This window comes from Lewinella cohaerens DSM 23179, assembly GCF_000379805.1.
GTDB classification, from domain to species: Bacteria; Bacteroidota; Bacteroidia; order Chitinophagales; family Saprospiraceae; genus Lewinella; species Lewinella cohaerens.
The window spans coordinates 1-115,343 of record NZ_KB903545.1; the positions used below are offsets into that span (position 1 = coordinate 1).

94 protein-coding genes and 1 pseudogene (1 of these 95 running past the window's edge) are annotated in these 115,343 nt (G+C 45.8%); 55 read left to right on the top strand and 40 right to left on the bottom strand.

The features are described 5' to 3' along the window. Window positions 1-429: 429 nt before the first annotated feature. Together A3EU_RS0114065 and A3EU_RS0114070 are read right to left on the bottom strand one after the other, a co-directional pair. Entirely contained in the window at window positions 430-1,326 is an 897-nt protein-coding gene (locus A3EU_RS0114065) for a nucleotidyltransferase family protein (RefSeq protein ID WP_020536816.1), read from the bottom strand. Window positions 1,327-1,388: 62 nt separating this feature from the next. Further along, window positions 1,389-1,685, bottom strand: a complete 297-nt coding sequence (locus A3EU_RS0114070) for a TIGR03643 family protein (protein ID WP_020536817.1) — start codon at window positions 1,683-1,685, stop codon at window positions 1,389-1,391. A 77-nt stretch (window positions 1,686-1,762) separates the two neighbouring features. Here A3EU_RS0114070 and A3EU_RS0114075 point away from each other — a divergent pair, with 77 nt between their 5' ends. The 3 genes from A3EU_RS0114075 (at window position 1,763) to A3EU_RS0114085 (ending at window position 4,175) form a co-directional block, all read left to right on the top strand. Beyond that, window positions 1,763-2,284, top strand: a complete 522-nt coding sequence (locus A3EU_RS0114075; protein WP_020536818.1) for a ferritin — start codon at window positions 1,763-1,765, stop codon at window positions 2,282-2,284. Further along, entirely contained in the window at window positions 2,284-2,640 is a 357-nt protein-coding gene (locus A3EU_RS0114080) for a hypothetical protein (RefSeq protein ID WP_020536819.1), read from the top strand. The genes A3EU_RS0114075 and A3EU_RS0114080 overlap by 1 nt, the downstream gene beginning before the upstream one ends. 74 nt (window positions 2,641-2,714) lie before the next feature. Then, window positions 2,715-4,175: a hypothetical protein gene (locus tag A3EU_RS0114085; protein ID WP_020536820.1), complete on the top strand. Its 1,461-nt coding sequence runs from the start codon at window positions 2,715-2,717 to the stop codon at window positions 4,173-4,175. 204 nt (window positions 4,176-4,379) lie between these two features. Here A3EU_RS0114085 and A3EU_RS0114090 read toward each other — a convergent pair whose 3' ends face one another. After that, the gene (locus A3EU_RS0114090) at window positions 4,380-6,014 is read right to left on the bottom strand and encodes an Ig-like domain-containing protein (protein ID WP_020536821.1); all 1,635 of its coding nucleotides are present in this window, start codon (window positions 6,012-6,014) and stop codon (window positions 4,380-4,382) included. Between the two features lie 95 nt (window positions 6,015-6,109). Next, window positions 6,110-6,658 (bottom strand): porin family protein, encoded by a 549-nt coding sequence (locus tag A3EU_RS0114095; RefSeq protein WP_020536822.1) that lies wholly within the window; start codon window positions 6,656-6,658, stop codon window positions 6,110-6,112. Window positions 6,659-6,857: 199 nt separating this feature from the next. On the opposite strand from A3EU_RS0114095, the gene A3EU_RS35275 reads away from it, so the two are divergent. Together A3EU_RS35275 and A3EU_RS0114105 are read left to right on the top strand one after the other, a co-directional pair. Beyond that, window positions 6,858-7,241, top strand: coding sequence for a LysM peptidoglycan-binding domain-containing protein (locus tag A3EU_RS35275; protein ID WP_020536823.1), 384 nt, complete (start codon window positions 6,858-6,860; stop codon window positions 7,239-7,241). A 75-nt stretch (window positions 7,242-7,316) separates the two neighbouring features. Then, entirely contained in the window at window positions 7,317-7,658 is a 342-nt protein-coding gene (locus tag A3EU_RS0114105) for a MerR family transcriptional regulator (RefSeq protein ID WP_020536824.1), read from the top strand. A gap of 27 nt (window positions 7,659-7,685) precedes the next feature. On the opposite strand, the gene gatB is transcribed toward A3EU_RS0114105, so the two are convergent. The 3 genes from gatB to A3EU_RS34280 form a co-directional block, all read right to left on the bottom strand. After that, window positions 7,686-9,119, bottom strand: a complete 1,434-nt coding sequence (gene gatB / locus A3EU_RS0114110; protein WP_044085952.1) for an Asp-tRNA(Asn)/Glu-tRNA(Gln) amidotransferase subunit GatB — start codon at window positions 9,117-9,119, stop codon at window positions 7,686-7,688. 103 nt (window positions 9,120-9,222) lie between these two features. Beyond that, the gene (locus A3EU_RS0114115) at window positions 9,223-10,311 is read right to left on the bottom strand and encodes a DUF3667 domain-containing protein (RefSeq protein WP_020536826.1); all 1,089 of its coding nucleotides are present in this window, start codon (window positions 10,309-10,311) and stop codon (window positions 9,223-9,225) included. Beyond that, window positions 10,301-11,317 carry an N-acetylmuramoyl-L-alanine amidase gene (locus A3EU_RS34280; RefSeq protein ID WP_020536827.1) on the bottom strand — a complete coding sequence of 339 codons (1,017 nt, stop codon included), beginning with the start codon at window positions 11,315-11,317 and terminating at the stop codon, window positions 10,301-10,303. The genes A3EU_RS0114115 and A3EU_RS34280 overlap by 11 nt, the downstream gene beginning before the upstream one ends. A gap of 779 nt (window positions 11,318-12,096) precedes the next feature. On the opposite strand from A3EU_RS34280, the gene A3EU_RS32840 reads away from it, so the two are divergent. From A3EU_RS32840 to A3EU_RS0114145, 5 genes are all read left to right on the top strand, one after another. Then, window positions 12,097-12,969 (top strand): hypothetical protein, encoded by an 873-nt coding sequence (locus A3EU_RS32840; RefSeq protein ID WP_020536828.1) that lies wholly within the window; start codon window positions 12,097-12,099, stop codon window positions 12,967-12,969. Window positions 12,970-13,048: 79 nt separating this feature from the next. Further along, entirely contained in the window at window positions 13,049-13,942 is an 894-nt protein-coding gene (locus A3EU_RS0114130; RefSeq protein WP_020536829.1) for a hypothetical protein, read from the top strand. Between the two features lie 72 nt (window positions 13,943-14,014). Further along, a complete protein-coding gene (locus A3EU_RS0114135; RefSeq protein WP_020536830.1) occupies window positions 14,015-16,471 on the top strand; it encodes a T9SS type A sorting domain-containing protein in 2,457 nt (818 codons plus the stop codon). A gap of 69 nt (window positions 16,472-16,540) precedes the next feature. Beyond that, window positions 16,541-17,002, top strand: coding sequence for a hypothetical protein (locus A3EU_RS0114140; RefSeq protein WP_156825769.1), 462 nt, complete (start codon window positions 16,541-16,543; stop codon window positions 17,000-17,002). Window positions 17,003-17,015: 13 nt separating this feature from the next. Further along, window positions 17,016-17,915, top strand: a complete 900-nt coding sequence (locus tag A3EU_RS0114145; RefSeq protein ID WP_020536832.1) for a hypothetical protein — start codon at window positions 17,016-17,018, stop codon at window positions 17,913-17,915. Window positions 17,916-17,918: 3 nt separating this feature from the next. On the opposite strand, the gene A3EU_RS0114150 is transcribed toward A3EU_RS0114145, so the two are convergent. Continuing rightward, window positions 17,919-18,644 carry an inorganic pyrophosphatase gene (locus tag A3EU_RS0114150; protein WP_020536833.1) on the bottom strand — a complete coding sequence of 242 codons (726 nt, stop codon included), beginning with the start codon at window positions 18,642-18,644 and terminating at the stop codon, window positions 17,919-17,921. 292 nt (window positions 18,645-18,936) lie between these two features. Next, entirely contained in the window at window positions 18,937-19,560 is a 624-nt protein-coding gene (locus tag A3EU_RS0114155; RefSeq protein WP_020536834.1) for a HupE/UreJ family protein, read from the bottom strand. A gap of 376 nt (window positions 19,561-19,936) precedes the next feature. Here A3EU_RS0114155 and A3EU_RS30485 point away from each other — a divergent pair, with 376 nt between their 5' ends. From A3EU_RS30485 to A3EU_RS0114185, 5 genes are all read left to right on the top strand, one after another. Beyond that, on the top strand, window positions 19,937-21,106 hold the full coding sequence (locus tag A3EU_RS30485; protein WP_020536836.1) for a cytochrome-c peroxidase: 1,170 nt from the start codon (window positions 19,937-19,939) through the stop codon (window positions 21,104-21,106). A gap of 57 nt (window positions 21,107-21,163) precedes the next feature. Continuing rightward, window positions 21,164-21,763, top strand: coding sequence for a riboflavin synthase (locus A3EU_RS0114170; RefSeq protein WP_020536837.1), 600 nt, complete (start codon window positions 21,164-21,166; stop codon window positions 21,761-21,763). Window positions 21,764-22,009: 246 nt separating this feature from the next. Next, a complete protein-coding gene (treF, locus tag A3EU_RS0114175; RefSeq protein WP_020536838.1) occupies window positions 22,010-23,500 on the top strand; it encodes an alpha,alpha-trehalase TreF in 1,491 nt (496 codons plus the stop codon). 128 nt (window positions 23,501-23,628) lie between these two features. Then, complete coding sequence (locus A3EU_RS0114180; RefSeq protein WP_020536839.1) at window positions 23,629-24,567, top strand: aldose 1-epimerase; 939 nt, start codon at window positions 23,629-23,631, stop codon at window positions 24,565-24,567. A 119-nt stretch (window positions 24,568-24,686) separates the two neighbouring features. Beyond that, entirely contained in the window at window positions 24,687-25,772 is a 1,086-nt protein-coding gene (locus A3EU_RS0114185) for a hypothetical protein (RefSeq protein WP_020536840.1), read from the top strand. 8 nt (window positions 25,773-25,780) lie between these two features. Here the strand turns inward: A3EU_RS0114185 and A3EU_RS0114190 are convergent, their stop codons facing one another. From A3EU_RS0114190 to A3EU_RS0114200, 3 genes are all read right to left on the bottom strand, one after another. Continuing rightward, entirely contained in the window at window positions 25,781-26,293 is a 513-nt protein-coding gene (locus A3EU_RS0114190) for an O-acetyl-ADP-ribose deacetylase (RefSeq protein ID WP_020536841.1), read from the bottom strand. A gap of 10 nt (window positions 26,294-26,303) precedes the next feature. Then, the gene (locus A3EU_RS0114195) at window positions 26,304-27,971 is read right to left on the bottom strand and encodes a M1 family metallopeptidase (RefSeq protein WP_020536842.1); all 1,668 of its coding nucleotides are present in this window, start codon (window positions 27,969-27,971) and stop codon (window positions 26,304-26,306) included. Window positions 27,972-28,355: 384 nt separating this feature from the next. Then, window positions 28,356-28,910 carry a hypothetical protein gene (locus A3EU_RS0114200; RefSeq protein WP_020536843.1) on the bottom strand — a complete coding sequence of 185 codons (555 nt, stop codon included), beginning with the start codon at window positions 28,908-28,910 and terminating at the stop codon, window positions 28,356-28,358. A gap of 406 nt (window positions 28,911-29,316) precedes the next feature. On the opposite strand from A3EU_RS0114200, the gene fabG reads away from it, so the two are divergent. Beyond that, entirely contained in the window at window positions 29,317-30,066 is a 750-nt protein-coding gene (fabG, locus tag A3EU_RS0114205; RefSeq protein WP_020536844.1) for a 3-oxoacyl-[acyl-carrier-protein] reductase, read from the top strand. A gap of 164 nt (window positions 30,067-30,230) precedes the next feature. Here fabG and A3EU_RS0114210 read toward each other — a convergent pair whose 3' ends face one another. From A3EU_RS0114210 to A3EU_RS0114235, 6 genes are all read right to left on the bottom strand, one after another. Further along, window positions 30,231-30,683 (bottom strand): hypothetical protein, encoded by a 453-nt coding sequence (locus A3EU_RS0114210; protein ID WP_020536845.1) that lies wholly within the window; start codon window positions 30,681-30,683, stop codon window positions 30,231-30,233. Between the two features lie 149 nt (window positions 30,684-30,832). After that, entirely contained in the window at window positions 30,833-32,302 is a 1,470-nt protein-coding gene (locus A3EU_RS0114215) for a HAMP domain-containing sensor histidine kinase (RefSeq protein WP_020536846.1), read from the bottom strand. Window positions 32,303-32,305: 3 nt separating this feature from the next. Then, window positions 32,306-33,007, bottom strand: coding sequence for a response regulator transcription factor (locus A3EU_RS0114220; protein WP_020536847.1), 702 nt, complete (start codon window positions 33,005-33,007; stop codon window positions 32,306-32,308). Window positions 33,008-33,073: 66 nt separating this feature from the next. Beyond that, the gene (locus A3EU_RS0114225; RefSeq protein ID WP_020536848.1) at window positions 33,074-34,351 is read right to left on the bottom strand and encodes a sigma-54-dependent transcriptional regulator; all 1,278 of its coding nucleotides are present in this window, start codon (window positions 34,349-34,351) and stop codon (window positions 33,074-33,076) included. Window positions 34,352-34,742: 391 nt separating this feature from the next. After that, window positions 34,743-35,267, bottom strand: a complete 525-nt coding sequence (locus tag A3EU_RS30490; protein ID WP_020536849.1) for a flavodoxin family protein — start codon at window positions 35,265-35,267, stop codon at window positions 34,743-34,745. 77 nt (window positions 35,268-35,344) lie between these two features. Beyond that, window positions 35,345-36,148 carry an enoyl-ACP reductase FabI gene (locus tag A3EU_RS0114235; protein ID WP_020536850.1) on the bottom strand — a complete coding sequence of 268 codons (804 nt, stop codon included), beginning with the start codon at window positions 36,146-36,148 and terminating at the stop codon, window positions 35,345-35,347. Window positions 36,149-36,386: 238 nt separating this feature from the next. On the opposite strand from A3EU_RS0114235, the gene A3EU_RS30495 reads away from it, so the two are divergent. Continuing rightward, complete coding sequence (locus A3EU_RS30495; RefSeq protein WP_020536851.1) at window positions 36,387-38,678, top strand: glycoside hydrolase family 2 protein; 2,292 nt, start codon at window positions 36,387-36,389, stop codon at window positions 38,676-38,678. 152 nt (window positions 38,679-38,830) lie between these two features. Here the strand turns inward: A3EU_RS30495 and A3EU_RS0114245 are convergent, their stop codons facing one another. Continuing rightward, a complete protein-coding gene (locus A3EU_RS0114245; RefSeq protein WP_020536852.1) occupies window positions 38,831-39,211 on the bottom strand; it encodes an START-like domain-containing protein in 381 nt (126 codons plus the stop codon). A gap of 426 nt (window positions 39,212-39,637) precedes the next feature. Between A3EU_RS0114245 and A3EU_RS0114250 the strand changes: the two genes are divergently transcribed. After that, on the top strand, window positions 39,638-40,507 hold the full coding sequence (locus tag A3EU_RS0114250; protein WP_020536853.1) for a sigma-70 family RNA polymerase sigma factor: 870 nt from the start codon (window positions 39,638-39,640) through the stop codon (window positions 40,505-40,507). A 98-nt stretch (window positions 40,508-40,605) separates the two neighbouring features. Here A3EU_RS0114250 and A3EU_RS0114255 read toward each other — a convergent pair whose 3' ends face one another. Beyond that, window positions 40,606-41,883: a glucose-1-phosphate adenylyltransferase gene (locus A3EU_RS0114255; protein ID WP_020536854.1), complete on the bottom strand. Its 1,278-nt coding sequence runs from the start codon at window positions 41,881-41,883 to the stop codon at window positions 40,606-40,608. Between the two features lie 213 nt (window positions 41,884-42,096). Here A3EU_RS0114255 and A3EU_RS0114260 point away from each other — a divergent pair, with 213 nt between their 5' ends. The 15 genes from A3EU_RS0114260 (at window position 42,097) to A3EU_RS0114350 (ending at window position 61,889) form a co-directional block, all read left to right on the top strand. Next, complete coding sequence (locus A3EU_RS0114260; RefSeq protein ID WP_156825770.1) at window positions 42,097-43,791, top strand: T9SS type A sorting domain-containing protein; 1,695 nt, start codon at window positions 42,097-42,099, stop codon at window positions 43,789-43,791. A gap of 100 nt (window positions 43,792-43,891) precedes the next feature. Then, window positions 43,892-45,589, top strand: a complete 1,698-nt coding sequence (locus A3EU_RS0114265; protein ID WP_020536856.1) for a DUF6909 family protein — start codon at window positions 43,892-43,894, stop codon at window positions 45,587-45,589. Between the two features lie 16 nt (window positions 45,590-45,605). Then, window positions 45,606-46,181, top strand: coding sequence for a GNAT family N-acetyltransferase (locus tag A3EU_RS0114270; protein ID WP_020536857.1), 576 nt, complete (start codon window positions 45,606-45,608; stop codon window positions 46,179-46,181). 795 nt (window positions 46,182-46,976) lie between these two features. Further along, a complete protein-coding gene (locus A3EU_RS0114280) occupies window positions 46,977-47,909 on the top strand; it encodes a hypothetical protein (protein ID WP_020536859.1) in 933 nt (310 codons plus the stop codon). A gap of 320 nt (window positions 47,910-48,229) precedes the next feature. Further along, entirely contained in the window at window positions 48,230-48,625 is a 396-nt protein-coding gene (locus A3EU_RS0114290) for a hypothetical protein (RefSeq protein ID WP_020536861.1), read from the top strand. A 37-nt stretch (window positions 48,626-48,662) separates the two neighbouring features. Beyond that, window positions 48,663-49,403, top strand: a complete 741-nt coding sequence (locus A3EU_RS0114295; protein ID WP_020536862.1) for an MbnP family protein — start codon at window positions 48,663-48,665, stop codon at window positions 49,401-49,403. 171 nt (window positions 49,404-49,574) lie between these two features. Further along, window positions 49,575-50,603, top strand: coding sequence for a cytochrome-c peroxidase (locus tag A3EU_RS0114300; RefSeq protein WP_026211401.1), 1,029 nt, complete (start codon window positions 49,575-49,577; stop codon window positions 50,601-50,603). A 129-nt stretch (window positions 50,604-50,732) separates the two neighbouring features. Next, window positions 50,733-51,275: a transposase gene (locus A3EU_RS30500; protein WP_020536864.1), complete on the top strand. Its 543-nt coding sequence runs from the start codon at window positions 50,733-50,735 to the stop codon at window positions 51,273-51,275. 134 nt (window positions 51,276-51,409) lie between these two features. Next, complete coding sequence (locus A3EU_RS0114310; RefSeq protein WP_020536865.1) at window positions 51,410-55,591, top strand: hypothetical protein; 4,182 nt, start codon at window positions 51,410-51,412, stop codon at window positions 55,589-55,591. Between the two features lie 410 nt (window positions 55,592-56,001). Next, a complete protein-coding gene (locus A3EU_RS0114315; RefSeq protein WP_156825772.1) occupies window positions 56,002-56,532 on the top strand; it encodes a hypothetical protein in 531 nt (176 codons plus the stop codon). Between the two features lie 191 nt (window positions 56,533-56,723). After that, window positions 56,724-57,710, top strand: a complete 987-nt coding sequence (locus A3EU_RS0114320; protein ID WP_020536867.1) for a transglutaminase domain-containing protein — start codon at window positions 56,724-56,726, stop codon at window positions 57,708-57,710. Between the two features lie 20 nt (window positions 57,711-57,730). Then, on the top strand, window positions 57,731-58,552 hold the full coding sequence (locus A3EU_RS0114325; protein WP_020536868.1) for an alpha/beta hydrolase: 822 nt from the start codon (window positions 57,731-57,733) through the stop codon (window positions 58,550-58,552). A gap of 586 nt (window positions 58,553-59,138) precedes the next feature. Further along, complete coding sequence (locus A3EU_RS34825) at window positions 59,139-59,765, top strand: CPCC family cysteine-rich protein (RefSeq protein ID WP_020536870.1); 627 nt, start codon at window positions 59,139-59,141, stop codon at window positions 59,763-59,765. A 608-nt stretch (window positions 59,766-60,373) separates the two neighbouring features. Continuing rightward, window positions 60,374-60,895 (top strand): hypothetical protein, encoded by a 522-nt coding sequence (locus A3EU_RS0114345; protein WP_020536872.1) that lies wholly within the window; start codon window positions 60,374-60,376, stop codon window positions 60,893-60,895. Window positions 60,896-60,953: 58 nt separating this feature from the next. After that, on the top strand, window positions 60,954-61,889 hold the full coding sequence (locus A3EU_RS0114350; RefSeq protein WP_020536873.1) for a hypothetical protein: 936 nt from the start codon (window positions 60,954-60,956) through the stop codon (window positions 61,887-61,889). A 20-nt stretch (window positions 61,890-61,909) separates the two neighbouring features. Here A3EU_RS0114350 and A3EU_RS0114355 read toward each other — a convergent pair whose 3' ends face one another. Continuing rightward, the gene (locus A3EU_RS0114355) at window positions 61,910-62,638 is read right to left on the bottom strand and encodes a LytR/AlgR family response regulator transcription factor (RefSeq protein WP_020536874.1); all 729 of its coding nucleotides are present in this window, start codon (window positions 62,636-62,638) and stop codon (window positions 61,910-61,912) included. Continuing rightward, window positions 62,635-64,134: a sensor histidine kinase gene (locus tag A3EU_RS32845; RefSeq protein ID WP_020536875.1), complete on the bottom strand. Its 1,500-nt coding sequence runs from the start codon at window positions 64,132-64,134 to the stop codon at window positions 62,635-62,637. Before A3EU_RS32845 ends, A3EU_RS0114355 begins: the two co-directional genes overlap by 4 nt. 224 nt (window positions 64,135-64,358) lie before the next feature. Between A3EU_RS32845 and A3EU_RS0114365 the strand changes: the two genes are divergently transcribed. Continuing rightward, on the top strand, window positions 64,359-65,249 hold the full coding sequence (locus tag A3EU_RS0114365) for an ABC transporter ATP-binding protein (RefSeq protein ID WP_020536876.1): 891 nt from the start codon (window positions 64,359-64,361) through the stop codon (window positions 65,247-65,249). A 3,962-nt stretch (window positions 65,250-69,211) separates the two neighbouring features. On the opposite strand, the gene A3EU_RS0114375 is transcribed toward A3EU_RS0114365, so the two are convergent. From A3EU_RS0114375 to A3EU_RS0114405, 7 genes are all read right to left on the bottom strand, one after another. Beyond that, window positions 69,212-69,814, bottom strand: a complete 603-nt coding sequence (locus tag A3EU_RS0114375; protein WP_026211402.1) for a MarR family winged helix-turn-helix transcriptional regulator — start codon at window positions 69,812-69,814, stop codon at window positions 69,212-69,214. 72 nt (window positions 69,815-69,886) lie between these two features. Then, on the bottom strand, window positions 69,887-70,168 hold the full coding sequence (locus A3EU_RS0114380; protein ID WP_020536879.1) for a DUF2024 family protein: 282 nt from the start codon (window positions 70,166-70,168) through the stop codon (window positions 69,887-69,889). Between the two features lie 71 nt (window positions 70,169-70,239). Further along, window positions 70,240-70,473, bottom strand: coding sequence for a thioredoxin domain-containing protein (locus A3EU_RS0114385; protein WP_020536880.1), 234 nt, complete (start codon window positions 70,471-70,473; stop codon window positions 70,240-70,242). A 215-nt stretch (window positions 70,474-70,688) separates the two neighbouring features. Beyond that, window positions 70,689-71,156, bottom strand: coding sequence for an energy transducer TonB (locus tag A3EU_RS30515; RefSeq protein ID WP_020536881.1), 468 nt, complete (start codon window positions 71,154-71,156; stop codon window positions 70,689-70,691). 247 nt (window positions 71,157-71,403) lie between these two features. Then, the gene (locus A3EU_RS0114395; protein WP_020536882.1) at window positions 71,404-73,353 is read right to left on the bottom strand and encodes a CocE/NonD family hydrolase; all 1,950 of its coding nucleotides are present in this window, start codon (window positions 73,351-73,353) and stop codon (window positions 71,404-71,406) included. A gap of 120 nt (window positions 73,354-73,473) precedes the next feature. Beyond that, window positions 73,474-74,103, bottom strand: coding sequence for a copper homeostasis protein CutC (locus tag A3EU_RS0114400; protein ID WP_020536883.1), 630 nt, complete (start codon window positions 74,101-74,103; stop codon window positions 73,474-73,476). A gap of 61 nt (window positions 74,104-74,164) precedes the next feature. After that, entirely contained in the window at window positions 74,165-74,620 is a 456-nt protein-coding gene (locus A3EU_RS0114405; RefSeq protein WP_020536884.1) for an ankyrin repeat domain-containing protein, read from the bottom strand. Window positions 74,621-74,891: 271 nt separating this feature from the next. Here A3EU_RS0114405 and A3EU_RS0114410 point away from each other — a divergent pair, with 271 nt between their 5' ends. After that, window positions 74,892-75,842, top strand: coding sequence for a hydrogen peroxide-inducible genes activator (locus tag A3EU_RS0114410; RefSeq protein ID WP_020536885.1), 951 nt, complete (start codon window positions 74,892-74,894; stop codon window positions 75,840-75,842). Between the two features lie 104 nt (window positions 75,843-75,946). Here the strand turns inward: A3EU_RS0114410 and A3EU_RS0114415 are convergent, their stop codons facing one another. From A3EU_RS0114415 to A3EU_RS0114425, 3 genes are all read right to left on the bottom strand, one after another. After that, window positions 75,947-76,741 carry an anti-sigma factor gene (locus A3EU_RS0114415; protein ID WP_020536886.1) on the bottom strand — a complete coding sequence of 265 codons (795 nt, stop codon included), beginning with the start codon at window positions 76,739-76,741 and terminating at the stop codon, window positions 75,947-75,949. A 1-nt stretch (window position 76,742) separates the two neighbouring features. Further along, the gene (locus A3EU_RS0114420) at window positions 76,743-77,360 is read right to left on the bottom strand and encodes an RNA polymerase sigma factor (protein WP_020536887.1); all 618 of its coding nucleotides are present in this window, start codon (window positions 77,358-77,360) and stop codon (window positions 76,743-76,745) included. A gap of 133 nt (window positions 77,361-77,493) precedes the next feature. Then, window positions 77,494-78,441 (bottom strand): DUF4382 domain-containing protein, encoded by a 948-nt coding sequence (locus tag A3EU_RS0114425; RefSeq protein WP_020536888.1) that lies wholly within the window; start codon window positions 78,439-78,441, stop codon window positions 77,494-77,496. 218 nt (window positions 78,442-78,659) lie between these two features. On the opposite strand from A3EU_RS0114425, the gene A3EU_RS32850 reads away from it, so the two are divergent. The 18 genes and pseudogenes from A3EU_RS32850 to A3EU_RS0114515 all read left to right on the top strand — a co-directional run bounded on the left by A3EU_RS32850 (window position 78,660) and on the right by A3EU_RS0114515 (window position 103,598). Continuing rightward, window positions 78,660-81,800 (top strand): M36 family metallopeptidase, encoded by a 3,141-nt coding sequence (locus tag A3EU_RS32850; protein ID WP_020536889.1) that lies wholly within the window; start codon window positions 78,660-78,662, stop codon window positions 81,798-81,800. 183 nt (window positions 81,801-81,983) lie between these two features. Next, window positions 81,984-85,142 carry a T9SS type A sorting domain-containing protein gene (locus A3EU_RS32855; RefSeq protein ID WP_020536890.1) on the top strand — a complete coding sequence of 1,053 codons (3,159 nt, stop codon included), beginning with the start codon at window positions 81,984-81,986 and terminating at the stop codon, window positions 85,140-85,142. 307 nt (window positions 85,143-85,449) lie between these two features. Next, window positions 85,450-86,967 carry a hypothetical protein gene (locus A3EU_RS0114440; protein ID WP_020536891.1) on the top strand — a complete coding sequence of 506 codons (1,518 nt, stop codon included), beginning with the start codon at window positions 85,450-85,452 and terminating at the stop codon, window positions 86,965-86,967. Window positions 86,968-87,067: 100 nt separating this feature from the next. Continuing rightward, complete coding sequence (locus A3EU_RS0114445) at window positions 87,068-87,913, top strand: T9SS type A sorting domain-containing protein (RefSeq protein WP_044085942.1); 846 nt, start codon at window positions 87,068-87,070, stop codon at window positions 87,911-87,913. An 88-nt stretch (window positions 87,914-88,001) separates the two neighbouring features. Next, the gene (locus A3EU_RS32860) at window positions 88,002-91,322 is read left to right on the top strand and encodes a M36 family metallopeptidase (RefSeq protein WP_169433355.1); all 3,321 of its coding nucleotides are present in this window, start codon (window positions 88,002-88,004) and stop codon (window positions 91,320-91,322) included. A gap of 56 nt (window positions 91,323-91,378) precedes the next feature. Further along, on the top strand, window positions 91,379-92,224 hold the full coding sequence (locus A3EU_RS0114455; RefSeq protein ID WP_020536894.1) for a mechanosensitive ion channel family protein: 846 nt from the start codon (window positions 91,379-91,381) through the stop codon (window positions 92,222-92,224). Further along, window positions 92,224-93,312, top strand: coding sequence for a magnesium/cobalt transporter CorA (gene corA / locus A3EU_RS0114460; RefSeq protein ID WP_020536895.1), 1,089 nt, complete (start codon window positions 92,224-92,226; stop codon window positions 93,310-93,312). The genes A3EU_RS0114455 and corA overlap by 1 nt, the downstream gene beginning before the upstream one ends. 206 nt (window positions 93,313-93,518) lie before the next feature. Beyond that, complete coding sequence (locus A3EU_RS0114465) at window positions 93,519-94,997, top strand: hypothetical protein (protein ID WP_020536896.1); 1,479 nt, start codon at window positions 93,519-93,521, stop codon at window positions 94,995-94,997. Window positions 94,998-95,017: 20 nt separating this feature from the next. Continuing rightward, window positions 95,018-96,025 carry a sensor histidine kinase gene (locus tag A3EU_RS30535; protein WP_020536897.1) on the top strand — a complete coding sequence of 336 codons (1,008 nt, stop codon included), beginning with the start codon at window positions 95,018-95,020 and terminating at the stop codon, window positions 96,023-96,025. After that, entirely contained in the window at window positions 96,022-97,038 is a 1,017-nt protein-coding gene (locus tag A3EU_RS0114475; protein ID WP_020536898.1) for a histidine kinase, read from the top strand. Before A3EU_RS30535 ends, A3EU_RS0114475 begins: the two co-directional genes overlap by 4 nt. Before the next feature lie 11 nt (window positions 97,039-97,049). Continuing rightward, window positions 97,050-97,814 (top strand): LytR/AlgR family response regulator transcription factor, encoded by a 765-nt coding sequence (locus A3EU_RS0114480; protein WP_020536899.1) that lies wholly within the window; start codon window positions 97,050-97,052, stop codon window positions 97,812-97,814. A gap of 154 nt (window positions 97,815-97,968) precedes the next feature. Continuing rightward, window positions 97,969-98,667, top strand: a complete 699-nt coding sequence (locus tag A3EU_RS0114485) for a phosphoadenylyl-sulfate reductase (RefSeq protein WP_020536900.1) — start codon at window positions 97,969-97,971, stop codon at window positions 98,665-98,667. 50 nt (window positions 98,668-98,717) lie between these two features. Further along, window positions 98,718-99,641, top strand: coding sequence for an NAD-dependent epimerase/dehydratase family protein (locus A3EU_RS0114490; RefSeq protein WP_020536901.1), 924 nt, complete (start codon window positions 98,718-98,720; stop codon window positions 99,639-99,641). 42 nt (window positions 99,642-99,683) lie between these two features. Beyond that, the gene (locus A3EU_RS0114495; RefSeq protein ID WP_020536902.1) at window positions 99,684-100,151 is read left to right on the top strand and encodes a hypothetical protein; all 468 of its coding nucleotides are present in this window, start codon (window positions 99,684-99,686) and stop codon (window positions 100,149-100,151) included. Between the two features lie 8 nt (window positions 100,152-100,159). After that, the gene (gene bshB1 / locus A3EU_RS0114500) at window positions 100,160-100,906 is read left to right on the top strand and encodes a bacillithiol biosynthesis deacetylase BshB1 (protein WP_020536903.1); all 747 of its coding nucleotides are present in this window, start codon (window positions 100,160-100,162) and stop codon (window positions 100,904-100,906) included. 11 nt (window positions 100,907-100,917) lie between these two features. Next, window positions 100,918-101,184: pseudogene (locus tag A3EU_RS30540) on the top strand (GxxExxY protein); the annotation flags it as partial. A gap of 132 nt (window positions 101,185-101,316) precedes the next feature. Continuing rightward, the gene (locus tag A3EU_RS0114510; protein ID WP_020536905.1) at window positions 101,317-101,730 is read left to right on the top strand and encodes a CBS domain-containing protein; all 414 of its coding nucleotides are present in this window, start codon (window positions 101,317-101,319) and stop codon (window positions 101,728-101,730) included. Between the two features lie 182 nt (window positions 101,731-101,912). Beyond that, window positions 101,913-103,598, top strand: a complete 1,686-nt coding sequence (locus A3EU_RS0114515; RefSeq protein ID WP_020536906.1) for a T9SS type A sorting domain-containing protein — start codon at window positions 101,913-101,915, stop codon at window positions 103,596-103,598. Window positions 103,599-103,671: 73 nt separating this feature from the next. Here the strand turns inward: A3EU_RS0114515 and A3EU_RS0114520 are convergent, their stop codons facing one another. The 3 genes from A3EU_RS0114520 to A3EU_RS0114530 all read right to left on the bottom strand — a co-directional run bounded on the left by A3EU_RS0114520 (window position 103,672) and on the right by A3EU_RS0114530 (window position 106,612). Further along, complete coding sequence (locus tag A3EU_RS0114520; RefSeq protein ID WP_020536907.1) at window positions 103,672-104,568, bottom strand: ketopantoate reductase family protein; 897 nt, start codon at window positions 104,566-104,568, stop codon at window positions 103,672-103,674. Then, window positions 104,552-106,054 (bottom strand): right-handed parallel beta-helix repeat-containing protein, encoded by a 1,503-nt coding sequence (locus tag A3EU_RS0114525; protein WP_156825773.1) that lies wholly within the window; start codon window positions 106,052-106,054, stop codon window positions 104,552-104,554. The genes A3EU_RS0114520 and A3EU_RS0114525 overlap by 17 nt, the downstream gene beginning before the upstream one ends. Window positions 106,055-106,147: 93 nt before the next feature. After that, window positions 106,148-106,612 carry an SRPBCC family protein gene (locus A3EU_RS0114530; RefSeq protein WP_020536909.1) on the bottom strand — a complete coding sequence of 155 codons (465 nt, stop codon included), beginning with the start codon at window positions 106,610-106,612 and terminating at the stop codon, window positions 106,148-106,150. An 816-nt stretch (window positions 106,613-107,428) separates the two neighbouring features. On the opposite strand from A3EU_RS0114530, the gene A3EU_RS32865 reads away from it, so the two are divergent. Next, complete coding sequence (locus A3EU_RS32865) at window positions 107,429-108,739, top strand: T9SS type A sorting domain-containing protein (protein WP_020536910.1); 1,311 nt, start codon at window positions 107,429-107,431, stop codon at window positions 108,737-108,739. A gap of 159 nt (window positions 108,740-108,898) precedes the next feature. Here the strand turns inward: A3EU_RS32865 and A3EU_RS0114540 are convergent, their stop codons facing one another. Further along, entirely contained in the window at window positions 108,899-109,867 is a 969-nt protein-coding gene (locus A3EU_RS0114540; protein ID WP_020536911.1) for a hypothetical protein, read from the bottom strand. A gap of 348 nt (window positions 109,868-110,215) precedes the next feature. Between A3EU_RS0114540 and A3EU_RS0114550 the strand changes: the two genes are divergently transcribed. Further along, a complete protein-coding gene (locus A3EU_RS0114550) occupies window positions 110,216-110,407 on the top strand; it encodes a hypothetical protein (RefSeq protein ID WP_020536913.1) in 192 nt (63 codons plus the stop codon). Window positions 110,408-110,515: 108 nt separating this feature from the next. Here the strand turns inward: A3EU_RS0114550 and A3EU_RS0114555 are convergent, their stop codons facing one another. The 4 genes from A3EU_RS0114555 to hutH form a co-directional block, all read right to left on the bottom strand. Continuing rightward, a complete protein-coding gene (locus A3EU_RS0114555) occupies window positions 110,516-110,767 on the bottom strand; it encodes a hypothetical protein (protein WP_020536914.1) in 252 nt (83 codons plus the stop codon). Between the two features lie 163 nt (window positions 110,768-110,930). After that, window positions 110,931-112,166 (bottom strand): imidazolonepropionase, encoded by a 1,236-nt coding sequence (gene hutI, locus A3EU_RS0114560; protein ID WP_020536915.1) that lies wholly within the window; start codon window positions 112,164-112,166, stop codon window positions 110,931-110,933. A 452-nt stretch (window positions 112,167-112,618) separates the two neighbouring features. Then, the gene (locus tag A3EU_RS0114565) at window positions 112,619-114,637 is read right to left on the bottom strand and encodes a urocanate hydratase (RefSeq protein WP_020536916.1); all 2,019 of its coding nucleotides are present in this window, start codon (window positions 114,635-114,637) and stop codon (window positions 112,619-112,621) included. An 18-nt stretch (window positions 114,638-114,655) separates the two neighbouring features. Next, a protein-coding gene (gene hutH / locus A3EU_RS0114570; protein WP_020536917.1) for a histidine ammonia-lyase crosses the window boundary here: on the bottom strand, window positions 114,656-115,343 show its 3' portion. The gene runs 863 nt beyond the window's last position; 688 of the gene's 1,551 nt are visible here — the last part of the coding sequence; its start codon lies beyond the right edge, outside the window; its stop codon occupies window positions 114,656-114,658.

A 115,343-nucleotide genomic window follows, 5' to 3' on the forward strand; every position in this document is an offset into this window, starting at 1 on the left:
AAGTAATTAACGATAATTGAAGGAGGGGTGAGTTGCTACCTCTTCTTGATCATACGATAGCAACAGGCGGCGGTATCCTTAGGGGTGCCGCCGCTTTTTTGTTTTAACCTAAGGGCAAATTCATGAATTTGCCTTGTTCATGAATTTGCCTTGTTCATGCCATTAACGACCCCCTCATCACCACCAAACGAGCGCGCAGGCCTTTAGGCCGGAGCGCGGGGCGCGGAGCGACCTAGGACGAGGGATGGAAGCGGTTCCGCTCTTTAGGGTCGGGTTTTAAACCCGACCCTAAAGAGCGGAAAGAGCGAACAGCCTGGTGCCGAGGAACGATGGCACGGCCCAAAATAAAAAGAGGGCTCCATAGATGATGATGCCCTCTTTTTGGGAAAAGTTTAGTTGGTTTAGCAACTAGCTAATCTGTTTTTTTGATTACCAAAGGTTTGTCGGATACACGCCGCGTTCCAGTAGTCCTTTGAAGGCTTCTACTACTTTGGGTTTGTCTTCTTGGTAGGTAACGCCATACCAGCGTTCATCACTGGTGAGGACGCTCATTTTTGCTTCGCCTGCTTGAATGAGTGTGTCGATGACTTTGGGGATCAAGAATTCTGCGCGAGGTTGCCCTGCTGTTTCGGCTACGAATTCATGGAACATCTTCTCCGATTGCTCAAAAATGGCGGGATGGAAGCCAAAGAAGTTCATGCTTACGACGCTGTCGATGCTGAGTTCGTGAGCTTGATCTTCTTCCAGGTAGGAAACACTGTCGCCACGTTGGCCAATTTTCAAGCGCTCTTCGATACCGTCAAGGTAGCCATCGGGAGTCGTCGTTGCAACCCCCCGGTTGACAGTGCCGTGGTCAGAAAGGGTATTGCGGAGGATGTAGCCCACCATGGCATGAAGCTGAGGGGTGCATTCTTGCGTAAGGAAACGATGGATGGTTTTGAAAGCATCGACGCCATAATAGTCATCTGCATTGATAACAGCAAAAGGCTCGTTGACGGCTGTTTTGGCTACCAACATTGCGTGAGCAGTACCCCAGGGTTTTTCGCGATAGTCGATGCTGGTACCAGCAGGTACGAAGCTGTCTTTTTCCTGAAAGACGTAATCGACGGCAATTTTGTCTTCAAATTTCCCGGCGAATTTGGCTTTAAAAGCATCCTCTATATCCCGGCGGATAATGAAAACCACCTTGCCAAAACCAGCCCTGATAGCATCGTAGATAGAATATTCAATGATCGGCTCTTCGTTTGGGCCAACACCGTCAATTTGTTTCAGGCCGCCGTAGCGACTTCCCATTCCGGCTGCAAGAATTACAAGAGTTGGTTGCATCGTGAAGTAGTGGTTTTTTGGTTGTGACGCAAAGGTAAAAAAAACTCAAGAAGCTGTAATTACTACTTTCGCTTGTTGATTTTATTTAAAGAAATATGGCGCTGTGCTTTGGCTTTGAAACGATCTACACCATTGGCGCTTTTTTGACGGTGCTTGGTACTTCTGCCTTGGACTCTGGCTCGCCACTTTCGCCAGTTGCGAGGATGCATTTCACGGCGCATCAATTTAATGACTTCGGCCTCACTCAAGCCAAATTGATCCTTGATGGCATCAAAAGGAGTGCGGTCTTCCCATGCCATTTCGATAATACGATCGAGGTCACGATCCGTGATGTGGTATTTTTTGTATATATTCATCATCTGTACAACTATAAATTACCATTTAGGGTTTACTTTTAGGACTTGATTTAGCGTAAGATTGAGTTAAAAATATATTTATGATTTCGAATGCGATGGTTGCTGCCTTGAATCAGCAAATTTCTTTAGAAGGTTATGCTTCTTTTCTTTACTTGTCTATGGCTTCTTGGTGTGACCGTGAAGGAATGGAAGGCTGTGCTTTGTTTATGCATCGGCAGTCTGCAGAAGAGCGGATGCACATGTTGAAAATTTTTGATTATATCTCAGAGGTGGATGGCCATGCACTGACACCTGAAATTAAGCAGCCGCCTCATGAGTTTAGTTCTGTTCAGGAGTTGTTTCAGACGGTTTATGAGCATGAACAAAAGGTGACTGCTTCTATTAATGAATTGGTTGCACTGTCTAATAAAGAGAATGACCATAGCACAGGCGTCTTTTTGCAATGGTATGTGAATGAGCAACGCGAAGAAGAAGCACTAATGCGTTCTATTTTAGATAAAATAAAGTTGATTGGCAATGGCCCTCAGAGCCTTTATTTTATTGACCTGGAAATCGCTAAAATAAATGCGGCGGCTGTTCAGGCGGAAGGCGAAGAAGCATAATGTCAACGACTACGATACTTGACTACTGGGAACCAGGAGACGAGCCAACAATGGTTCTCCGCTATTTTTATTTTGATGCGGAAGCCCAATTGGCTGCGCTCTCCTTGCGCCAGGCGGGCATCCCGAGTTTTATAACAAGCTCTAATGCCCAGACTATGTTGCCTACAGGGCAAGGGTGGATAGGTCTTCATATTAGGGAACGTGATTTTGAGCATGCTGTTTCTGTTCTTAAAGAGGCAGAGATGTGGGAAGATTCAGGAATCACTGATGAAGATCAAAACTGGCGCTGGGTACTCTGGGCATTGGCCATTTTGCTGGTCTTGTTTTTTGCGAAATTTTTTCTAGCGAGTAATTAAGTGTTTCATAGTTGATGTGCTTGTTGTTTTAAAAGTTAATTGTTTAAATTGCATGAAAATGTCTTTTTCGTGTAATGAATACTCCTACGTCACATTTATGGGACCTGATAAAGGGATTGACGCCAGCCGAAAAGCGGTATTTTAAAACCCATTTTGGTTCGTCGGGTAGTCAACTTACCCTCCTTTTCGATGTACTTAATAGCCAACAAGTTTATGATGAATTGGCTGCGCGTGAATGCTTGGATGTAAAAGCTACTCAATTTAAGGTCTTGAAACACCAGTTGCAAGAACTTATTATGAAAAGCTGGGTGGCCAATAGTAGTAAACGTAGTGTAAAGTCTAGGATTCGGATAGGGTTAGAAGAAGTAGACTTGCTGTTGGAGCGGGAGCATTTTGCTGAAGCAAGCAAGAAGTTGGGGCAGCTGGAACGTCTTTGTAGCCGCTATGGCTTCACCTTGTATCATTATGAAGTGAGAGAGCGGCTGCATGAAATCCAGCATTTGGAGCTTGATTTCTCAGACCCTGAAGCTAATGATCATTACGAAGAGTTGGTTCATCTACAAAGGGTTCTGTATCAGAAGCTGCAGTTGTCAGCCATTCAGCGAAAATTGGAGGATTGGAATTCTTTTACTCCTGCCAGGCATAAGGTTCTTCAGGAATTGAAAAAGACATTGGAAGGTCTGGATGCGGAATACATGGATGTTGGTAGTAGAATGGCCTGGATGCAGAATATGACTATTTGTGCAGAGCTATTGGGGGATGAGGCAACTGCTGCCAGCTATAGAGAACAGATACTAGAAGTGTACAAGCAGGAGCCGTCTTTAAAGGAGAATTTGCCGCTGGGGTATTTAACAGCTTTGAAACATGCCGCTGGCCCTGCTCGGCGCTTATTGTCAATAAACTACGTTGAAACGATTGCTTTGCAAGCCAGGCATGTTATTGCTCGTTATCCGCAATATTCTCCCCATTATATCTATTTTTTGTGGGCCCGAATCAGGGTTAATTATCAGCATAAGCAGTGGGATCGAATCATTGGGGCTTTGGCCAGTGAGAGCGAACAGCATTTGGCCGTTTATCAATTAGGTGCTTTTCGTACGGTGTTGAAAATTTATGTAGTTCTTGCCGTCGCTTATTTGTTGAAGGGTCAGTATGTATCGGCAGAAAGTTATATTGTTGCTTACCGGAAGAGTAAGGTGACTAAAGATGAATCATTGAATCTTTGTGTTGATTTGTTGGAACTCATTATGTGGGTAGAGTCAGGTAATCATGAGAAATTAAAGCAGCGAATTAACTATTTCAAAAGGCAGCTGAAGAAAAAGGGCAAGGGAGATTTTTCGTTGCTCTATAATTTTCATTTGGGCTTGTTTGCCAGTATTAGTAAGGAACCCTTTTCTAAAGATGAGTTAACCGCGAATGCGTTGTTGGAAGTGGCAAATTATCCATTTGATCCTATTCTATACTATTATTCGTTCTTTCATATTGAACGATGGCTACAGGCAACAGCGACTCGGCAACCTTGGTTGGCTATCATATAATCATGATCAGAGTAGGCAAAAAAAAGGCACCCAACTAAAAAGCTGGGTGCAAAAAGTAGTCTGTAATACCGTGCTTATTTGTATAGTTCCTCTCATCATAAATGATGATTGGATTGTATGTTTTTTGTGAGTGTCTGTCCTTATAATTCAAAGATAAGGGGCTAAGTGTTAGGAAAAACACCTTAATGCTTAAAAGTTAATGGTTTAATTCTGGAAAAGATCAGCTAAATCTATAATTGCCTCTAAGTCCCAGTTAGCTCTTAAGGTTTCCAGTGGGCGAATCACAATCCGTTCTGGTTGTTGTTTATTTGAATAGTTACCTGTATCCCATTGCTGGTTTTGGTTCGTATCCTCAATGATCTCTACAATATATTCGCCTGGGGGGAGTGCCTTGAATTGGCGATTGTAGGTTCGTTCTCCATTCAAGCTAAAAAGGGCAACGGGAGGTTTCCCTTTGATCAGTAATCGCACGAAATAGGTTGTGGTACTATCGTTGGTTGAAAAAGAAATACTGAGGTTGCCAAGCCTTTTAGGATCACCCCCAGTCCATTTTTTAGAGAGGGTGTCGGTATTGGTTACTCCCCAGTAATCAGTAACGGCACCTGGATACAGCGAAAGTTCGTAATTGGCTCTCGGTTGCCAATTGTTTTGCAGCAAAAACTGCCGATGTTTGGTCGTGTCTACTTCCCAACGAAACGGTATCTTATCAAGTAATGTATCCTGCCGGAGGAATACCAAGGCGGTGTCAATACTTTGGACAGGACGATTGAAGCCTAAGGTGACGGATTGTGTGGCAGCACCAGGCAAAGGTTTTAAGGCCAAAGGAGGAAGCTTTCGAGAAGCAGCATCGACAGATGCCGCAGGTACCCGAATGGTATCAGATAGCAGGGTGTCACTGTTGGCGTACAAGTTCCAAGGGCCATCAGCTTGGTACCAAAACAGCATGGAGTCTACTTCCATCGCTTGAAGGTAGGGTACGTCGCTTCGTAAAGTCAAATCTTGCAAGGGGAGTCGGTTGAAAACTAACTTTAACCGCCCCCAAATGGAAGAATCTACTTCGGCTATTTTTAAGGGTATGGTTTCTTGAAAGAGGCGTAAACTGATAGGAGGGACGGAATCTGTCGTAATGTTGATCGGTTCCGAGAAGAAAGCAATAGCTTCTGAAGCCTGACTGTAGCGGTAGTTGGCGTCACTATCCTTAAGGGCTGTGAGCTTGTAGTTACCCGCTCTGAGGTTGGATATAAGAAATTGTCCCTGCTCATTGGTGCGCCCAAAGTAGAACGGTTTTTCGGTACGGAATACAGAATCCGCCAAGTTGTCATACAGCATTACCAGGGCGCCTTCAACCGGTTCTGAAGTATATGCATCAATGACTTGCCCCTGAACTTCGAGAGAGTCAATGTAAGGGCCTGTGGAAAAAACAAAACGGAGGTTTTCTGCGGAGTTACTTTCTGTCAGGTCTTTTACGGCTTCACCAAACTGGATAACGTAGGTTACATTCTCGCGGAGTGTATCCTGGTCACCGAAATCGACAATAACACTTTTTCCTTTGAGGCTCACTTTGTACCCTTGTAAAGGAGGCGAGATAACGACCTGCTGATTGGCTTGCTCCAGTTTGATCCATTCATCAAAGGTAAGCTGGATGGTGGTTGGATAAAAGTTTGTTTGAAGGTTGGGGGTAGAGCGTAGTGAATCAATCCGAGGAGGTTGTTCGTCACGAGGGCCACCGGTTGGTGCAATAGGATTGGCACACTGCCAGCATGCAAATGCTACGAGGAGCAGTAGTAGTGTTGTTTGGTGCTGAACCAGACGGCGCAAAAAACGGGATAAACTATTCATGCTGCAAAAATAGCACAAGCTTTACGCAAAGACCGCCAAAAGTTTAACGGTAAATTTTCTTTAACGCTAAATCATTCAAAAGAAAGGGTAAATGGTTACCAACTCCAAGTCCATCCGAGTTGGACATTGCCCAGGATATTGGTGTCGGGGAGGTCATCCAGGTGAAGATAACGGAGGTTTAAGCTACCGGAATCGTTGAAGCTATAAGCAATTCCTAGCATCAAGGTAGCGGCAGGGCTCAAGCTGCGGTCGATCGTACCATCAGCTGTTTCGGGGTTTGCAAACCAGAAGCTTTCCTGTGGTCGGCACATGTTTACCCCAAAGAAGCCACCAGCCTCAAAGGTATAGCTGCCCAGTCGGTAGCCCGCTAGCAAAGGCAAACCTATTCGATATTGCTTCTCAATGGTTAGTGCAGTTGGGTCAGCCAGGGTTGTTACACGTTTGTATTCAAGCCCCAAAGAAAGAAAAGTTTTTTCCTTGGCACTGATCATGCGCCGCTTGGATTTGTTCTTGATGAGTGTATTTCCTTCTGTACAATTGAAGGACAAACTTGCCAAACGGGAACTCATTTGCTGGGCTACGGAGGGGCACCGAACCAGCATCATTAAAAGAAGTACAGCACAAATTTTTATAATTACCGGCATTTTGTCGTTTTTATTGTCATTAATAAGTGTGACCGGTAGGTGATTTTTCGTCAGAAGTTTTGTAAAGTTTCAGATAACTTTATTATCATTGAGACGAGTAGAACGAAGAAGGTAACGATCCCTTGTTACTTTTATTACTTGGTTCCGTCTCAATCAATAACTAAGAGAATATTTTTTTACCTAAAAAATCAATTAAAATATGTCTATTCAAGACAAATATCGTTCCGTTTTAAACCTTGGAGAAGAATTAGGTATCCAGGAAGGCTTCGTTGAAGAAACTGATGGCCGCCTAAAGATGGGTGGTGTTGCTGCAAATCAGTACCACAAAAACCTTCTTTGGGATAAGATCAAAGAGATTGGTGGAGACAGCCCTAGTGATTTGATGGCAGACATCAAAGTTGCTCAAACTGATCACTTCGCTAAGCACACTGTGAAAAGTGGCGATACACTAGGTAAAATTTCAAAGCAGTACTACGGTAAGGCAGGTGATTACATGCGTATCTTCAATGCCAATACAGATATCCTGAAGAATCCTGATGTGATTCACCCTGATCAGGAGTTGACGATTCCTTTCCCTGCTTAGGATTTAGTAATCTTAACCCGGAGGGCTTAGTGGTTAAAACTGCTAAGCCCTTTTTAATTTTTATTACCTTGCACTATGCCTGATCTGCCCCTCAATAAGCGTTACTACACTATCGGCGAGGTTGCCGAGATGTTCGAGGTCTCTAAATCACTCATCCGATTTTGGGAGAACGAATTTGATTTCCTACGCCCGCACAAGAACAGTAAGGGAGATCGCCGGTTTACACCGAAAAATATTGAACAATTTTCGCTGATCCACAGTCTGGTAAAGGAGCGTGGCTTTACCCTTGATGGAGCCAAACACGAAATTGTTCGCCAGCAACAATTCGATAAAGAAAAGGCGGATACGCTTTCTTCCTTGCGTAATTTGCGCTCTTTTCTCTTGGAGATTAAACAAGATTTAGACGAGAACGCTTAGTAGAGGGATGCGGCGCGAAGCACTCCATTAGCCCAATCGCTCCCGCAGCAGTTGATTGACTTTCTTAGGGTCTGCTTTGCCTTTGGATACCTTCATGACTTCTCCCATAAAAAAGCCAATGAGGCCTTTCTTGCCACTTTGGTAAGCTTTTACTTTATCAGGAAAATCGGTTATCGCTGTTTCAACCCAGTTGCTCATTTCGTCTTCATCATCTGATTGGAGCCAGTTGTTGACTTGCGCCAAGTTTGCTGCCGATTGTTCCGGTGCATTGAGCATTGCCGAAAATAATTCTTGATAGGCGATAGAATTACTAACTTTTCCTTCTTCAATCAAGGCGATGAATTCCGCTAGCTGGGCGTAAGAAAGCGGTAGCGCAGTCAGTGGCTTACCTTCCTCTTTTGACCAAGGCAAAATCTTGTTAATCATCAAATTGGCGGCAGCATCGTAGCTGGTAGTTGCTTTCGCTAAAGCCAGAAAAAAGCGAGCAGGCTCTGGTTCTACAGTCAGTAGATCGGCATTGTATTCGGAAAGCTGATATTCGGTAACCAACTGCTGACGTACCTCTTTGGGCAGGTCGGGCATTTCTTTTTTGATGGCAGCTACTTGCGCTTCCGTTAGAACGACAGGGGGCAGGTCGGGCTCAGGAAAGTAACGATAATCATGTGCATCTTCCTTAGAGCGTAGCGGGGTGGTAACACCAGTAGACGGGTCAAAATTGAGTGTTTGTTGCGCTACAGTGCCTCCAGCTTCGACGATCTTTATTTGCCGCTGTACTTCATATTGGATGGCCTTGCGCGCGTAGCGCATGGAGTTGAGGTTTTTGACCTCACAGCGGTTGCCATAATAATCAGCGCCCAAAGGACGGATAGAAACATTACAATCACAACGCATACTTCCTTCCTGCATGTTTCCGTCAGAAATGTTGAGATAGCGCACCAATTGCCGCATGGTGGTCATCAGCGCATCAACTTCCGCTGCGGAACGCAGGTCGGGTTCTGTTACGATTTCCAGTAGGGGAGTACCTGCTCGGTTTAGGTCAATATAGCTATACGGATCATCGCTGTCGTGCATTGATTTGCCCGCGTCTTCCTCCATGTGGATATGGTGAATACGAATCTTTTTGGGTTTACCCTCAACAATAACCTCAATTTCGCCGCCTACACAAACGGGTTGCGCATCCTGGGTGATTTGATAGCCTTTGGGGAGGTCGGCGTAGAAGTAGTTTTTTCGATCAAAGGTATTCCTGAGGTTGATCTTGCTACCAAGGGCCAATGCCAATCGAATCGCATAATCTAGCTGCTGCTTGTTGAGGCGAGGCAGCGTGCCGGGGTGGCCCAATGAGATAGCGCTAACCTGGGTGTTGGGAGCACTTCCAAATTGAATGCTATCGCTACAAAATGCTTTGCTTTGGGTACTAAGCTGAACGTGTATTTCTAAACCGATAACCGTTTCGTAGGTCATGATATCCAGGGTTATGATCGTGAAGGGATCAAAGGTAGTTGGGAAATTGGGTTTGCCCAAAAAAGGAACTAATATATAGCGGCCTATTTACGGCGGCAGAGCATTAGTAAAGCAATGCCGCTAGTAGAATAGTAATGATTAAAGCGATGAAAAAAGTGGTGAGGTAAAGGAGGTTGAGCAAGCTGAACTTGACGAAAGTCTTGAATCGAGACTGCTTGTAAACCCTCCGCAGGGCTATGAAAAAGTAAACTTGCATACTTAAAAGGCCAAAGACCCAAATAGCATCCATATGGTTTGCGAGTGCGCTTACATTGTCGAGTAACATTATAATGACCAGCAGCAAGAATAGAAAGGCGTGGGTATGAAAAGAAAATATGAGATGTTCTACATAATAAAAGGAGCGTCTTACGTAAAAGAGCTTAAGAAAAAGGGCCAAAATGGGCATCATCAGAAGCATCATCCACACCGTTTGATTGAGGATGTAGTTGCCCAGGTCTTCTCCTTGCTGTTGAAGGCGAATACTTTGACGTAGGATTAACCTGTCCCAGAAGGTCTCTACTTCGTAATGGTTTAAGAGAGAATCTATAGACATTTCTCCAATGTCTTTTTTATCAATTTTAAAACCAGTAATAAAGTCTTCATCAGGTTCATTCCAATTAACATGAACGCCAATATCCAGGGAGTCTTTCTGGTTTTTGTACATCAGTAGCTGAAGGCTATCGAGTGGAGGATGGTTTTCTGAAGGGAATTGGTTTTTTAGTAGCAGTGTATTGGAGTCCAGCTTTTCTAAAAATTGCCGGTAGTGGATATCGGCGCTGAAGTTATCATCTATATCCAGAAAAAGATCTTCGGTAAACGCGGATTCCAGAAAGCTAATGGCTGCAATAGCAACTAGTGCAAAAGTGAAAAATAATCGCAACGGGCGAATGAAACGTTGTTGATGCCCTTGAAAAAATGCGATCGTTAGTTTTCCTGGTACGAGTAGAGCAAGGAGGGTACGCCATATTTTGGCGTCAAAATTGAGGGTGTTGGAAAGAAAATCACCGATCAGTTCTTTGATCGTGATTTTGCCGTCGGTATATTTCTGCCCACAATGCGAGCAATATTGCCCAAAGCGGGGCAATGGGTAATAGCAGTTGGGGCAGGTACGGAAATCCTGCCCCGGCTGTTTTTTATTTGGCTTAGATGCCATTTTCCTCGACCTCAATGATTGCAGCTACATGAGCATCGGCAATTTGCTGACGCACACTGTCTTTCATGAGTTCCAGGGCTTCATTTCTGTTGTTGTAAAAACCATTCTCGGTCAGCACTGCCGTCATCATTGTTTTACGTAAAACGTAGAACTGGCTATCGGGTCGCGACTTGAGGTGACGATTAGAAAAGCCGGTAGCTTCTACGATATGGCGCTGAAAGACACTGGCAAGGCGCTGGCCTTTTTTGCTACCGTGATAAAACCAGGTTTCGACCCCCTTTATGCTATCGGCTGCCCAGTGTTTGCTGCTTCTTGCCGGGCCGGCATTGGCGTGTACGGAAACAAATATTTTTGGTAAATCAGACACCTTGCTATTGGCGCGATCTACGCGGCCTTGCAGAAAGTTATCCGTATTTACTTCAGGTACAACATTAAAAGACTTTATGCCTTCAGCGTCTAGCTTGGCAATAATCCTTTTAACAATATCGCGATTGAATTCGTATTCGAAAAACTGCGTTTCCCCATCATCAAAAATAGGGCTACGCTTACCGGCGGTCTTGCTGCCGTGACCATTGTCCAAGCACCACAAGTAGCGAGGCTGACGGCCGGTGGGTGGAGCAGGAGTAGGTTCGGGGGCTGGAGCAGGCGTTGGTGCCGGTTCGGGCTCCGGTTCGGGCTCCGGTTCAGGCTCGGGAGCTACAGGCTCATTACCCGCAGGATTGTCCTCGAAAATGTTTTCGTCAAAATCCTTATCAGGTTCTCCGGGAAGTATGACCACTTCCTCCATTTCGTGGGCCACAATAATGACGGTGTCGGGTTGTAGCTCCGAGGCATCCTGTGGCTGTCCCACGACGGGCGGCGGTAAGGTTGGTCGCGTTGTAGGTGGCCGTGTGCTTCCGGTTGTTGAGTTGGTAGTTCCGGCAGAGGAGGTCGGACCATCAGATTTATTGGTGCCGAAAAGCGAAGAGAAAAAGCGCCCCAGGGCGGCAAACAATTTTCCGAGCATGATTGGGCTTATTAGTTATACTCCAAAGGTAATAAAATTAGTGTGAGGTTGGTACAAAACAATTTTTGCGGTCTACGGTTCGCCAGCTGCTTGGGGGCAGCTCTCTTACGCCACTCTGTCGTCGTACTCCAGCATCTGGCCTTGCGCATCAAAGGTATTTGGGCCACGGCCTGCCCATCTCCTCCGCTCGGGCAAAGGTGGCCCGCAGGGTCGGAGGTGGGAGAATACCATCCGGTAAGGCCAGTTTGTAGAACCAGTAGAGATTACTCCACTCAAGTAAGGGATGAGGAAATAAATAATCTACGCAAAGGGCGTAGCAAATTTTTCTTTAGACAAATCGGATTTTTAGCAGCATAGCGGGCTACGCAAGGAAAATCTGATGATGGATAAAGGAAAATTTGTAGCAAGGTGTGTAGATTATTTTTTGCGAACTCCCTAACTCACCTTTTTTGAAAAAAAACACCAAAACTTGCAAAGTTTAAAAAACAGACTTATATTATTTTTTAATATTTAAGAGCGCTAAAAATAAATTTAAACACTTAATTTTTAATCCGCTTTCTCGCTGCGCTTTTTTGATCGCATTCCCGTAGAATTTTTGATTAGACAACTGTAAAACTGGTTTTTAAGAGGTAGCATATGATGTGTTTGTGGCTTTGCTATGAGCATTAAGTGCATCCCCTTTACCAGTGACTGACGGTATTTTTCTTCCCCCGACGTATAGTCATACGACGAGGGCTACATATTTGTGTTTAATTTAAAATTTAAAAACGTACTCGATCATGAATTTAAAATTACTTCTTCAAACTATTTTTAGCCGCAAGATGATCCTCAACGGTGCCGGGATGCGTATCTTCGGAGAGCAGCTTTCCATCGGCACCGCCAACGAGCAGTTGAACCTGGGCTATGGTAGCGCTGGTCAGTTTCTGGCGATGGGCTATCGCCCCGTGACCACCACGACTTACCAATCGCTAGGTTCTGGTGGTATCGTTATGTACAACAACGGTAGTGGCAGCTGGGGGCTGGCGACCAAAGATGGTGGTTCGCTCAATATCAACGATGATACCCGCATGATCGTTACTGCCCAGGGCAATGCAGGTGTGGGCACCCTCACACCTACCCAGCGCATGCACCTGCACGATGAGAAAAAAGCCGCCCTTAGGCTCGATACCGACGCCGATGGCAGCTGGGACCTACTGGCCGACGGCATGGAGGAAGAGCTCGTCTTTAACCACGATGGTACCAACACCCTCATGCGCATTAAAGGCGATGGCCGCGTAGCCATTGGTACCAGCGACACCCCTGCGAGCCTTGATGGTGAAAGTACCGATATCAGCACCTACCGCCTCTACGTAGAAGGGGGCATCCTCACCAAAGAGGTGCGGGTACGCGAACTGTGGGCCGATTACGTCTTTGCCCCGGAGTACCACTTGCTATCGCTGCCCCAGGTAGAAGCCTTTATTGCCGAAAATGGCCACCTGCCCAACACCCCCAGCGCCCGCGATGTAGCAGCCCAAGGCATCAATCTGGGGGCCGCCACCGCCAACCAGCAGGAAAAAATCGAAGAACTTTACCTGCACCTCATAGAGATGAACAAGCGGTTGGAGAAATTGGAGGCGGAGAATGCGGTGTTGAAGGCACAACAAAAGCATTGATACCGAAATATTAGCAAACTGCATGGAGGAGGAGTAAGGATAAAGAACTTACTCTTCCCCATTGCTAAAAATGACAATTATGGCATCTGATAAATATTTAAACCTCCTTTTGCTGGTGGGCTTGTTTTGTACGACGGTTTTTTGGGGTTGTGAAGACGACGAATGCCCCGACGAAACCAACTGGGAATGCCCCGACTATGACCCCTGCTGGGACAAGGAGCCCGTTTTTGCGGACTTTACCATGTACCGTACAGCTAGGGCAAGAGTTTGGCTACAACAGGACAGCTTTATTGCGGTACCTTTTGAACGCAAAACCACCTACGGGGACGTGAATTTTTCGGCGATCGATCGCAATGCTACCAGTTATCACTGGCAGGTGGGCGATAACCCGGATAATGACCGTTTTACCCCTGATTTCTCGATGAGTTTTCCTTGTAGTACTGTAGGGGAGCAAATTCCTGTTACTTTGACCGTGACCCGACCAGGAGATACGACTTGTGTGGATTGGACACAAACGAGTGAAACGACGACAAGAATACTGGAAATCGTTTCCATTGAAGATACTGCAATTAAGGGCCGTTACCGCGGTCATCTCTTGAGTAAGCCTGAGGAGGAATACACTTTTGAGGTAGAGTACATAAACTGCATGGATTGGGCTAATTTGAGTGAAGATTGCTTTTGCAGCGAATCTGTTTTAGTGTATCACAACTTACTGAATCATGGTTGTAGCAATGATACTAGAATACGCTTTGCTGAGTACAATTTTATGGGAATTCATAATTTTTTATCGGTTAATGCAACCCACGGTTGTGATTTACCACTGGATTACGGATCACTTCAGGTACAAGCAGCCCTCCTTCGGCTTAATGGTGAAGACAGTATCCGCGTAGACATGGATATAAGTTATTCACAAAGTCCCACCATACCTTTTGAGAGGACGCTAGAAGCATTTGTTGGGGTGCGGGAGGAGTAATTCTAATTACTTAGTCGTCTGCACTCATTTTTTAGGATAGGTATCCTACTATTTTATTAAAAATTAAAAATAATGATGTACCTAAAATATACTTTAGGGGTACTCACGGCGTGTCTGCTGGTGTCTACCCTACTGGCTCAACCTTGTGATCACGGTATAAGTACTGATCCTGATGCGCCAGTGAATCCCCAGTGTCCAACCTTGATTAATACTTTCGATTGGCGCACGGAAATGCTTCCAGTCACTCAGAGTGCTCCTGGTTTACCGAGTGTTCCACCAAATAATGAGATTCGTTCTCCTTTTTGGGAAGATGAAAGCCCTTCTATGAGCTTTCTAGCGGAACCGTTTTATACGACCTACCACGATTTTGAAGTAGAAGAAGGTTGGGAAATTTTGTTTATGGACATGGAATACCGGCCCAATAAAAACTACGTCTATTTCATGCTCTACAACAAGTACGAATCCTTTATTAGGGTTTTTACCACTCAAGCGCAACTCGGTTCACCTAACAACACAACGGCTGTAAAAGCGAGGTTTACTAGTGCCGATATTTCTGCGTTATTGAGTCCCTTTTTAGGAAGAAACCAATCCCTAGATGAAGAATCCCTAGATGAAGTAGAAATGACTAATATTTACTACCAAAATAGCTTTCGATTTACCTATTTCGATATTCCGGTAGAGTATGATCCTTGTACCTGTCAAAGTACAAACCCCAGTTTATCCTTCAACTTTGCCTTGGTGGACGAGCAAGAACTCGATCTTTACAGCCGCTATACCGCTACCGAGCAACCTTTGGCTTCCGTGGTTAAAATTGACGCAGACAGCCGTACTGCACCCGATGAATTTTTAGCAGGTATTGATGGGGCAGTTGCTGGTACGAGTACTTTTAAAACCTGGGATCAACTCATTTCTTATCATCGCAGTTTATCGAGTGAAGTTGCCGAATTGAAGAAAGAGTACAATCGTATTCAAGCTTTTGACAAGGTATTGAGTATAGCACTCAAAGCGGGAGGTGGAGATGCTTTAAAAGCCATCAAACTGGTAACAACCACTTTGGATATAGGAGAAGATGATCCATTGACCATCAAAGGTAAAGAAGCTGCCGAGCTTTTTCTAGGTAGCTTGAACCTCTGGGGAGCTGGCGTGAAAAAGAGATTAGATTCGGCACAGTCGCAGCTTACTGCACTTGGATCCTCTACCCTGACGTTGGGCGAACAAGTGACCAGAGGGACACTTACTGGCGACTACTCCTCCGGCGGCCCGGAATTCGCACTCCCCGGCAGTGCCACCGACTGTACCGATCCTGACAACTACCCGCTCTATAACGAAGTGCTGGGCAGAATGGCCATGTTGCGCAAACCCAAAGTGAATATGCAGCCCATTGGAGCACAGTTACCTGGGAATCCGCTTTTGGCGGCTCAATTCTCCGTGGATGTGAGTAGTATTCAGTACGTATTTAATCCTGCTGCGCAGATTAATGAAAGCGCAACGGAAATCAATGCCATGTTGCGAATTTATAACCTTAGCAGCCAATCGTCTGGTTCTCCCAATCTCACGCAGATCAATGATGATCCTATTGGTTTTGTGAGTCCACTGCTGCCACTGGGCTGTATTGGGGATTATGTGGCGCAGCTTGATTTTCCCTTTGAGCCTCCTCCGACCCAACTGCCCCTTGATTTACAGGTAGACCTTATTTTGTTTGTGGCTTATACTTTTGACAATGGTTACCAAGCCCTTCAGCAATATACTTATCCCGTAAGCCTGGAGGTGCAGCCGATACAATACGAGAGTACGGCCAATTTACCCGCAACGGGCTTTACGCCAAATTATCCGACGGACTTAATCCTAAGTGCCACCGATTACCAAGAAGATGAGCTGGTTTTTGCTTATCGCCAAGTCAGTATTGAAGGTGATCAACGGCTGGCCAACTTCTTTTTTCAACCAGAAATCATTCTGCCTGATGGTACAGTCCTTCCCGAATCGACCACCGCTCTCGGAGATGTTTTTGTGGAGATCGTTGCACCAGAAGTACTGGTAAAAGATGGGGTTGCCTTGCTAGCTAATCCACCCGAGGCATCAGGCGGTGAAATTTGGCTACACAGTAAGGAATATTTTCAAGATTGCGACCCGATCCCTCCTAGCAACGAAGACCTGGTGGCCTTTTGTAGCAGCAATGATTACCGCGCCAACACCAGCCAATCAATACAGGATACCGAAGAAACATCCACCGTACCCTTGCCTACAGCCACTGAGCTAAAAGGCAATGATGGGCTTCCATTAGGCATTAGCGTTAGTCCCAACCCTGTGGGCGACTACGCTTCTATTGTACTGGAGCTGCCAACGGACGAAATGGTTACCATCAGTATTATTGATATGACGGGCCGGACCGTCGAAGTGCTGATCCAGGGGCAGTCGCTGCTAGCGGGCAAACACTATTTTGACTTACCCGGTCAGCGGCTTTCCTCCGGCAATTACGTGCTGAGGGTACAGACGCGGGAAGGAACAGCGGTCTGCCGTTTTGTACGTTAGATAGTAAAGTAGCGTTGGAAGGCATTTTGGAAATGCCTTCCAATTATCCTTGATAAAACCATTAAACCTATGTTAAGAGTATTGATAATGCTTTGTTTTGCCTTTAGCATTGTTCCTTTTCTTCCTGCTCAGAAGCTGTTAGAAAAGATGGGCGCCATAGAAACCAATTTCAAGCTGACCAGCGCGAACGTCCCCCTCGCCATAAATACCCAGTACATTATAGAAAGAGGCACTGGCCGCGACGTAAGGCAGAGCGGTTTTGCTGGAGGGTATACTTCCCAGGAGTTTTTTCTGGTATTTACCCTCAGTGAACCTACTTTGGTTACTAGAGAACGGCTTAATGGCCCTACATATAATGTTACTTTTTATGATAAGGAGGGGAAGTTACTGGCGCGAATAGGCCGACATTTAATTGCCATTAGCAACCAGGATGATGGAGCAGGTGACTGGTTTTGCTACAGCTTAAGCTTAAGAAGTATACCTTTTGCCCTGCTGGATATCACTGCTAGAGTTGAGATCACCATCCTCTAAAAATCTTTGCAATATGCCCTACTTCTGTAAATACCTCTGCCTGCTGATTTTTTTAGCAGTAATAACCATCTTCCTAGCCTGCGATGACGACGAATGCCCCGACGAAACCAACTGGGAATGCCCCGACTACGACGAGTGCTGGAACCGCCGACACCCCGCCAGTGCCGCCTTCAGGATGGGCAATTCTTTGGAGTTCCTAGAAGAAGAGTTCCGCCGCCCACTGCCTGAGGAGATTCCCGATGATTACTTTTGGGAAATCATGGATACTGCTTTTATCGGAGGAGTCCGCTTTGAAGCCCTGGACACTACTGCGGATTCCTATACCTGGACCGTAGGTAACGATACCCGAACTTGGGAAGGACGGACTTTTTCGTTGGATTTTTCCTGCGACCAAGCCGCCAACGAAACCATTGCCATCACCCTGACTACCGAGCGACTGAAAGATTCTACTTGTGTAGATGCGGGTATTCTTACAGCTACCAGCACCAGGGAGATCACCTTTGTAAAGCCCGGCACCAACCCCATTCGGGGAGTTTATTATGGTGCTTTTGAGGAGTTTCCTGATGATCCGATGGAGATCGAAATTGAGTTTTTGTGTCCGCCAGAACTTTGTTTTTGTGGAGGGTTTGACCTTTTTATTAAATATCCCAGTGAACCGGGGTGTATTCCAGAAACGGGATCTTCTGGATATTATTATCGCTTAGGTATTAGCTTAGGTATGTACTTCTACTACCCCGACCAAGGCTGCTATTCCTTCGGTCGAGAAGGTTTTATTCGTATGGGCTACGAAGATGTATTTATGTACACGACCAAAGCCCAGGATTCGCTGTACCTCAGTGCGGGAGCCTGGTTTGCCTACCCTGATTCTACGACCCGTACGGAACTTCATTTTCAGGGAAGCCGGGTTTGGTAAACTTTACAAATCTTTCAACAATCCCTGTTGCCGCTGGCTAAAGTTGAAAGCCTCAAAGAGGGTTAAAGAAAGCGCGCTTTCCAGGTTGCCGTACTTGTTTTCGTAATCTAGCTTGCTACGACGAATGACTTCGTGGGCTTCTTCGGCGCCGTAGATGTCGGTGATCTCACATTTTGGAGCCTCACCAGGGAGCTGCTTGTAGGTAAGGAAGTAGTGTTTGAGGCGATCCAGAACCGTGGATGGTAGATCAGAAATGTCACGCCACTCGGAATATACCTCGTCCTTGGCCATGACGGCAATGATTTTATCATCGGCTTCGCCGCCATCGATCATTCGGAAACCACCGATAGGGACTGCGTTCACGATGATGTTACCGTGGGTTACCTCCCGCTCGGTCAATACACAGATGTCAAGGGGGTCATCATCTCCAACGATGTCTTTTTTGCCTGTTTTCTCCATGCAGTATGCGGCCACTTCGTCCTTGCAGTAAGTTTGGGGAATAAAGCCGTAGAGAGCTGGAACGATGTTGGAAAATTTCTGCGGCCGGTCGATCATCAGAAAGCCCGACTTTTTGTCTACTTCGTACTTTACCGTATCTGAAGGAATCACTTCGATAAAGGAAGTCACTGTTTCCGGGGAATCGGGGTGAGTATCAATACCGTGCCAAGGATGCGAAGTATAACGCAGCCCGATCATTTGCCAGATTTTGTCGAAAGATTGTTGGCTCATTGGGGGTATGTTTTACGTGAGGGAAGACTATAAGTTACCGCAAAGATAAGGAACTTGGGGTAGTATTTGAGTAAACGCAAGAAGTGGCGGACAAGCTCAATGCCGTTAGTCTAAGCCAAAAAAGCACAATATTCTATGGATCATTTAAGGGCTTCCTCAATATTTGGGCAGTAAGGGGCGACGAATGGTAAAAAATGGTTTTTAGTAGTGCAATTGGTCTACAAAATCGATTTATTTTTATTCAAATAAGTGTTTAGATCGGCTTTGAATACCAATAGATATCTAATAATCACTATATGATCCCCCATAAACGCTCAAAAAACAGGTAACTCGCGGCTAGGAAAGCGCCGCCGGAGAGCAGCCAATTCCATTTTTTAGTAGAGAAGTTGAACTGTTCAATAAACAAGTAAGCGAGCCCCAGGATAATGATGACGATCAAAATTTGCCCCAGTTCAATACCAAGGTTGAAACCAAGCAGTTGGGTGATTAACTGTTGTTCTTCGCCAGGGAAAAGCATAGAACGGAAGGTGTTGGAGAACCCCAGTCCGTGGATCAAGCCGAAGATCAGCGTAAAAAGATAAACGAACCCAAGACGAGTACGAAACTTAGGGGGAGCATCTACCTCGGATGCTGCTGGTTCTGATGCGCTCAGGTTATAGATAGCGGTAAGCATAATGGTGGCAGGAATGAGCATTTCTACCCAGTCTGCCGGAAGGCGTAAAATATCCATGCCCGCCAGTACCAAGGTAAGGCAATGACCAACCGTGAAGGCTGTCACCAATAGCAAAACCCTCCGCCAATCAGCCAGGGTGTAGAGGGCACAAAGGGCGGCCAAGAATAGGATGTGGTCGAGCGCTGCCCAGTCGACAATGTGCTGCCAACCCAGCTGGAAGTAAAAAAGAAAAGTGCTTTCCATAGGGCAAAAATAAGGAATTATGGTTTTTCAGCACCTCCCGGTTTTGATTTTTTTGCGATGTATCCCAACCGTAGATCGCACTGGTACGATTGGCGCAAAATCAGTGCGCAGGCCTTTAGGCCGGAGCTCGGGGCCCGGAGGGCGCAAGGACAAAAGATAGTAACTGCTCCGCTCCATAGGGGCGGGTTTCAAACCCGCCCCTATGGAGCGGAGCAGTGGATAGCTTGGTGCCGAGGAACGAAGGCATGGCCCCAACAAAACAGCACGTGTTATGCCGACCCAACCCTTTTTAACAGCTATAGGGTCTATGCTGTTAAATCCGTAAATTGTCATACTACGGTAAATTGGTGCCTGTTATTACTAAACAACCTCTAAAATGAAAAATACCGCACTACTCTCTTTTTGCTTTCTTTTGCTGGCGTTTGGCTTTACCGCTTGCCTAAATGACGAGGTAAAAATAGACGTTCAGCACTATTCTGAACAGGAGCTACAAGAGATTCAACAGTACCTGGACTTGCCTGCTTATAGGGATGCTTACCAGGTGAATTTAGCTCCTCATATCTTGAATACCGGCCAAGTACTACCCTCGATTAATGATGCGAAAGCTACTTTAGGAAGGGTGTTGTTTTATGACCATAAACTTTCCGCAACGGGAGAGACCTCTTGTGAGAGCTGCCATCACCAGGAATTAGCATTTTCTGACGATAAAGCTTTTAGTGACGGGATCAATGGGCAAAAGACCAAGCGCAATTCGTTGCCTTTAGCGGCGGTAGCCAACTTTACCAATTCGTATGATAGTGGTCCCAGTTCGTTTGGGCAGATAGGTTTTTTCTGGGATGAACGTGCCGGTAACATCCAAAATCAAAGTGAACAGACAATTTCTGATGATATTGAGATGGGGACAGACTTCAATGACCTGGAAGTGAAGCTAGCTAACGAAAATTATTATCGGATACTATTCCGGAAAGCTTATGGCGATGAAGCGGTTACGAAAGGTCGTATTTTGGAAGCGATTCAGGAGTTTGTCAATTCTTTTGTAGCTACGAATACGCGTTTTGATGAAGGGATGAACGCAATGGGGGCACCGGGGCTTGATTTTCCAAATTTCACCATTGAAGAAAACAGGGGGAAGGCCATTTTTGTAGACCAATGTGGGAGCTGCCATGCCGCAAATATGAGTACACCCACAGGGATTCACGTCGCTAGTAATGGATTGGACGAAGTGTATACCGACCAAGGAGTTGGCGGGATTTCCCAACATTCCAATCAGATGGGAGTCTTTAAAGTGCCGTTTTTACGGAATATTGAACTGACGGCTCCGTATATGCATGATGGCCGTTTTGCAACCTTGGAAGAAGTGATAGATCACTACAGTACAGGTATTCAGGACCATGATAACCTCTCTGAAGCGTTGAGGAATCCAGACGGTAGTCCCCGTCGTTTCAACTTTACGGAAGAAGAGAAGGCTGATCTGTTGGCATTTTTTAAGACGCTTACGGATGAAACCTTCATTCAGGAAGAGCGTTTTTCGGACCCGTTTAGATAGACATTACAACCATCTGGCTTTTAATTCCGTTATTGGTAAAGAGTTAAATACCCAACTATGTTTACCGGAATTATTGAGGCCGAAGGCCATGTAGAGGAGATCAAACAAGAGGGCTCCAATTTTCATTTTACCATTGCCAGTGCTGTCAGCGACGAGCTCAAAATTGACCAGAGTATCGCCCACGATGGTGTATGCCTCACAGTCGTAGCACTAGCCCCCGGCAAGCATACCGTAACGGCGATTGAAGAAACGATGAAGAGGACTCGCCTGGGCCAATGGCAACCAGGGACGGTGGTGAACCTGGAGCGCGCTATGCGCCCGGATGGCCGCCTGGACGGGCACATGGTGCAAGGCCATGTAGACAAAGTGGGCGAATGTATTTCGGTGGAGGACGTAGATGGGAGCTGGTATTTTCGCTTTCGCTATGAAACGGCACCGGAGCACCTCCTGGTAGACAAGGGCTCTGTTTGTGTAAATGGTGTGAGCCTCACGGTCGTCAACCCTACAGATGATGAATTTAGTGTGGCGATCATTCCTTACACGTATGAGCACACGAATTTTCATCAGTTGAAGCCGGGGTCACAGGTCAATCTGGAGTTTGATATTATTGGAAAATACATTGCGCGGCATTTAGCGCTTTATCAGGGGCGTGGATAGTTTGCCGCTGGTGGATAAGCTATGTGTCTATGCGATGAAAAAGGTTGGGTTTTAGTTTTTATCACATAGACACATAAGAAGTGCATTTTATCACATAGTCACATAGAATAGGGGCTTAGATGCCGTGTTTTATCAAGCCCTTGTACCTCTCAGAATACAAAACTTAAGTGCCTTTGGTGGTTCAAAAAGGAAGTAGTTAGTTTGTTTTGAATATCTTAGCCGTCCTGTTCATTCAACGACCGAACGATGTTATCACCAGAAGAACAATGGGGCGAGCTTTTCGAGGCTGTTCAGCTAGCGCAAGTATTTCCCGACGGAAAAACCTTTGTGGATTGTGAACCCAAATACCCCGCGGAGGAGATTTTGTTTAACTACGTCGGAACTAAAAATAAACAAGCGTTTGATCTTCGGGCATTTGTATTAGAACACTTTTCGCTTCCTCTTGCATACGGTTCTGACTTTGTTGCGGATTCCAGCCGTTCGATGAGTGAACACATTCGCAGTTTATGGCCTGTACTTACGCGACAGCCTGACGAAAAAGGGGAGGGAAGCTTACTTTCGTTGCCTTATCCCTACATCGTTCCGGGCGGGCGTTTTCGAGAAATCTATTATTGGGACAGTTACTTTACCATGCTGGGGCTTGCCGCCGACGGGGAGTTGGAGATGATGGAGTCTATGGTGAATAATTTTGCTTACCTGATTGATCAGGTGGGCTTTATTCCCAATGGTAACCGTACTTATTTTATGACCCGCTCACAACCGCCGTTCTTTTCGAGTATGGTGGGGCTATTGGCAGAGCAGATGGGGCAGGACACTTACGTGAAATACCTACCGCAGCTACTCCGCGAGTATGGTTTTTGGATGCGAGGAAAAGACGAGGTTAGTGCCGATTTGCCCGCTTTTGAACACGTGGTACGTATGCCTGACGGGCAGCTGTTGAATCGCTATTACGACCGCAGTGCCACCCCCCGCCCCGAGAGTTACCGCGAAGATGTAGAAACTGCTGAGGAGCAGGGGGGCGATGCCGCCCAACTCTTCCTGGACCTCCGAGCGGCCTGCGAATCCGGCTGGGACTTTAGCGGACGCTGGTTTGCTGATACCAAATCATTAGGCACCATTCACACAACCGAAATTATTCCTGTTGACTTAAATGCCCTGCTGTACCATTTAGAACAGTGCATTGCCAGCGGCTATCAGGAAAAATTGGATGAAGGGCAAGCCGCTCTTTTTCAGGAAAAAGCAAACAAGCGAAAGGCGGCTGTGCAGCAGTATTGCTGGGACGAAGCCACAGGTTTTTATTGTGACTATGACTTCAAAGCCGGGCGTTTTACACCTGTGTTGAGTATGGCAGGCGTCTACCCTTTGTTCTTTCAAATGGCCAGTGATCAACAAGCGGCCCGGGTGGCTGATAAGTTGGCCAGAGATTTTCTGCGGCCTGGTGGCTATACCTCTACCTTGATTAATACTGGCCAGCAGTGGGATGCACCCAATGGCTGGGCACCACTCCAATGGATAGCCTACCGAGGGTTACTCAACTACGGACATCAAGAGCTAGCCAAAAAAGGTCGTGACCAGTGGTTGGCCAATAATCGCCGTGTTTATGAAAATACGACCAAAATGGTAGAGAAGTACGATGTGGAAAACATCGAAGCGGAAGCCGGAGGCGGAGAATATCCGTTGCAAGATGGCTTTGGTTGGAGCAATGGTGTTGCGCAAGCCTTGCTGAAAACTGTTTGATTTGTTTAACTTCGCAAAAAGGTGTTCTCAATTAAAAAAATAGCCACTGTAGATTTGACTTTTCCAGAGGGGATTTTAAAATAAAACCTCTGTGTCTCCGTGCCTCCGTGGCTAGAAAATAATGTCTCATGTTTGAAATATCTACCGATGCTTTTGGTCGCTTTAAACGGTACACTTTGGAGCATTCTATCGTACCCCTGAAAATACAGTTTGTCCCAGAACAAGGCGGCACTTTGTTGAGCTTGATCATGGAAGGGGAAGAGGTGCTAGACGGTTGTCAGACACCAGAGGAGCTCGATTTTAACAACTGGTATAAAAGTGGTGTGCTGTATCCTTTTCCCAATCGCCTGAAGGATGGTCGTTTTGAATGGCAGGGCAAGACCTATGAGTTTCCATCCAATGATGCGACCCACCAGCATGCGTTGCACGGATTTGGAGGGCAACGGCCCTTGGAAGTGATGGAGGTAGAGGTGGAAGACGATCATGCACGTATTCGCCTAGAGGGTAAATATAGTGGTGATCACGTCCATTATCCCTGGCCTTTCACCTTTGGCCTGACATATGAACTGCACGCCCCCAACCAGTTGTGGGTGAAGCTTTCGTTGCGTAATGATAGTGATGTGGATATCCCTGCTGGTTTGGGCTGGCACCCTTATTTTCAGCTGGCTGAAATCACGGCGGCGCATACACTACGTTTGCCTCAGGTAGAAATGGTTGGTGTAGATGCTCGGATGATTCCTACAGGTAAACGCTATGATTACCCGGGGTTTTTGACGCCCAAACTCATTGGTGCTACTGTACTTGATAATTGCTTTGCGGTGCCTACCACGTCACTGGAAGTTAGTGCTCACTTGAGCGGCCCCCGAGGAACTATCCGTTACTGGCAAGAAACGGGTAAGGGCAAGTTTAATTTCCTTCAGGTGTTCACGCCGCCTTACGGTACTTCTGTTGCGCTGGAGCCGATGACTTGTAACGTTGATGCGTTCAACAACGGCGAAGGCTTGGTGACACTGGCACCGGGGGCAACTTTAGAGGCAAAGGCCGGAGTGGTGTATGAGGTGGAGTGAGTTTGGGTATGGAGGTCGTTTAGAAAAGTATTTAACCCTCTGGAAATTGTTTAATCATCGTCCTGGTGCGTTCGTAGACTTCCCTTAGAAACCAGCTTGCAAGCATAAAAGATTGATTAATGAGTAAGCTATGTTTTTCTATAGTAGTAACTTTAGTATTGCTTTCGTGTCAAGATAGACCGCAGGATTATCTCGCTAATCAAGAGGGGCCTTTAGATAGTTTGGATTTAAGTGAAAACACACAGGAATATGAAAAAGAGGCGATTACTCCGACATTACAGGTGGATATTTATGAGTTAGATTATGATAATCAAGAATTTCCAGGAAAAAATGGCTTTAAGAGGAAAAGCAGTGTACTGGGTAAAAGAAAGCTAGGGTATTTTGATTTTCTAGCCTTGAGGTCAATCATCAATGATTCTAGTAGCTATACTACATCTGGTGCAGCGTGTTTTTATCCTAATATTGGAGTTGTCGTATATGAAGAAGCATCCACAATTTTAAGTGAATTGTATATATGCATGCATTGTAACAATTCCGAATCATATGATAGTAACGGCACTTTTACGAAGGTTCAACGAAAAGATGGGAAGTATGGATTTTCCGAACGGGTTAGAAAGAGGATAAGAAGTCTAATCGCTAGTTATGGGTTTGACACCAAATATTCTTACTCTCTTTTTTATGACGATCCAGGAGATTACCTCCACAATCAAATTCATAATGGACGAGATTCGATGGATGTTATAGATGAAATTTTAGAGTATAAGGAATACGACAAAAATCGTTACCCTGAAAAACCAGGAGTTGCTTCTCTCATAGGGTGGACAGAACGAAATCCTGATTTTTTTGATACGGAGAATATAGGTGAAATTGTTTACGAATATGATAGTACAGGAAGTGATAAGTTTACCTGCTATATTGGAGAATTTAAGGTAAATGACACGGTTTTTTATGTTTGTAATGTTTTTCACCGTGTACAAGCAGCAATGGTGTTACATGGTCATTCATCACTGCTTTTTTTGAATAGCGAGCAAGAAATAGCGGCGGAATATTCTATGTCTATCCCAGGGGAACTTCCAAAGGCTATAAATCAAAATCAGCTAGAATTCAACATTGATGGGAATACCTGTTTTGTGGAGGAGGTTGATTTTTCATTGCCCTATTTATGTATAGAAGAGGGGGAGATTTGTGTGCCAAAAGTTGAATAGTAGTGCTACTATGTCTTCCCAAAAAGCTGATCATACAATCGATAATTCTCCTCGTCAAAGCAGATGAAATAGATGGTCTCTACAGACATTAAAGAAGCGTTTCTTACCGCATCAATAGCAATGGCCGCCGCTGCCGCTTTAGGATAGCGATAAACGCCAGTACTGATGTTGGGAAAAGCGATAGACTGGAGTTTATTCTCCTCTGCGAGCTTGAGGCTGTTGAGGTAGCAATTCTTTAGTTTTTGTTTTTCATCCGATTGCCCCTCATTCCAGTGTGGCCCCACGGTGTGGATGACGAATTTTGCGGGGAGTTTTCCAGCAGTGGTGATCACGGCCTCTCCTACATCACAGCCACCTTGTCGATTTCTGATTTGGATACATTCGTCTAAAATAGCTTTGCCTCCGGCGCGGTGGATAGCGCCATCTACACCGCCGCCGCCAAGCAGGGACGTGTTGGCAGCATTGACAATGGCGTCTACTTCCAGTTGGGTAATGTCGCCTTTAAGAAGTTTTATTTGCATCATTTTAGAATTACTCTATCTCTTTGGTCTTGACCAAGAAGCGATCTACCGCTATGGTAAAATCTTTAGCAGTGGTGTTGAAAAGAGTGGTCTCTTGCCATTTGGTAGTATTAGGGGTAACCCGAATCATCTTTTCTTGGTTCCCCAGTAAGATTGGCATATTGAATCCTTCCGCGTCAGCAGCCCACCGGTAGCTTACTTGCAACTTTTTGCCCTGCTGCGTTAGTTTGTATTCCAAAACAGGCGGCTGCGGATAATGGAGGTACTGTTGGAAAAAGGCCTGCCAGTCTTCACCAGTCGCCTCGTTGACGTAATCAATAAAATCTTGCGTACTCACGAGGCTGAGGCTATGTTTTTGATAGAACCCTTTGAAGATAGCCCACCATTTTTCGTCATCGCCGATAGCATTACGGAGGGTATGCAGTACCCAGGCACCTTTGAAATAATGGTCACTACCACCCCAGTTTTCCCAGTTTACACCTGGGGGGCCAATGATAGGTTCCTGATTGTAGATATACAGTTTTTGCTTGACGAGATAGCGAATGGCATCTTCATAGCTCATCGTATATTCTACGTAAACTGCTTCCAGGTAGGTGGTAAAAGACTCTTGCACCCACATCTCTGCCAAGTCGGTCACACCGATGCTATTACCAAAATATTCATGGCCGGTTTCGTGTACGATGATGTAGTCCCAATCCATGTCGTTGGGAATCATCCCTCCCTGGTAGCCTCGCATATATTGATTGCCATAAGCAATGGCACTCTGGTGCTCCATCCCCAAATAAGGCGTCTCTACCAAAGCAAAACCATCTTCCCAGAAAGGGTATTTATCCAGGTACTTTTCGTAGCAGGCGAGCACCGAGTGTACTTGCTGAAAGTGCTCACGTGCCCTGTCTTCGTTGTAATCGATCACATAATAATCCAAGGCCAATGTGTCGCCATCCGCCGCGTAGTATTCGTCAGAAAACTGGGTATAATGGCCGATGTTGAGGGTCACGTTGTAGTTGTCGATAGGGTAGGAGACAAACCAGTCGTAGCGGGTATATTTATCCTCTTCTTCTACTTCGCGCAGATTGCCATTGGCTACCGCCATCAGGTTACTAGGCACCGTGAGGCTGATGAGCATACTGTCTGGTTCATCCGAAAGGTGGTCCTTGTTGGGCCACCAAAGGCTGGCGCCGTCACCTTCACAAGCTACCGCAATCCAATTACGGCCACGCTTATCTTCCGCCCATACAAAACCACCATCCCAGGGAGCATTGCTAGCAATGGTGGGTTTGCCGTAATAATGAACCGTAAAACTTCCTGTGTCCCCTGCCTGCTGCACCGTTGGGAAATCTACAAAAACAGCATTGTATTCCCGACTAAAAGAGAGTTCCTGCTTACCGAGCAAAATACGATCAATAGTCATGTTCTCGAACAAGTCAATCTGTAAACGCTGAAAGTCAGTCACCGTTGTAAAAGCAATTTCTACCTCGCCGCGAATCATCCTCTTACGGGGATCTACTTTGAGTTGCAGGCCGTAGTAGTGAACATCGTAGCAAGTCCGTTCGGACCGTAGACTACCCCTTAGCGTATCAGCTTTGGTAAAGGTGTGGTGCTGATAAAAGTCGGTAGACTGGCCCTGAAGACCAAGACTTGCCGAGAGCAGAAAGAATAGAATAAGCAATGGTCGCATTTGCATAGAATTTTACATCAACAAAGATAAAAATGTTTACCAACGTAGAGGCGTTGCATTGCAAGGTCTGCAAACCACATAAGGGTGCTGCAATGCGTTTATATGCCGTTTTTTTAAAAAAAACATTAAGTTTGTGTTTTTTGTGTTTTTTGTGTTTGAAAACAAATAAGTATATTTGTGACGGATTCGATCCCAATCAGAGGTAATTAGCCCCAATTTCGGGGAGTTCAGAGGAATAAGTTTGGAAATTGCTGGGCACTTGGTTCTCCAAGTGTGTAAATGAACTATGGCTACTGCCAAGGTTTTGGGAGTGGTCGACGGCGTTCGAGGCCTGGGTGGGAAGACCCGCCAGGGTCTGCTGATAACTGTGCCTCCTGCTCAAAATCACTTGAGATTATCCAAAATCACCTCCTTGTTTATATCATTTGGGGGCTCCTTAAAAGCATAATAAATCACCATTGTAAGGAGAACTATATTCACGATCACAGTATAATAAAAGACACAGCCTTCCAGCTCGTCAAGCCTGAATAGTAAATAATACTTTTGGCCATAGAGGTCGTCCAGTATTGGTAAAAATCGCTGGCTATAGCGTTGATCAGCTGTTACTATCGTTTGGGTTCCCTCCAGCAACAGTATGGGAGCTATCAATAAAAGGTAATTTAGTAAGCGGTGAATTTTATACCACCGTTTTTGCCGTCGATGAGTCGCCAGCCTTTTATATAAATAGTTGGTAAAAAGAAGGTAGCCACCAATGGCTACCAAGATGATTGGAAGGCTGAATTCTACTGAGGTCGCTGCTTGTAAAACACCTTTAAGAAAAGGCAATATATCTGTATCATATTCAATTCCCTTGCCAAATACTTTCACCCTTCCCCCTGCTACAAAAGGAATAACCACAGCACAAGCCGCTACCAAGAAATAATCAAATTTTGATTTCATTTTTTTCTAAACGATTGAAACAGAGGTTGAATACGATTAGCAATTACAAGGAGTGCTGGAAAGAAATTCTTATATGTCCTTATATTCTCTTTTATGGTTCAATAATATGAAACTAGCTGTTTCAAATGGGAACGCCACTTTGTGAGGAAACTTTTTAAGATGTTTTTGGGTCCGTGCCATCGTTCCTCGGCACCGGGCTATCACTCGCTACCGCTCCGTTCTATCCCTCGTACTTGCCCCCTCCGGGCCCCGCCCTCGCCTATACGGCTCGGGTTTTGTTGGGATGCAGACATCGCACTGCAACGCCTCTACGCGTGATTTTTCTTGGTATTCTCTTCTTTCATTCCCCGTCATTTGTACCTTTGCGCCTGAATATTCCTATTTACCTTCATTCTAATTCAAAAATATGGCTCTACTACAGGATAAAGTTGCCCTCATCACCGGCGGATCACGCGGCATTGGCGCCAGCATTGTTAGTCGTTTTGCCCAAGCAGGCGCCCAGGTAGCCTTTACCTATCATTCTTCTAAAGAAAAAGCAGATGCATTGGCACAAGCTGTTGCAGCAGAGTATGGCGTTACCGTTAAGGCATACCAGTCGGATGCGGCTTCTTTTTCTGCTGCCGAAGAATTGGCTAAGCAGGTGCTAGAGGATTTTGGTACGATCGATGTATTGGTCAATAATGCTGGTATCACTCGCGACAACCTCATCTTGAGAATGAACGAAGAGCAGTGGGATCAGGTGATGGACAATAACCTCAAGTCGGTCTTTAACCTTACCAAGCAGGTGGTACGCCCAATGATGAAAAGCCGCGCTGGCTCTATCATCAATGTATCTTCGATTGTAGGAATTACCGGCAACGCTGGACAATCAAACTATGCCGCTTCCAAGGCAGGTATCATTGGGTTCTCCAAGTCTATTGCCAAAGAATTAGGGTCACGCAATGTGCGTTGTAATGTCATCGCTCCGGGCTTCATCGCCACAGATATGACCGATGAACTGGATGAGAAAACCCGCGATGCTTACTTGTCAAATATTCCATTACGCCGCTTTGGCGAAGGAACAGAAATAGCAGATGCCTGTGTATTCCTGGCTTCAGACATGAGCTCCTATATTTCGGGCCAAGTCCTGAGTGTTTGTGGCGCCTTGAACTGCTAAGTAGGCTGTTATAAGCGACGTCTTTTTAAACCACTAAAGGCACCTAAGATTATTCCTTAGGTGCCTTTAGTGGTTCAAAACAGGTGTTACTTTTTTTGAAAGTCGGCGTTCGTAAGTGATTTGATGCCACTAGGGTAGGTCACCATCTAACCAACAACCTACGCTTACGCTTTATTATTCACCACCTTTTTGAGGAAAATCCGTCCGCGCTCGCGCTTGGAATCAAAGATTTCTAGTCGAATTTCCTGCCAGTAACCATTCAGCGAGCTACCATTGATAGAGCGATTCCACATCAGTTGGTATTTGCGCAAGAAGGGAGGAACATAGCTGTCGCCATTGCGATTAACGTATTCTACTTCGTCAATGTATACCGAGAGGTCGTCATAAAGGCGACCCGAAAGATTCATCTCAATAACGCGGGTTTCGCTAAGGTAAATGTAAGACCTGCCGGTCACGGTTTTTCCTTGCCGTTCCAGGTAAACCTGTACTGGATACCCCTTGGTGGATTGTATTCCTCCTACAGTAATGGTTCCTTCCCAAAGTCCTTCAAATTGGAGTTGAGCTGCCAGTGATAGCGAAAATAATAGGCAACTGCCAAGTACAAGAGAACGCAACATGATCTTGGTGTTTTTTGTGGCTTGCGAAGATAAGGGTTTTTGGGAGAAAATATTGTGGCAGCCGCTAGAGTGGCATGTTTACCTAGTAAGCAGGTATGGTAAACGAGTGAACTCTATGGAAAGCATACTTAATGCCCTCTGCCAACAATTTAGCCCACCGCTAATGGCAGCTGAAACCAAAATTCAGCACCGTTTTGCTCACGGTTGCGTACATGGATAGTAGCTTGATGAATCTCAAGGATCTTTTTCACGATAGCTAACCCCAAGCCACTACCAACGGCTTTTTTCGTTTCTAGTTGACGGTAGCGTTCAAAAATATGAGCTTGTTGGGCCTCTGGAATGCCGGGGCCAGTATCTGCCACCATAATACGAACACCTTCTGGGGTATTGTTCAATTGAATACTTACTTCACCTCCGGCCGGAGTATGCCGGAGAGCATTGTCCAGTAAGTTTTGTAGTACACGCTCTACCAGGCCGATATCTGCAAACACCATAGGTAAGTCACGAGACGCGTTCCAGCCAAGGGCAATATTCTTTTCCTGTGCGAGTACCTGGTATTTAAATACAATATCCTGGCAAAGTTCCTGAATAGGGAAGGGTTCTTTTNGTGGGACGATTTGCTGTGCTTCCAGCTTTGAGTATTCAAACAATTGAGCAATCAGCCGGGAGAGTTTTTCAGAACTGGCCATCACCGTTTCCAGGTATTGCTTTCGTTCCTCAGGGGTGATTTTACCCTCCTTCATCTGTAGTGTTTCTATATATCCTTGTATTATTGCTAGTGGCGTTCGCAGATCGTGAGAAACATTAGCGATAAGTTCCTGCCGCAGCCTGTCTACAGATTTTAGTTGCTCAATACTTTCCGTTACTTTCTCAGCCATTTCATTAAAAGTATCCCCAAGGATAGCGAGGCTACCCTGATCCCGCTCGGAAATGCGGGCTTCGTAGTCGCCTTCTTGAAACCGTTTTAAGACACTGATTATTCGTCGCAAGTTGCGTGTAAGCCACCAAAAAGCCAATAAGCCAATGAGTAATGCTGCCACCAGTATAAGGTAGAATAAGCGACCACCGAGGCACAGGATATAGTGCATACTCAAGGTGCTGGTGATACTATTCCTTGCTTCACCTGCCAGGATGACGTAGGCGTAGCCACTGAGTTGCTCGTTCTCGTAAATGGGGGCGGCGGAAAAAATATTGGCGGTGCCAGGTTGCTTGGGATCATCGCCAAGAATGAGATGGGGAGTCTTTTTGGTCAGAAAAGTTGTTATAGGATCCAAGTCAACTCTATCCAGTTTTACCTTACTATAAGGGACGACGTAATCAATGATTTCACCTTCGGTATCCAGTAGATAAACCTCCAAACTAGGGTTGATGATCATCATAGAATGCATAATATCATGCGTGGCAGAGGTGTCTGGTTGGCCGTCTTTTAGCGGTTGGGTTTCTTTGACAATATGTTTTGCTACATCACCGTATAGTTGCTGGTTGATTTCTTGTACGTAAGTACGTGCGGCGATAGAGGTGACAAAAATGTACCCGGCACCCAGCCCAAGTAGTAATAGGAGAAGGGTCAAGGCAATGTTCCAGTAAAGAGAAAAATGATCGTTGGCCTTTTTGTTCATGTTTTACAATTCTTCATTGAAGCGATAACCTATGCCCCAGGTGGTAAGGATGTAGCGGGGTTGATCAGCCTGAGGCTCAATCTTTCGCCGCAGGCGATTGATATGGGAATTGACAGTATGCTCAAACCCATTAAAATCATAACCCCATACCAAGGTAAGTAACCGCTGGCGGTCATAGCTTTTACCAGGATGTGCAGCCATCAGCGCCAGTAATTCAAATTCTTTGGGCGAAAGCTCCACTCTTTTTTTCTGAATAGTCACTTTACGTTTTTCCAGATCAATGACCAAGTCGCCAAAATTGAGGATACTTGGTGGCTCCTTCTGTTTTTTCTGCTGGGCCAGATTGCTACGCCGGAAGATCGCTTTTACTCTGGCGATAAGTTCCCGGACACTGAAGGGTTTAGTCAAGTAGTCATCTGCCCCGGTTTCTAATCCCAGTACCTTATCGATCTCTTCCGATTTTGCGGTAAGCATTAAAATGGGAGTGTTAATCTGCTGCATTCGCAAACGTCGGCACACTTCCAGTCCATCAATATGAGGCAACATTAGGTCCAGTATGATCAAATCGAAGGTACTCCCTTCAGCGGCAGCAAGGCCTCGGAGACCATCACTCGCGCGAACCAGGCTACAGCCTAAGTCGTTCAGATGAATCTCTATAAGATCAACAATGTGGGGATCATCTTCAATGATCAAAACCCTTTTCATAAGCTCTTTTTTGTAATCATCGGCAAATTCGCCAATAAGTATCACAAAATCATCACGAAGAGCAGATTAAACGGGTTGATGTTCCTGATATTCCTGTTGGATGTAAAGCTGAAGGTCTTCAAGCGTGTCGAATCGTTGGAATAATTGCTGTAGGCTATCCGCTTTTGCAGGTGCTGCTGCACTGGGAAGTACAAACTGTTGAACATCGGCGAGGGTCACAGCATCATTGCTCAAGATCAATAAACGTTCAACAACATTGCGCAGCTCCCGAATATTACCGGTCCAGTTGAGTTCTTGCAATTGGGTGATAGCTTTGTCGTCCCATTTTTTTGGTACAACTCCATATTCTTTACAAATCTGTCGGTTAAAATGGTTGATGAGTAAAGGAATATCATCGCGGCGGTCATTTAAAGCAGGAACTTCAATGAGGATAACTGAAAGCCGGTGGTAGAGGTCTTCTCGAAAACGACCAGCGGCAATTTCTACCCTCAAGTCCTTATTGGTCGCTGCGAGCACCCGGACATCTACATTGAGGTCTTTGGTTCCTCCAACACGGGTGATCTGGTTTTCCTGAAGGGCACGTAAGACCTTGGCCTGCGCTTTGAGGCTCATATCTCCTATCTCATCCAGAAAGAGGGTGCCCTTGTCTGCTTGTTCAAATTTCCCTGACTTTTGCTGGGCAGCACCGGTGAAAGAGCCTTTTTCATGGCCAAATAGTTCACTTTCGATTAACTCTGTTGGAATGGCAGCGCAGTTAACTTCAATCAGGGCCTTCTTGGCTCTGCTACTTTGCTTGTGAACTTGGCGAGCAACCAGTTCTTTGCCCGTTCCATTGGGGCCTGTAATAAGTATACGGGCTTCTGTTGGTGCCACTTTCTCAATGGTCGCCAATATTTTGGTTAAGCCTTCCGACTTACCAATCATTTTGGGAGCTTCTTTGCGATTTACTTTCTTTTGCAGCGCCTTTTTTTCGCCGATCAAAGTAGATTTGTCCAAGGCGTTACGCAGGGTGATCAGCAGCCGGTTGAGGTCTAGCGGTTTACTGATAAAATCAAATGCTCCTTTCCTGACCGATTCTACTGCGGTATCAATATCGGCATGCCCCGAAATCATAATAACCGGTGTTTCCGGAGATAGAATTCCAATACGGTCGAGGGCGTCCATGCCATCCATCTGCGGCATCTTTATGTCTAAAACAATGACATCAAATTTGCCTTGTTTTAACTTCACAAGGCATTCGGTACCGTTGGTGGCTTCAACAACCTCGTATTTTTCAAATTCCAGAATGTCACGAAGAGCTCTCCGGATAGCGGCCTCATCATCTACTACTAATACGCGTGGCATATCAAAAATCGGTTGGGGGGTGAAGGAATGACTTTATAATTTTTCTTTATACGAAGGAGATAGTTGAATGTTGCATAGAGAAAAAATTAATACCACAAGGTGTATTGTCGTCCTCATGTTATCCCGACCAAGAAGTGTTTTCACTTCGTGGTTGGGATCATATCTTGCTGATTCCCTGATCCGTGAATAGAAAAATAGAGAGTGATGTTGGTCAGGAGACCAACGTAATATAAGATGTTAGTCTGGGGACTAACATCCGCGTTAATTTCCAATGTCGATGTATTAGACTGATGTCGGGAATTATTCAGCAATGGTTTCTGAATCTCTATACCCTATAACAAAAGGCGCGAAGCGACCCATATCTTTCTACTGACTTTTACCAAAAGTCCAGCTACTTGTCTGATTTTACCAAAATGCTCTCAACAAACCGATCCAGAAGAATTTGCACCTCAGGCTTCATTGCAGGAGTTCTTCCCAGCCAAGTATGCAGATCGCCACCGTAATACATGGCCAGATATTCAGCCGAAAGGCGAAAAGGAGTAAAAAAATGAGGAACAGCCTCCGGGTCACTACCCACGGCAACAGTCCAGAGGTATTTACCGGTAAGGGCAGGCAACAACTCTTCGCGGTAACGCATAAGGTCAGAGAATCGATCAAGGAAGGTCTTCATCTGTGCACTCATGGTGTACCAATAGATTGGGGTGACCAGTACCCAGTGATCGGCTTCAATAGTTTGATCAATAATATTCTTGAAATCGTCTGTAGCAGGATAATTGTCTTCGTAGGAGAAAGGAGCAATCTCGTGGGCGCTTAGATTTACAGCTGTAGCTGAAAGTTGGCCACTTAAGTAATTCGCAATGGTACTAGTGTTGCCGTGCGAACGAGAACTGGCGTGGAAGAGAACGATGGAAGACATAAAGAAAGGCACTTTAAAATTAGAGGTGTGGGACAAAATTAGCGTGTAGGTCGTTTTGTTCCCACACCTCCTTTGGGCTAGCCTTCCAGCAGTGCTGGATTCATTCCCATATTAGAGAACCCTCCATCATGGAAGAGATTCTGCATCGTAACATAGCGACTCAAGTCACTAAATAACTGTATACAATAGTCTGCACATGACTCGGCGGGCGCATTGCCCAGCGGAGACATTTTGTCAGCGTAGTTGAAAAACTCTCCAAAACCTTTTACGCCTTGTCCGGCAGTCGTCATGGTTGGAGATTGGCTGATGGTATTCACACGTACCTTATTGCGGGTACCGAAGTGATAACCGAAACTACGCGCAAAACTTTCCAAAAGCGCTTTGCTTTCCGCCATTTCGCTGTAATCAGGGAAGGTCCGTTGTGCAGCAATGTAGGTGAGGGCCAAAACGGAACCCCAGTCATTCATCGCGTCCTTTTGCCAGAGCACCTGCATCATCTTATGGAAAGAGATGGCAGAAACATCAAAAGTCTTCATCATCCAGTCGTGCTTCAGGTCAGTATAGTCACGACCTTTACGAACATTCACGGACATGCCAATAGAGTGAAGGACAAAGTCGAGCTTGCCACCCAAGTGTTCCTGACTTTTGGTGACGAGGTTTTCCAAGTCTTCCATACTCGTCGCATCGGCAGGGATGATTTCAGCATTGAGTTTCTCTGCCAATTCATTGATTTTGCCAAAGCGCATAGCAACAGGGGCGTTGGTAAGGACAATTTGTGCTCCTTCTTCTACACAACGCTCTGCGACTTTCCAGGCGATGGATTGCTCGTCGAGTGCTCCGGAAATGATACCACGCTTGCCGGCTAACAGATTATTTGCCATAGGTTACCCAATTTTGAGTTGAGAATTTAGCTAAGAGCTTTTAAAAGGATTTCATCTGGAGGGAATCCAAATTTTCTTTTAGCTCTAAAATTCAAAATATTTTATCTAAGAATCTGATTTCTTGTCTGGCAAAGATAATTAATCTTAGGACTTGTATCTTGCCACCATGAACCGACTATCCTTTCTTTTACGATCAGCAGGACTTTTTTTTTCGCTCCTGCTAATAAGCCAAATCCTTATGGGGCAAGAAGTATTACGCGAGCCATTGAGTACGGGTTGGACCGTGAAATCTACCGACTTTTCAACGGCGGAGGAGCTTTCAACGCCAGTGCCAGGCACCGTGCAGGAGGTGCTGAGTCGGTCGGGCCTGTTGCCTGACCCCTATTATGGTACCAATGAAACAGAGGTGCAGTGGGTAGGAGAACGCAATTGGGAGTACAATCTTGTTTTTACGCCAGAAGCCTTTGATTCCCAGCGGGTATACCGACTAAATTTCAGAGGTTTGGATACTTATGCAAAAGTCTACCTGAACGATAGCCTGATCCTGACGGCTGACAATATGTTTCGTTCCTGGCAGGTACCCGTTACGTCTTTGTTGAAAGCAGGAACCAACCATTTGCGGGTAGCTTTTACGGCCCCATTGGAAGCATTAGCAGCAACCATTCAAAACCTTCCTTACGCACTGAATAAAACGTCTGTTAATGATACTGGTGACCCCCGGATGGCTAATTTTGCCCGCAAGGCGCAGTTTCAATTTGGCTGGGATTGGGGCCTTCGTTTAGTTACACAAGGGATTTGGCGGCCTGTTTATCTCGAAAGTTGGGAGCATGCCCGACTAGAAGAGGTTCAGTATTTTCAGGAAGAGGTAGAAACTGCTCGGGCACGAATGGGCATTCGTGCTGCCATCGATCGCCGCAGCCCAGGCGCTTATGAGCTGCGATTGCGCGACATGAACACTGGTCGTCTTTTAGCAAAACGAGGGTTGACGAAGACCGAGCAAGAGGTCTACTTCAACTTCCAGATTGATCAGCCTCGCTTGTGGTGGCCCAATGGCCATGGCGAAGCTCACCGTTACCACCTAAGTTTGGAGCTATGGAAGGATGGTGAGAAACTGGATGAGCAGGAAAAGAAAATTGGTATCCGTACAGTTGAGTTGGTTCAACGCCCTGACAGCTACGGCACCAGCTTTTATTTTAAAATCAATGGTCGACCCGTTTTTACAAAAGGAGCCAGCTATATCCCACAGGATGCCATACTGACACGAGTTACTGCACAGCAGAAGACGGATTTACTCGTGCAGGCACAAAATGCCCATTTTAACCTTATCCGCGTTTGGGGTGGAGGTATTTATGAAGACGAGCACTTTTATGATCAGTGTGATTCGTTAGGGCTGATGGTGTGGCAAGATTTTATGTTTGCCTGTGCCGCTTATCCGGCAAACCCTGCGTTTTTGGCCAATGTAGAAGCTGAGGTCAGAGAAAACGTTCGCCGTTTGCGCAATCATCCCAGTATCATCACCTGGTGCGGTAACAATGAAGTGGATTTAGCGATGCGCAACTGGGGCTGGCAAAAAAAATACGATATCAAAGGGGAAGATGAACAGGATATGTATAACAATTACACCAAAATATTCCAGGAACTAATCCCGGAGGTACTAGCAGAGACAGACCCCGAGCGACCTTATTCGCATACAACTCCCTTGAGTTCTTCTTATAAAATAGCAGAACGCGGGCACAATACCTTGCACTATTGGGGCGTATGGCACGGGCCAGATGACTTTACGGGCTACGAAACCAAAGTTGGACGCTATATGAATGAGTATGGCTTTCAGTCGTTCCCTGATATGGAAACCATCGCCAGCTTTGCAGATAGCAGCCAGTGGTCATTAGATAGTCCGGTGATGGCACACCATCAGAAGAGCTATATCGGCAATGGCTTGATTGGCAAGTTCACAGAACAGTACGGAGAGCCCGCTTCTGATTTTCCGGCTTTTGTAGAACAATCACAACAGGTGCAATACGAAGGTATACGCAGGGCTATCCTGGCGCACCGTTTGCGTTATGGCTATTGCATGGGCACGACTTTTTGGCAATTGAATGATTGCTGGCCGGCACCTTCATGGTCAGCAATTGACTATTATGGTCGGCCAAAGGTCTTGTTTGATGAATTGCCTAACCTGTATGCACCCATTGTGGCGGCAGCAGTGGGTGATGAAAAAGATCCACAGTTGGCTGTGATTTCGGATTATCCGGGCGGTACAGAAGTGAGTTTACGTTGGGCAAAACGTAAAGTAGGGAGTACGGGAGTATTGGAAAGTGGCGAAAAGCAAGTATTGGTACTACGTGCAGGAACCCAACTGATGATACCACCGGCAGGAATGGTTCCTGAAAAGAAGGAAGAAACCGAGATTCAGCTGTTTGTTAGGGACGAAAGGATGTCTGTTTTCAAATGGTCAGGCCGACAATTACCTATCCGTCTGCCAGAGGAAGAAGACTGGCAAAAATTTCCTGAATTACTAAAAGAGGATTAGGGATGAGGAAATAAATAATCTACGCAAAATTTGCAGGTAGATGTGTAGATTATTTTTTGCGAACTCCCCCTGAAGAGGATTGAAAAAAATATCGATATCTAGGGAAGCATGGTGCTTCCATTGCAAAACCATTGCCGAGAATAGCAATTAGCCTACCCTCCAGTAACTCCTCGTAGGGCTTTCATTTGAGTCTCCCAGAGCTGCTTCTGGTCCTCTACTTCATCGTCATCACAATAATCAGTGATTACGAGAATTGTTTCTCCTGTTACGGGAGAGCGAGCCATATTGAATTCCAGGTACTCTCTTTCATCATCGGCATCTTCCCAGTGGAAACGAAGTAGTTCGTTCTCGAGGTCTTCAATAAGTTCAGCTTCTTCTTCCGCACCGTTCCATTCAAAGGTGTACATACGTCCATTTATATGGACTTGGTCACAAAACCAACGGATCAGGCAGTCAGGTGTGCTAAGAAACTGATATAAAATGGCCGGAGATGCGCGAAAGATAAATTCTTTCGAAAATTTTACTCTCTCCATAGTTAAGGCATGGTTTAGTGAGAAAAAAATTCTCACAAATAATTAATGCGAATCTGTGAATCGATTCGGCACAATAAAAGAGAAAGCAGCCATTTTTCCAAATCTTTACTGGCATTAAGTGGAAAAATTCCACATAGAGGTACTTACACAACTATTCTATTAATCAGTTTGTTACTAGAAAGCAAACAATAATATCGGCTAGAAGCTTGACAATTAGCTGTTTTGCACGTATTTTTGCGCTTGGATTTCATTAAAATATTATTTTTTATAATTTATATGATGGTTACTCAAATATTCCGAATCTCTTCCTGCATGATGGGGATAAGTGAAGTTGCCATAGTCAAATAAGTAAATCCGAGCGTAAATCCGGCTTGTAATCAGCACAAGGCGGGTTTTTTATTTTCGACAATCAAAGAGGCTAAATAAATGAGACAGCTTAAGATCACAAAATCCATTACGAACCGCGAAAGTCAGTCACTGGAGAAGTACCTCCAGGAGATCGGTAAGGTGGATTTGTTGACACCAGAAGAAGAGGTGGAATTAGCTAAGCGGATCAAGCAAGGTGATCAAGCTGCTTTGGAAAAATTGACCAAAGCCAACTTGCGTTTTGTGGTCTCGGTAGCTAAACAATACCAAAACCAAGGTCTATCATTAAGTGACTTGATTAACGAAGGAAACCTGGGGTTAATCAAAGCGGCTCAACGTTTTGATGAAACGCGTGGTTTCAAGTTTATCTCCTACGCCGTTTGGTGGATTCGCCAATCGATCCTGCAAGCACTTGCTGAGCAATCGCGGATCGTTCGTTTACCATTAAACAAGGTCGGCTCTCTTAATAAAATTAATAAAGCGTTTTCCGAACTCGAGCAAGAGTACGAGCGTGAGCCATCTCCTGAAGAGTTGGCGGATCAATTGGAAATTTCTACCGAAGAAGTAGAAACGACGCTTGGTGTTGCTGCTCGCCACGTATCTATGGATGCACCTTTTGTAGAAGGGGAAGACAACAGCTTGTTGGACGTGCTTGAAAATACGGCCACTCCTGGCACCGATGCTGCATTGGAGTACAGAGAATCATTGCGCCGTGAAATTGAGCGTTCTTTATCAACGCTGACCGATCGCCAGTGTGATGTGATCAAGTTGTACTTCGGTATTGGTGTTGAGCACCCAATGTCGTTGGAGGATATTGGTGACAAGTTTGGTCTTACTCGTGAGCGGGTTCGCCAAATCAAGGACAAGGCAATCAATAAGCTTCGTTCTGCTAATCGTAGCAAGCTCCTCAAGCACTATTTGGGCGCTTAATTTGATGAAACCAAAGGTTTTACAAGAAAAAATCCCGTCGATGTTTACATCGACGGGATTTTTTATGTGGTATAGCTTGAGATACTATTTTACAAGCACTAACTCTGCAAGCCTATTCTTGTGCCAGATGGTATGGTCGACCCTTTGCGGGTAACGATAATACCTCCCCGGATCATATAGGTTGGCGTTTCTGTATCTTCAAGGGAAGTGCTACCATGAATTCGGACATTATCACCAATGCGGCAATCTTTGTCAATAATCGCATTTCGGATGTAGCAATTGGCACCAATACCCATCGCTGGCGTATCACCAAGCTCCTCAATCTCGGCTATAGTTTCATAATAGTCATTACCCATGATGATAGCGTTGGATATCTCCGTATCAGTCCCGATACGAGAGCGCAAGCCTATGATGGCATGATCTATCTGCTTCGCATTAACGATACACCCTTCAGCGATAATGGCTTGATTGAAGAAAGTGCCGAATATTTTGGAAGGTGCCAGCATCCGCGGGCGGGTATAAATTTGCTCTTCGTTATCGAACATATTGAAAGCCGGAACGGGGTCCGTCAGCGCAATATTAGCATCAAAGAAAGAACGGATTGTACCAATATCTTCCCAGTAGCCATCATAAGAGTAGCTAGCTACCCGAAACTTATTATTAATGGCATAAGGAATAATTTCTTTACCAAAATCTGTAGCGTCAGGATTTTCATCGAAGAGCCGCTCAAGGAAGGTCTTGGAAAAGATATAAATCCCCATGGAAGCCATCCAGTTTTTTCCTTGTGAGGTATATTTATCGGGTAGGGGAGAAGTCCAGTCTGAAAGAATATCAGCAGATGGTTTCTCTACAAAGCTTTCGATCATCTGGTTGTCATCCTGCTTGAGGATACCAAAACCAGGCGCGTCTTTATCATTAACGGGAATAGTGGCAATGGTTAAATCCGCTTTCTTGTCAAGATGGTACTGAGCAAATTCAGCCAAGTCCATCTGGTAAAGCTGATCCCCGGAAAGAATCATTACGTAATCGTGGTCGTGATTACGGAGGTGGTGCATACTTTGGCGTACTGCATCGGCAGTTCCCTGAAACCAGCTATCACTATTTTGAGTCTGTTCAGCTGCCAGGATATCTACAAAGCCATGACTGAAAGAGTCAAAGTTATAGGTATTCTTAATGTGCTGATTAAGCGAGGCACTATTGTACTGCGTAAGGACAAACATCCGACGGATACCGGAGTTGAGGCAGTTGGATATTGGAATGTCAATAAGGCGGTATTTACCGCCTATGGGTACTGCTGGTTTGGAACGTTGTTCTGTAAGTGGGAATAAGCGAGTACCGGCACCACCGCCGAGGATAAGACTGATTACTTTGATCATAGTTTACTAAATCGTATGGCTTTATACCCCAAAGCTTGGGGATGGAAAAGTAGGTTTAATAGATTTTGAGGCTAAAAGTTAGAAAAAATGTGGTGTATTATCCCTTTGGAGCTTTATTATTTTGTCAAATATTCCAATTTCTTAAGACTGTTTTAATATTTGGCCTATTCTCTTGCTATCTTTATTGTTATTACATCAGTTAGCGCTCTCATCATGCAAAAAACACTAAACCTTATACTTTTTCTCTGTGCCTTCTCTATCCAGGCGCAAGACATCAACCTGACAATAGGTGAGCACCTCTATAGCTATGTAAATGACGTTCTTCCTCTTGAAAACGGCGACTGGCTGGTAGTCGCGGATGTTTCGGATATTGATAATGGCTACGAGATAAGGCCGCGTTTATTACGTATATCAGATGAGAATAGCATTGAATGGTCGGTTACGCTACCTCCTTCTTATTTTGATTACAGTACGATCGCGCTGCGTTACGATTCCTTACTGCAGCAGTGTTATGTGATTCATCGGAGGAACGAATGTGATTTGATTGGCCCTGATGTTATTTATGCTTTCGATATGGATGGTAATCTTTTGTGGACAGATAGCCCAGAAGCAGAATTTATTATAAGCTTAGATAATTCATCGTCAACGATAGCGATGGTTCCTGGAGAAGGTTTGTTTTTACTAGGGGATGGGAGTTTTTCTACTGCTGCCCTTCGGTTTAAGGATGCATCAGGTACATTCGTCAGGGAGTACTCCATTGATGGCCCAGTTTTTAGTGGCGTTTACTATTGGCGAGAAGATACGCTACTGTTGACGCGGGAGAACCGCTTGCTATACGCTACTTATGATGATGAATCAATGAATGTTTTTTCGGAGCAAGTACTTACAGATGATTATATTCAGACGCTTCATATACTAAACGATAGTGTTATCTACAGCCAATATTATAATACCGTTACGCGGTTTGACTACTTGACCAACAATGGTGAATTCCTGGCAGACACTACGGTAGAAGTACCTACTACTGGTTTTATATATGATCTTTATTTTGATGATAGCGTGATGTTGGCAGCAGGAGAACAAAGTGTTTTTACCTATACCCATGATCTCCGCGAACGCACGGAGCACCAATTAAACATTCCCGGTACACAAATTTATGGTGCAGCCCTTAATGATCAGGATTTGGTTGTTTATGGGAATACGGTGGTCGCTGATAACGATTGGCTTTACCCTCGCGAAGGCTTTCTCTATAGTCTATCCGACGAACCACCGTTGAACCGAGATTTGGAACTTACCTATATCTCGTCTACGGGAGTCATCCGGGAGGAAGCTTCTTTTGGGGGGTATATTTCTACTTTTGACAGTATTCGAGCTACAGTATACAATGCTGGGATGGATACCGTATCCTCCCTGCATGTGAAAATCCAAAAAAAGGCGAGTTCTTTTATTTGCCCAGGTTTTATTGGTCTTAACGAATCCTTTCAAGATCTACAATTATTACCGGGTGACAGCATCTCGCTCTTTTTAGGATCGCTGACGGGCTACAACGTACTCAACAATACGCTTTGCGCGTGGGTAGGCACGGAGGCATCATCATTGGAGACGGATTTTACCAACAATACAAGCTGTACAGAGGTAGATATTATAAATGTTGTGGATACACCCTCCTCCTTGCCGAGTTTGAGTGTTTACCCAAATCCTACGGGTGATTTTCTGTATTTCAATAATACGGATCAATGGCAATATTACCACCTCTTCGATGCTCGTGGGGTATTGCTCCGACAGGCGTTCCTGCCCACGGGCGAGGTCACAGTACAGTTGGGGTTAGCTGATTTGCCAGTGGGCTTATATCACCTGGTATTGGACGGGCCAGAGGGTCGTGCCCAAACGCGGGTGGTGAAGGAGTAAGCCGTTCGCTAGCGAGACAGGATCGTAAGGTTATTGAGGGATTTTAGAGGTTGTTGGGAAATAAGATTGTAAATTTACACTCCAAAATTATGCTATTTCTATGTCATTACCCATCCCTAACCGCAACCGTGCCCAGATTAGTCGGGCAGCTATTGAACGCCTTTATATTGCGATGCGTCACCTTTTTATTCGGGGTAGCTATAAGCCATTGGGGGTATCAGGAGAGGCTATGATTGAGGCGTTGAGAGAACTGCGCCCAGAGATTTACGGTAGTGTTAATGAGCCGGAGCGGGTAGAGTTGAATGGTTTGTTTTACATCTTCCAACGTTTGCCGAAAGGCATTGAAGAGTGCCGGTTTGTAAAGCTGATCTCTCGCGAAGGGTACGAACAGACAGACTTCACGCCCATTGTTCCTCCTGCTCGTCGACGGAATGCTTACAGGATCGACAAAGAAGAGATGTACATTGAAATGACGCGAGGCCGTAGCGACATCTACGATATCCTCACGCATCTTACCTTCATGTATATTGAATCTGAAAAAATTCGAACTAATAGCGAAAACCACCGAGGAGAGAAGCGACGGGAGTGGAATATGTTGGAAGAGATTGTCAAACGGGAAGAGGCCGGCGAAGAATATAACCGTGAGGTAGCTTACACCTATTTGAGTACCTTGCTGGGGAGAACCTATCAAGAGACGATTACTGCTTGTGAGCGCTTTGATAATGATCCTAACGTAAATAGCATTTTTCATATCACTTATTGGCTGGGTTGCCTATCCTCCCAAGAAGATCACGATAAGAAAGATCGTGAGATCAGTTTCTCTAGTACCTTGCGGGATATGGTTGGCCACCATTTGCATGGAAGCCGCTGGGCACATGCCATAAAGGAGGCTCTACATGAACACAACATGAATGGTCGTCCGCTACACATCATCAGTGCAAACTTGCACAGTGTGATGAATTGCCTGTACGCCGAAGCAGCACTGCCCAAGGAAGCAGCAAAGTATCCAACCAAGGAGTTGTTTCAGCTTTTGAGTTTGCCAGAAAACGGCAAGCTGCGGCAGCGTGTCACAGATTATGCCAGACAGCACGGAATGGTACAGTTGGATGATACCAGTGGTACCAATATTTCGGTACAGTTTTTTGATCTATCTAAAATAAAAAAAGCACCTCGTTCATTAGAGTGGAAGCTGCCAGAAAAGAAAGAGGAGGTGCCCGTGGTTTTTGTGATGGACTACGCTTTTGGCGAACAAGCCTACGAAACGATGGATGAACTCCTTCGCCCTCATGAGACGGTCGATTACCACCATGATCTTCCGGTAGCGTCTGTCAATATAATGGGGAAAGCAGGCATTCTGGAAGGAGGGAAAGGAGATATTATGGTGCCTTCCGCCCATGTTTTTGAAGGTACGGCTGACAATTACCCCTTTAAGAATGACCTTTGTAAGGACGATTTTGAAAACGACTTGGGGATAGGTGTTTTGGAGGGGTTGATGATTACCGTTTTAGGAACGAGCCTCCAGAATCGAGATATATTGCGTTACTTTCGGAAATCGTCATGGCAAGCGATTGGTTTGGAGATGGAAGGGGCCCATTATCAAAAAGCGATCCAGGCAGCAAGTAAAATTCGACATAGTGTGAATGAAGACGTAGTTTTACGTTACGCCTACTACGCATCTGATAACCCGCTGGAAACAGGGTCGACGTTGGCCAGTGGTAGCTTGGGCTTGAGCGGAGTGGCTCCAACTTATATGATTACCCGTGTGTTCTTAAACAAAATTCTGGCTGCTAGTCGCTAGTATAAAATCATTATTCATGCGCCCTGATCTTTTTGGTATTGACACCGCTATAATTACTACCCGAACGCTGACGCGCCGCCTGCGTGAAGGAGATGGGCTGGAGTTTTATGATTTGATTCAAGAGAATTCCAGTTATATAGAGGATCATTTTCCCATTCTCGTAGAGCTGATCCGTACGCCGGAAGAAGGAGAAGAGTTTGCAAGGCGGTCATTGGCCAAATGGCTGCTTCAGGAAGAGTTCACCTTTGGGATCTGGCGCGTCGATGAGGCAGATATGATTGGTTATCTGCACTTTCGCAACATCGACTGGCAGACTCCTCGTGCTGAAATCAGCTATTTCCTCCATCAGGATCAGGCAGGTAAAGGACTGATGACAGAGGTGATGTCGCGTATGATTCAGTTTTCTTTCAAGCAGCTTCAGCTCAATAAATTGGTACTTAAAACCTTGGTAGATAATTACAATAGCCAACGCCTGGCCCGTAAGGTAGGTTTCCGCCGCGAGGGCGACCTGCGCCACGAATACCGCAAAGCCTCCGGCGCCCTGCTGGATGTGATGCTGTTTGGATTGACGCGGGAGGAGTATGGGCTGTAGGGCCTAGCAGGAAAGAGATTGTATGCTGACCGACGCTATCCAAATATTAACACTGATTTTAATCATCCTCTAAGGTTTTTGACCTCTTCATTTCTTATCTTTACAGAAGTGAGACAGCTAATTGTCATATTAACTTTACTGTGCCTTGTGGCGCAGGTGCTTACGGTACCTTTTCTAGNTTTTCAACTGGAAAGCCAGCGAGAAGAAGTGGCTGTGCCGATGTGTGTCAACAAGGATGCACCGGAGATGGCCTGTTTTGGTAGCTGTTTTATTAGTCAACAATTAACCGAAGCTTTTGAGCAGCAACAGCAACAACCTGGTGCTACGCCAGAAGCTGCCAGCCTTTGGCAAATCCCTCCTTTTTCTACCCCTGTACAAGAACATTGGCAACTGAATGCACCAGCTATGTTCACCCCTGTTGTGGCGCCCTCTGACGACGACTGGGAGGAGCACCAATATGTACACCCCCAGTGGCATCCGCCCCGAGCGTAATTCCTTTCTTGTCTTTCTATTGAATTTAAGAGCATGTTCGAGGTCGTTTGACTTTGCTCGTACAGCCTGAGTTAGGTATCATCAATACGTTGATATCGGAAGGTTTTGATATATAGGTTTTGTAGAAAGGCAAATAATCAACTCAATCAAGTTTCTTGTTCTGATGAGCTAGTGCTGCTTCTTTCTTCCGTAGGAAAAGGAGAGATTAGGTCGAGGACAGTTAGCGGAAATATTCGTAAAACAGAGGATGGTAAACCACCCCTTGTTTCAACGAGTTTGTCTGCTATTAGATCAGTAATTATTATGCGGACGATTATCTTTTTGCTGCTCCTGTTGGGAGTGGGCAACCTACCTCAGCTTGCAGCCTGTGAGGCTTGTGGGTGTAGCATTATGTTTTGGGAAATGGGGCTTACCCCTCGTTTTCAGTCGCACCAGCTTAGTATGGGGTGGAACCATCAGCGGTTTACGTCCTATAGCAGCCTGGAAGCTAAAGCGCTTGGGCAGATTGGGAGTGAAGAATATTTTCAACAACTGGACTTACAGCTACAGTTGCGGTTGCACGATCGCTGGCGGCTGAGTGTGGCCTTGCCTTATGCTTTTCTGCAACGCGAGATAGCAGGCGAGACCTGGAACCTCGATGGATGGAGCGACCCTAGTGTACTGCTACAATACGTAGTGCTGGATCAGGAAAACAAGAAGCGTACGGAATGGCGTCACCGGCTGAGTGCTGGTGTGGGAGCTAAGCTACCGTGGGGCCAGCAAGCCAAACTACCAGAGGAAGACAACACCCAGGTCAACTTTCGTTTGGGAACAGGTAGCCTCGATGGTATGGCCTACCTACAATATGTGCTGCGCCGTGGAGACTGGGGCCTGAGTGCTGATGTGTTAGCCAGCCGTAACGGAGAAAATGAGGAAGACTACCGCTATGGCCACCGCTGGAGTGGGCACCTGACGGTGTTTAACGTAATAGCAAGCGGTAAGCTGGGAATTATGCCTAGTCTGGGCTTGTACCGGGAGACGGCTGCGGAGGATGTACAGCGCGGTTACTACCGGAGCCATACCGGCGGGCAGTACACCTTTGGGCAACTGGGACTACAGGTGTTTTTTCCGGCATTCAGTACGACCTTGCGTTATCAGCACCCGCTGGAGCAAAAATGGGCGGAAGGACTGACGGAAGCAGGTGGCAGAATGACGGTGCAGTTTACTTACTTTTTTGGAGGAAAGCCCCTTGGATGATGCTCGGCCTAGTGCTGTGCAAGGGTGGCCCCGCCCAAAGCGGGGGCAGACAGCGACTCGATTAAATCGGGGTCGCTGGCCAAGCGACTAGCGCGCCCTGGAACATAACGCCCGACCGAAGGGAGGGAGGCCCCAAAAGGTGGTAAGAGCCTGTTTGAAATTCCCTCAATCGGCTGCGCTTGCCAAATTTTGCGCTGCTTTACGTTAAAAATGCTCGCCGATGCTTCCGGCATCGACTCCACTTTTTGCCTTAATCAGCATAAAATTTGGTGGCACTCGCTCGATCAGGAAAATTTAAACAGGCTCTAAAAACAAATCAAATGAAGAATCACTATAATTTTTACGTATTGCTGGTAATAGCCTTAATGTTGGCTAATTGTCAAAAAGAAGAGGGGCCGCAGGTGGATGTTTCGCCTCCCTTGATTGACATTGTTGAACCAACCAATGTTACCAACTATGTGGCGGGGAGCAACCTGGAACTGATTGTAAATATTGACGAAAATCAGGAGTTGCACGAATTCAGCGTAGTACTTAGGAATGCCGACCGAACTTATGCACAAACGCTGGCCGGAGGGCACCTGCACGCTACGACTTACCGTATTGAAGAAACTTTTACGTTGCCGGATTTAGCTGATCAGGTGTATACCCTGACGGTGAAAGCCAGTGACCACAATGAAAATCTGGCTTCTGCAAGCGTAGAGCTGGTGGTGAAATAATTTCAATCCATTTTTAATATTTAAAACAAAAAACAAGATGAACTTTAACAAATTAATGCTGGCATTGCTGGTACTATCGGTGACTTTTTACAGCTGTGATGATGACGATGTGAGCCGTTTGGACTCAGACGTAGCTTTTGAATTTGATTATTCTTTTGCGGGTAGCGATTTTGATTACGATCAGGTATATGACTTGGACGGTACGGCGGTGAGTTTCCAGGCCGTACAGTTTTATGTAGGCGGGATTACGCTGCACCCGGAAGAAGGTGATGCGGTAACGGCTGATGGCAAGTACTTGCTGGTGAAGCCTAAAAGCGGCGCGCAAGAAGTGATGAACGTAGATAAGAAGCACTACCACATGGCGGAGTTTTTTGTGGGTGTAGCACCTGCTGAAAATGACCAGACAGCAGACGATTTTGATACGCGTGACACGGAGACGGACCCATTGGCTCGCCAAAATGACCCACCAATGAACTGGAACTGGAGTGCCGGTTACATTTTTGTGCGCATCGACGGAATGGTAGATTTGGATGGCGATGGTACACCTGAAACGCCGATGGAATACCACCTGGGCAAGGAGGCTTTCCGCCGGACGGTTGCCAAGGACCTACATACGGATATCGAGGATGATAGCCAGACGCTAACCTTTGGTTTGGATGTTGCTGCCCTTTTTGAGGGTATTGATATATCTCAGACGTACAGTGTACACACGGGAGATGACTTAGCGACTTCAGCCATTTTTGCGGACAATATTGCGGACGCGATTACGAAGAAGTAGGATGTTGCCCCATCTTAGCCCCTGCCCTGGAAAGGGTAGGGGCTTTGGGAGGGTTGGGCAGATTGTGGACTGAGGGTTGGGTACTGGGCAAATTCATGAATTTGCCTTATGCCTTATGCCTTATGCCTTGCTTTTGCCTACCAAAGGATAACTATGAAATGGAGTGTGTCTATGAGAGATTTGAAGATGCTGGCCGGGAGCCTTTCGCTACTGTTGTTACTGGCTTGTGAGCCTGAGGCAACAGCGCCGGATGTAGATGATACGCCTTATAGCTATGATGTGCCAGCGGGTTTTCCGATACCTGTAGAACCAGCCGAGAACCCACTGACCGTAGCAAAAGTAGCCTTGGGGAAGCGTCTTTTTTACGACCCCATCTTATCGGCAGACGAGACGATATCTTGTAACAGCTGCCACCGGCAGGAGTTTGCCTTTGCGGATAATGTGGCCATCTCGCCAGGGGTAGCTGGCCGACTGGGGATGCGCAACGCCCCTTCTTTGGCCAACTTGGCTTACGTGACGGTTTTTCATAAGGATGGTGGCGTACCGAAGCTGGAAATACAAGCGGGTTCGCCTATTGAGGATGTGAATGAGATGGATCTTTCGATTTTTGTGGCCGCTGATCGGATCAATGCCTTGCCGGAGTATCGTGAGCAGTTTTTGCGAGCCTTTGGTCGCGAGGCAGATGCTTTCACGATTACGCGTGCTTTGGCGGCTTTTCAGCGAACGATGATCAGTGGTAACTCTGCTTATGACCAATATAGTCACCAAGGTATGAGTACCGCTTTGAGTGCTGCACAATTACGTGGTCGCGATTTGTTTTTTAGTGACGAATTGGCCTGTAGCACTTGCCATTCAGGCTTTAATTTTACCAATGATGACTTCTTTAACAACGGCCTGGAGTTGGATCATAGTGATGACCTGGGCCGCCGAAGAATATCGCTGGATAGCTTGGATATTGGTAAGTTTAGGGTGCCCAGTTTGCGGAATATCTCGCTGACAGCACCTTATATGCACGCGGGGAGTTTACCGACGTTGGAAGCTGTCGTTGACCACTATAACAGGGGCGGGGTAGGACACCCCTTGCAAGATGAACGCATCCGCCCCTTGGGGTTGACCGATGCCGAAAGAGCAGATTTGATCGCCTTTTTGGAGAGTTTGACGGATGAGGCGTTTGTGGAGGATGAACGGTTTATGCCCTAGATTGCATATGCCAAACCCTATCCCCCCTGCCCAAGGCAAATTCATGAATTTGCCTTGGGCAGGGGGGATTTGCTTTTGTCGATAAAATCGCTTAATTTTTTTTCTTTTATCTCTCTGAATTTTACAAGAATGAAAGCCAATCAACACAGGTACGATCGGCCTTTTCACCGACAGCAATGGTGGGACTATTCTGCGCCAGGTAGCTATTTTATCACGATTTGTATTCAAGACCGGGAACGGTTGCTAGAGCATATTGTCGATGGTGAGATGCATTTGTCGCCTTATGGTGAAATTGTTCGTACTGAAATTTTAAAGATTCCCGATTATCATACTCGCGCCATATTGGGCGAATGGGTGATTATGCCCGACCACATTCATTTTATCATCACGTTGAGGGAATGGCGTGGATTCGAAATTGAACGCCCCGCATTGCGATGGCAATCATTGACTTCGAAAGAATACGTAGCGCTGCGCCGTCGTATGATAATTCCTAAAATCATCGGTAAATTCAAAATGCTGACCTCCAAGCAGATAAATATCCTACGCGGCACGCCAGGGCAGAGAACGTGGTTGCATAATTATCACGCTCATATCATTAATACAAATACCAAAGGGGAGTACGAACGGATTGCGTACTACATCAGGAAAAACCCTGAAAACTGGGAAGGGTGATTGCAAAATCTCCACCATAGGACAATAAGGCAGCATAAGGCAAATTCATGAATTTGCCTTATTATGCTGCCTTATGCTGCCTTTTTCCCTAAATTGCAAACCTACCGAATAACCGTAAAAACCCACCCATCCCTATGGCTATGACTGCCGAAGCGATTGTATTCGCCATTAACTCCGCCATCCGACTGGGGCGTAATGCCCAACGTGCTTACGCTAAGAGCCTCACCTCTAAAAGTATTGTGCTGCCATTGCCCAAGTTTAGTGGTACGCCTAATGCTTTTACGGCCCAAAACTTCTTCGATAATGACGATGAAGTCACTGGCGGAGCGACCTACTTAGAAAAAATGGAACGCCTGGCCGACATCCACGACCGCTTCAAAAACGGGGTAGGCAATGCTGTGCCCACCAACCAAGAGTTGGATATGTACGTAGCCGCTTACGCGCAACTGAGTACACTGGTAGCGCAAGAAGCAAGCTCTACCTTCCAGGATGGCTTGGACGATGACCGCATCAATGCCGATGAACTGGTAGCCCTCCTGAGTATCCGGCAGTATACCCACGACAGTGCCAAGCATACCAATCCGCTACAAATGGTAGCAGGTACGCTGGTGGAAATCGGAATTGATTACTTTAATCGCATCCCTGGCGCTTTGAACGAGCAATCGGCAACTGGCCGTACGCTCAAGCACTTCCTCAAAGCTTTTGATGAGCTCAAACTGAGCGACAATGCCGCCCTGCGTAGACAGTCGCGTAAGATCGTCCCACAATTGTTTATCGCTGCTGCGGAAAGTATCGGCGATCTGGGGCAGGAAGCCACAAACGACCCCAAAGTTCAAGGTTTCATAAAAGCAGCGGGTAAAGGAATTGCAGAAGACTTGTTCCGCCGCCTCGAAAATATCAATGATAGTGATAACCAGGAAGAGGCCGTCAATTGGGGGCGTTTCTTGCTCCGTAGTACCGTCTCTAATGCGGGTAGCTACGTCTTTGCGTCGCCGCGTGAGTTTTTTGATACCAATAGCGGCGCCAGCGAACTCATCAAGGCTACCAGCACCGTCTTGCTCGATGCTATTCTGCAAGACCCTGATAAGATTAATATAAAGGATGGCCTGAATGCGCATACCCTCGACCGCCTACTCAAAAGTAGCTTCGGCGTACTGGCCGAACACCCACAGCTGATTCATAACAAAAATGGCTTTCAGGAAATCGTTAGCGGCGTAAGCAGTGCCCTCAAAGATTACGACTACCGCCGCCCGGATCTTTTCCCGGAGTTAGTGCGATTGGTACTTGAGCAAACTGGCCAAAACCTCCGCCTGTTCCGTCAACCTCATGACGATCATGGCCCTGGTGCAGGTAACGGACACGATCTGCTGATTAGCGCAGTGCAAATGATCCTCGCAGAATTGTCGCGCCCTGTCAGCGACGGTCAGTGGCGGCCTCGATTGAGCAAATCTCAATTGCTGTTCATCACCGAGCAACTTCTCGATAAAGTGGTGCGCAACCCCAATTGGATGATTCACCAAGCGGATGGCAAGCCCCTGCTAGCTGCCGTTATCAGAGCAACCATGGATGGACTCGCTCGGATACCCGCTACCGAACGCCTGAGTGCTGCCACCTTTGAATTGCTTCTACAGCGAAACCTGCGCGTAGTAGCCGCCAATGAATTGGTGCTACAAAAGATAAAATGGAGCAATGACGGTGAGGAAGAAGCTGTTTTGCAACAAGCACTCAACCTCGTCTTTGCTTTCGTCTTCGAACGTGAGCACACCACACCTGGCGACCGTAATGTCCTTTTGTTTGAACTGCTGGATTACATCTTTGATGTCATTATCAGCCGCCATCCCGATAAGCGTGGTTTGTTGCTCACCGACCTGATCCTCTTTTCGCAACCCGGCGTCGATTACCGTGGCGGATTCAACCGTAAGTTGGCCAATCAGCTGGTGGATGCCGCTTTGGCTACCCTTGCTGCTCACCCCGAATTGATCAGCCGACAAGCTGCGCTGGGAGAGATCGTCGCTGGTATCGCTGGGGCCTTGGATGTCTCTAGCTTTAAGCAAGAGGATATTTTGCTGGAATTGGTGCGCCTGAGTTTGGAAAACACTGCACTCAATGCCCACCTCATTGTCAATGCCGAATCGGACGAGCCGGAATACCTACTGGTGGTCTTCATCCGGGAGCTACTGCTAGCGCTTTCTACCAAGGAAGCTGGCGAAGAAGTATGGCAACCGCAGCTGACGCCCACCGAGGCCATGATGATCGTAGACAACTTGGTCAATGAATTGATCTTGCACCCCGAATGGGTAGTGCGTGGCCCTGATGGGCAGATCATCTTCCGAGATGTGCTACAAGCCGTGCTGGCCGCCTTGCACAATATGCCTCCAGGCGTCAAACTATCGCCTGAGCAACTGGAATACCTGATAGCGCTGGCCCTCACGGCAGCAGTTACGAGCGAGGCCGTGATGGATAAAATCCCCTGGGGTAGCGATATCGAAAAACGATTCGTGCTGGAACGGGCCTTGTCGCTCATCAGTACCTTCATCTTCCACGAGATGAAAGTGAGTGGTGGCGAACGCACGGCCCGCTTTGCGGAATTGGTAGAATATGTATTGGACGTTATTCTGGCCTACCACCCCGACCGGCGTGGCCTGCTACTGGTGCAGCTCATCCTCTTTAGTGAAGACGACATTGATTACAGCCGTGGTTTTGATGAAGACCTTTTGACCGATCTGATCGAATCTGCCCTGCGGGTGATGGAGCAGCAACCTGAATTGGTGAGTAGTGAAATGGCGTTACAAGCCATCGTTCGCGATTTGGCCAAAGACCTTGATGCAGGCGACTTTCGTCAAAAAGGAATTCTACCGGAACTGCTGCGCATGAGCCTCGAAGCCAGCGCCCTGAATGCCCACCTTATCGTTGATGCGGATGCAGAGGAGCCTCGCTTCCTTATTGTCATTGCGCTGCGGGAATTTTTAGGCCGTTTAGCCAGTACTGGTACGGATGGTAAATGGCACCCGCAACTGACAGGGGATGATATGCTCGGTCTCGCGGAAGAATTACTCGATGCAATTGTTGATAATCCGGCCTGGGTAGTGCCTGTTGGCAAAACCAAGCCGAGTATCTGGCAAGAGGTATTGCAAGCCATCATGGATGCACTGGCTTTGTTGCCTGCCGATGCGCGCCTGTCGCCTACGGTATTGGAAAATCTCATCCTGCTGAGTATGCATACTGCGGCGACGAGTCCGCAAGTATTACAAAAACTAAAATGGGGTAGTGACGAGCAAGAAAAAGCCATTCTGGAGCGTGCCTTGCAGATGTTGGTGAGCTACGTTTATCCGCCCGATTGCACCGCCGATAGCGAACGCCTAGAGCGGTTCCTGGAGTTGCTGGACTTTGTGTTGGAAACCATTATTAGCCAACACCCAGACAAGCGAAGCTTGATTTTGCTTGATCTGCTGCTCTTTGAGTCGGAGGTAGACCTTACCCAGGGCTTCCAGCCAGATTTGGCCGAAGAGCTGATACAGGCCGGTCTGGCCATCATGGATGCGCACCCAGAGCTCATTGCAAAAGAAGCGGTATTCCAAAAAATCCTCAGCGATACGGCGGGAGCCTTGCGGGCCTCTAAGACGGATATCAAGCACCTTTTGCCTGAGTTTATTCGTCTGATTCTGCTGTACAGTAGCGGTCATTTGGAACGTCTGATGCGGATCAGCCCCAATAGCCCGCGCATTTTGGTGGCAGTAGCACTAGAGCAGGTTTTGCGGATCGTCACCCAACCGCCGAGTCGTGGCAGCTGGTCACCGAAGTTGACGGATCAGCAATTATTAGAAATCATAGAACTGGTGCTAGAGCGCGTCATCGAACGCCCGGAATGGGTGGGCAGTGACCGCCTCATTCAGCTCACACTAGAGGCCATCTACACCGCGATTGGCGAACTGAAACGTGACCAACATCTACCTTTCGAGACCATCAGTTTCCTCGTAGGTGCCGCCCTGGATGCCGTAGGGCAACGCCGCCAGCTGGTGCTGGAAGTAGTGAAACCCGATGGTGGTAAAGAACAAATGGTGCTCCAATATGCGCTGGGTGAAATTTTCATAGAACTCTACGACGAGCAAACCGGCACCTCCGCTTCTTGGACCCTCACTGAAGCCGAGACCCTGCAGACCATCCTCGAAAGCTGCTTGGTCGTACTAGCTACCGGCCCCGCTGATCAGGAAACCGTTGATGAGCTACTCGCTGAAATTCGCAAAGCCGCAGAAGACATCAACAACAACCTCACCTTCGCCCTGGAAGATCTGACGGAGGGATTGGAGAATGTTTAATCTTTTTTGGGCGCATCCCTGGCGGGTCGCTCCCTTCCGGGGTTCGCTTTGCTCCGTACCGACCTACTGGCTACGGCAAGGCGTTAGCCAGTAGGTCGGCACTGCTCACCGGAGGTTCGCACCCTACAGGCAGCTTGCGCGGGGGGCATATTTTGTGGATTGGAGTGCCTAGGTTTAATTGTCTTACGCTCATTGTAGTCCCCAGAATATCCCGACCAACAGGTCGGGACTGGTCTCCTGACCAGCGAGCGGTAAACTAAAGGGTGATGCTGGTCGGGAGACCAGCGGGATATTACATGTTAGTTAGGGAACTAACATGAGCATAAGGGAATAGCTGTTTACAACGAAGGATAATTCCCAATTCTTTAACAATGACAGATCATTCAAGAAATAAAAGCAAAACGGTATTTGTGAAAGACCTCCTACTCCTTGTGAAAGGGCTTACGGCCCTACTTCTGACTATGGTGTTAAGTTGTAATTCGATAAAGCAGGAGTTGTTTTATGAAGCTAATGATGAAGTTAATCTGTACTCTTTTATAGGTGAAAAGATTTCACTTACTGAATTCAATCCAGATGAAAGGTATAACGAGATTAAAGTAGATACTTTAACAGGCGATACCACATCTTATGGAGGGAGATTTATGGATCGAGCATTTGATGCAAAATATCTAGTTGTAGAAGAGGTCTTTAATGATTTAGGGGTTGATACGATAGATTTTGTTGTCTTTAATCATTACGGCCGACCACTTTTTGAAGAAAATGAGTATGTATTGTTGCATCTATCGTCCTTTGAAGGAGGCTTCTTTCTACAGAAATATCAATACGATATTGTTGAAAAAAACCAGGTAGGTATTTGGAAGGTAGAGGAAGGGAAGACGATAAAGGAACTCTTTTTGAAAAAGAAAAATGGAGTTTTCAAGGCGAGAGATATATTTAAATAAACCGTGATTGCATGCTTCATTGAATACAAGCAAATAATTGAACAGTGAGATAAAGTAAAAAATAGGCTAAAAACGCCTAAACTAACATGAGCAGTTAGGCATGGAAGTGTCAGGCTCACCCAACCCCACTCACTATAGCCTCCAGTTAAAACAAGCAATCCCCCCACAGCCCAAACCAAACTTGACAAAAAATGAAAACAAGCCTTTCTCTATTTTTTCTGGTTTTTGTAGGTGTATCATTACCCGCTCAGATAAACGTAGACTTGGCGCTGCATGCTCGAGACGCGCCGGATTCCATTGAGGCCAATGTAGAAGAATTAACAGCTTATTTGTTGAGCGAAGCAGAAAGTGACTGGGAAAAGGCCGAAGTGATTTATCATTGGATCGCAAGCAATATTGAGTACGATATGGAGGCCTATCTTGAGGATGTTTATTTTGAAAACTTTGAAGAGACCTTAGCGCGAAAGAGAGGCGTATGCGTGAACTTTACCAGCCTTTTCAAAAAGATGTGTGAAATAGCAAAACTGGAATGCTATGAAGTTTCGGGATATGCTAAGGGGTATGGTTTTGAGAAAGGCCGCTATTATACGCAAGTTAACCACAAATGGAATGTTGTAAAGATTGATAGTCTATATCTCTGCGTTGATCCGACGTGGGGCAGTGGTAAATATGAAGATAAATCATACGGATTTGAGTATAGAAAAAGGAAGTCAATGGAATATTTTCTTGTCAACCCATCCAGTTTTGTCCTTGAGCATTTACCCGTTGATCCCAAATGGCAATTCTTAGAGCGCCCAATTACGATGGAAGACTTTATCTGGGATAAGGTGGAGTTTACTCCACCACTACTAGAGAAGAACAGTGCTTCGAATCAAGTATTTGTCAGTTACCGTGTATTGACACCGATAGATCAGCGGATAGATGACTTGGAGAATGGTATCGCATTTTACTATAGTGACTATTTAATCGAGCACTTGGCGATATTGTGTTACAAAGAGGCCTACGAATTATCAACCAATGGCACTACAAAGGAAGATATGGAGAGATCAATCGTCTTGTATCAAAAATCATTGGAGAACTTTAGAGAAATCGAAATAAGTTATCCGAAATACAAAACTCAAATCAGCGATATTGCTGATGGCATCACTTATTCTAAGTACAGATTAGGGAGGATGTGAAACTACCAAAAAACAAAAAAATGAAAAAAACAATCTTCTATCTCTTCCTCACAACACTGACAATCAGTTGTAAAAACAAGGCGATTGTCTATGACGATCCTATTCCAGCGCACGACAGTCTAACCATTTCTTCGACTTTTGTAAAGGAAGATCGAGTGATCAATGTATGGAGGCCACCCACTTATGAACAGACAAGTGACAGTTTTCCCGTTTTGTATATGCCTGACGGTGGAATCAAAGAAGACTTTCCGCACATCGCAAATACATTGTCGAAGCTGATTGAAGAGAAAAAAATAGCGCCCTTTATCTTGGTTGGAATAGAAAATACGGAGCGAGGAAGGGATTTAACCGGTTTTTCAGAGGCAGAATATGACAAACAGTATTGTCCTGTAACGGATGGCGCTAAAGACTTTAGAGCTTTTATCTCGGAGGAATTAATGCCAACAATCAACGGGAAATATAAAACCACAGGCAGAAAGGGAATTATAGGAGAATCATTGGCAGGGCTCTTCGTTATGGAGACCTTCTTTCTGAAACCTGAAACCTTCGATTTTTATATTGCAATGGACCCTTCTCTTTGGTGGAACAATCAATACCTGGTAAATAATGCAGGGGCATTGTTAGCTGAATTTCCTGATAAAGATATTAAGCTTTGGTTCGCAGGTTCAAATGCAGAAGATATTTTCCGAGCGACTAGAAGCGTCGAGACTGTTTTTCAAAACGATGCACCTGAACGGTTAACTTGGAAATATTCAGATGAACCCAAAGAAGAGCACCATACCATTTTCCGAGCGACAAAAGAAAAGGCACTGATTTGGACACTGAATGAAGGCCCCTTGTAATCCCCCAGGTCATCGAGCAGTAGATAAGGTGGTGATGCTGGTCGGGGGACCAGCGGGATATTGTTCCGACCAAAAAGGTCGGAATAGTTTGGGAACTAACATGAGCTTAGGAGAGAAGTAGCTGTTCTTTTTTGAGTGCGAGCTTTCAAAAAAAAATGATGGAGCAGAAGGATATACAAACGAGTAAGAATAATAGGATAACTCTGATTGTATTAAAAATCTTAAGCCTATTTCCAATTCTATTTTGGCCGATGGTGTTTTTTGGGTCAATTTTTATTTTTGATGATCCTAATGCTAATCCAACTCATCAGTACATTCTTTTCTACGGGGTTAATGCATACCCCATTTACCTGATCATTAATATGATCATATCCAATAAAATCTATCCCAGGAATCACAAATTATCCATAGGACTGTATTTATGGCCAGTTTCATTATTTGGATTTGTAGTAGTCTATGTGACTATTAGTCAATTGATTAGTGGTGGTGGTTGAAGTTTTTTGCTGAACAGAAAATTAGCTGGGGCAGTCGGTGTTTAGGGAACTAATATGCGCGTATACAAGTATTTGGAGTAATTAAAAATAGTATGGACAGGGAAGAAGCAATAAATAAACTAGCCAAAATTAAGCTGAAAGAACTATCTGAAGAAGAAAGAGTTTCTCAACTTGAAACATTGCTTGTTGAAAATTGGGATAGTGTCAATGAATGGAAAAAGCTACCAAAGGATATCAAGGAGGAGTTCAATAGTGAGACGCTTAATGAGGAGCCCTCCTCTGATAGATATGATGAACCATTACTCGCTTGGTTAAGAGATGGATTAAAACCGCTGACTAATGCGTATCTATTAAAAGAACTAAATGTTGACAGTATAGAAGGCAGCCCAGCTGTTATGGAATCTTGCCCGTGTTGTGGAAGAAAAACAATAGAGCATCGTGGGGACTTTGAGATTTGTAAAATATGTTGGTGGGAAGATGACGGACAGGATAATGAAAATGCTGATGAGGTTTGGGCTGGGCCAAACTATGGCGTAAGCCTAACACAGGCGAGGTGCTTTTTTATAAAAATAGGAATATACAATCCAGCGCAGATTGGCTTGAAAGAGATACAGGACCCTGTTGATATATACCCTGTTGGTCGGACCTTTGAACTCAAAGCAGGTTTTGTCCTAGAGCGTGAAAAGAACTGGAAAGGTGAAATAGTACTGAAAATATAATAGTGTTTCGACCTAAATGAGGGGGGCTAAGCTGCATAATGGTTCTTTATGAGTGATTTTGTCCCTTGTTTGGTATGAATTCGCAAGTAGTCTGCTGGTCGGAAGACCAGCGGGATATGCTAGGTTAGTTCGGAGACTAACCTGAGCGATAATTTTTAAGAGATTTTCACCTCTTGTTCGGCGTTCGTACCTGTGATGGCGATAGTTTGGAAACAAACCTGCGCGAGTTGCCCCCTAAAAAGCAGCCCATTCGCTACGTTATCACACTCCTTCCTCGGGAGGAAGGATCCGGAGGATGGAGCTAAAACCAGTGCGTAGGCCAACAGGCCGAAGCACGGCGGACGGAGGAGCAGGCCGAAGGATGGGCCGGAGCGGTAGCGACAGACAGCCTGGTGCCGATCCCGTCCCGACTAGAAAAGTCGGGACGGGAGAAGGCATGGCCCCAAAAAAGCTTGTTGAAAAAGCCCCCTGACGTTTTCTGTCTGCCGAAAAACCAACGATTCTTGTCGAGAAAAGAAAATCTATTGCTGATTGTTTTGCACTTTTAGTAAAGAGCTGGTAGCAATACCGGTGCTGAATGACTGAACACCTTTTAAAATTATCGCAATATGAAAAAGTATCTCATTAGTGCTGTTTTGCTCCTCTTTTCACTTGGAGTTTTTGGGGTCAGAATAGCTAAAGGCGTGACCTTTAAGCAGAATGTAAGTGGCTACCTGAAGCGGGCTGCTGATGCCAACACCATTGATATGGCCAATGCAGAGCTCACCAAAGTCATCAATTATCTGGAGGCCAATAATCTTACCAGCGGCTACACCTCCGTGATGTGGGAAACCCCCGACGAGGACATCGGTTTTTGGTACCAGAACCTGAAGGCCAGCCAGCAGGAATTGGAAACCCTCAATTCAGACAGCGCCCTCGAGCGTACCAATGTTTTGATGAAGTTGCGTGAAACCCTGCTCGATACCGGTGAGAAAACCAAAGTGACTATCCCCAAAGGGCTGAGTGTTTACCCCGATAATTTGCTTTGGGGTGTCCTGACCCTTAGTGCTTTTATAGCCATGATGGCTAGTTTTATTGTACTTATCCCAAATGAGGAAAAGAACAATGCTGAAAAAGTCGCAGGAGAGTAATAATTTAGCGAGTCATTCTGAAAATGGGTGACTCGCTTTTTAAATAAAAACACTCCAAATGAGACTTGTCGATACCTATACCTTATTTCTTTTTTTAGCTGTATTGAGTTTTAGCAGTTGCGAAGCTACCAAAGCTTACCAGGAAGCCCAAACGGCCTTTAGCCAGGGAGCGACGGTGGAAATGCAGGAGCGTTTTGCGGATGCTGCCGACCAACTACCGAGCAACTTTGTCTACTTCGATGACTTGTATAAAAGCAACGCGCCTATTGACGAAGGGGCAACAGCAGCCGGGTATTACGAATCAGCTATGGGAGGGATTGTCAAAGCGCTCAAAGGAGAAGGCCAGCTGAAGAAAGCCAAGGCACTTGACAATGCTTATGCTATCAAAGCGCTTACGCACTGGCGGCAAGGCGAGTACGACGAAGCTCGGGAAACCGCTGAAAAAGCAGTGCCTCTATTACAGCACAATACTGGCGAAGAGAATGATATTCGAGACCTGGCCATGATGCAGGCAATGCCTGGCCTCATCAATATGGATGAATCTTTTGGCGCACTCAGTGAAATTAAAGAACTGGGAGAAGAACTATCCAATACACGCGCCATTTCGAAAAAAGCAGCACTCTACGATGAGATAAAGGCGATTTATATGGCTTCAGTAGCTAGTGATGAAGACGGAGCAAGCTCTGTTACCCGCGGCTTGGCGTTGATTGAGCGCGCTATTGAAGGAATAGATGGAGAGAGTGCGATAAAAATTTACCTACTCAATGCTCAGTTGGCAGGTATGGACAATTGGGGGGATATTCTGGAAGTGGTGTTCCTAAGTGCTCGCCGCCTCAATGCCAGCCCTGAGGAGGTCAACTGGGTGATGGAAGAACGCGGTACTTATAATGCCAACGTAAAATCTTATCTCGGCAAACTGGAAGCAGCCCTGCCCAACGGCAAAGACAATAAACTGTATGCTTATTGGGCACGGCTGCTGGCGGGGAATATATAGAAGGGTACAAAGTATTAAACCTATACCTCTCCCTTCGTCCACGCTTTCACTGCCGCACGATAACTCTTACCGATGGGAACGGTCATTCCATTGGTCATGAAAATTTGGTTGCCCTCTAGGTAGTTGATGCGTGTTTTTTGGAGGATAAAGGATTTGTGTACGCGTGCAAACTGCTCTGAAGGCAGTTCTTCCTCGAAGCTGGTGAGCGTTCTGGGGGTGAGCAGAAAGTTGTCGCCGGTCCATACTTTGACGTAGTTGCCGTAGCTTTCCAGGCAAATGATATCACGGAGGTTGATTTGCAAAAAACGCTTGTCTACTTTTAAAAACAGCTGGTCTGGCGGGCCCTCAGTAGGCGGCATTGCCGGAAGAGGGGCAATAGGAGAGGCTGGCTGACTGCGCTTTTGGGCTTGATGTACGGCCTTGAGGAACCGCTCAAAGCGGAAAGGCTTCAGCAGGTAGTCACAGACTTGAAGTTCGTAACCTTCCAGTGCATACGCTTCGTAAGCAGAGGTGATGATCACCAGTGGTTTGCGGTCGAGGGTGCGGAGAAAATCCAACCCTTTCAATTTAGGCATCTGTATATCCAGGAAAAGTAAATCGATGCTATGCTGTTGCAAAAGTGCATAAGCATCCGTAGCCTGATAGACCTGCCCCACAATGTTGAGAAAGGGAACATCTTCTGCATATTTGAGGATGACTTTGTGCGCCAGTGGCTCGTCGTCTATGATTAGGGCGTTGAGGGTATTCATAGTTCAAGGCTTAATTCCGCAAGATAATCGTGGCCACTGCTTTGTAGACGTAGTTCATGCCGGTCAGGGAAAAGAACGCTCAGGCGGCGGCGTAGATTGGGCAGCCCTAGCCCACCAGCTTCAGCAGCAGGACTGTTTTTCTCAAAAGAATTGTGACAACGGAAATGAACGGTTTGACCTTGCTGGCTTAGGTGCAAGTGCAAAAAAGAATCTCCCCCAGCGGGTTCGATGCCGTGTTTGAAGGCATTTTCTACCAAAATAATGAAGAGCAGCGGAGGGACTAGGATGTCCTCGTCTGTAATGTCGGTGGTAAAGGTTAGGTCTAGCGGTTTGTGCAAGCGTAATTTTTGCAAATCGAGATAATCTTGCAAATACTTTACTTCTAATTTCAAGGGCACGACCTCTTCTTGGCCCTTGTAGATGACGTAGCGCATCAACTCCGATAATTGCAGGATGGTTTCAGGAGTTTCTTTATCCTGCGTCAGGCTCATGGCGTAGAGGTTGTTGAGCGTGTTGAAGAAGAAATGTGGATTGATCTGCTGTTTCAGTAGTTGTAATTCGGTAACTGTTTTCTCTTGTTCCAGTGTGCTGATGGCATTGATCTGGCGGTACCATTCGACCATGATAATGAACGGTAAACTAAGGAGGAAAAAAGCAATAGCAAGGGTGAAACTCAAGTCTGAAAATACCTGAGGAACAAGTCCCAGTGGATGGATTTTTATTTGGTCGACCACCGGAAAAAAACGGATGATTTGATTTTGCACAGGAACAAAAAGCAGCAGGAAGCCCACTGTGCCGAGGAGGTAATAAAGCAGCCCTTTCTTGCGCAGCAATTTATTGAAAAGGAAGTGGTGGTGAACGTAATAAATAGGGTAGTAGCTCAGGTAAATCAGAAAGGTTTGCAGCACAGCAACCAGATAATAGAACAAGGTTTGTGTAGTGCTGAATTCCCTGATGTAAGCGTGGAAATAGTTATTGGCAAGTACAATGGATAGCGAGAAAACCGCCACGATTACAACCGCTAGTCGGGGGATGTTCCAACTTAATAACCAATTGGCCGTACGTACAGTCTTGCGCCGTTGGGCCCACTGCAAGAGGCCTTCTAAAACCAGCAAAGTGAGCCAAAGAAACAACAAGCCAAAGCGATTAACTTTTGCGGTAAACGCTAAACCTTCTGAAATGCCAGGGAGATCTGTCAGGTAACCGGGCCAAACGATGGTGAAGACGGCAGGTATTAGCACAAACACCACTACCCAGCCCACTCGTTTTGTATTCGTCGTAAGCCATGATTGCTGGCGGAGGCCTACCCACAAAAGTAAAGGCAGGAAAAACAGGCTAAGCCCAAGCGTAATGCCGATAAAATGACGCCACACCAGTTGGTGGCTCATTTGCATAAAAGCATAACTAAATAACAAGATGATAGCCAGAAACAACCATATCTCCTGCTGGAGGAAGAAGGCGGTGGCTATTCTGTTTTTGTTTTGGACTCCTTTCATCTTGCGAATTAACACTAATCAAGTTTAAGGTACTAAAAGTAATGATGAAAGGCGAAATGGACGTGATGAAAGCACTCCCCCTTTCATCATCCCAAACCTGCCTTTGATCACGAAAAGTAGGAGTTGCGGGCACATTGCTTCACATTTGTACCATTGTTTAATCTAACTCGCTAAAGAACAGCACGAAAACAAAATCGCATTTTATTTTCTGCGCAATACTAAATATGGAACTACGAATAGACAAGCTCACCAAGACTTACCCCAACGGCGTCCGTGCCCTGGATAACCTGTCCTTAGAGATCGGTACCGGGATGTTTGGTTTGCTTGGCCCCAACGGCGCTGGTAAATCTACCCTCATGCGAACGATAGCTACCTTACAACAACCAGATAATGGTGAGATCACCTTTGACGGAATCAATGTATTGGCACAACCGATGGCGCTGCGTTATAAGCTGGGGTACTTGCCACAAGCTTTTGGGGTATACCCTCGGATGTCTGCGGACCGATTACTCGATTACTTGGCAAACCTGAAGGGGATAAGCTCTCGTCAAGAACGCAAAACATTGATCGATTACTGCCTGGAAGTGACCAACCTGACGGCGGTGAGGAAAAAGCATGTCAGCGGCTATTCTGGTGGTATGAAGCAGCGATTTGGTATTGCACAACTCTTACTCAATAAACCCAAGTTGATCATCGTCGACGAACCCACCGCCGGCTTGGACCCAGCGGAGCGGCAGCGGTTTTTGAACATCCTGCGGGAAATTAGTACCGAGAATATCGTCATCTTCTCCACTCATATCGTTGATGACATCAAGGACCTCTGCACGGATATGGCGATCATGAACAATGGCCGACTCCTACAGCATACCCACCCCGAAGCCGCCATCGCCGACTTGGCCGGACAGGTTTGGACGACGAGCATCCCCCGCGAGTTACTGCCCCAAACTGCTGCTACTCATCTGGTGCTATCCTCTGCTTACAACCGAGACAATAGCCTCCGCGTACGCGTATGGAGCAAGCAGCAGCCCACCGCCGATTTTGTTGCCACAACACCCAATCTGGAAGACGTCTACTTCGCTGCGCTCGGGCAGGAGGAGGGCGGTGTAATAGTGTAAAAGTTGGGTAGGTGTAAGGGTGTAAAAGTTATTTACCCTTCCACGCTTCCACTTTTGAAACCCTTCCACTTTAACACCCTTACACTTAAAAAAAACATGTTCCTAACCATCTTTCGTACCGAAATTAACCACTGGCTGCGTCAGCCTTATGTCTATCTTTTTGGTGGCTTGCTGTTTGTTATCTCCCTGGCTACCATGTGGGGAATGGCGGCCGAAGCCACCGGTGGGCCGGATGCTGAAATGCTGAACTCTCACTTTCGGATCAATTTCATGAGCAACTACCTTAGTTTGCTGATGCTGTTTGTGTTGCCCGCGACGCTGGGGGCGGCAGTATACCGCGATTTTAAAAGCGAGATGTACACCTTGTTGTATGCCTATCCGATTACAAAGCCTAGCTATTTGGCGGCGAAATTTCTGGCGGCCTACCTTGTAACAGCAGCGGTGGTGCTAACGATTGGTTTTGGTTTTGTGTTGGGAACGCAGATGCCAGGCGTCAATAAGGAAGTGCTCTTGCCGTTTGAATTTGGGGCTTATGTGCAGTTGTATGCGGTGTATATTTTGCCCAATATGCTACTGTTCGGAGTGCTTGTTTTTGCTATTGTCACCCTGACGCGCAATGTATACGCTGGTTTTGTGACCATCATTTTGGTGATTGTCTTTCAGGGCTTGTTGGGTGGCTTACTAAGCGGAGAAGACCTTGGATACTGGGCCGCCTTGCTGGACCCGGTCGGAGATACTGCGGTGAAATATTCTGTAAGATTCTGGACCACGGCTGCGCGTAATGAAGAAGCTTTGCCCGTGAGTGGGGTGATTTTGCATAATCGGTTGTTGTGGATGTCGGTAGCGGTGATGGTTGGTGCTTATGTTTATCGCAGGTTCAATTTTCAGCAGTTTTCTCAAAATAAGAAGAGCAAGAATAGTAATGTCGTCACTCAACGGCGAGCGATCTCCTTTTCTCCGGCGCAAATGCCCCAGGTTGGCTATCAGTTTGGGCTTACCCAGCGACTCCAGACGCTCTGGCAAATTGCGAAGGCAGATTGTCGTTATATCGTACTGAGTTGGCCCTTCCTGGTGATGCTTTTTGCGGGTTTTATGTTGGTCTATTTTCAGCAGCACCAGATGAACCCCATGTACGGTTTTGATATATTACCCACCACGGGGCGGATGCTCAAGGTGCCGATGTTTATCTTCAGTCTGGTGATCAATTTGTTGACCTTCCTGTACATCGGAGTACTTCAGTTTCGGGGGCAAACCACCCGTATGGGCCCACTGGTAGATACAGTGCCTCAGCCGGATTGGTTACTGATGTTGTCAAGATTAGTGGCGGTGCTACTGATGCAGTTGTTGCTTTTAGGCTTGGTAATGATAGCGGGGATACTGGCGCAGACGCTGCAGGGGTATTACCGCTACGAGCTATGGCATTATGTTTTTGAATTGCTGGGCCTACAGTTTATCCATTTTGTGATTTGGGCTTGTGTGGCCATGTTGGTGCAAACCGTGGTAAAGAATATGTACCTCGGGTTCTTTTTGCTGCTGCTCCTACCAACGGGGGTAGCGGGGTTACGCGTAATTGGTGACTACCTGAAATGGCCGTTCTTGCGCGAAAGCATTATTCAGTTCAATCAGGTGCCAGGCATCACCGTAGGTTTTAGCTATTCAGAGCTGACGGGTTATGGGACTATCTTGCCACTGTATTATGCTTTTAAAAGCTATTGGCTGGTATTGGGAATTGTTTTTTTAATGCTCAGTTTACTATGGTGGCGACGTGGCATTGTATTTACCTGGCGAGAACGCTGGCAAGTGGTTGTTCAGCGGTTCAACAGTGGATTGCGAACACCAATTATTTTGTCCAGCGTCTTATTCCTTTTAATGGGCGGTTACCTTTACATGGAAGAAAATGTTTGGGCGACGGCCCAATACACCACCGCTAAGCAACAGCGCATATCGGCCTTGAACGAACAGCGATACCTACGTTTTCAAGGCTATCCCCAACCAATGATCGCCGGGGCTGATATCAAAATGGACATCTATCCGGAAAAACGTGACTTTACCGCCAGCGGCCAGCTATATTTTGTTAACAAACTGGAGCAAGCCATTGATACCATTCTGGTTACTAAAAGTTTTAGGGAGATTACCGAATACGAGTTGCTACAACCCCACAAGTTGGTCAGTAATGACGAAGAGGTACGTTTTGATGTGTGGGCGCTTGACCAACCGCTGGCCAAAGGCGATACACTGGCGATGAATTTTTCAGTACGAAACTATCCCAATACGCTTTTGCACGATAACAGTAGGGTAACCCAAAACGGTACTTACATCACCGCGAATATTTTACCTCGCCTTGGTTTTAGGGAGTTTTTCTTGAGTGGGAAAGAGAAAAGAGCAAAATACGGCCTGCCTCCTCGCGAAAACCGGGAGCTTCTACCCTCAGATACGACACTTTTGGGCTATACTTTTACCGGAAACAATATGGATCGTATCGTCTACGAAACCACAGTGAGTACCGCTGCTGACCAAGAAGCTTTTTCGATGGGCAAACTGGTGCGTTCCTGGACGGAGGGTGACCGCCACTACGCCCATTACCGCTCAGATGGATGGATTACTAATAATATCTCGTGGCTATCGGGGCGCTATGTCCGCAAGACGGCGGCTGCGGAAGGAATTGGCTTGGCAATTTATCATGACCCTGCCCACGGTCGTAATTATGACAATCTGGTGGAGGGGATTCAGTCTTCGCTGGATTATTGTAGTCGGTGGTTTGGATCTTTGGATTATGATAGCTTACGCCTTATAGAATTTCCGCTTACAGAGGGTACTCATGCGACCCTGAACGGGAATTTGATTCCATATTCGGAGGCACTATTTCTCTGTAAAGTGGAGACTACGGGTGAAGAGGCGCTTGATATACCTTTTTATTCTTCTGCCCATGAGGTCGCACACTACTGGTGGGGGCACCGCGTAGACCCCGCCAATGTGGACGGCGGAAAACTCGTCACCGAGGCCCTGTCGGAGTACATTGCAATGCAAGTTATGAAACAGGAGTTAGGAGAAAAGCGACTAAGTGCCTTCCGGAAAACGATGCATGACGTCTACTTGCGTACGCGCGCCCAAAGCGGCGATGAAACACCACTGATCCTGGCCAAAGAAGGGCAAGATTACCTGAATTACTACAAAGGAGGCCTGGCTTTCTACGCGCTAAGTGATTACTGGAGTGAAGAAGCACTCAATAGTAGTCTTGCCAAATATGAGGCCGCCCGCCGGTATGCACCACCGCCTTACCCGACCTCGCTGGAGCTGATCGCACATTTGCAAAAAGATATACCGGATAGTTTGCAATACCTGCTGGAAGATTATTTTGAGACCATTACGCTTTATGACAACCAGCTGCAAAACGTGGAGCTTAGGTCGAATACAAACCAGAAATGGGAGGTGAACCTATCTTGCCAGGTGACCAAGTACCGCGCCAACAAGAGTGGCCAAAGAACATTTACCAATGCCGCAGGAGATCATCTTCAAATAGGAGAGACCCAATCTTTGCCCTTGCAGGACTACATCGAAGTAGGGTTTTATAAAAACACCGACGCTGGGGAAGTCTTGATCTCGAAGAGGAGAATAAAGGTGACGGCCATCCAAAATGACCTGCAATTTATGCTGATAGAACGGCCGGATAGGATCGTACTTGATCCAGATTTACTGCTTTTTGAAGAGGATAGAGAGGNTAATGGGTGGGAGCGATAGGAGGCAGTGTATTGTGTCGATATAGGTATAACCACCGCCGAACAAGGAACATTAAGAACCTCTTTAAAAGTACTTATGTGACCTTACAATCCCTTGTATGGTTCAATTTACGGCCAACAAGCTCTTAGCGGAGAGGGAGGATTTGAACCACCAAAGGCACTTAAGAAGATAATCACTTAGGTGTCTTTGGTGGTTTAAAAAAGCGGGGCATAACGGATCGTTTTTTATGACGCTTCAAATTCCGGGCAATCAATGCGTAACTCATTAGTCAGTAAGGTTTTGCCTAGGAAATTACAGAAATGCCCGTCGGGCTTTTGCTCATAGAAACGACATCCAAAACAGGTGCGCTGAACGGTGATAATGCCAACCTTGTTAAGTCCGAATATCAGTTCTTGTAGGGAAGAAAACAACTGTTCCTTATCCGGCGCACTTAATTTATTGATGGAAGCTTCGACAGGGCTGGCGAAAAGCTCTGTTGCAGCTACCGCTTCTTTGCCCTTTGGGGTTAATATGATAGTGAAAGCCCTTTTGTCTAATTTGGAAGGCACTTTTTCCGCCAGGCCTTTTTGGACCAGGGCCTTTAATGCATCGCTAATGGTAGGTTTGGTCAGGTTAAACTCCTTGGCCAAATGACTGACATTGCACAAGCCATCGTCATGGTGAGCNACAAATATCAGTAGCTGGATCTGAATAGGGCTCAATCCGATTGTTTTGGCGTGATCCCATAATAACACCCTGAATACACCTGCGATTCTTTCGAGACCTGAGGTGATTTTTGCTGTCAGGTTAATGTTTTGTCTGGCTGGGTCAAATGGACTTTTACTCATCCTGATACGCTATGTGAAAAAAAAATACCACCCGTAAAGTTAGTAATCCTAATCAAGAGAAACGTGGTGATTCTACGAACAGCCTTCCATTTCGATGATAAAGTAGCCCTTTTCTGCAATTTCATCCTCCCACTCCGGGCGGAGAGTTTCTATATGACAAAGACGGCATTGCTTGGACGCGAGCGGCTGATCTGCCTGGCCTTTTGTTTTGAGGTATTCTTTACCATAGTTGTAGATAGTGTTGGTGTCCATGATTTTTACTGGAGCAATAATATCAAAATGCATGATGTTACCGTCTTTTTTAGTGACATAGGTATCCCATACATTAACTTTTTTAGCGGTGGTTTTTTCCATTTTATAGATTGCTTTTGATTGAATATATGTAGCACCCACCAATATGGCGGATGCTACGATAAATAGGAAACTTATCCTTTTACATCAGCCATAGAGGCTCCGAAGTTGAGGTGAAGAACATTGCCGTTTGGTGTGATCAGGGCAGGCACTGATTTTACGCCTGCATTTTCGGCCTCTCCAATCTTGTTTCTGTCATTTCCTAGATGGACGACTTCAACATTGTTGACTCCGATGAGGCTGATGATGTCTTGCTCTGCACTGATGCATACTGGGCAACCGGCGTGGTAAAAGATAGATTTACTCATTGTTTTGAATATTTTGAGTGGTTAAAAAGTAATTGATGTACAAATATAGTTAGGATTCCTAACTATGTCAAATTTGACTATACTTTTTAACAGAAAGCAGCGGACCGAACAGGGGAGCTCGGCGCAGCGGAGCGAGCACAGCCAGGGATAGTAGGCGCTCGCTAGCGCCGGATAGCCCGGCCGCCCCGCAGGTGGCGGGGATGCCAAAAGAATAATTACTCAAGCCTAATTCTGATAGGTAAATTAAAGCGAACAGGGACGGCCTTTCCACATTGGGTAGCGGGAACCCACTGCCAACCCAAGTCGGCCATGAGCTGTATGAGACGCTTGCCCTCGTCGCCAAAGCCACCACCGATATCACGTACACAGTTGATGGATGCGGGGTCAATAAGCCCCTCTGCGGTGATGGTGAACGAAACGACAATGGTGCCACTAATGCAACTGCTACGGCTAATAGGAGGGTAACGCAAATTGCTGTAGATGAAGTGGAGCATCTGCTGCTCTGCCTGTTTGCGGTAGTCGGCCCCCGCGTCCTTGGTTTTGAGGAGTAACAGCGGCATGACTTCTGACGTGTTGAACATCATTTCGGGTGTATCCTGGTCTTTAGGAAAAGCAGCCAGGTTGCAAACTTGGGCGGAAACAAAACCACCGCTAAACAGAAGGAAGAAGGGTAACCATCTCATAAGGCATGTTTTTTCTTAGAGATGAAAAGCATAAGTGATTTGGTGCTTTTGCATAATTTGAACCACCAAAGGCACCTAAGAGATTACTTAAGTGCCTTTGGTGGTTCAATAAAGCGTGATAACAAGGTAAAGCGGTGAGTGTTCTTACAAGGTAAAGCGGTGAGGATAAGGTAAATTCATGAATTTACCTTGTACCCTGTACCTTGTACCCTGTACCCTGTACCCTGTACCTTGTACTTATACCTTGTTACCTTGTAAGAACACTCACCTTGATGTTGCTAGGGTATTCCCCTGCATGATAAAGACTGTGCTCCTGGGCCTGAAAATCCTCTTCGGTGGCCTCAAAGATATTGGGCACGAAAGTCTGAGGATTCATGTCGACATAAGGAAACCAGCTGCTGTGGACCTGAATCATGAGGCGGTGTCCTTTTTTGAAGGTGTGCATCACATCCTGTAGCTTCCAGCTGACCTCGGTGATTTCATTGGGGGCAAATGGTACGCCTTTTTCGAAGCCGTTGCGGTAACGACCGCGGAAGGCCTCGCCCCGAACCAATTGCTGGTAGCCGCCCATGGTGAGGTTATCCTGGGTTTCTTCGTAGTCGGGGTGATTGTCGGGGTAAACGTCGATGACTTTTACAATCCAATCGGCATCAGTGCCGGTGGTGCTGACGAACAACTGGGCGTTGATAGGCCCGGCCAGGGTGAGGTCTTCGGTGAGGGGCTCTGTAGTGAAAGTGAGGACGTCCGGGCGGCGTGCTACGTGACGCTGATCGTCGGCCATGTATTTGCGCGGAATGAAGAGCGGCTTGATGTCGGTATTAAAAGGCACCGGATGAGCCGGATCGCTAATGAAAGAAGTAGAGGCTGATTCCGTTTTTTCGCCTTCTTCCAAAATTCGACCTTTCTCGCTGAGGAAGAGGTTTTGTTCTATGGCGTCTTCCGGTGGCCAGTTGGCGAAGTCGCGCCATACTTTGGTGCCACAATCGAACATGTGGGCTTCGGCGAGGCCGGTTTCGCCATCGGCAGGGCCTTTGAGCCAGTGGTGGAAAAAACGAGCTTCGACATCGGCCTGATAGTCTTCATTGATGTTTTCACCGAAGAAGACATTACTGACGGCTTGGCGGCCTTTGCGGCGCGACCAGTCGCCATGACTCCAAGGGCCCATGACGATGGTGTTGTAGGCTTTGTCGTTCCATTTTTCAATATTACCATAAGTCATGAGTGGCCCGTAGAGGTCTTCGGCATCAAACCAACCACCGACGGTCATTACTGCTGGGCGAATGTTCTTGAGGTGCTGAACGATGTTGCGCTTTTGCCAAAACTCATTGTAGTCAGGGTTGGCCATGATCTCCTTCCAGAAGAAATTGTCTTGGTCGGTGACGGCATCAAGCTTGGAAAGCGGGGTGTGTCTGAGGTAAAAATCATAGGGGTCAGGCCCCATGTTCGGGAACTGGTACCAAGCTTCGCTAGTAGGTGCTGTTTTTTGGATGCCAAAAAGGTTGTTGACAGACCAGTACGCCAAGGTGTAAGCCCCATTGTGATGAAAATCATCAAAGTAGAAATCACCGATCGGGGCTTGCGGGCTTACCGCCTTTAGCGCCGGGTGCGCGTCGATGAGCGAGCAAGTCGAGTAAAAGCCTGGGTAGGAAATACCCCATACACCGACCTTGCCGGTGTTGTTTGGGAGGTTTTTTACCAACCAGTCGATACTGTCGTAGGTATCGCTGCTTTCATCAATCTGGCTAGTAGCTTTTTTGTTGGGAACATAGGGACGCATATTGTCGAAGGCGCCCTCGCTCATCCAGCGGCCACGAACATCCTGGAAGACGAAGATGTACTTTTCGTTGGCCAATTCCTGAAGGCGGCTGAAATCTTCCGGGTACTGATCTGCGCCATAAGGTTGGGCACTGTAGCAGGTGCGCTGGAGCATAATAGGATAGGGGTTCTCCGGGCTGGCATCCTTAGGCGTGTACACCGCAACGTAGAGCTTGACCCCATCACGCATGGTGATGTAGTGCTCTGTTTTGTTGTAAAAAGCCTTGGGATTTTCCGCAGGCGTGGTCATTACCTCTTCCGTGACGGCCTGTTGAGGCACGGTGGAGGTAGTGGTGGTTACCGTAGTGGTTTGGGTAACTTGCTGGGTAGGGGTACAGGCAAACAAAGTGAGTGCCAGTAGCAAGAGTAGAGTATTCCTCATTATTGAATGTTTTGAGGAATAAATATAGCAATAGTTATATCAGTTTTGTTGTAAAAAAACAACTAAAACTTTTAGAGGAAATACCTTCTTACCTTCAACCGTAGTACCAAATTCCACTACCTACAAGTCCCCCACAATCCGCCGCCCATGATAGGCAGGGACCGGAATCTTGCTTTGTACCTGAGCTAGGTTACCTTTGGTGATTTTGCCGGCGGCAATGATATGTTTTGATGGGTGTAGTAAGCTTTGCATGGCCATGATCTGTTCAGCACCTTCCAGTGCGGTAGGAGCACCACCAGAGGTGAGGATACTGGTAAGGTTGGTTATTTGATTGAGCGCCGGAATGCTGGCGAGCGGATCAGTTACATAGTCAATCACTTTATGCAAGGTGAATTCTTCTTCCGGAAATGCCGTGCACAGGGCACTAATGGCAGCGATATCCAACTTGTTTTCTGGGGTAGCCATCCCGATAACGAAATGTTGAATGCCTACTTTCTGGAATTCCATAATGCTATCCCACATTTGGCGCAGTTCTTCCAGTGTGAATACGAAATCTCCTCCCCTGGGGCGAATCATCACTTTGATCGGAATATCGACTGCTGCTAAGGTACGCTTGGTAAGTGCGAGTGCTGGCGTTAGGCCATCCTGTGCCAAATCGCTACACAATTCTAGCTGGTTTGCTCCTCGTTGGGCAGCGGTGATTGCTTCGTTGAGCGTTTCTACACAAGCTTCGATGATAGGTTTTTGCATTAGAGAGTGCATGTTTTAGGTGAAAGCTTTTTTGATGATTTTAGGCAGTCTCATGCTTTATTTACGAAGTCTTTAGCAGTTCGGCCACCTCTTGGTGTTTAGCGTGGTCCAGCGCTGTTTTGCCATCTGTATCTTTTAGGCCTCTGTAAGCGCCCGCTTCGAGGAGCATTTGCGCTATAGCAGTGTGGCCGTACGTGGCAGCGAAAATGAGTGCTGTCGCTCCGTTTGTGTTTTGAATATTCACCCCGGCACCGTGATCCAATAGTAGATTGGCCATCTCTTCGGAGCCTTTGAAACATACGCCCATCAATGCGGTATTGCCAGCCCCAGCCTGTTCGTCGATATCGGCACCCGCAGCCAAAAGAACTTTTACAACGGGCATTTGGTCACTATAGGTTGCCATCACAAGCGGTGTGAATCCCCGGGCATCTTTTTGTTCTGCTAGGGCAGGATTGTCAGCAAGTTGAGCTTTTATTTCTTCTAAGTTACCAACACGGATTGCATCAAAAAAATTCATCCTTTCAGGAGTTTAGGGAGTTCGCAAAAAATAATCTACACATCTTCCTACAAATTTTGCTTTATCCATCATCAGATTTTCCTTGCGTAGCCCGCTATGCTGCTAAAAATCTGATTTGTCTAAAGAAAAATTTGCTACGTCCTTTGCGTAGATTATTTATTTCCTCATCCCTTAAGTTATAGCCTCGTCAATTAATTTCCAAAATTACAATAAGTAATTATAATACCCGTGATTGTGTTATTAGATTTGCTTATAAAAGGAAGAAAAGACCATGACACTTCAACAGCTTGAGTATGCCTTTCATCTAAGGAAAACCGGATCTTTCAGCAAGGCTGCAAAAAGGGCTGGCCTCAGTCAGCCAGCGATCAGCCAGCAGATTACAAAGCTGGAAAATGAGCTGGGGTTTGCTGTTTTTGACCGGCAAACTAAACCTATTAAAGCAACGCCCACAGGGAGGCGTTTTCTGGAAAGGGCTCAAATGGTATTGTTGGAAGCTCAACAACTCAAGGAGTTTGCCCTCCAATTGGAAGAGGATGTGGAAGGTTCTTTAACCGTTGGAATTATTCCTACGCTTGCTCCTTACTTGGTGCCGTTTTTTATTCAGGACTTACAGCAAAAACATCCCAGAATCAAGCTTAATGTTCAGGAGATGATGACCAAAGATATTGTACGTGGTATTCTGGATGGTGAACTCAATGGTGGGATAATATCCACACCGATAGCCAGCCAGTTGGCTTTTCAGTATGTCCCATTGTTTTTTGAGAAATTCTTCCTTTACGTTTCTTACAAACACCCCTTCTTTCAACAGCCTGAGGTTAATTTGGAAGATATTAGAACAGAGGATTTGTGGCTCCTCAATGAAGGGAATTGCTTCAGCGATCAGGTCAACAATATGTGCCAACTTACTCGTTTGAATAAACAGAAACCTCAATTGGAATACGGAAGCAACTCCATCGAAGCATTGCGCCGTATTGTTGAACATAAAGGCGGCCTTACTTTTCTTCCAGAGCTGGCAACCCTCAATGTATCTCCCAGCCATGAAGATATGATCAAAAAGATAGCCGGCCCGGTAAGAGCAAGGGAAATAAGTATGATTTTTTTAAATAATGACCCTAAAAAGCATCTACTCCTGAAGCTGAATGATGTGATCCAGGATAACCTGCCAAAATCTGTTTTGCAAAAAGGCGAGAAGTTATTGGTAAAAACGAATGTGGAAGTGTGATTTGTGTTCTTCCCGATTCATAAAGAGAGGGCCACCGCGAGGAACGAGCACCTCCGTGATTCCGATTTATCGGAAGAACACTCCCGCGAGTGAAACGAGCACTCTTACCCAGTTGTACCAATTACCACCATTTCCTCCAGCGTAGGTACTTCACTACCTCCTCTAGGTTCCAGTGTAACCGCAAAGGCCTGGACATTCTCAATGAAAGGTACTTCTTGAAGCGTGCTGTTGGTATCAACGGTAACGTCAAAGACACCCATGTCTACAGGAATACCGCCCACGATAGCCCACAGCTGGTATTGCTTGTCGGCGTCAGGGGTGGCGAGGTTAACGATGTCAAGGTAAGATTTCTTCGTCTCGGCGTTGTAAATGATTGAGGCGAAAGCCGTTGTGTCTTTATCTGTTCCCCGCATTTGTATCAGGCTATTGCCCGACTGGCGAATGGTCTGCAGTTGGTTGAGTAAACCACGGTTGGTTTCAGTAGTTTCATCACAATCCAGTTGCAGGTTTTGGTATTCAGTAGCAAGCTCCTGATAGTTACGGTCTTTTTGTTGGTTGTCAAAGAACAACCAAGCGGCGGCAGCCAGGGCAATGATTGCGAGCCCAGTGAGCCATCCGTTTGCACCACCACCAGTAGGTGGAGTTGTTGGAGGTGTAGGCAATGGGTCAGGGACTACACTTTCCAGGCTGTCGTTGAGTCGTTGTTGAAAGTCAGGGCTCGGAGTATCCTGATAAAGGGAAAGATATTTCTCTATGGCGTACTCTATCTGACGCAATTCTTCTACCAGCTCGGGATGTTTCTGGATATTCGCTTCTACCTCGCTTCTCTCGGTAGGAGAGAGCAGGTCGAAAGCGTATTGCTCCAAAATGCCAGATGCTATGTATGCTTTGATGTCCACGTCAGTGCCAATCGTTTAAAAGGTTCGTTAATGTAACGATGATCGTCAAAAGTTGCTTGAGATGATCATCCTTAAGTTGTTCGCGCAACAGATCAATTGCTTTTCGCAGGCGGGTTTTTATTGTCCCGAGAGGAATACCGAGTTCTTTTTCGATTTCTCTTTGGGAATACCCCTGGAAATAGGCAAGGTCAATCAGTTGGCGGTACTTGGGGTCGATGGAGTCGAGGACTTTCTGGAGGCCAGCGTCTGCTATTTTCGACTCTTCACTTCCCAATACATCAATACTTACGAGATTTTCGGTGCTAGTGGTTTCCCGGCTTTTACGAAAACCTGCAGAACGCACCTTGTCGATAGCTGTATTACGAGCAATATTGGCAAACCAGGTAAATAACCTTCCCTTCCCTGACTCGTATTTGAGTGCGTTTTTCCAGATTTTTATGAAAGTATCTTGGAGAACCTCTTCTGCAATCTCGTGTGAACCTACAATACGTTTGATAACCCCCAGTAGTGTTTCTGCATAATTTTGATAAATAAGATCAATCGCAGCACGGTCTGACCGGCTGAGGAGGAGCGCAATTTGCTGCTCTAGTTGATCCCTTTTTTCGAAATTGTTAGTCATTAAAGTATTGTTCAGCGGTAAGGTAGAAAAAATTGAAGAATGAAACAGTAAGATTTCATAGGTTAATAATAAGGGTACCCGTCGCTGATGATGGATACCCTTCTAACTCAGGTTTAATTAATAATGTTCATTTTTATAAAGGAATAATGCCTGTGACAATTACATTGGCGGTAACTGTTGCTTGTGCATCCACTTTAATAGCTCCCAGGTCAATACTTGTAATAGCATCTAATAGGAGGGTGCCTTGTAGCTCAGTGGTACCGTCATTGTCTTCGTCTTTAAAAGCAGCAAAGTGAATTTCGTAATCGCCTGCTTCTAGAAAATGGAGCTCATAGTCACCATTATTAGCAACGACAGCACTCGTTACAGCACCTTGGAATGTAAGATCGTTTTCGCCACTTACCTCATTGTCGCGGTTGTAGGTCCCTTTGCGGTAAGCAAATACCACCAGGGTTTCACTATTGGAAACGAAATCCTGGCAATTACCAGCAATGACACCGCTTTCGTTGCGATTGACCAACCTCAGCGAACTATTGAAACGGCTACTACTCACAAACTCATATTCATCTTGTTGGGTAGGACTGTCCTCTCTGGTCAGGCACTTACGCAAATCGAAATCAATTAAAAGCTTGGTGGTTTGATTGGCAATGATGTCGAAATTATTGCTGATCCGCACTTCGTCACTGGTACTGCGAACGGGCTGCTTATTACCGTTTTCATCGAGAACGTAACAGCCGGGGCTGTTGCCACTAGCATCGGTTTCATAATCAAGCACCAAAGTGATGTTGCTGTAAGTCTTTGCGTCCAAATCCAAAGCGCCTAATAATTCGGTATTCCCGTTTTGGTAAGCCATAATATCCAGTGATGTTTTTGAATATCCATTGAGTGATTGGCCATCAATCCGTACATCGGCAATGGTGACAAAGACCGCCTGAACACCCGCGTCATCTACCGGAGCATCTGTGATTTCGACCTCTACTTCTCCTTGAAGTTGGTCGCTGTTGTTGTCTTTTTCGCAAGATAAAAAGCTGAATATCAGTACGATAATTAATGTACTGAAACTTCCATTTTGATAAGTCATAAGATGTGTTTTTGGAAAATATTCATGGAAAAAAATGTATCAACCTAAGAACTGATAGGGGTGAGAATTTATTTTCTGATTTTTTTTCCCATGCTTTTTCAAATATCAGACGAGCGGTCTTTCGGCCCGGTTTTGCTGCACATTTGTAACAAGAGGAAGAACAGTGCCTTTCTGAAATCAACCTCTTCTCATTGTTACAAACTTATAAATCAGATATAATGAATTCGTACACACTACCACACAATAGCTTTTTTAAGCCCTACGGTTTACTCCTGGCCGGCATTCTCTTTTGCACAGGATTAATGGCACAGAAAACCTATACGACAGACGACGTAAGAACAATCTTACTACAAGAGAAGAGCGACCGTATTCAGGATGCAGATTTTAATGAACTGGAAATTACGGCTCAGTATACGGATGAAAAATCGGGCCTCACCCATGTATATGTACAACAGCAGTACCAAGGTATTCCTATTGTAGATGCGCAAGGTGGACTGCATTTCGATGGCACCGGAAAATTGGCCTATCATGCCGATCACTTTACAGCTAATCTGGCACAGAAAACCCGTGGCCAACAAGCCAGCCTCAGTGCCGCAGAAGCAGTAGAGGCGGCTTTAGGCAATCTAGGTGTTGCAGCAGATAAACTCACTCAAAAAACCACCAAAAATGCTAACAGCTACGTTTTTGAGCAAACAGCTTATACAGCAATGGACATCCCTGCCAGGTTGGTGTATATCATCAACCGGAGCGGTGATCTTACCCTCGCCTGGGAGGTAGGAATCTACACGCTCGATGAAAATAACTACTGGCAAATGTACCTCGATGCCCGCAGCGGCCGCGAGTTGAACCGCCAGGATCTGGTCATCCACTGTCAGTTTAGTAAAAACGAAAGCCACGACCATACCCACGGACAAGCGTGCGAATTAACCCAACCCAATAAGCTGGAACAAATGCTAAAGTCTACTGAGCAAAGCGCCGCTACAGCAGCCTTCTCCGGCGCTAATTTCTACCGCGTATACGATGCGCCGATTGAAGCACCAACCTTCGGTGAGCGCACACTGGTGGGCACTAGTGGCGATCCAACAGCTTCTCCGCTAGGCTGGCACAATGATGGTTTATTGCAGCACAATATTACCAAAGGAAACAATGTATATGCCTACCAGGATCCTGGTCCTCTTAGCACTGGTATTCCTGCGGTAGGTGGTTTGCCTGGCCAGCAGCCATTGGTTTTTGATTTTGATGCCGACCTCAGCCTGCCTCCAGTTGCTTTTCGCGATGCAGCGATTACCAACCTGTTTTACTGGAACAACTTGATCCACGATATTTTCTACCCTTACGGCTTCACCGAAGCAGCAGGTAACTTTCAGTCTACCAACTTCGGGCGTGGTGGTGCAGGAAACGATGCTGTTTTAGCAGAAGCACAAGACGGTTCAGGGGTTGATAATGCCAATTTCCTGACTTTGGCGGATGGCCTGCCTGGTCGGATGCAGATGTTTCTTTGGACAGGTGTGCCACTGATTGATGGCGATTTTGACAATGGTGTTATTCTACACGAATATGGCCACGGTATTTCTACTCGCCTGACGGGCGGCCCGGCAGCTACTTGCCTTGGTGGCGATGAGCAAAGCGGTGAGGGCTGGAGTGATTTCTTTGGCTATATGATTACCATGAACCCCAATAGCGTACCTGCCGTATTTGCAGAAGGCCGTGGTATTGGTTCTTACGTTTTCGGGGAAGCTCCTGACGGAGACGGCATTCGCCCTGCACGTTACAGCACGGATTTTTCTATCAACGATTACACGTATGGAGATCTAAACAACAGTGAAATTTCAGCCCCACATGGTGTTGGCTTTATCTGGGCCACCATGCTGTGGGAAATGACAGCTAAACTGGTAGATGCCTATGGTTATGATACGGATATCATGAATGGTAATGGCGGTAATAATATAGCGATCCAATTGGTCATGACTGGTTTGAAGTTGCAGCCTTGTTCTCCCACTTTCGTGGAACAACGTGATGCTATCCTCGCGGCTGATCAGCTCCTGTATGGTGGTGCCAACAAGTGCCTGATTTGGGAAGCGTTTGCCAAGCGCGGCCTGGGCTTCAGTGCGCAGTCGGGGACCAATGGCCGCGGTGATGAGACAGAAGCTTTTGATATGCCAGCGACCTATTGCCTGCCTTCGGTAGAGATGACGACAGAAGTAGTGAGTTTGGCCAGCAATGGCGGTACAATGGAAGTACAAATTAATATTGTCAATAACGCTGAAACGGCTATCGGAGGAATCGAAGTAACAGAAGAAATGCCTGCCGGAACCACCGTGGTTAATGCTTCTGATAGCTTTGTATCTGCTGGAAATGAGCTTGTTTTCTCGGGTATCAGTGTACCTGCCAACAGTACCTACACCATCACCCTTACCCTGAACGTAAACACTCCTAGTCAAGCAGAAATGCTACTGCGCGATGACCTGGAAGCCAATCCATTTGGTTGGACAGTATCTCCTGGCTTAAACCAATTCGTTTGGACGACAGAAGACGCCTTCAGTGGCAACTATTCGTTCAAAACAACTAACCCAGACAATTTCAGTAACCTTACCCTCACCTGGAACGAACCATTAAATGTAACTAGTGGCACCCACCTACGCTTTGCCCACCGTTTCAACACAGAAGAAAACTTTGATGGCGGGATGGTAGAGGTCTCAAATGATGATGGAATAACCTGGACAGACCTCGGCCCATTGTTTGTAGAAAATGGTTACAACAACTTTGTAGCTGTAGCGGATAACCCACTGATCAATGGCTTCTGCTTCGGCGGTAACTCTGGAGCATTTATCCATTCAATGGCAGACTTGAGCCCATTTGCAGGACAAACCTTGCGCCTACGCTACCGTTTTGCTTCGGATGTACTGACTGCCGCAGAAGGATGGTTTATTGATGATGTAGAGTTGGTCAATGACCCATATACAGTAACCAATACCGCTAGCTTCTCTATGGCTAATGGTGCTGTCACCGGACAAGCTACCGACGAGATACTTATTCTCGATGTAAATAATACAGAACTAAAAGGGCAAAGCACTACACCACAAGCTGTTCCTTCGGCCCGCAACAACACTTTGGCTACAGTGAGCAGTGATTTTGAACTGGCTCCTAATCCAAGTTCTACCCAAGTTCAAATCTTCCGTAACAACTGGACAGAAGCAGCAGCTCTCCGAGTGATGGATGCGCGTGGCCAAGTGATGTATACAAGCGAGATGAACAATAAGCAACAATCTTTAGATGTAAGCAACTGGCCTGCTGGTATCTATCTCGTGCAAATCCAGGAAGGAGACAACTTGGTGAGCAAGAAGTTGATTGTCGAGTAAGAGGAACAAGTCTAAAGAAACATTTCTGAATTAATAGTTCCGGAACCCAATCGGAATTTCGATTGGGTTCCTTTTTTTCCCATGCTTTTTCAAATATCAGATTAGAGGATGAATCCCTCATTCTGGCCGTAGTTTTGATGTATCAAGAAAGAACGAAAGAAAACGTACACAAAACATTTTATCATGAGAAACTACACTACACTCAATAGCTCCAAAAAACTACTCACAACACTCCTGGCGCTTTTTTTAGTGATAGGAGCCACATACACCCAAGTTTCCTTTTCGACACTACTCCAGGAACAGGCCGTAGGACCGGATGGCCTACGGCGCTGTTCCTCAGTAGAGGTGAATGCTATTCGCCAAATGAATAATCCCAATTTACCTTCTATCCAAACCTTTGAAGAATGGCTGGCACCGAAGGTTGCAGAGTACAAAACCCGCAAAAAGACAGGGCCAAATAGGGCGGTGGTCATTCAAATTCCGGTAGTGGTACACATTCTTCATAATGGAGAAGCCATTGGTACCGCTCCAAATATTACAGATGCTCAAGCGCTTTCACAAATACAGGTAATGAACGAGGATTTTCGTAAAATTTTCAATTCTCGAGGTTATAATGAAAACCCGGTTGGGGCAGATTTAGAGATAGAATTCGTAATGGCTCAAACAGCCCCCGATGGCTCTGCCACCAATGGCATTAATCGCCGCAACATCAACCAGGATGGTGTAACGGTTGATGATCTGGAAAACACTATTAAAGCAGCTACCGTTTGGGAAACTACCGAATATATGAATATGTGGTCGGTGAAGTTTGTTGCGCCAGATGATACCACACTGGGATATGCTCAGTTTCCTGAAGGCTCCGGATTGGCTGGCCTTCCTACTTCTGGCGAAGAAGCAACGACAGATGGGGTGGTTATTCGTTACCAAAGTTTTGGTACTGCCGACCTTGATGATGGTTCTTTTCTATTGGATGCTCCTTATCATTTGGGCCGAACAGCAACGCACGAAGTAGGGCACTGGATTGGTTTGCGCCATATCTGGGGAGATGGCTTGGGCTGTAACCTTGGTGCACCGGTTCCTGGATGTAGTTGTTCTGAAGATGATTTTTGTGAGGACACCCCAAATTCAGATATGGCCAACTACGGTTGTCCGGAAGATAAAACGTCTCCTTGCAATCTTATAGACGATCCAATGGCCGATCCAACGGAAGACATGGTCGAAAACTATATGGATTATAGCGATGATGCTTGTATGAATATCTTCACTGAAGATCAAAAAACACGTGCCCGTACCGTAATGTTGAACTCTCCTCGCCGGATGGAGTTGCCCTTTTCTCCTGCATTATTTCCGCCACAGGCTTATGTCGCTTTTAGTACTTCTATGAGTTCGGTGACAGAGGGAAGCAGCTGCAATATTGGGCAAGTAGCCGTTGGGTTAGAAATTACAGAGGTTCCTTCAGGTACAGTAACGGTGACGGTCGCAGTATCCAGCGGCACTGCTGATGACGAAGATTACGAATTATTAAATAATACAATTATTTTTTCCTCCGGAACATCCACTTCAATTGACCTTCTCGTAGATATCTATGAAGACACAAAAATTGAATCCTTGGAAAGCATTAATCTGGAAATTATCGATGTATCAGGAGCAGGTGTTGCCGCGAACTATCGCCAGGCACACACCCTTTTACTTGCTGATGATGACTACTCTCCGGAATTGGCTGGTTTTCAGCCTAATGTGACCTTGTTTCAGGAGGGTTTTACGACAGGATTAGGCAATTGGACCCAGCAAAGTGTCGGTGGAGCCAATGTTGAATGGGTTGCAGGCAGCCCGGCAACAGGTATCGCTCAAAGTGTCTACATCAGCCGTACTGATTTGCCTGCCAACCTGCATAGCTATGATGGTTTCACGGGAGCCAATGTGATGTTGATTTCTCCTGTAATTGATGCTTCCTTGTTTACCGACCTGGAACTTTCCTTCGATTATGTCTGCTTTGGCGAACAAGATGCGACTACTGGCGACCTTTTCGATTACGGCACCGTACTTTTTTCTAATGATAATGGCCAAAATTGGACAGTCATCAGTGAGCCTTTGGTGAATGAACTGATGGCTACTGATATGACGCTGGATTTGCCGGCATCCGCTAATGGATGTGCCAATATGCGCTTGGCCTTTCGGTGGGAAAATGATGAATTGGTTGCCTTCGATCCACCTTTAAATATTGACAATGTTCGTATCAAAGGAAGCAGCCGCGCACCCGTTTTAGTACAAGAAGAAGTAAATACCGCAAATGCGCCTGCTTACGATTTTGGGCCACAGTCTACTATGAATGTTTACGATCCAGTGAGTGGCCGCTTATTGATGACCCTTGAAAATGACAGTGATTTTGATTTTGGTTGCACTTCCATTACAATAGACCGCAGCCGGAATAGTGCCGGTGTCAACGCGGTTAACTTCTGGAATGAAGAAAGTAGTAATGCATTGGCATCCAAGACCATGCGAATTGTTAGCGAAAATATTCCCAATACTCCCCAAGCGGTTACGGCTCGGATGTATTTTACCCAGGCTGAAATTATTGCCTGGGAAATTGCAACCGGCCGTTCCCGTACCCAAATGCAAATAGTAACAGTCACCGATAATCCCATTGACGTAGTGAATAGCTCAAACTTCGGTGACTTTACTATTGCGCTTGAACCGACCTTAGTAGGTACTTTTAATACCAGCAATATTACGCTTGAGGCGGAATTGAATACTCTGTTAAACCTTGGATTAGGAGTGGGAGTTGCAGGATCGCCCTTACCTGTGAACCTGATTTCTTTTGAAGCTCGTCTTCAAGAAAATGCAGTAACCGCATTACAATGGGTGACCGCAGGTGAAGTAAATAACGATTACTTCTCCATTGAACACTCGACCAATGGCCGTGACTTTACCGTCATTGGTGAAGAAAATGGCGCGGGTAATATTACTCAGGAAAAAAGCTACCGCTTTTACCACGAAAAACCACAGGCTGGCTCGAACTATTACCGGCTTGTACAGTATGATTATTCGGGGGGATTTTCCTATTCACCCATCAAAATAGTAGAACGGAAAGTGCTAGACGGTCAGTTGAAAGCTTACCCTAATCCGGTGAGATCAAATCTGACGATTGCACCTTCTGCTACCATATTGTCGGATTTCGAGATCAGAATTCTGGATACCCGGGGGGGGATCATACGAAACTTGATCTTGTCATCCGGTACTTCACAAACCATAGATGTCAGTGGTCTTCAGCCAGGAACTTATTTCCTGAACTGGCGATCAAATGAATCTACCGGAACAGAGACCATCGTTATTGTTCCTTAATTAAGGAAAGCCGGTTGGTCTATCAGGTTTTCGGGGGAAGATTTGTGAGGACTAATCGACTTGAATACAAAAGGAACAGACGAAAACAGACACTTTTAGTGTACGTTTCTTGAAGTGAACGTCAGCGGTTTTTCGCTGGCGTTTTTTTTATTTACCAGAAAACATTACTTTTCGAGCAGAAGCGAGCTGCACAGCCTAAAAAATAAAACTCAAGGGGTGTGGTGCTGAGGAGAATTTCGCCCGAAATAATCTCCGCAAATAACGCTTCAAAACACCCAAAGACCATGCACCATTAAACAAGCGTGGTATGCTAGTAATTGAAAAAACGGTTAAATTACTTGATGATTTTCATCTCCAAAAATTCCGGCAATACTTAAAAGAGGTAAGCGTTAGGTCTTATTACCCCTTGGCTTTGGTCGATATTATAGATCGAGATTTCCGGGTAGAGCAAGATTCTCCGGAGTTATATCGCTTGGTCTACGGTGAAAAACCGGCGGATGAAAAGGACATGAAAAAGCTGTTCCAGCTGGCCCATCATACTTTTCGGCAAACCTCTTTCTTAGCGAAAAACTACCCTAATTACCTGGTGCCTAATATTGTAAAACTCCAAGAGTTAATCAATACCGGCCAATTGGAAGAAGCCATCGAGTTGGGAAGTATCCTAGGGGATGTTTGCGAAAAAGTCGAAGATTTTTCAACCTTGATCAAGGTTCTTCAGATTCAGGCACAAACGGCTACTTATGAAGGGTCGTTGCAGGAAACGGTCAAACTTTATGAAAAGGTTAGTGAATTTATAACTATTGAACAACAACTAAACGAAATTAAGTTGTTGATTGCTGGTAGATTGTCGGTTGATGGAAAAGCTATTTCGCCTGCTGAACATGAAACGCAATTAAATCGGCTCAAAGATTTGGCAAAAACAGACAATTATTCTGTACAAATATTGGCCCGGTTAAACATTTCTTACCTCCTTTACCTCCAAAGAGCACCAAGTTTTTTCACAGAAGAAAATTTTAATACCCTCATAGAAATTGAGGAAAGCGTGCAAAAAAATGAGCATGTCATCAAGCCCTACCTGTATAACCTTATGCCCAAAGTGCATTTCTTAAAACTGCACTACCTTTTTCGACAACCCAATATTGCCAATATTCTTCTGGAAGCACAGAAAATTACGGAAGATGGAAAAACGGAGCTGTTCTGGAATAGCTTTGTCAATTTACCAGAGCTGAATTCTATATTTATTCAAAGCAGCCATTTGGTAAGTAGTTATTATGGTAGTTACAAACCTAATTATGAGCAAGAATTACCAGAAGAAATAAAAAAGCAAATTGACCATTTGAGAGAAAGGTGTGCGGCCATATTGGCCAAACCTGTCCTGGAAGAAAAATTTGTGCAACGATACGTAGGACTTAGTTCGGTTTATGCCGGGCTACTTTTGTTGGGGAACAAGGATATGATTCGCCAAAGTGTTCAAAATATAGAATCGCTTTTGCTTTTTTACCAACAAGTTTCTTTCAAAATGAAGTTGGATGCGATTTATACAACCCTGATAATGGGGAATTTTGCGTTGCAGGATTTTGCACAAGTCGAAAAAACTTTTCGCAGGTACAAGAAAACAGCAAAAAACAAAGTGCTCAACGAAGAAAATGATTTAACAATCCTAGGGTTTTATTATGCAGCGAAATATATTGAGAATGGCAGGGCCCAATACGCTAAAAAATTTCGAAAAATATTAGAAGAAACGGAAGAAAAAGACGGGTTGAAAAGTGTAACAAACCAATTGAAAGAAATTGCTGATTTTTTTGCGATTCCTAGTGGGAAATAGTTGCTTTTTAGTACAATAAACTGTATATTGTATTTATATTTAAAATGCAGGTTTACAGCATTTTAAATGCTATTAATTACGAGAAATGTACGACACAGATATGAAATATTTTTTGTTGCCAGTAATGCTGGTTTTTTCCCTCGTTTTGAATGCTCAATCAGCTTCTTATTTTATCAATGAAATTAGCTATACAGCTAGTAATCCTTCCGAAAAAGGATTTGAAATTGTTGGCACGGCAGGAAGTCAATTGACCGGCTGGTCAGCAGTGCAATATCATGCAGATGGATGGCAGTCTAAAGTAGATGATTTATCCAATCAAATAATACCCAGTCAGCAAAATGGCTACGGCACCATTTGGTACGACATTGAACAGGGGGGTGATTCTGGTGGCCTCGCTTTAGTTGACCCAACTGGATCGATTGTGCAGTTTGTAGCCTACGGGCCATTAAACGGAAATGGCATACTAAATGGCGCGCTGGATGGACTCGCTGCGGGCAGTATTCCTGAATATATTGGTGCCGTCAGTGATGCGAATAGTGCTATGCAACTCGTAGGGACAGGCAACCTTTATGCTACCTTCTTTTGGGCGAGTACACAGACCGCTTCTTTAGGTCAAGTGAATGATAATCAGTTTTTTATACCTCTTGTTATCGGTTTGCAGTCAGGTTCTGATAATACGGAATCTTTGACCGAAAGAACCTACCAAGCAACGGCTTGGCCGAATCCAACAACTGATTTCCTTCAGGTTAGATTACCTGAGCTAAAGGGAGGCAGCCCACGAATTTTGTGTTTGTATGATCAAAATGGTCGCCAACTTATTCGCCAGCAGGTGAGTAAAGAAGCTCAACAAATACAATTGGAACTGGGAGATCTTTCTGCCGGAATATATTATGTAACTGTTTTTTCTAAAGATAATCAGTGGCAGTATGAAGTGGTTGTTAAATAAGAAATTTCGAACCTCTGGTTTTAAAAACATAGTAGCGATAAGTTCGCTACTATGTTTTTGTTTTTTAGGGAATAGCCAGTCGGTTTCTTTGGAGAATTGGACTGATAAAGTTGACGCTTTCATTTATCAAAAATTAAATATTGAGCCACTAGAGGGGCAGGCGTTTATTATTCAGGACGAGCACAAAAGCACTGCCTCAGGAGTATCCCACCTGTATTTGCAGACGTATTTACAGGGCTTACCTGTCTTTGAAAGTTGGGCCGATTTACACTTTGACCAATCCGGAGAATTAGCATTTTATAATGATGAATTGAAACGAATTCCTTCAAGAAATGCAGCTGATTTTACTCGGCTATCTGTTGATAGTCATCATGTTGTGAGTATAGATGTGCTTGCGGGTAAAGTCCGTGTTTCCCCACTTGATTTCGTTACAAACCCTCCTGTTATTCATCAGTCACCCCGATTAGGATGGTGGTTTGATGAAGGGTTACACTTGGCGGCAGAAACAATTTTTGAATACGAGGATAACCTCTGGCAGGTCATTTATGAAGTAGAAAGTGAAGAGATTTTAAAACAAAGAAACCTGACTGTTAGTTGTCGGTTTGAAGGCCATGGAGATAGTTGTGAGCGTGCTCATGTTTCTGATTTTAAATTAAAACCAATAGACGAAGGTGCCTCTTCTGCTACGGGTAGTTTTATAGGGCAATACAATTACTTTTCTCCGGGTGTGCCTTCTCCAGTATACGGTAGTAGAACTTTGACGACCGGAAGCCTTCTGATTGATCCCGTAGCCGCCCCTCATGGTTGGCATGACGGTGATGGGGATGGCGCTACTACGGAATACTATTATACCCAGGGCAATCACGTTTATGCTTATTATGCGCCTATTGGAACCATTGCTAACCCACCACCGATAGCGATTACCCGTGACCCCGCACTCGGAACTTACCTGGCTGGTAATGTACCTTTTCCTTTTGGCAATACCCTTGATTTCAACTACACCTCAGACTTGTCCTCTAATAACCCACAATCTTATTTAGAGGATGCTATCACAAACCTCTTCGTATGGAACAACCTTTGTCACGATATCCTTTACCAGCATGGTTTTGATGAGGCAGCAGGTAATTTTCAGGCACTCAATTTTTCTAGTGGAGGGGGAGGAGACCCTGTTTTGGCGCGTGCCCAGGATGGTTCAGGTATTAATAATGCAACTTTTAGTACGCCTGCTGACGGTAGCAGCCCCACCATGCGGATGTTCCTGTGGGATACCCAACTGAACGGTGATTTCAGGGATGCAAGTTTTGATAATGTGATCATCGCCCACGAGTATGCTCACGGCTTGTCTTTTCGATTAGTGGGCGGCGCAGGGAATGTAACTTGCCTTGGGAATTTTGAGCAAGGAGGAGAAGGCTGGAGTGATTTTGTAGCCCTGCTGCTAACGATTGATAGTGATGACGATGGTGTCATCGAAGAATCAGCCCTTGGAGAAGGCGTACGCTCAATAGGGAATTATGTCCTCAAGCAAGGGGCTGGAGGAAAAGGGATTCGCTCGCGGTTTTATTCTACGGATATGGACTGTCCGGCAACAACTTGTAATGACCTTACCTACGATCAATTGGATCAGCTTCAGGCACCTCACGGCGTGGGGACGCTTTGGTGTACCATGCTATGGGATATGGCCTGGGCATTGATAAATAAGTATGGTTTTGAGCCCAATTGGCGGCTTACAAATAGCACTGCTGGCAACATCAGAGCCTTGAAAATAGTAATTGAAGGCCTGAAAATGACCGCTTGTAGCCCCAGTTTTCCCGATATGAGGGATGCTGTAATGGCTGCCAATACGGCCCTTTACGGCTCGGCAGATGAAGAATTACTCTGGAATGTTTTTGCCCGCCGTGGCCTTGGCGTTGATGCTCAGGCAGGTGGGATAGCTTCTTTTGATAGTCCTACCCTTAAAATCGAGAAAACAGTTGATAAAGAAGAGGCAGAAATAGGGGAGACCGTAACCTATACCCTTACCATCACCAATAATACCGATCAGAGCCTCAGTCAAATACAAATTACAGATGACTTTTCTAGTAACCTTACCGTTACCAATGGCCAAATTTCCAATGGTGGAATTCGGGTTGGTAATAGTATTTCCTGGCCATCGGTGAGCCTTGCTTCTGGTAGTTCTATTACCCGTACATTCAGTGGAACTATTACCGCAGTGGAAGGAACTACCGCTGTTTTTGCTGATCCTGTAGAAGGGCTCTCTTCGGCCTTCGTTCCTGCGGGGCAGTGGATCACAGATAGCGGGCAGACAAATCCTGGCAGTGGTTCGTCGCTGGCATGGTTTCACCCCTCATTACCCTTGCTTACTGAAAGCTCTTTGCTGTTGAATATTACGCCTACGGCTACCGCTAACCAACTGATGTTTTGGCAATGGTTTGATCTCGAAAGTGGTATCGATGGCGGGGTTATTGAAATATTGGATGGCAGCAGCTGGAATGATTTGGGCAGCAATATTCGAGAATTTCCTTACACAGGGTACATGTACGACGCACTACCTACCCCCATCGGTGTACCCATACCATTTTCTACACTCAGCGGCCGATCTGGTTATACGGATTACAGCGGAGGCTGGCGACGGACGGTGATCGACCTTTCTGCTTATACGGGCGCACAAACGATACGCTTTCGTTATGCGGCTGATGAATCGACAGACACCGGAGAATGCAATGGTCCAGCTGGAGCTTGTGAAGGCTGGTACCTGGACGATTTCTTTCTTTTAGATATGCATTCATTGCTCAACGAAGCTTGTGTAACCTCTGTCCAGGGGTACGGTAGCTGTGATGATGTTGGAGAAGTAGGCACTATTTACTATACCCCAGGAGCTTTGCCTGTAGAGTGGCTATCTGTTTTTGCTGCTGCTAAAAAAGATCATATCAACGTTGACTGGCGTACAGTAGAAAACGGAACCAATAGAGGGTTCTGGCTGGAACGATGGTCTTCCTCTTCACCTGCTTGGGAGCGCTTGGGCTGGATTCCCGCCAACCCCACTGGCGAGTACCAATTTTCGGATTATGAAGTAAGATATGGAGAGGAATATTTCTACCGCCTTTACCAAGAGGATTACGATGGCGGTTTTTCTTATTCTCAAATAGTTTCTGCAAAGCTGGAGGGAGCTGCTAATTCTTTGATTAATATTTTCCCGAACCCTGGGACAGAACAGCTTTTTGTAGTAGTAGATGAACCTTCTATACCCACACGTCGCTTACAAATAGTAGATGTCTATGGACACATATGGCAGGAGGAACTGATGGGGACTTACCTTGAAATTGAGACCAGCAATTGGCCAGGTGGCTGTTATTATCTTCATTTTATCAGCGGGGATGATGTCGTTACTAAAAAGTGGTTGAAGAGTTAAAGACTGGCTGTAATCGTTCCTGATTTTCGTAGCTTTGACAAAATTGAATTACTGAAATGGAAGAACAAGTGTTGGAGCATGCTAGCTATTATGGTTTAGCTGTAGGAATCCTTATCGGAACGGTTATCCTGGCAGCCTTGGTAGGTCGTTTTTTTAGAAGCCTCATCAAGCGCTCGACGGATGAGATGAAAAATGACCCTACCAACTATCTGTTTCTTCGCCATCTTATCATTGGAGTTATCTACCTTGTTGGTATTGGTGTGGCAGTTTACACAGTGCCTGAATTACGCGGCTTGGCAAGTTCTATGCTGGCTGGTGCTGGTATATTGGCGGTAGCTGTAGGTTTTGCTTCTCAGCATGCACTGAGTAATATAATAAGCGGGATGTTCATTGTGATTTTTAAACCCTTTCGGGTAAATGACCGAATTACAGTGAGAGATATGAGTGGTGTTATTGAAGATATAACGCTCAGACATACGGTGATTAGAAATTTTGAAAATCGCCGTATTATCATTCCGAATGCACTAATCAGTGATGAAATTGTCGTCAATGCAGATTTTGGAGATGGGAAAATTTGTAAGTGGATTGAAATAGGCATCAGCTATGAAAGTGATATCGATTTAGCTAAGCAAATCATGAGGGAAGAAACTATGGCTCATCCTTTGTTAATTGACAATCGTAATGCAGAACAAATTGCTGCCGGTGAGCCCGTTGTGATGGTAAGGTTGTTGGCTTTACAGGATTCCGGGATATTGTTGCGTGCCTGGGCCTGGACAGAAGGTCAAGCTGATTCCTTTGTTTTAGGCTGTGATCTTTACGAAAGTATTAAGAAGCGTTTTGATCGGGAAGGCATTGAAATTCCTTATCCACACCGGACGATTGTTCAGAAAACAAAATCGTAGTGAAACCTAGCAAGCAAAACAAACAGGCCCGTAGGGATAATAAGCGCAAAAAACTGGGACAACAACCCGGTGCCGTTATTTTTACAGGCGAACGCAAGGTGGAACAAGTAAAGATTCACTACCTCGAGTTCAATGAATCAACTTTTAATGAACAAGAAGTTGATAATCGTTCGGTTACCAATTTCCATGCCCCGGTACCCGAATATATCCAGTGGTATGATGTAAGGGGAATGCATGATACGGAGTTGATTGAAGAGTTCGGAAAGGTGTTTAATATTCACCCGCTAGCTCTCGAAGATATTGCCGATACCACCCAGCGGCCTAAGCTGGACGAATACCCTAATGGGATAATGATCTCTCTCCGGGCGCTGCATTTTGATCAGGAGGCTCGCAAAATGAGTTACGAACAGGTTACCATCTACCTGGGGGATGGCTTTTTAGTTAGTTTTCAAGAGTCGGAGACGGATTTATTCGCCGACATTCGCCAACGTATTCGCGAAGAAAAAGGAAGGGTACGAAAGAAAGGCGCTGATTACTTGGCTTACGCCTTAATGGATGTTGTTACGGACCGCTACTATTTGGTTATTGATGAAGTAGAGATCGCGATTGAACAAATTGAAACCGCTATTCTTAAAGATGCGGATCGTGAATTGAAAGGCCAAATTCATGACCTTAAGCAGGAGATGTTACTGGCGCGTCGTTCTATTGCTCCTTTGCGTGAAGTCGTAGGAGGCTTCGACCGATTATCAAATAACATGGTAACGGAAGATACGTTAGTCTACCTACGAGATTTGCGTGACCACGTTGTTCAGGTCACCGACTTGGTAGAAACTTATCGCGATATGCTCAATAGTTTACATGACCTCTACCTGTCAGAGTTGAGTTTCAGGATGAACAATGTCATGCAAGTGCTCACCATTATTTCTACCATCTTTATTCCCCTGGGTTTTTTCACAGGCCTGTACGGGATGAATTTCGAGTATATCCCAGAGTTGGGTTGGCCCAATGGCTATTTTTACCTACTTAGTGTCATGGGCGTGATGGTACTGGGAATGCTGTGGTATTTTCAGCGCAAGAAGTGGTTTTGATAGCAGCTTTTTGCTGATAATTCAATAAATGGCCCCTGTTGGACAAAGGGAAAACCATTCATTACACTATTTCTACCATTCATTACATCGGTTTTTCTCGTCTTGTGGTTACACTGCATCTTTGTGGGCGTTGAGTTTATATCACCATTTATACCCGGCCTAAATCTTCAAACCATTTCGCAACGGGTATAGAAAAAACAAGACCGATGAAATCACCCGACATCATTATCCACCGCCCTTTCTTTTTGTTTTTACTGTGTATAATTTTGGCTTTCCCGCTTTTGAGTAGTGCACAAACCGTTAGTACATCGTCCAATTCCATTACCATAAACGAGGACAGTAAACAGCGCCAAAAGTTTACGATCTGCCGTAACGGTACGAACTTTAGCGTTGAGTACGAAGGCTACATTACGCTTTCAGACGATGACCGTGACGTTGTCGCTATTTCAGCCGGAGGCTACTTGAAGGTTAGCAAGTCTGCTTTTGGCTCAAAGCGTCGTGTGCAGATTGAGGCAGATCGCTCTGGTAATCTGATTCGTAAATATTACGTAGGTTGGTCGCAGAAGGATTATGAACCAGAAGGCCGCACTTGGTTGGCCGAGATCCTGCCCGTAGTAGTACGTTCCAGTACGCTGGCTGCCGAAGATCGGGTTGATCGTATCTACAACTCTGGAGGCATCACAGCTTTTACACAAGAGGTCCAAAAGTTGGAAGGTGATTATGTGAAAGCTGCTTATCTGAAATTGATCCTATGTAAATCACTTCAGGAAAATGAAATCAATCAAGTCGTTCAGTTAATGGGAACCGAAATTGAATCAGATCATTATCTATCTGAATTATTGATGGATAATATTTCTGTACTTCTTAAAAATCCGGCCCGTCTATCGTCTTTCAAAGCTGCAGTAGCAAAAATTGATTCCGATCACTATTCCAATGAGGTTTTCCAAAAGGTAAACCGTTCTTCTGAAGTAAGTGATGCCTTGCTCATTGATCTCCTTAGTGCTGCGGATAATATCCAATCCGATCACTACCTTTCTTCCGTACTCATTGATGTGTTGCGCTACCGCGATTTAAGTAACTCAGGGTTGGATCAATTGCTGAAAGTCAGCCGTGGTATTCAATCAGACCACTACCTCAGCGAAGTTCTAAAGGACGCGATTCAGGAGACCAACCTCAGTAGCCAGTCGTTTAGAGCGTTAGCAGAAGCATTACGAACAGTCGAATCTGATCACTACAGTTGTGAAGTGGTAAAGGCCATGTCTGGTCGCGAATTATCTAAAGAAGATTTAAGCCTTTTGCTCACCGTGATGGGGGAAGAGATTGAATCCGATCATTACCTGAAGGAAGCGCTTGTCCATGTACTTCGTAAGCAAGATGCCAGTCGCATACCTATTACTTCCTTCTTGAAAGCCGTAGGCACAGTTGGTTCTGGAAATTACAGTATGGAAGTAATGAAAGAAATCGGACGTTCCACCAACTTGTCTTCCCTTTCGGATGCGCAAGTCATTGAAATTCTCCGGGCATGTGGCAAAATTGATTCTGATCATTATCTTACAGAAGCTCTAAGTGCTTTTGCTGCTGAGGCTAAGCGTCGTGGAGGTAGTGTGAAAGAAGCTTACTTGCAAGTAGCCGGGAATATATCTTCCGAAACGTACTACGGACGGGCTGCGAAAGCTGTCAACTAAGAAGTGCTAAACGTAAAGTATTGAAACGCCAATTGTTGATTCTATTCCTGGGTAGCCTCACCGGCCTGTTTCTACGTTTCCTCTTGAGTGGAGACCTGGAGCAGGCCGGTGCTCACCAACCCCTCTGGTGGCCCTGGATCGTTTGGGGAATACTGTTGGCTTATGGTGTTTTTTACTTGTCCCGACAGCTCGACCGTTGGCTAGACTGGCACCAACAACCGGGCTTGCGTTGGCTACTCGGTTGGATAAGTAATACCATAGTGGCGTTTGCTTTTGGCTGGCTGGGATTGCGATTTTATGCCTTGTTCACCGGTTTGCCTGTGCTCACCTGGGCGACGTTCTCTCCCTTGTTGATCAAGACTGCGCTTATTCTATTGCTGCTGGTTCTGCTGTATACCGTCGTTTATTTTGCCCTCTATTCCTATCGTTATTATGGTAAAATTAAACTGGCGGGGCTTCGTCATGAGAGGGCACAAATGGACTTACAGTGGAAAGCCCTGAGTAATCAGTTGCAGCCCCACTTTTTATTCAATAGCCTCAATACTATTTCTGCCTTGGTACACGAAGACGAGCAGCGTGCAGAACAGTTTATTCGCCGTCTGGCACATGCTTATCAGTATACTTTAGAGACTTACGGGAAAAATTTGGTACCTCTGAAAGACGAATTGCAGTTTGTACAATCTTATTATTACCTGCTAAAAACCCGCTTCGCAGATCATCTGAACATTGAATTAGATGTGGCAGCAAGCACCGACCATCTCAAGGTGCCGCCACTAGGGGTGCAACTCTTGGTAGAGAACGCGATTAAACACAATCGCCTGGGGGCAGGGAAAATACTCCGTATCAAAATCCTGACAAACGAAGATTGGCTATGGGTGATCAATAATACAAATGAAACCTCCGAAGAAAAGGAATCCTTTGAGGTAGGATTGGCCAACCTCAAGGCTCGCTACGAGTTATTATCTGAACGAAAAGTTGTGGTCAGAAAGGAAGATCAATTCATCGTTAAAATCCCCCTTTTACGATGAAGAAATTTTTCCTGCGAAAGCCCTTTTTTCGTCTGCTTACCCCGCTAGTCGTGGGTAGTGTAGCCTACATGCTGATTTTATTGTTCAACAACAATGTGAGTCAGTTACAGGAGGCTTTCCTGGGGGGCGAACTCTATTTTAGTGCAGGTTTGGCCTTGCTGATACAGGAGGCCATTTTGCAGTGTTTGCGCCCCTTGCTGAAGATTCGTTGGCAGGAAGGGCTCGCCTGGACAGTGGCAGGTTATGTGATGTTGGCCTTCTTTACCAGTATTTTGCTGGTCGGCTTAGCGGTGAGTTTTTATTACGTCAAAGCACTTGGTTATCAGCCGGCTGCTTCAGAGTTAATTCTTTTTTGCGGTATTTTCGGTGTGCTTGCTGGATTGCAAATTAGCTTGTACGTCAGCCACCAATTGTTATTTATCAATAATGAAGAACAGCTAAAGGAGGAACAGCAGCTGAGGGCAGGAATCATCGCTGATTTTCACCAATTCAAACGAGGGGTTAACCCTGATTTGTTATTGGAAAGCCTGGAAACACTCATCGTTTACTTGTATGATAATAAAGACTTGGCAGATGATATGCTTGACCACCTTGCCACAGTGTACCGTTATGTTTTGACAGCTCGGCGTAAGGAGTTAGTGCCTATTCACGAAGAACTTACAGTGCTACAGGAATTGATCGCGTTATTAGGCCATTTGCCTTACCGGAAAATTGCTTGGCAGCAGCCTACTGGTTTGAAAGGCCATATCGTTCCGGGAACATTATTACTGATTGTAGAGGCGATTATTCGAAGTAGTATTGTTATTTCAGACCAGGAATTACCCATTGTTTTGCTGCAAAATGAAAATTCGTATCAGGTAAGCTATCCGTGTTTGGAACGTATTCGGGAGTCACTTAGCTTAGTACAATTGACGCCTGTTGTCGAGAGTTATGCCGTCTATAGCCAGGAGGCGGTTTGCTTGATTGAAGAAGGTGGCAAGAAAACGATTACCCTGCCTATTATAGAACTTTAACCCTGTTGTTTATGAAAGTTGTTATCATCGAAGATGAACCGCTAGCTGCGAAAAAACTAGCACGATATCTGACAAAATATGACCCCAAGACAGAGGTGCTTGCTCAATTGAATACTGTGAGTGCAGCGGTTAGTTGGCTCCGACAACACCTGGAAAAGGTAGATCTTTTATTCGTAGATATACAACTGCATGAAGAACTGAGTTTTTCCATTTTTCAGCAAGTGGAGGTTAACAAGCCTATTATTTTCACGACAGCCTATGATGAGTATGCTATTGACGCTTTTCAAGTTAATAGCATTGATTATTTACTCAAACCCATCACGTTCACCCAGCTTTCACAAGCCTTGGATAAGTTCAAGCGCTTACGTAATCAATGGACCAGTACGGATAGTGTGCCGGCCAGCTTAATTGCGGCAGAGAAAATGGAGTACAAGGATCGTTTCCTTGTTCGTCGGGGCAATAAGATTCAATCGGTGCGCACGAGTGAAATCAGCCACTTTTCGGCAGAGGGAAGACTGGTAAGCTTACACCATCTGGAAAGCCGTAAGTACGTGTTGGATTATACCCTCAGTGAACTAGAAGGGATGCTTGACCCCAAGTCTTTTTTTCGTACCAATCGATCTTATATCCTACAAATTAATGCGATCCAAGATGTTGTAGTTTATTCTAGCAGCCGCCTCAAAGTGAGCGTTGCAGGGCAGACAGGCAATCACGAAATTATCGTCAGCCGTGACCGCGTAGGGGATTTTAAAAACTGGTTGGCAGGGCAGGGGTAACGTTCATTTATTAATCATTTTCTTTAAAGTCTATAAGGTTACTAGGATTTGAGTAGCTGAATACCTATCTTTGCCTTGCATATACATTAAATTGATAGCTTAGTACGGTAAGATAATTTCCTGTACTGGGCTTTTTTTCTGAAAATGATTATTCATGTCAGTAATAGCAGCGATCCCCAAAGAACTGGTTGTCCAGCGTGAGCTTTTTGCCGAAAGACTAAGTGCCTACAGAGAGGTCGGATTAAAAGTATTTGCGTCTTCTTCGTTCCAGACCCATAGTATTCCAATGCTGCACTTGATTAGTGAGTTGGATGCGAGTATTCCAATAGCGTTTCTTCAAACGGGTTTTCATTTCCCAGAGACGCTGGAGTACAGGGATCAGATAGCAGAACAACTCGGCTTGCAGGTAATCAATGTAGAATCGGCGGTACCTAAACTAGCTCAGCGTGACGCTGTGGGGCGTTTTCATTTCGCCAGTGATCCGGCGTATTGTTGTTACTTGAATAAGACGAAACCCATGGAGCCGTTGCTCGGGGAGTATGATGTTTGGATTACGGGTGTGCGCCGTGACCAAAGTGCGAATCGAAAAAACTTTCAATTAGAAGCTTCTGGACCTTTCGGAACGACTCGTTTTCATCCCATGCTGGATTGGAACAATAAGATGATTCACCAATATAGAAAGCTGCATAACTTGCCTCCTCATCCGCTGGAAGCAAAGGGCTATTTGAGTATTGGCTGCGCTCCCTGTACCCAGAAATTCAATCTCGGTGACCCAAATGACCGTGGCGGACGCTGGGCGGGACTCAAGAAAACAGAGTGTGGCCTGCATACAGATCTTGCAGGTGGATCGTAAATGATGTATAGCATCCTTATTAAATGATGTCAGAGAAGGAATAAATCAATATGAAAGTACTTATTACTGGTGGTGCCGGTTACGTAGGCTACGCTTTGGTACGCCAATTGATGTTTGCTCCAGAGATTAGCGAGATCATTATTTATGATAACCTGTCTCGCAGGAACTATGCATTTTTCGATCACCAAAAGTTTAATGAAAAGCCGATTCGGTTTGTGCATGGCGATATTTTAGATGGCCGCAAGCTGAATCAAACCTTGAAAGGGGTGTCGGTCGTATTTCATTTGGCTGCAAAAGTGACCACTCCCTTTGCGGATATGGATGCTCACAGCTTCGATCAGATCAATCATTGGGGAACGGCCCAGGTCGTTTATGCAGCAGAGCAAGAAGGAGTACAACATCTTATTTATTTGAGTAGCGCTTCTGTTTATGGTAATTCAGAAAAGGCAGTTGATGAGCAAGGTGCGCCGAGCCCAAAGTCGTACTATGGTATTGCTAAGCTAGCAGGCGAGGAGCAAGTACTTCGCTTACGCAACAAAATGAAAATTCATGTTGTCCGCTCGGGCAATGTATACGGTTACAATCCCGCATATAGGATAGATGCCGTCATCAATCGCTTCATTTTCGAGGCACATTTTGAGGGGCGTGTCAGTATTCAGGGATCAGGAGAACAGCAGCGTTCCTTCATTCATGTTGATAAATTGGCTACTGCTTTGCGGCAATTGCTAAATAGCCCGGTTGAATCTGGTGTTTACAATTTGGCAGAGCATAATTTTTCCATTAATGATATTTTACTTTCTGTAAAAGTCCTTTACCCGGAGTTAGAAACAATTAATATTAACCCTAATATGCCCCGGCGGAATATCAGTCTGGTATTGCCAACTAGACTTTGGCAGCAGTTGAGAATGCCGGAAATTAGTTTGCTGGATGAAGTTCAGGCTTTTCAAGCGGTATTTTCTTTTCGTACCAAGTAGTTAGCTGGTTAATATTTTTACCTTTGTGGACCGATACTACTTATGGAATCTACAATATCGACTTATCTTCCAGAATGGCTACAGGCCTATGATCCACTTCTCGTTTTTGGAGTGGGCATTGGTAGCTTGATTGTTCTAATCATTTTATTGGTGCTTATTGTCCGAGCAGTTTCTCGTTCGAAGATAAAGCATTCGGGGTTGCTTGTTCAATCGTTTCAGATTGCTCCCTTGGGGCGTGACGCTTTTCTGAAGATCACAAACCCTGGTGCTGACGTGACGCTAAGTGCTCTTGTTGTTACGGGCCGAGCAGATGTTGTCGTCAAAAATCAGGTAGCTGGCCAAGCCATTCCCCAGGGAGGAACTTATAGTATTCTGCTAGAGGCTACAGCAGACCAACGACTCCGCAAGGATTTTCAACTCCATTTTACCTTTTTTGATCAGGAAAGAAGAACTTATCAGCAACAATTCTCCCTGAATCCGGTTGCTAGTGTACGTATCAAAAGAAACTAAACCTAGCTATGGGAGCTCGCGTACAAAAAGTAGATATTCTAGCCATCGGTGTTCATCCAGATGATATTGAATTAGCCTGTAGTGGTACCTTGCTCCGACACATGGAAGAGGGTAAAACAGTGGGATTACTGGATCTCACTCGTGGTGAATTAGGAAGCAGAGGCAGTGCGGAAATTCGAACAAGGGAAGCAAACAAAGCTGCCGAAATGATGGGCGTCAGCTTTCGCTGGAATGCTGACATGGCGGATGGCTTCTTCCAAATTACGCCGGAAAATACCAACAAAATCATTCAGTTTATTCGGGCATGTCAGCCTACTATTGTATTGGCGAATGCTCTACACGATCGGCATCCAGATCATGGCCGCGCAGCAAAGTTAGTGGCAGACGCCTGTTTTTACAGCGGTCTCCTAAGGATAGAAACCAAAGATAAGGAGGGAAAACCGCAAGAAAAATGGCGGCCAGATAATGTTTTCCATTACATTCAGGATCGTAACCTTACACCTGACTTTGTAGTAGATATTACACCGTATATCGATCGTAAAATGGAAATTATCATGGCGTATACCTCACAGTTCCATAGCCCTGAGGCAGAAGAATATGCACAAGAGGTAAGTACACCGATCAGTGGTGCTCAATTCAAAAACTTCTTACGCGCGAAAGCCGCCAGTTATGGCCGCGAAACAGGTTATGACTTCGCAGAGGGCTTCAATGTCACACGTGTACCTGGCGTGAAGGATCTCTTCAATTTGGATTAGGGCTATCCTTCTCATCAGAGCACCTTGTGCCAGTCCATTATAAGGGCGAAGAATTTGACACCTTGCTTAGGTGTGATTTTTTAGTTGAAGACTTATTGGTTGTGGAAATAAAATCAGTCGCAGCCTTTGCTCCAATCTTTAATGCGCAGCTACTTACCTATATGAACCTTCTTAATAAGCCTAAAGGAGTACTCATCAACTTCAATGTGGTCAATATATTTCAAGAAGGGCAACAGACGATGGTAAATGAAATTTTTCGAACCCTGCCAGAATTATAATACCCATTGACAAAGATCACCATCGTCTTTGATTCTCGTCATACTGTTGCGAAGGGCATTGCTTCATATTTGTGTTAGCAGTCGGGGATATAATACTATCCATGATTGCTTAAAGGAAAAACCAAGCATATAATGAAGAAAAGAACGCCCGTTTCTAAAATCATGACCACAAACCTTATCAGCGTTAATGCATCTAATGATGTAGCTGATGTGGTACAGATATTTAAAGAAAATAATATTCATCATATCCCAGTTGTGTCGGGTGATGAGTTGATAGGGATGATTAGTAAGACGGATATCGATAGAATTTCCTACGTCAACTCCTATGCAACAGAAGCTGCTAATGCAGTGGTATATGAAATGCTGAAATTAGAACAAGTAATGACTTCCGAGTTGGAAACCATTCAAGCAGAAGATCAGATTAAAGAAGCTGCTGAATTGTTAGCCCAAGGGAAATACCACGCACTTCCAGTAATGGAAGGCAAAAAGATTACAGGAATTGTTACCTCGACGGATGTTATTAAATACCTCTTGGAGCAGTTCTAAAGATATTTCACATCTGTGATTTGAGCTTTTTTTGATTAAGGATTGTTAGTTAGGAGCCTGGTTTGATGGTGTTACCATCGGCCAGGCTTTTTTATTTTTAGAAACCTGACTTTTAGTGTTTTTTCGTCAGTTTCGCCTTGGGTTTGCGGGTAACTTTAGGGTATCTAATAAATCTATTTAGTATGAAAAAAACATTGAACCTTTTTATTGCCTTGTCCTTTGTTGGTTTTCTTTTCGGACAAGAACCTGTTTATTTAACCAATGGAGACCTGAGTGCCCAGTTCACTTCTAATGGTGCAACTACTCCTTCTAATGGTGCATTTTTAGAATTAGAGAAAGAGGGGCAAAAATTATCTCTGATGTATGAAGTCGGGCTGTTTGTAAGTGGATTTGATCCTGCGGGCAATCTCAAAACCTATACGACCAGAGGGACGGAAGTTGAATCAGGAATAATTGGTGTTGATGCGACTATTACTATGCCATGGCGAGTAACAAGTGATCAAGTCGCTGCTCATTTGGCTGATTTTATGGATAATGGTACTATTGATGACCCTATTCCTGCGATCTATGCTTGGCCTGGAAATGGCAACCCTGATTTTGAGGAATACAATGGTTACTCTTTAGGTTTGGATAGTGGTGTAGCTGTTGGGCAGTTTTGGGACGGCAACCTGAACGGTATTTATGAGCCCTCTCAAGGAGAGTATCCCGCTTATTTTACGCAGGGCTGTGGTAGCAGTTTGGTGGTGCCTACGGAAATGCTCCTATATCCTTTTGCATTATCGGCAGTCGGTAGCGATAATTTTGAGTCTGTTCAAGTTTATTTGACGGCATTTAGGTTCGGTTGTACTGAGGAGGAGGGCACTTTAAATAATTCCTTGTTTTTGAGTTACAGGGTAGCTTTATTTCCCTTAGAGTTTGGTGCTGAACCATTGGATAGTACCTATATAGGTTTCTTTATCGATGGGGATATTGGCTGCTATGCTGATGATTACGTCGGGACATTTCCTTTGCGGAATTCGGTCTATTTTTATAATGCCGATCCTTCAGATAGTAACTGTGATCCCATTGAAGGGTTTGGTGCAAACCCAGCAGTCGTTGGGATCGATTTATTACGAGGCCCTTTAAGTGATACAGGAATTGAATTGGGGTTAACAAGTGTAATGCCGCTGACGAATGCTAGTGTTAGTCCTGGTCAACCATTAGCCACAACAGATTATACTAATCCAGTGAGTCTTAGGAATTATTTAATGGGACAATGGTTAGATGGCCAGCCTCTTTTAGATGAAGGGTTTGGTTACGGAAGTGGTAATCCGGCTAGTTTAGCTTTCTCTGGTGATCCTGTTCAAGGAACAGGGTGGACAGAAATAGGCGAGAACAATACACCTGGAGATCGTAGGGCTATTATGTCAAGTGGGCCGTTTGTATACGAGTTAGGAGCCATCAATGAATACCTACTTTCGTTTACTTTTAACTATGACCCTTCCTCCGGGCATCTAGCGCAAATCAATGGTTTACGTGATCGCATTGATGTTCTTCAAAGTTTTTTTGATAATTGTTTCGACACCGGAAGTTTATCCCCCGGTGATGGGTGTACCCTGTTGGTGACCGAAGTAGAGACGCCTCTAGAACAAACAAATAACCAACTTGGAATTTATCCCAATCCTACCCAAACGGAGGTAACTATTAAATTCCCTGCTCTGGAACAGGGTACGCTTTCTGTATATACCGCCGATGGGCGGCTGCTCCTTCAAAAACGCATAAACTCTGACATTACTACTTTGGATTGTAGCCAGTGGCCGTCAGGCCTGTATTTGCTACGCTGGGAAGGTGAGCACCAGGTGCTTGCACAGAAGTTACTCGTAGATTGATAGATGATGCGGTATTGGCACAAAGCCAACTTCACTCATCGGAAAACGCATCTCCGGTGGGTGAAGGCCGCTTCTATTTTTGATTGATCATTTTCAGCAATGCTGTAAAGTGGTCATTGAGCGGGGTAGGGATGCCGTATTTCTTGCCTAGTTCACTAATTACCCCATTCTTTGCTGTGACCTCTATCTGATTTCCTTTCTGTCTATCATTGAGCATAGAGCTGCCCTTCTCAGGAGGGTAGTGCCTTGTTTTTTCAATCTCCTGCTCTAGATAAGTTTTCGTAATCTTCGCACCATCGGCTTTCGCTACCGCCAGGCCTTCTTTTACCAGTGCTCGAAACAGTTCAACGATATCCTCTTCTCTGAAAACCCTGCAAGGTTGCCCACTCAAGCAGGTGATAGCCCCCAGCGCGGCACTTGCGCATAGTTTTTCCCACGAGGTGGTTTTGAAATCAGATACGACCTCAATAGTCATGGCTGTTGAGGGGAATAAGGCCTGGAACTCTGCCGCTAACGCGTGGGGCGGAATCATCAATCTTGCTACCTGGAACTGTTGATAGCCACCATCATCAGCCAATTGTGTAGGACAATCAATAAGGCATGGCATTAATTTACTCAAAGAAGTGTAAGCTGATAGAGGTGCTGTAAGTTGCAGCCCGTTACGGATAACGACAACCCTGGTCTCAGGGCCGATCAGGTGCTTGAACCACGCCGAAGCGCCAGGATAATGATAAGCTTTTAAGCAAATGACGAGCCAATCCAGTTGAATAGGCTGAGGGTGATACATACATGCTATGCCATGATCAAGCTCTTGGCCATCAGGGAGTTGAATTTGTAGTTTTTTTCGTGGAGAACGATTGAAAAAATACAATCGGATTCCTGACTTTTGGAATAATTGAGCACCGATAACGTGCCCAATTGCACCGAGGCCAAGTATTCCTACTTGTTGAGTTTTAGTCGACTCTTTCAAAGCATCCAATATCAGGCATGGCATCACGAGGTGTCCCTAAAAGATCAAGAGGGAAGGCTGGTAATACAGCTCCTCTGCCTTGGGCAATCGATAGGGTGTCGAGTTGGTAGTCGTCCTCTGGGCGGTTCAGGAATAAGGCATCATCCTGGTCGCCGTTAACGCAGTCGAGGCAGTAAGTCGAGAAAAAATCGCTGTATTCTCCATCATTACGGGTAAGAAGTTCATCTACTCTTACCAAACAATGATCCATATCCAATTGCATTGTTTCAGGCGCTGAGCGAGCGGTGAAATCCTGAATGATCACCTCGTCTCGCCGAGAGCCAAAGAAAATACAGTTGGTGATGGCCGCTTCCAGCGGATTAACATCAAAGCTTGAACAATCTTGATTGTAGCATTGGAAGTTGGTAACGGCTAAAGCCGACGCATCTACCCCATAACTAGCAACGGTGCAGTAATCAAATTGGTAACTGCCGCCATGGGTTAATTGTATAGCATTAGCACCATTATCGTACAGTAGGCAATTGTCAGCAATAATTTCACTGTGTATGCCAAGAATTCCACTGCTAGAGGTGGTGTGAATTTGTACATTAGTAAGGCTTACCTCCGCCGCAGAGTCGGCATAAACACCGAAGATGCTGTTCTTTATCGTCGTATGTTCAATGATGTTACCTTGGCTTTCTCGCCCGATGATGATCCCCAGCCACTGCCCCGGTTGCTCAGAGAAACCTTCTTCCAGACGGTCTCCTTCAATGGTAATGGGGGCGTCGCGTGTACCTGCCAAGTGCAGTCGCCCTTGCGGAAGGGTGAATAAAAAACCGTCGTTAAAGACACCCAGGAGTTCATTCTCTGCTAGCCCGCCATGTACATAAATATGGGTGCCCGCGGTTACTTCCAGCAAGCATTCATCGATGAAAATTTCGCCGTAGATAACGTAGGGGAGGGGGCTGTCCCAGGTAATGGTCCCGTTGTCGCAACTCAGTACGACTGGCACACCTTTGTTGTATCTGCTAGGGAAGTAGTTGGCGTTTTGCCCCCAGGCTTCTAGTAAAACAGACTGCTCTTTGTTGCCTGTTTTTACCACCAGGCGATCTTCAATAACAAATGGACTGGCAGACAATGGTGCATCAGGATCAATGGTTACTTCTACGAATACATAAATCGAATCGTTGTCCCAAATAATCACATCCTCTACCAATGGACCGGGCGTACCATCTGCATTAAATACGAAGCTCACCCCTGTGGTGCCATCTACATAAATTTCATCAAGCTTAATGGGACGATCATCTTCGTTGTAAATTTTGACCGAGCGGGTAGCGGAGCCCAATTCCGTGAAAACGGTATCAAAACGCAAAGTGTCCAGCTCAAAACGTATATTGACGCCGTCTCCCGTTAGGAAATCCTCATCGGGATCACAGGAAGAAAGCGAAATAACAGTGGCCACAACCAGCATAAGCAGTGCCCAAAACGATAGCGAAGATAATTTCATAGTAGCTTAAACGTAATTATCCTGCAAAGATGCTACAAGTCACGCAAATTAACGAATCCTCTTCCCAAAGGATATATAACTGTCGGGTGCCACTCATGTTGAAGGAAAGAGCTTTTCCACTGCAGCCTCGCGATGCTTAAAAATTTTCTCGACCATGCGTTCCACAAAAAGCCAGTTGGCGATAGCACCAATAGGACCAAAAGGTACTTGGTAGTGTAGAATGTCAGTCATCTCTGTACCCCCTTCTACCGCTTTGAAGTGGTGCTGGTGATGCCAAAGGGCATAGGGGCCTACACGCTGGTCGTCAATGAAAAATTCGTGTTTACGAATTTGGGTGATCTCCGTAACCCAGTTCATCGGAATGTTCAATATTGGGCTAATTTGATATTGAATGATCATTCCCTGATACATCTCCTGGCCTTCAATAGGACTCAGGATATTAAAAGAAACGTGCTCGGGTGTCATCTCATTCAGGTTCTCAGGGCGAGAAAAGAATTCCCATACCTCTTCCAAAGGTCGTGGGATAGTAAGGGTAAAGCTTTTTCTCTTTGGGCGCATGGGGCGTTGGTATTAGTAAACTTGATATTAGGCAATTAGTTAGCGCTAGTATAACTGCAAATAGAAGGGATGGTTTAGGAAATCATTAAAATACGAGGAGAGAAATAAAAGTACACATGTATTAATCTTAATATGTTAAAAAAGCTTTTTTTGGCAAGACGGTTGGCATATACATGAATATTTACCTATATTTGTACAGTAAGTTGTAAAATACTTACGATGTTTTAATCCCAATAACGATCCCATGAACGATTTAACACTTCCATACCAGGTTGTTTATACTGGTATTATATTTTCAGATTTAAGTTAGCTATTTGCGCTCCGCAGTTGTCACTGTTCGGGGCTTTATTCGTTTTGAAAATAGCAACTATCTCACCGGAATTCTCAGGGCTTCATTATTGGTACAAAGAATCATACTGCTTCCACTAGGAAGCCCAGTATAAAGATGCAAGTAGGTTTGTAAAGGGTTTCTCATACAGAGAATTTTCGGAGAGCGGACATTTGGTCCGCTCTACTTTTTTACCCCAGAGCCACATTATTACCTTTATTATCTCGCTTTCCCGATGCGCTGAAGCTTCAGCATATAGTTACCTCATTACTGTTCCACCTTTTGTTACTGTATCATTAGCTACCTCTTTGTGAATCAAAGAGGTAGTCCCCAACGTTTTTTTGCAAACGATTGTTACTTTTTAAAATGTGTTCGTCTAGAAGTTGTGTTTCGGGACCGTTTTGTGTTAAAAACACACCGTTTGTCCTGATTAATTGCCCGTTCCTGGCTTTTGAATGGGTGTTTAAAGCACTTCCAAACAAATGAACATGAAAAACACATTTTTACTCTTGGTAGCAATCTTCGCTACACTAGCACTTACGGCCACAAATTATATCTCGGTTATTGATGGCGATTGGGACGACCCTAATAATTGGGATCCCATAGGCGTGCCGAATGTCACCAACTCAGCGGCCTGGCCTGGTGATAATGTTATTATTGAACACGCCATCACTTATTACGGAAGCTTATCCACTCAAAAGAAATCGTCTATCGAGATCAGAAATGGGGGGGGACTTAGCGTAACCGGTACACTGGACATTGCCAACAACAACCCCTCTAACTTTGATCTCCTCAGTGGAGGACTGCTGAGCGTAGGAAACTTGATAGTGTCCAGTTGTTGTAATACGGTAACCTTAAATGGTACGGTCATTACGACAGATTTTTCGTTTCCAGGTTCAAAAGCAGTCACGATAGGCGGTCAAATGATAGTAAATGGTAATTTTAACGGTGGTACAAACAGTCAAATTAACTTTACCAGCGGTAGCCTCACCGTAGCAGGAAACACCACGCTGGGAGGCAGCTTGAATGTAACAGTAGATGGAGGTGCTCAGCTTGATTTCGGGGACCTCACTATTACGGGAAATGCCGATATTATAGGAGTGAGTAATGGTGGTGCGATTGGCTTTAACACGCTCACAATGGCTAATAGCTCAACCACCATTCAGTGTATCAATAACAATTGCAATTACAACAGCACTACTGGCCCGCCACCCAATCCACTGGATTTGATGACAGGGACTCAGGTTTTACCGGTGGAGTTATTGGGTTTTGAGGCTGCCTTAAAAGAGGATATCGCACTCCTTAATTGGACAACTGCAACTGAAATCGACAATGATTATTTCCTTTTGGAGCACAGTGCAGATGGAAAGAGCTTTACTACGATTGAGATCATTCCTGGTATTGGCAATAGCAATACCCCTGTTAATTACGAATACACACACGACAAGATGGTCAGCGGCAATAATTATTATCGCTTGTGGCAATACGACTACGACGGCAGTAGCTCAATGCTAGGGCTGCGCCAATTAAGAACACATCCATCGACTTTCACAGCAGCGGGCATTAGCCCCAACCCTGGTGTCGCAGGGCAGTCCCTTCGTTTGGATCTGCCGGCAAACACGCACAATATTCAAGTACATTTGGTGAACAGTAGTGGCCAGAATTGGTCACTGCCTTTTGCCGATGGCGCGCAGCAAGTCACCCTGCCGGCACAGTTGCTCAGCGGTATGTATTACCTGCGTGTACAACACAATGGTCAGTCACAAACAATTCCAGTGGCAGTTATTGGAAACAGATAGTGAAAAGGAGCTGAGGCGAGAAGTGAAAATATTAGCCCAAGTGAAACCTTTAAAGAACTAGGCACGTAAACAGTATCAAGTGAACATGACCTTTTTTGAAACCCAGATCAACTGCCTAAGCACTGATCTGGGTTCTTTTTTTTGCATCGATCGTCAAAATTAATCCTCGTCGATAATCGCGTCGTCGATAATTTCATCACCATCACCATCCATATCATCAAAACCTGCGGCTTTACCGTCGCGTTTGCTAGTTTCATGATCGGGGTTGGTGCCGATGGTTATCTTTTTACCCCCTTCATTGTGATAGTCGCCTTTAGCAAAGCGTTCTGCACGGGCAAAGAAATCGTCCTTGCCATCAAGCAAGCTTTCTTTGGTGTTTTTTAGTGCATTGTCAGCACGTTCCTGCGCCTGTCGGGCGAGTTCCTCTGCTTTTTGCTGAGTATCTTGCAGGCTTTCACGATCAACGGCATCCTGGGCACGCTCTACCATGTCGGCAGCTTTGTTGGCCAGATCACCGCCCAGTTCTTTGGCTTTGCCAAAAATCTTGCTACCTACATCCAGCACTTTTTCTCCTACATCCTCCGATAAATCCATCACCTTTTTACCAGCTTCACCCGCAGCATCCAGTGCTTGAGCACCAGCTTTAGCAGCTGCATCCAAGGCCTGGTCGCCAGCCTGTGCGAACGCACTGGGCTCTTTGGGCGGTGGCGGAGGGTCAATTACGTCTTCCTCAAAATCAATGGGTGCGGCAGCTCGCGGAGCAGCGGGTTCTTTCGCACTAAACCCCGGTGAATCGTCCTCCGTATTGGTTTCCTTGTCTGCCAGCCAGTCTTCAGCTTTAGACTTCAAGTTCCTTCCTTTTTCCATAGCGTGCTGGGTTTCTTCCCACACCCGGTCGGTCACATCGTTGAGGGTCTCTTTGGCTTTAGCTCTGGCTTCCGCCGTATTTTCCAGGATTTCATCACTGAGTTCGCTGGCTTTATGACTAGCTTTCTCATAGAGTTCGCTTCCTTTTTCAGTCAACTCTTCTCCTGCTTCTTTGGCCGCTTCAGTAGCTTTGTCAGCAGCCGATTTCGCAAGGGATTTAGCGCCAAAGAAGATGCGCTTCAAATCATCTTTCAAGCTCATAAGGTAGAAATTAGATTAGTTTAGGCTAACAAGATAGCGATTTTTTCAGCCCATTGCCTCAATAGCAGGAAAACTTCAAAAAAAATTAAACTTGGAATACCTCCGAAAATACCACTTGGGATTCGGTAAAAAAGGCCCCTGCAATTCGCTATTCTTGCCCCCTGATGAAGTACAGTATTTTGTACCATGAGCAGCCGTATTGCATTGTTGTTGAGTTAGTAAAATGATGATAAAAATTTTGCAAATGATGATAAACCTACTTAATTTTGCAATGTTATTTGGATAGTACCCGTGAATATTTAAAAACATTTGGAACAAGCACTGTTCTAATCTAAAAGGATAATGATCATGTTACAGCGATTAAGTAACCCCAAATCCGTTTTTGCGTGGTGGATGGTCTTAGGACTACTTTTAGGCCTTTATTTTGCCCAACTCATTGGCAGTTTCACCGTTGGTTTACCAATGGGTATTGTACTGAGTTTAGTAGTAGGCAAAGCCACCTATCGTATTAGTCGCGGCCTCACGCGGTCAATGCGATAAAGAACCGATCAGGAAAGTTTTTTACCGAGTTCTTTCCTGTTTCTATCAGATTTTCCGCCGCCGGATAGTGCCATAGTGCGTTATCCGGCGGCTTTTTTATGGGGCATATCAAGGTGTTTTTTCTTGTTGCTGTGTTACCTCTCCAAAGGCTTGTGTTGTTTTTTGGGCGTGCCCCCGCCTTGTCTCTTTGTTGGAGAGGTTGTCGTTTATGGGGTAGGAGGCGTAGTAGTGCAACGTTACTATGATGGGGATGGCGGCGAGGTCGCTCCCTTCTGGGCTCGCTGTCGCTCGGCCCTCCCTGCGCTCGGTCTCCGCCCTGCTGGCGGCCCCGGCAGGCAGCTCACGCGTTTTGAGAGGCACGAGGAGGAAAGTGGCAAATTAGAATTAAGCGATCATTTAAGGCGTTATGGCTCAAGTGTAAAGGTTAGGTAAGTGTAAGGGTGGGGAATAGCTCTCAGTTGAAAATGCTGAACTTAACAGATACCACTAGGAATAATTAAACAACCTTTACACCCTTCCACTTTTACCCCCTTCCACCCCTGCTCCCTTTTTTCCAAACCCGCTTCGCGGTCAACCGCCCTTGCTGGTACAAAACTTCGCGATAATCATTAGTTGGAAAGGCTACGATGTCGGCCAGGAAATTGGGGGCCAATACGCCTCGATCATTTAGTCCCAGAGCACGGGCCGCGCGTTGGGTGATGCCCGCCAATATTTCGGCGGTACTCAGTTTCTCAAAGGCAGCTAAAATAGCAGCCTGTACCAATAGGTTTCCTTGCGGAGCGCTCCCGGGGTTCCAGTCGCTCGCAATGGCCATAGTACAACCGGCGTCCAGCAGGCGGCGGGCTGGTGCCCAAGGGCATCCCAAGCCAATCGTAGCTCCGGGCAATACCACCGGAATGGTGCTGCTTTGGGCAAGGCGCTCAATTTCGGCAGTATCCGATACCTCCAAATGATCTACACTTAGTGCGCCTACGGCTACGGCTACTTCCGATCCACCAGCGGTAAATTGATCACCATGCACGGTGAGTGTAAACCCTTCGGCTTTTAATGCGCGCAGGTAGCCCAATGCCTGAGACGTTGTAAAAGCACTCTGCTCAATAAAGATATCAAATCGTTCCGCCAAGCCTTCGGCCTTGATGACAGGGACAAGGTCGCTGAGGATAGTCTGTAAATATTCATCGGCTGTACCGTCAAAATCTCGTGGCAGCATGTGTGCTGCCAAGCAGGTAGAGACCACATCGGCTTGGTGGGTCTGCCCTGCAGCTTGTATCGCTCGCAGTTGTTTCAATTCCTCGCTGACAGACAGGCCGTAGCCACTTTTTACTTCTACCGTCGTGATGCCTTGTTGCAAGAGGTAATCTAGCCGCTCGAGGGTCAGGGCTGTTAGCTGTTCTTTGCTTGCGGCGCGAGTGTGCTGTACCGTGCTCCATATCCCGCCGCCAGCTTTGGCGATCTCCAAATAGGAAATGCCTGCATTACGTGCCGCAAAGTCCATCGCTCTGCTACCTCCATAGCAGATGTGAGTATGGGCATCCACCAAGCCGGGCATTGCTACCAGGTCTTCTGTGATTTCATCTATGGTGGCATCTGGGTGATCTGCTTTCAATTGGGTAAAAGACCCTGTGGCTACTATTTTTTCCCCTTCCACCAGTACGCCTCCTTCTTGAATGATCACCAGTTGGTCATCACGAATCGCTCCCCGCTCAGGAAGGTTGTCCAAAGGTAAAAGCTGACGAAAAGGGCCGATTAGCGTGGGCATAATGTTAGTCGTTTGTGTAAATGAAATGAGTGTGCTACAAATAGACGTTTAGGGAAGTTTTCCCCCTGTCATTTATGGCGGCCAATATTGCCCACCATTTTGATTTTTCGCTCAATCATCCAATTTAGGTATTGATGTTCGACCTCCTCCGAGGTCGTATTAATTCCAATAATCATTGTTCTACCAATCTACGACCTCTCCGAGGTCAAAATCAAATACTAAGGTATGTCTCAATCATAACACGGCCCAAGAAGAAGGTACGACGCTCGCACTTCAAAGTCGGAAGTCGGAAAGTCTGAGTTCGGAAGTATTCAGCGCCTCGCACCCCGCACCTTCCCATTGTCTATAATGGCTTCGTTTCGGGTTGTGTTTCGCAGGGGAAGGGAGGCGTTATGCGCGTGGTCGTCTTGGTAAACCATCAACCATCAACAAACCATCCAACCATCCAACCATCAAACCCCCAAACCATCAATCAACTCATCATCTACCAGTTGAGCGAGGGTTACTTTGAGGCCCGGCGTCCTGTCCATTTCTCGCTGAATTGCTTGGATGGAGCCTTCATTGCGGGCCCAACTGCGGCGAGCGATGCCGTTATTGACATCAAAAAACAACATTCGTTGCAAACGTACTGCGGCTGCATCAGAACCATCCAGTAGCATGCCGAAGCCGCCGTTGATCACTTCGCCCCAGCCGACACCGCCCCCATTGTGGATGGATACCCAAGTGGCACCCCGGAAGCTGTCGCCAATAACGTTGTGAATGGCCATGTCGGCGGTGAATTTACTACCGTCGTAGATGTTGCTGGTTTCCCGATAAGGGGAGTCTGTACCACTCACATCGTGGTGGTCACGGCCCAAAACGACAGGACCGCTGAGCTCTCCGTTTGCAATTGCTTCATTGAAAGCAAGGGCAATCTTGGCTCTTCCTTCCGCATCGGCGTAAAGAATACGGGCTTGTGATCCTACTACAAGTTGATTGGTTTTGGCATTTTTTATCCAGTGGATATTATCGGCCAGTTGCTGTTGAATTTCTGCCGGAGCAGTAGCTTTTATTTCTTCCAAAACTCTAGCGGCAATGGCATCCGTTAAGTCTAGGTCTTTTGCTTCACCCGAAGCACACACCCAGCGGAATGGGCCAAATCCGAAATCAAAACACATCGGCCCCAGAATGTCTTGCACATAGGAGGGGTACTTGAAGTCGATACCGTTTTCGGCCATTACATCGGCACCGGCACGGGAAGCTTCGAGAAGGAAGGCGTTGCCGTAGTCAAAGAAGTAAGTGCCTCTTGCAGTGTGCTGATTAACGGCTGTAGCGTGGCGGCGCAGGGTTTCTTTAACGGCTAGTTCAAAAGCCTCAGGATCGTCGCGCATCAACTTATTGGCCTCTTCAAAGCTGTAGCCTAGGGGGTAGTAGCCTCCCGACCAAGGATTGTGCAGCGAAGTCTGGTCGGACCCGAGTTGAATGTGGATATTTTCGGTGTAAAACCGCTCCCAAACTTCTACAATATTGCCAATGTAGGCAAAGGATACAGTGGCTTTGTCGGCTTGGGCGGCTTTTACTTGCTGCACCAGATCATCCATGTTGTCGATCAGTACATCTACCCAGCCTTGTTCGTGGCGCTTGGTAGCTGCTTTGGGGTTGACTTCTGCACAGATAGTGATGCAGCCTACAATATTACCGGCTTTGGGTTGTGCGCCACTCATACCTCCCAGGCCTGCCGTCAGGAAAATGTGGCCGTGTGGTGTAGCTCCTTCTGGGAGGGTTTTGCGAAAAGCATTCATCACGGTGATGGTCGTTCCGTGTACAATACCCTGCGGGCCAATGTACATGTAAGAGCCAGCGGTCATCTGTCCGTACTGCGTAACACCGAGTGCATTGTAACGTTCCCAATCATCTGGTTTAGAATAGTTGGGAATCATCATACCGTTGGTGACCACTACGCGGGGAGCTTCCGGATGAGAGGGGAAAAGTCCCATTGGGTGACCCGAGTAAACGTGTAGGGTTTGATCATCTGTCATTTGGGCGAGGTACTGCATGGTGAGCAGGTACTGGGCCCAGTTTTGGAAGACAGCGCCGTTGCCGCCGTAGGTGATCAACTCGTTGGGGTGCTGCGCGACGGCGGGGGCCAGATTGTTCTGGATCATCAGCATGATCGCCGCTGCTTGCTGGGATCGGGCAGGATATTCGGCTACAGGGCGGGCGTACATTTTGTAATCCGGGCGGAAACGGTACATATAAATCCGACCGTATTCCTTCAATTCTTCCGCAAATTCAGGCGCTAGCGTAGGGTGCCAGCTTGCTGGAAAGTAGCGCAAAGCATTACGGATAGCAAGTTTTTTCTCTTCCGTGCTGAGGATATCCTTGCGTTTTGGTGCTCGGTTGGCATCTGCCGGATAAGGTTTAGGCGTGGGCAATTCAGAAGGAATTCCCAATAAAATTTGCTGTTGAAAGTTTACAGAAGTAGCTAGCATGAGCGTCAAAATTAGGGTTTAAAATTCTTCTAAAAGCGAGGTATGGGTAAAAGCGGCTGGTGTTATGTAAGGCGCAGTTGCGGTAAGCAGATCACCACGTTGTAGAATGCCTAATGCTGTGTTGATGTCCTTCGCAAAAATACGATCTTCAGTTGCAAAAGGGATTTGCTGCCGGATAGTAGTATGTACCGCTTCGAGTACCGGACTAGAGGTGAGCGGTCGTTGGAAGTCGACCGCCTGAGCAGCACAAAGCATCTCGACGGCCAGGATTTTTTCAACATTACTACAAACCCTCAATGCTTTACGAGCGCCGATGGAGCCCATGCTCACGTGGTCTTCCTGTCCAAGTGAAGTGGGGATGCTATCGGCACTGGCGGGGAAGCAAAGCGTCTTGTTTTCACTGGCCAGTGCTGCGCTGGTATATTGGACGATCATAAAACCGGAGTTGACGCCGGTTTCGGCCAATAAAAGTTTGGGTACTCCCGGAGACTTACCCTCCAATGAAAGGTAAGAACGGCGATCAGAGATGTTACCCAATTCCGACAAAGCAAGGCAAGCGTAATCTAGCGGAAGGGCTAGCGGCTGACCGTGAAAATTCCCTCCGCTGATAACTTCCTCTTCGGAAAAAACGACAGGGTTATCGGTCACCGCATTGATTTCAATTTCTACGGCTTCCTTCAGGTGCAACCAAGCTTGCCGCGAAGCG

Bases quoted from the DNA above. Each gene is read 5' to 3' on its own strand.
- A3EU_RS0114550 (WP_020536913.1), top strand. From the start codon at position 110,216: ATGTTACAGCGATTAAGTAACCCCAAATCCGTTTTTGCGTGGTGGATG.
- gatB (WP_044085952.1), bottom strand. From the start codon at position 9,119: ATGACCTACGAAACGGTTATCGGTTTAGAAATACACGTTCAGCTTAGT.
- A3EU_RS0114385 (WP_020536880.1), bottom strand. From the start codon at position 70,473: ATGAGTAAATCTATCTTTTACCACGCCGGTTGCCCAGTATGCATCAGT.
- A3EU_RS0114395 (WP_020536882.1), bottom strand. From the start codon at position 73,353: ATGAGGAATACTCTACTCTTGCTACTGGCACTCACTTTGTTTGCCTGT.
- A3EU_RS0114365 (WP_020536876.1), top strand. From the start codon at position 64,359: ATGGAACTACGAATAGACAAGCTCACCAAGACTTACCCCAACGGCGTC.
- A3EU_RS0114190 (WP_020536841.1), bottom strand. From the start codon at position 26,293: ATGCAAATAAAACTTCTTAAAGGCGACATTACCCAACTGGAAGTAGAC.
- bshB1 (WP_020536903.1), top strand. From the start codon at position 100,160: ATGGGAGCTCGCGTACAAAAAGTAGATATTCTAGCCATCGGTGTTCAT.
- A3EU_RS0114405 (WP_020536884.1), bottom strand. From the start codon at position 74,620: ATGAATTTTTTTGATGCAATCCGTGTTGGTAACTTAGAAGAAATAAAA.
- A3EU_RS0114380 (WP_020536879.1), bottom strand. From the start codon at position 70,168: ATGGAAAAAACCACCGCTAAAAAAGTTAATGTATGGGATACCTATGTC.
- A3EU_RS0114070 (WP_020536817.1), bottom strand. From the start codon at position 1,685: ATGATGAATATATACAAAAAATACCACATCACGGATCGTGACCTCGAT.
- A3EU_RS0114220 (WP_020536847.1), bottom strand. From the start codon at position 33,007: ATGAAAAGGGTTTTGATCATTGAAGATGATCCCCACATTGTTGATCTT.
- A3EU_RS0114495 (WP_020536902.1), top strand. From the start codon at position 99,684: ATGGAATCTACAATATCGACTTATCTTCCAGAATGGCTACAGGCCTAT.
- A3EU_RS0114325 (WP_020536868.1), top strand. From the start codon at position 57,731: ATGAAAAAAACAATCTTCTATCTCTTCCTCACAACACTGACAATCAGT.
- hutI (WP_020536915.1), bottom strand. From the start codon at position 112,166: ATGCCCACGCTAATCGGCCCTTTTCGTCAGCTTTTACCTTTGGACAAC.
- A3EU_RS0114195 (WP_020536842.1), bottom strand. From the start codon at position 27,971: ATGCGACCATTGCTTATTCTATTCTTTCTGCTCTCGGCAAGTCTTGGT.
- A3EU_RS0114080 (WP_020536819.1), top strand. From the start codon at position 2,284: ATGTCAACGACTACGATACTTGACTACTGGGAACCAGGAGACGAGCCA.
- A3EU_RS0114510 (WP_020536905.1), top strand. From the start codon at position 101,317: ATGAAGAAAAGAACGCCCGTTTCTAAAATCATGACCACAAACCTTATC.
- A3EU_RS34280 (WP_020536827.1), bottom strand. From the start codon at position 11,317: ATGCTCGGAAAATTGTTTGCCGCCCTGGGGCGCTTTTTCTCTTCGCTT.
- A3EU_RS0114465 (WP_020536896.1), top strand. From the start codon at position 93,519: ATGAAATCACCCGACATCATTATCCACCGCCCTTTCTTTTTGTTTTTA.
- fabG (WP_020536844.1), top strand. From the start codon at position 29,317: ATGGCTCTACTACAGGATAAAGTTGCCCTCATCACCGGCGGATCACGC.
- A3EU_RS0114145 (WP_020536832.1), top strand. From the start codon at position 17,016: ATGCCCTACTTCTGTAAATACCTCTGCCTGCTGATTTTTTTAGCAGTA.
- A3EU_RS0114150 (WP_020536833.1), bottom strand. From the start codon at position 18,644: ATGAGCCAACAATCTTTCGACAAAATCTGGCAAATGATCGGGCTGCGT.
- A3EU_RS30495 (WP_020536851.1), top strand. From the start codon at position 36,387: ATGGGGCAAGAAGTATTACGCGAGCCATTGAGTACGGGTTGGACCGTG.
- A3EU_RS0114320 (WP_020536867.1), top strand. From the start codon at position 56,724: ATGAAAACAAGCCTTTCTCTATTTTTTCTGGTTTTTGTAGGTGTATCA.
- A3EU_RS0114455 (WP_020536894.1), top strand. From the start codon at position 91,379: ATGGAAGAACAAGTGTTGGAGCATGCTAGCTATTATGGTTTAGCTGTA.
- A3EU_RS32855 (WP_020536890.1), top strand. From the start codon at position 81,984: ATGAGAAACTACACTACACTCAATAGCTCCAAAAAACTACTCACAACA.
- A3EU_RS0114400 (WP_020536883.1), bottom strand. From the start codon at position 74,103: ATGCAAAAACCTATCATCGAAGCTTGTGTAGAAACGCTCAACGAAGCA.
- A3EU_RS0114540 (WP_020536911.1), bottom strand. From the start codon at position 109,867: ATGAGCTTGAAAGATGATTTGAAGCGCATCTTCTTTGGCGCTAAATCC.
- A3EU_RS0114525 (WP_156825773.1), bottom strand. From the start codon at position 106,054: ATGAAATTATCTTCGCTATCGTTTTGGGCACTGCTTATGCTGGTTGTG.
- A3EU_RS0114480 (WP_020536899.1), top strand. From the start codon at position 97,050: ATGAAAGTTGTTATCATCGAAGATGAACCGCTAGCTGCGAAAAAACTA.
- A3EU_RS30515 (WP_020536881.1), bottom strand. From the start codon at position 71,156: ATGAGATGGTTACCCTTCTTCCTTCTGTTTAGCGGTGGTTTTGTTTCC.
- A3EU_RS0114310 (WP_020536865.1), top strand. From the start codon at position 51,410: ATGGCTATGACTGCCGAAGCGATTGTATTCGCCATTAACTCCGCCATC.
- A3EU_RS0114270 (WP_020536857.1), top strand. From the start codon at position 45,606: ATGCGCCCTGATCTTTTTGGTATTGACACCGCTATAATTACTACCCGA.
- A3EU_RS32850 (WP_020536889.1), top strand. From the start codon at position 78,660: ATGAATTCGTACACACTACCACACAATAGCTTTTTTAAGCCCTACGGT.
- A3EU_RS0114440 (WP_020536891.1), top strand. From the start codon at position 85,450: ATGCTAGTAATTGAAAAAACGGTTAAATTACTTGATGATTTTCATCTC.
- A3EU_RS0114225 (WP_020536848.1), bottom strand. From the start codon at position 34,351: ATGCCACGCGTATTAGTAGTAGATGATGAGGCCGCTATCCGGAGAGCT.
- A3EU_RS30500 (WP_020536864.1), top strand. From the start codon at position 50,733: ATGAAAGCCAATCAACACAGGTACGATCGGCCTTTTCACCGACAGCAA.
- A3EU_RS0114170 (WP_020536837.1), top strand. From the start codon at position 21,164: ATGTTTACCGGAATTATTGAGGCCGAAGGCCATGTAGAGGAGATCAAA.
- A3EU_RS35275 (WP_020536823.1), top strand. From the start codon at position 6,858: ATGTCTATTCAAGACAAATATCGTTCCGTTTTAAACCTTGGAGAAGAA.
- A3EU_RS0114210 (WP_020536845.1), bottom strand. From the start codon at position 30,683: ATGTTGCGTTCTCTTGTACTTGGCAGTTGCCTATTATTTTCGCTATCA.
- A3EU_RS0114250 (WP_020536853.1), top strand. From the start codon at position 39,638: ATGAGACAGCTTAAGATCACAAAATCCATTACGAACCGCGAAAGTCAG.
- A3EU_RS0114295 (WP_020536862.1), top strand. From the start codon at position 48,663: ATGAACTTTAACAAATTAATGCTGGCATTGCTGGTACTATCGGTGACT.
- A3EU_RS0114115 (WP_020536826.1), bottom strand. From the start codon at position 10,311: ATGGCATCTAAGCCAAATAAAAAACAGCCGGGGCAGGATTTCCGTACC.
- A3EU_RS0114565 (WP_020536916.1), bottom strand. From the start codon at position 114,637: ATGCTAGCTACTTCTGTAAACTTTCAACAGCAAATTTTATTGGGAATT.
- A3EU_RS0114155 (WP_020536834.1), bottom strand. From the start codon at position 19,560: ATGGAAAGCACTTTTCTTTTTTACTTCCAGCTGGGTTGGCAGCACATT.
- A3EU_RS0114350 (WP_020536873.1), top strand. From the start codon at position 60,954: ATGAGACTTGTCGATACCTATACCTTATTTCTTTTTTTAGCTGTATTG.
- A3EU_RS0114345 (WP_020536872.1), top strand. From the start codon at position 60,374: ATGAAAAAGTATCTCATTAGTGCTGTTTTGCTCCTCTTTTCACTTGGA.
- A3EU_RS0114180 (WP_020536839.1), top strand. From the start codon at position 23,629: ATGTTTGAAATATCTACCGATGCTTTTGGTCGCTTTAAACGGTACACT.
- A3EU_RS0114185 (WP_020536840.1), top strand. From the start codon at position 24,687: ATGAGTAAGCTATGTTTTTCTATAGTAGTAACTTTAGTATTGCTTTCG.
- A3EU_RS0114290 (WP_020536861.1), top strand. From the start codon at position 48,230: ATGAAGAATCACTATAATTTTTACGTATTGCTGGTAATAGCCTTAATG.
- A3EU_RS0114280 (WP_020536859.1), top strand. From the start codon at position 46,977: ATGCGGACGATTATCTTTTTGCTGCTCCTGTTGGGAGTGGGCAACCTA.
- A3EU_RS0114420 (WP_020536887.1), bottom strand. From the start codon at position 77,360: ATGACTAACAATTTCGAAAAAAGGGATCAACTAGAGCAGCAAATTGCG.
- A3EU_RS30490 (WP_020536849.1), bottom strand. From the start codon at position 35,267: ATGTCTTCCATCGTTCTCTTCCACGCCAGTTCTCGTTCGCACGGCAAC.
- A3EU_RS0114265 (WP_020536856.1), top strand. From the start codon at position 43,892: ATGTCATTACCCATCCCTAACCGCAACCGTGCCCAGATTAGTCGGGCA.
- A3EU_RS0114475 (WP_020536898.1), top strand. From the start codon at position 96,022: ATGAAGAAATTTTTCCTGCGAAAGCCCTTTTTTCGTCTGCTTACCCCG.
- A3EU_RS0114130 (WP_020536829.1), top strand. From the start codon at position 13,049: ATGGCATCTGATAAATATTTAAACCTCCTTTTGCTGGTGGGCTTGTTT.
- A3EU_RS0114490 (WP_020536901.1), top strand. From the start codon at position 98,718: ATGAAAGTACTTATTACTGGTGGTGCCGGTTACGTAGGCTACGCTTTG.
- A3EU_RS0114200 (WP_020536843.1), bottom strand. From the start codon at position 28,910: ATGAAATCAAAATTTGATTATTTCTTGGTAGCGGCTTGTGCTGTGGTT.
- A3EU_RS0114355 (WP_020536874.1), bottom strand. From the start codon at position 62,638: ATGAATACCCTCAACGCCCTAATCATAGACGACGAGCCACTGGCGCAC.
- A3EU_RS0114090 (WP_020536821.1), bottom strand. From the start codon at position 6,014: ATGAATAGTTTATCCCGTTTTTTGCGCCGTCTGGTTCAGCACCAAACA.
- A3EU_RS0114105 (WP_020536824.1), top strand. From the start codon at position 7,317: ATGCCTGATCTGCCCCTCAATAAGCGTTACTACACTATCGGCGAGGTT.
- A3EU_RS0114425 (WP_020536888.1), bottom strand. From the start codon at position 78,441: ATGACTTATCAAAATGGAAGTTTCAGTACATTAATTATCGTACTGATA.
- A3EU_RS0114095 (WP_020536822.1), bottom strand. From the start codon at position 6,658: ATGCCGGTAATTATAAAAATTTGTGCTGTACTTCTTTTAATGATGCTG.
- A3EU_RS32865 (WP_020536910.1), top strand. From the start codon at position 107,429: ATGAAAAACACATTTTTACTCTTGGTAGCAATCTTCGCTACACTAGCA.
- A3EU_RS34825 (WP_020536870.1), top strand. From the start codon at position 59,139: ATGGACAGGGAAGAAGCAATAAATAAACTAGCCAAAATTAAGCTGAAA.
- A3EU_RS0114065 (WP_020536816.1), bottom strand. From the start codon at position 1,326: ATGCAACCAACTCTTGTAATTCTTGCAGCCGGAATGGGAAGTCGCTAC.
- A3EU_RS30485 (WP_020536836.1), top strand. From the start codon at position 19,937: ATGAAAAATACCGCACTACTCTCTTTTTGCTTTCTTTTGCTGGCGTTT.
- treF (WP_020536838.1), top strand. From the start codon at position 22,010: ATGTTATCACCAGAAGAACAATGGGGCGAGCTTTTCGAGGCTGTTCAG.
- A3EU_RS0114410 (WP_020536885.1), top strand. From the start codon at position 74,892: ATGACACTTCAACAGCTTGAGTATGCCTTTCATCTAAGGAAAACCGGA.
- A3EU_RS0114515 (WP_020536906.1), top strand. From the start codon at position 101,913: ATGAAAAAAACATTGAACCTTTTTATTGCCTTGTCCTTTGTTGGTTTT.
- A3EU_RS0114245 (WP_020536852.1), bottom strand. From the start codon at position 39,211: ATGGAGAGAGTAAAATTTTCGAAAGAATTTATCTTTCGCGCATCTCCG.
- A3EU_RS0114235 (WP_020536850.1), bottom strand. From the start codon at position 36,148: ATGGCAAATAATCTGTTAGCCGGCAAGCGTGGTATCATTTCCGGAGCA.
- A3EU_RS0114445 (WP_044085942.1), top strand. From the start codon at position 87,068: ATGAAATATTTTTTGTTGCCAGTAATGCTGGTTTTTTCCCTCGTTTTG.
- A3EU_RS0114260 (WP_156825770.1), top strand. From the start codon at position 42,097: ATGCAAAAAACACTAAACCTTATACTTTTTCTCTGTGCCTTCTCTATC.
- A3EU_RS0114485 (WP_020536900.1), top strand. From the start codon at position 97,969: ATGTCAGTAATAGCAGCGATCCCCAAAGAACTGGTTGTCCAGCGTGAG.
- A3EU_RS0114075 (WP_020536818.1), top strand. From the start codon at position 1,763: ATGATTTCGAATGCGATGGTTGCTGCCTTGAATCAGCAAATTTCTTTA.
- A3EU_RS0114300 (WP_026211401.1), top strand. From the start codon at position 49,575: ATGAGAGATTTGAAGATGCTGGCCGGGAGCCTTTCGCTACTGTTGTTA.
- A3EU_RS0114255 (WP_020536854.1), bottom strand. From the start codon at position 41,883: ATGATCAAAGTAATCAGTCTTATCCTCGGCGGTGGTGCCGGTACTCGC.
- A3EU_RS0114085 (WP_020536820.1), top strand. From the start codon at position 2,715: ATGAATACTCCTACGTCACATTTATGGGACCTGATAAAGGGATTGACG.
- A3EU_RS0114530 (WP_020536909.1), bottom strand. From the start codon at position 106,612: ATGCGCCCAAAGAGAAAAAGCTTTACCCTTACTATCCCACGACCTTTG.
- A3EU_RS0114140 (WP_156825769.1), top strand. From the start codon at position 16,541: ATGTTAAGAGTATTGATAATGCTTTGTTTTGCCTTTAGCATTGTTCCT.
- A3EU_RS0114135 (WP_020536830.1), top strand. From the start codon at position 14,015: ATGATGTACCTAAAATATACTTTAGGGGTACTCACGGCGTGTCTGCTG.
- A3EU_RS32840 (WP_020536828.1), top strand. From the start codon at position 12,097: ATGAATTTAAAATTACTTCTTCAAACTATTTTTAGCCGCAAGATGATC.
- A3EU_RS32845 (WP_020536875.1), bottom strand. From the start codon at position 64,134: ATGAAAGGAGTCCAAAACAAAAACAGAATAGCCACCGCCTTCTTCCTC.